General features: G+C 69.5%; 94 protein-coding genes and 1 pseudogene (1 of these 95 running past the window's edge). 35 read left to right on the forward strand and 60 right to left on the reverse strand.

The features are described 5' to 3' along the window. Positions 1–682: acyl carrier protein (locus tag FE633_RS49120; protein ID WP_281291090.1), on the forward strand; the 682-nt coding region annotated here is incomplete at its 5' end. Positions 683–812: 130 nt separating this feature from the next. Beyond that, the gene (locus FE633_RS01440) at positions 813–1,538 is read left to right on the forward strand and encodes an HAD family hydrolase (RefSeq protein ID WP_138043158.1); all 726 of its coding nucleotides are present in this window, start codon (positions 813–815) and stop codon (positions 1,536–1,538) included. Between the two features lie 219 nt (positions 1,539–1,757). On the opposite strand, the gene FE633_RS01445 is transcribed toward FE633_RS01440, so the two are convergent. The 5 genes from FE633_RS01445 to FE633_RS01465 form a co-directional block, all read right to left on the reverse strand. Next, positions 1,758–2,462, reverse strand: a complete 705-nt coding sequence (locus tag FE633_RS01445; RefSeq protein WP_246113352.1) for a helix-turn-helix transcriptional regulator — start codon at positions 2,460–2,462, stop codon at positions 1,758–1,760. Positions 2,463–3,145: 683 nt separating this feature from the next. Then, entirely contained in the window at positions 3,146–6,076 is a 2,931-nt protein-coding gene (locus FE633_RS01450; RefSeq protein WP_138043159.1) for an ATP-binding protein, read from the reverse strand. 672 nt (positions 6,077–6,748) lie between these two features. Then, entirely contained in the window at positions 6,749–9,688 is a 2,940-nt protein-coding gene (locus tag FE633_RS01455) for an ATP-binding protein (RefSeq protein WP_138043160.1), read from the reverse strand. Between the two features lie 297 nt (positions 9,689–9,985). Beyond that, positions 9,986–11,203, reverse strand: a complete 1,218-nt coding sequence (locus FE633_RS01460) for a cytochrome P450 (protein WP_138043161.1) — start codon at positions 11,201–11,203, stop codon at positions 9,986–9,988. Then, positions 11,200–12,402, reverse strand: coding sequence for a cytochrome P450 (locus FE633_RS01465; protein WP_246113353.1), 1,203 nt, complete (start codon positions 12,400–12,402; stop codon positions 11,200–11,202). Before FE633_RS01465 ends, FE633_RS01460 begins: the two co-directional genes overlap by 4 nt. A gap of 346 nt (positions 12,403–12,748) precedes the next feature. Here FE633_RS01465 and FE633_RS49405 point away from each other — a divergent pair, with 346 nt between their 5' ends. The 4 genes from FE633_RS49405 (at position 12,749) to FE633_RS01485 (ending at position 16,212) form a co-directional block, all read left to right on the forward strand. Continuing rightward, the gene (locus FE633_RS49405) at positions 12,749–13,039 is read left to right on the forward strand and encodes a ferredoxin (protein ID WP_342790639.1); all 291 of its coding nucleotides are present in this window, start codon (positions 12,749–12,751) and stop codon (positions 13,037–13,039) included. Positions 13,040–13,048: 9 nt separating this feature from the next. After that, positions 13,049–14,296: an activator-dependent family glycosyltransferase gene (locus FE633_RS01475; RefSeq protein ID WP_138043162.1), complete on the forward strand. Its 1,248-nt coding sequence runs from the start codon at positions 13,049–13,051 to the stop codon at positions 14,294–14,296. A 102-nt stretch (positions 14,297–14,398) separates the two neighbouring features. Next, on the forward strand, positions 14,399–15,430 hold the full coding sequence (gene rfbB / locus FE633_RS01480; RefSeq protein ID WP_138043163.1) for a dTDP-glucose 4,6-dehydratase: 1,032 nt from the start codon (positions 14,399–14,401) through the stop codon (positions 15,428–15,430). A 47-nt stretch (positions 15,431–15,477) separates the two neighbouring features. After that, a complete protein-coding gene (locus FE633_RS01485; RefSeq protein WP_246113354.1) occupies positions 15,478–16,212 on the forward strand; it encodes an AfsR/SARP family transcriptional regulator in 735 nt (244 codons plus the stop codon). A 65-nt stretch (positions 16,213–16,277) separates the two neighbouring features. Here FE633_RS01485 and FE633_RS01490 read toward each other — a convergent pair whose 3' ends face one another. Then, a complete protein-coding gene (locus FE633_RS01490; RefSeq protein ID WP_138043165.1) occupies positions 16,278–17,258 on the reverse strand; it encodes an NAD-dependent epimerase/dehydratase family protein in 981 nt (326 codons plus the stop codon). Positions 17,259–17,401: 143 nt separating this feature from the next. Between FE633_RS01490 and FE633_RS01495 the strand changes: the two genes are divergently transcribed. Continuing rightward, positions 17,402–18,007, forward strand: a complete 606-nt coding sequence (locus FE633_RS01495; RefSeq protein ID WP_138043166.1) for a dTDP-4-dehydrorhamnose 3,5-epimerase family protein — start codon at positions 17,402–17,404, stop codon at positions 18,005–18,007. A gap of 107 nt (positions 18,008–18,114) precedes the next feature. Beyond that, positions 18,115–19,356 (forward strand): macrolide family glycosyltransferase, encoded by a 1,242-nt coding sequence (locus FE633_RS01500; protein ID WP_138043167.1) that lies wholly within the window; start codon positions 18,115–18,117, stop codon positions 19,354–19,356. Positions 19,357–19,428: 72 nt separating this feature from the next. Here the strand turns inward: FE633_RS01500 and rfbH are convergent, their stop codons facing one another. Continuing rightward, positions 19,429–20,730, reverse strand: a complete 1,302-nt coding sequence (rfbH, locus tag FE633_RS01505) for a lipopolysaccharide biosynthesis protein RfbH (RefSeq protein ID WP_138043168.1) — start codon at positions 20,728–20,730, stop codon at positions 19,429–19,431. Between the two features lie 300 nt (positions 20,731–21,030). On the opposite strand from rfbH, the gene FE633_RS01510 reads away from it, so the two are divergent. Beyond that, the gene (locus FE633_RS01510; protein ID WP_171059760.1) at positions 21,031–22,428 is read left to right on the forward strand and encodes an acyltransferase; all 1,398 of its coding nucleotides are present in this window, start codon (positions 21,031–21,033) and stop codon (positions 22,426–22,428) included. Between the two features lie 58 nt (positions 22,429–22,486). Beyond that, entirely contained in the window at positions 22,487–23,704 is a 1,218-nt protein-coding gene (locus tag FE633_RS01515; protein WP_281291091.1) for a 3-deoxy-7-phosphoheptulonate synthase, read from the forward strand. A 69-nt stretch (positions 23,705–23,773) separates the two neighbouring features. Here the strand turns inward: FE633_RS01515 and FE633_RS01520 are convergent, their stop codons facing one another. The 6 genes from FE633_RS01520 to FE633_RS01545 form a co-directional block, all read right to left on the reverse strand. Next, entirely contained in the window at positions 23,774–25,342 is a 1,569-nt protein-coding gene (locus FE633_RS01520; protein WP_138043171.1) for an ArnT family glycosyltransferase, read from the reverse strand. A 185-nt stretch (positions 25,343–25,527) separates the two neighbouring features. Further along, on the reverse strand, positions 25,528–27,054 hold the full coding sequence (locus tag FE633_RS01525; RefSeq protein ID WP_138043172.1) for an NCS1 family nucleobase:cation symporter-1: 1,527 nt from the start codon (positions 27,052–27,054) through the stop codon (positions 25,528–25,530). Between the two features lie 171 nt (positions 27,055–27,225). Beyond that, on the reverse strand, positions 27,226–28,062 hold the full coding sequence (locus tag FE633_RS01530) for a carbohydrate ABC transporter permease (protein WP_138043173.1): 837 nt from the start codon (positions 28,060–28,062) through the stop codon (positions 27,226–27,228). Then, the gene (locus tag FE633_RS01535; protein WP_138043174.1) at positions 28,059–29,042 is read right to left on the reverse strand and encodes a carbohydrate ABC transporter permease; all 984 of its coding nucleotides are present in this window, start codon (positions 29,040–29,042) and stop codon (positions 28,059–28,061) included. Before FE633_RS01535 ends, FE633_RS01530 begins: the two co-directional genes overlap by 4 nt. A 2-nt stretch (positions 29,043–29,044) precedes the next feature. Then, positions 29,045–30,337, reverse strand: coding sequence for an ABC transporter substrate-binding protein (locus FE633_RS01540; protein WP_138043175.1), 1,293 nt, complete (start codon positions 30,335–30,337; stop codon positions 29,045–29,047). Between the two features lie 41 nt (positions 30,338–30,378). Next, positions 30,379–31,620: an aminotransferase class V-fold PLP-dependent enzyme gene (locus FE633_RS01545; protein WP_138043176.1), complete on the reverse strand. Its 1,242-nt coding sequence runs from the start codon at positions 31,618–31,620 to the stop codon at positions 30,379–30,381. Positions 31,621–31,850: 230 nt separating this feature from the next. Here FE633_RS01545 and FE633_RS01550 point away from each other — a divergent pair, with 230 nt between their 5' ends. After that, positions 31,851–32,552, forward strand: coding sequence for a FadR/GntR family transcriptional regulator (locus tag FE633_RS01550; protein WP_138043177.1), 702 nt, complete (start codon positions 31,851–31,853; stop codon positions 32,550–32,552). 15 nt (positions 32,553–32,567) lie between these two features. On the opposite strand, the gene FE633_RS01555 is transcribed toward FE633_RS01550, so the two are convergent. The 12 genes from FE633_RS01555 to FE633_RS01610 all read right to left on the reverse strand — a co-directional run bounded on the left by FE633_RS01555 (position 32,568) and on the right by FE633_RS01610 (position 44,596). Beyond that, the gene (locus FE633_RS01555) at positions 32,568–33,233 is read right to left on the reverse strand and encodes a helix-turn-helix domain-containing protein (RefSeq protein ID WP_138043178.1); all 666 of its coding nucleotides are present in this window, start codon (positions 33,231–33,233) and stop codon (positions 32,568–32,570) included. Continuing rightward, positions 33,230–34,378, reverse strand: coding sequence for an FAD-dependent oxidoreductase (locus FE633_RS01560; RefSeq protein WP_138043425.1), 1,149 nt, complete (start codon positions 34,376–34,378; stop codon positions 33,230–33,232). Before FE633_RS01560 ends, FE633_RS01555 begins: the two co-directional genes overlap by 4 nt. A 5-nt stretch (positions 34,379–34,383) precedes the next feature. Continuing rightward, positions 34,384–35,703, reverse strand: coding sequence for an FMN-binding glutamate synthase family protein (locus FE633_RS01565; RefSeq protein ID WP_138043179.1), 1,320 nt, complete (start codon positions 35,701–35,703; stop codon positions 34,384–34,386). Positions 35,704–35,714: 11 nt separating this feature from the next. Next, a complete protein-coding gene (locus tag FE633_RS01570; RefSeq protein ID WP_138043180.1) occupies positions 35,715–36,404 on the reverse strand; it encodes a glutamate synthase in 690 nt (229 codons plus the stop codon). Then, positions 36,392–37,282, reverse strand: coding sequence for a class II glutamine amidotransferase domain-containing protein (locus FE633_RS01575; RefSeq protein ID WP_138043181.1), 891 nt, complete (start codon positions 37,280–37,282; stop codon positions 36,392–36,394). Before FE633_RS01575 ends, FE633_RS01570 begins: the two co-directional genes overlap by 13 nt. A 37-nt stretch (positions 37,283–37,319) precedes the next feature. After that, positions 37,320–38,681, reverse strand: coding sequence for a type III glutamate--ammonia ligase (gene glnT, locus FE633_RS01580; RefSeq protein ID WP_246113355.1), 1,362 nt, complete (start codon positions 38,679–38,681; stop codon positions 37,320–37,322). A 125-nt stretch (positions 38,682–38,806) separates the two neighbouring features. After that, a complete protein-coding gene (locus tag FE633_RS01585; protein ID WP_246113356.1) occupies positions 38,807–39,565 on the reverse strand; it encodes a GntR family transcriptional regulator in 759 nt (252 codons plus the stop codon). An 11-nt stretch (positions 39,566–39,576) separates the two neighbouring features. Beyond that, on the reverse strand, positions 39,577–41,064 hold the full coding sequence (locus tag FE633_RS01590; RefSeq protein WP_138043182.1) for an aldehyde dehydrogenase: 1,488 nt from the start codon (positions 41,062–41,064) through the stop codon (positions 39,577–39,579). Beyond that, positions 41,061–41,825: an alpha/beta fold hydrolase gene (locus FE633_RS48010; protein ID WP_246113357.1), complete on the reverse strand. Its 765-nt coding sequence runs from the start codon at positions 41,823–41,825 to the stop codon at positions 41,061–41,063. The genes FE633_RS01590 and FE633_RS48010 overlap by 4 nt, the downstream gene beginning before the upstream one ends. 431 nt (positions 41,826–42,256) lie before the next feature. Next, on the reverse strand, positions 42,257–42,808 hold the full coding sequence (locus tag FE633_RS01600; protein WP_138043184.1) for an amino acid synthesis family protein: 552 nt from the start codon (positions 42,806–42,808) through the stop codon (positions 42,257–42,259). Next, positions 42,805–43,413, reverse strand: coding sequence for an amino acid synthesis family protein (locus FE633_RS01605; RefSeq protein WP_171059761.1), 609 nt, complete (start codon positions 43,411–43,413; stop codon positions 42,805–42,807). Before FE633_RS01605 ends, FE633_RS01600 begins: the two co-directional genes overlap by 4 nt. Position 43,414: 1 nt before the next feature. Beyond that, on the reverse strand, positions 43,415–44,596 hold the full coding sequence (locus FE633_RS01610) for an LLM class flavin-dependent oxidoreductase (protein WP_246113358.1): 1,182 nt from the start codon (positions 44,594–44,596) through the stop codon (positions 43,415–43,417). Positions 44,597–44,778: 182 nt separating this feature from the next. On the opposite strand from FE633_RS01610, the gene FE633_RS01615 reads away from it, so the two are divergent. The 8 genes from FE633_RS01615 to FE633_RS48015 all read left to right on the forward strand — a co-directional run bounded on the left by FE633_RS01615 (position 44,779) and on the right by FE633_RS48015 (position 54,875). Beyond that, a complete protein-coding gene (locus FE633_RS01615; protein ID WP_138043186.1) occupies positions 44,779–45,702 on the forward strand; it encodes a flavin reductase in 924 nt (307 codons plus the stop codon). Positions 45,703–46,044: 342 nt separating this feature from the next. After that, the gene (locus FE633_RS01620; protein ID WP_138043187.1) at positions 46,045–47,313 is read left to right on the forward strand and encodes a branched-chain amino acid ABC transporter substrate-binding protein; all 1,269 of its coding nucleotides are present in this window, start codon (positions 46,045–46,047) and stop codon (positions 47,311–47,313) included. A gap of 110 nt (positions 47,314–47,423) precedes the next feature. Next, a complete protein-coding gene (locus tag FE633_RS01625; protein WP_138043188.1) occupies positions 47,424–48,470 on the forward strand; it encodes a branched-chain amino acid ABC transporter permease in 1,047 nt (348 codons plus the stop codon). A 2-nt stretch (positions 48,471–48,472) separates the two neighbouring features. Beyond that, positions 48,473–49,771: a branched-chain amino acid ABC transporter permease gene (locus FE633_RS01630; protein WP_212747146.1), complete on the forward strand. Its 1,299-nt coding sequence runs from the start codon at positions 48,473–48,475 to the stop codon at positions 49,769–49,771. Then, a complete protein-coding gene (locus FE633_RS01635) occupies positions 49,768–50,589 on the forward strand; it encodes an ABC transporter ATP-binding protein (RefSeq protein WP_119099526.1) in 822 nt (273 codons plus the stop codon). Before FE633_RS01630 ends, FE633_RS01635 begins: the two co-directional genes overlap by 4 nt. Further along, the gene (locus FE633_RS01640; protein ID WP_246113359.1) at positions 50,586–51,329 is read left to right on the forward strand and encodes an ABC transporter ATP-binding protein; all 744 of its coding nucleotides are present in this window, start codon (positions 50,586–50,588) and stop codon (positions 51,327–51,329) included. Before FE633_RS01635 ends, FE633_RS01640 begins: the two co-directional genes overlap by 4 nt. A 160-nt stretch (positions 51,330–51,489) precedes the next feature. Next, positions 51,490–52,812, forward strand: a complete 1,323-nt coding sequence (locus tag FE633_RS01645) for an NAD(P)/FAD-dependent oxidoreductase (protein ID WP_246113360.1) — start codon at positions 51,490–51,492, stop codon at positions 52,810–52,812. A 14-nt stretch (positions 52,813–52,826) separates the two neighbouring features. Beyond that, the gene (locus FE633_RS48015) at positions 52,827–54,875 is read left to right on the forward strand and encodes an EamA family transporter (RefSeq protein WP_246113361.1); all 2,049 of its coding nucleotides are present in this window, start codon (positions 52,827–52,829) and stop codon (positions 54,873–54,875) included. 107 nt (positions 54,876–54,982) lie between these two features. On the opposite strand, the gene FE633_RS01655 is transcribed toward FE633_RS48015, so the two are convergent. From FE633_RS01655 to FE633_RS01670, 4 genes are all read right to left on the reverse strand, one after another. Then, on the reverse strand, positions 54,983–55,711 hold the full coding sequence (locus tag FE633_RS01655; RefSeq protein ID WP_138043189.1) for an SDR family NAD(P)-dependent oxidoreductase: 729 nt from the start codon (positions 55,709–55,711) through the stop codon (positions 54,983–54,985). Next, positions 55,689–56,435: an SDR family NAD(P)-dependent oxidoreductase gene (locus FE633_RS01660; protein ID WP_138043190.1), complete on the reverse strand. Its 747-nt coding sequence runs from the start codon at positions 56,433–56,435 to the stop codon at positions 55,689–55,691. Before FE633_RS01660 ends, FE633_RS01655 begins: the two co-directional genes overlap by 23 nt. Further along, positions 56,432–57,706: a flavin-containing monooxygenase gene (locus FE633_RS01665; protein WP_138043191.1), complete on the reverse strand. Its 1,275-nt coding sequence runs from the start codon at positions 57,704–57,706 to the stop codon at positions 56,432–56,434. The genes FE633_RS01660 and FE633_RS01665 overlap by 4 nt, the downstream gene beginning before the upstream one ends. A 266-nt stretch (positions 57,707–57,972) precedes the next feature. Continuing rightward, positions 57,973–59,418, reverse strand: a complete 1,446-nt coding sequence (locus FE633_RS01670) for a sulfatase family protein (RefSeq protein WP_138043192.1) — start codon at positions 59,416–59,418, stop codon at positions 57,973–57,975. A gap of 395 nt (positions 59,419–59,813) precedes the next feature. Between FE633_RS01670 and FE633_RS49655 the strand changes: the two genes are divergently transcribed. The 5 genes from FE633_RS49655 to FE633_RS01695 all read left to right on the forward strand — a co-directional run bounded on the left by FE633_RS49655 (position 59,814) and on the right by FE633_RS01695 (position 64,407). Continuing rightward, positions 59,814–59,891, forward strand: a complete 78-nt coding sequence (locus tag FE633_RS49655; RefSeq protein WP_353962852.1) for a putative leader peptide — start codon at positions 59,814–59,816, stop codon at positions 59,889–59,891. A gap of 205 nt (positions 59,892–60,096) precedes the next feature. Continuing rightward, entirely contained in the window at positions 60,097–61,218 is a 1,122-nt protein-coding gene (gene sfnG / locus FE633_RS01680) for a dimethylsulfone monooxygenase SfnG (protein WP_138043193.1), read from the forward strand. Positions 61,219–61,444: 226 nt separating this feature from the next. After that, complete coding sequence (gene ssuE, locus FE633_RS01685; protein WP_138043194.1) at positions 61,445–61,999, forward strand: NADPH-dependent FMN reductase; 555 nt, start codon at positions 61,445–61,447, stop codon at positions 61,997–61,999. Between the two features lie 4 nt (positions 62,000–62,003). Then, positions 62,004–63,188: an SfnB family sulfur acquisition oxidoreductase gene (locus tag FE633_RS01690; RefSeq protein WP_138043195.1), complete on the forward strand. Its 1,185-nt coding sequence runs from the start codon at positions 62,004–62,006 to the stop codon at positions 63,186–63,188. Between the two features lie 55 nt (positions 63,189–63,243). Beyond that, positions 63,244–64,407 carry an LLM class flavin-dependent oxidoreductase gene (locus tag FE633_RS01695; protein WP_138043196.1) on the forward strand — a complete coding sequence of 388 codons (1,164 nt, stop codon included), beginning with the start codon at positions 63,244–63,246 and terminating at the stop codon, positions 64,405–64,407. Between the two features lie 50 nt (positions 64,408–64,457). Here the strand turns inward: FE633_RS01695 and FE633_RS01700 are convergent, their stop codons facing one another. Further along, a complete protein-coding gene (locus FE633_RS01700) occupies positions 64,458–65,201 on the reverse strand; it encodes a methyltransferase domain-containing protein (protein WP_138043197.1) in 744 nt (247 codons plus the stop codon). Between the two features lie 232 nt (positions 65,202–65,433). On the opposite strand from FE633_RS01700, the gene FE633_RS01705 reads away from it, so the two are divergent. The 4 genes from FE633_RS01705 to FE633_RS01720 all read left to right on the forward strand — a co-directional run bounded on the left by FE633_RS01705 (position 65,434) and on the right by FE633_RS01720 (position 72,309). Then, complete coding sequence (locus FE633_RS01705; protein ID WP_425473131.1) at positions 65,434–68,292, forward strand: SpoIIE family protein phosphatase; 2,859 nt, start codon at positions 65,434–65,436, stop codon at positions 68,290–68,292. A gap of 178 nt (positions 68,293–68,470) precedes the next feature. Beyond that, entirely contained in the window at positions 68,471–70,021 is a 1,551-nt protein-coding gene (locus tag FE633_RS01710) for a sugar ABC transporter ATP-binding protein (RefSeq protein ID WP_138043199.1), read from the forward strand. Then, positions 70,018–71,094: an ABC transporter permease gene (locus tag FE633_RS01715; RefSeq protein WP_138043200.1), complete on the forward strand. Its 1,077-nt coding sequence runs from the start codon at positions 70,018–70,020 to the stop codon at positions 71,092–71,094. The genes FE633_RS01710 and FE633_RS01715 overlap by 4 nt, the downstream gene beginning before the upstream one ends. Positions 71,095–71,166: 72 nt before the next feature. Continuing rightward, a complete protein-coding gene (locus tag FE633_RS01720) occupies positions 71,167–72,309 on the forward strand; it encodes a substrate-binding domain-containing protein (protein WP_138043201.1) in 1,143 nt (380 codons plus the stop codon). A gap of 66 nt (positions 72,310–72,375) precedes the next feature. On the opposite strand, the gene FE633_RS01725 is transcribed toward FE633_RS01720, so the two are convergent. Continuing rightward, positions 72,376–72,648, reverse strand: coding sequence for a hypothetical protein (locus FE633_RS01725; protein ID WP_138043202.1), 273 nt, complete (start codon positions 72,646–72,648; stop codon positions 72,376–72,378). A 44-nt stretch (positions 72,649–72,692) separates the two neighbouring features. Between FE633_RS01725 and FE633_RS01730 the strand changes: the two genes are divergently transcribed. Next, the gene (locus FE633_RS01730) at positions 72,693–73,208 is read left to right on the forward strand and encodes a flavin reductase family protein (protein WP_281291093.1); all 516 of its coding nucleotides are present in this window, start codon (positions 72,693–72,695) and stop codon (positions 73,206–73,208) included. A 218-nt stretch (positions 73,209–73,426) separates the two neighbouring features. Here the strand turns inward: FE633_RS01730 and pqqE are convergent, their stop codons facing one another. From pqqE to pqqA, 5 genes are read right to left on the reverse strand one after another with little or no spacing between them, the layout of a single operon-like run. Then, entirely contained in the window at positions 73,427–74,548 is a 1,122-nt protein-coding gene (gene pqqE, locus FE633_RS01735) for a pyrroloquinoline quinone biosynthesis protein PqqE (protein WP_138043203.1), read from the reverse strand. After that, positions 74,545–74,802: a pyrroloquinoline quinone biosynthesis peptide chaperone PqqD gene (gene pqqD / locus FE633_RS01740; RefSeq protein WP_138043204.1), complete on the reverse strand. Its 258-nt coding sequence runs from the start codon at positions 74,800–74,802 to the stop codon at positions 74,545–74,547. The genes pqqE and pqqD overlap by 4 nt, the downstream gene beginning before the upstream one ends. Then, positions 74,799–75,515, reverse strand: a complete 717-nt coding sequence (pqqC, locus tag FE633_RS01745) for a pyrroloquinoline-quinone synthase PqqC (RefSeq protein ID WP_138043205.1) — start codon at positions 75,513–75,515, stop codon at positions 74,799–74,801. Before pqqC ends, pqqD begins: the two co-directional genes overlap by 4 nt. Beyond that, complete coding sequence (gene pqqB, locus FE633_RS01750; protein WP_138043206.1) at positions 75,512–76,420, reverse strand: pyrroloquinoline quinone biosynthesis protein PqqB; 909 nt, start codon at positions 76,418–76,420, stop codon at positions 75,512–75,514. Before pqqB ends, pqqC begins: the two co-directional genes overlap by 4 nt. A gap of 9 nt (positions 76,421–76,429) precedes the next feature. Next, the gene (gene pqqA / locus FE633_RS01755; RefSeq protein WP_138043207.1) at positions 76,430–76,567 is read right to left on the reverse strand and encodes a pyrroloquinoline quinone precursor peptide PqqA; all 138 of its coding nucleotides are present in this window, start codon (positions 76,565–76,567) and stop codon (positions 76,430–76,432) included. 251 nt (positions 76,568–76,818) lie between these two features. On the opposite strand from pqqA, the gene FE633_RS01760 reads away from it, so the two are divergent. After that, entirely contained in the window at positions 76,819–77,946 is a 1,128-nt protein-coding gene (locus FE633_RS01760; RefSeq protein WP_138043208.1) for a PQQ-dependent sugar dehydrogenase, read from the forward strand. 70 nt (positions 77,947–78,016) lie between these two features. On the opposite strand, the gene FE633_RS01765 is transcribed toward FE633_RS01760, so the two are convergent. From FE633_RS01765 to FE633_RS01785, 5 genes are all read right to left on the reverse strand, one after another. Continuing rightward, positions 78,017–78,649 (reverse strand): hypothetical protein, encoded by a 633-nt coding sequence (locus tag FE633_RS01765; RefSeq protein ID WP_138043209.1) that lies wholly within the window; start codon positions 78,647–78,649, stop codon positions 78,017–78,019. A gap of 153 nt (positions 78,650–78,802) precedes the next feature. Continuing rightward, a complete protein-coding gene (locus FE633_RS01770) occupies positions 78,803–80,299 on the reverse strand; it encodes a family 43 glycosylhydrolase (protein WP_138043210.1) in 1,497 nt (498 codons plus the stop codon). 89 nt (positions 80,300–80,388) lie between these two features. Then, positions 80,389–86,913: a type I polyketide synthase gene (locus tag FE633_RS01775; protein ID WP_281291094.1), complete on the reverse strand. Its 6,525-nt coding sequence runs from the start codon at positions 86,911–86,913 to the stop codon at positions 80,389–80,391. Positions 86,914–86,934: 21 nt separating this feature from the next. After that, positions 86,935–88,248 carry a beta-ketoacyl synthase N-terminal-like domain-containing protein gene (locus FE633_RS01780; RefSeq protein ID WP_246113363.1) on the reverse strand — a complete coding sequence of 438 codons (1,314 nt, stop codon included), beginning with the start codon at positions 88,246–88,248 and terminating at the stop codon, positions 86,935–86,937. 111 nt (positions 88,249–88,359) lie between these two features. Next, positions 88,360–88,566, reverse strand: coding sequence for a DUF5988 family protein (locus FE633_RS01785; protein ID WP_138043211.1), 207 nt, complete (start codon positions 88,564–88,566; stop codon positions 88,360–88,362). A 285-nt stretch (positions 88,567–88,851) separates the two neighbouring features. Here FE633_RS01785 and FE633_RS01790 point away from each other — a divergent pair, with 285 nt between their 5' ends. Then, positions 88,852–90,138 carry an IS701 family transposase gene (locus tag FE633_RS01790; RefSeq protein WP_138043212.1) on the forward strand — a complete coding sequence of 429 codons (1,287 nt, stop codon included), beginning with the start codon at positions 88,852–88,854 and terminating at the stop codon, positions 90,136–90,138. 56 nt (positions 90,139–90,194) lie between these two features. Here the strand turns inward: FE633_RS01790 and FE633_RS01795 are convergent, their stop codons facing one another. Continuing rightward, positions 90,195–90,467 (reverse strand): AAA family ATPase, encoded by a 273-nt coding sequence (locus FE633_RS01795; RefSeq protein WP_425473132.1) that lies wholly within the window; start codon positions 90,465–90,467, stop codon positions 90,195–90,197. Here FE633_RS01795 and FE633_RS01800 point away from each other — a divergent pair. Then, a pseudogene (locus tag FE633_RS01800) lies at positions 90,426–90,822 on the forward strand (LysR family transcriptional regulator); the annotation flags it as partial. The gene FE633_RS01795 and the pseudogene FE633_RS01800 overlap by 42 nt on opposite strands. A gap of 150 nt (positions 90,823–90,972) precedes the next feature. On the opposite strand, the gene FE633_RS01805 reads toward FE633_RS01800, so the two are convergent. Next, positions 90,973–91,632 carry a YceI family protein gene (locus FE633_RS01805; RefSeq protein WP_138043213.1) on the reverse strand — a complete coding sequence of 220 codons (660 nt, stop codon included), beginning with the start codon at positions 91,630–91,632 and terminating at the stop codon, positions 90,973–90,975. A 413-nt stretch (positions 91,633–92,045) separates the two neighbouring features. On the opposite strand from FE633_RS01805, the gene FE633_RS01810 reads away from it, so the two are divergent. Next, the gene (locus FE633_RS01810) at positions 92,046–92,849 is read left to right on the forward strand and encodes a VOC family protein (protein ID WP_138043214.1); all 804 of its coding nucleotides are present in this window, start codon (positions 92,046–92,048) and stop codon (positions 92,847–92,849) included. A 248-nt stretch (positions 92,850–93,097) separates the two neighbouring features. Then, a complete protein-coding gene (locus FE633_RS01815) occupies positions 93,098–93,841 on the forward strand; it encodes an IclR family transcriptional regulator (protein WP_342790662.1) in 744 nt (247 codons plus the stop codon). Between the two features lie 102 nt (positions 93,842–93,943). Here FE633_RS01815 and FE633_RS01820 read toward each other — a convergent pair whose 3' ends face one another. From FE633_RS01820 to iolC, 12 genes are all read right to left on the reverse strand, one after another. After that, entirely contained in the window at positions 93,944–94,747 is an 804-nt protein-coding gene (locus FE633_RS01820) for an ATP-binding cassette domain-containing protein (RefSeq protein ID WP_138043216.1), read from the reverse strand. Between the two features lie 35 nt (positions 94,748–94,782). Next, positions 94,783–95,895 (reverse strand): ABC transporter permease, encoded by a 1,113-nt coding sequence (locus FE633_RS01825; protein WP_138043217.1) that lies wholly within the window; start codon positions 95,893–95,895, stop codon positions 94,783–94,785. 111 nt (positions 95,896–96,006) lie between these two features. Then, positions 96,007–97,056, reverse strand: coding sequence for a sugar ABC transporter substrate-binding protein (locus FE633_RS01830; RefSeq protein ID WP_138043218.1), 1,050 nt, complete (start codon positions 97,054–97,056; stop codon positions 96,007–96,009). Between the two features lie 449 nt (positions 97,057–97,505). Next, a complete protein-coding gene (locus FE633_RS01835; protein WP_138043219.1) occupies positions 97,506–98,375 on the reverse strand; it encodes a sugar phosphate isomerase/epimerase family protein in 870 nt (289 codons plus the stop codon). Continuing rightward, the gene (locus FE633_RS01840; protein WP_138043220.1) at positions 98,372–99,391 is read right to left on the reverse strand and encodes a Gfo/Idh/MocA family oxidoreductase; all 1,020 of its coding nucleotides are present in this window, start codon (positions 99,389–99,391) and stop codon (positions 98,372–98,374) included. Before FE633_RS01840 ends, FE633_RS01835 begins: the two co-directional genes overlap by 4 nt. Before the next feature lie 65 nt (positions 99,392–99,456). Next, entirely contained in the window at positions 99,457–100,890 is a 1,434-nt protein-coding gene (locus FE633_RS01845) for a sugar porter family MFS transporter (RefSeq protein ID WP_138043221.1), read from the reverse strand. A 9-nt stretch (positions 100,891–100,899) separates the two neighbouring features. Further along, positions 100,900–101,850, reverse strand: a complete 951-nt coding sequence (locus FE633_RS01850) for a TIM barrel protein (protein WP_138043222.1) — start codon at positions 101,848–101,850, stop codon at positions 100,900–100,902. 67 nt (positions 101,851–101,917) lie between these two features. Beyond that, positions 101,918–103,414: a CoA-acylating methylmalonate-semialdehyde dehydrogenase gene (locus tag FE633_RS01855; RefSeq protein ID WP_138043223.1), complete on the reverse strand. Its 1,497-nt coding sequence runs from the start codon at positions 103,412–103,414 to the stop codon at positions 101,918–101,920. Positions 103,415–103,443: 29 nt separating this feature from the next. Then, positions 103,444–105,327, reverse strand: coding sequence for a 3D-(3,5/4)-trihydroxycyclohexane-1,2-dione acylhydrolase (decyclizing) (gene iolD / locus FE633_RS01860; protein ID WP_138043224.1), 1,884 nt, complete (start codon positions 105,325–105,327; stop codon positions 103,444–103,446). Beyond that, positions 105,324–106,217, reverse strand: coding sequence for a 5-deoxy-glucuronate isomerase (gene iolB, locus FE633_RS01865; RefSeq protein WP_138043225.1), 894 nt, complete (start codon positions 106,215–106,217; stop codon positions 105,324–105,326). Before iolB ends, iolD begins: the two co-directional genes overlap by 4 nt. After that, positions 106,214–107,086 (reverse strand): Cgl0159 family (beta/alpha)8-fold protein, encoded by an 873-nt coding sequence (locus tag FE633_RS01870; protein WP_138043226.1) that lies wholly within the window; start codon positions 107,084–107,086, stop codon positions 106,214–106,216. Before FE633_RS01870 ends, iolB begins: the two co-directional genes overlap by 4 nt. Before the next feature lie 4 nt (positions 107,087–107,090). After that, the gene (gene iolC, locus FE633_RS01875) at positions 107,091–108,059 is read right to left on the reverse strand and encodes a 5-dehydro-2-deoxygluconokinase (protein ID WP_138043436.1); all 969 of its coding nucleotides are present in this window, start codon (positions 108,057–108,059) and stop codon (positions 107,091–107,093) included. A gap of 216 nt (positions 108,060–108,275) precedes the next feature. Between iolC and FE633_RS01880 the strand changes: the two genes are divergently transcribed. After that, positions 108,276–109,277 carry a LacI family DNA-binding transcriptional regulator gene (locus tag FE633_RS01880; RefSeq protein ID WP_138043437.1) on the forward strand — a complete coding sequence of 334 codons (1,002 nt, stop codon included), beginning with the start codon at positions 108,276–108,278 and terminating at the stop codon, positions 109,275–109,277. Between the two features lie 261 nt (positions 109,278–109,538). On the opposite strand, the gene FE633_RS01885 is transcribed toward FE633_RS01880, so the two are convergent. The 5 genes from FE633_RS01885 to FE633_RS01905 all read right to left on the reverse strand — a co-directional run. Continuing rightward, positions 109,539–111,572, reverse strand: a complete 2,034-nt coding sequence (locus FE633_RS01885) for an oxidoreductase (protein WP_138043227.1) — start codon at positions 111,570–111,572, stop codon at positions 109,539–109,541. A 47-nt stretch (positions 111,573–111,619) separates the two neighbouring features. Further along, positions 111,620–113,131: an aminobutyraldehyde dehydrogenase gene (locus FE633_RS01890; RefSeq protein WP_138043228.1), complete on the reverse strand. Its 1,512-nt coding sequence runs from the start codon at positions 113,129–113,131 to the stop codon at positions 111,620–111,622. A gap of 111 nt (positions 113,132–113,242) precedes the next feature. After that, positions 113,243–114,292, reverse strand: a complete 1,050-nt coding sequence (locus tag FE633_RS01895) for an ornithine cyclodeaminase family protein (RefSeq protein WP_138043229.1) — start codon at positions 114,290–114,292, stop codon at positions 113,243–113,245. Between the two features lie 17 nt (positions 114,293–114,309). After that, positions 114,310–115,209 (reverse strand): 4-hydroxy-tetrahydrodipicolinate synthase, encoded by a 900-nt coding sequence (dapA, locus tag FE633_RS01900; protein WP_138043230.1) that lies wholly within the window; start codon positions 115,207–115,209, stop codon positions 114,310–114,312. A 42-nt stretch (positions 115,210–115,251) separates the two neighbouring features. Further along, on the reverse strand, positions 115,252–115,343 hold the 3' end of the coding sequence (locus FE633_RS01905; protein WP_138043231.1) for an NAD(P)/FAD-dependent oxidoreductase. The gene runs 1,291 nt beyond the window's last position; only the last 92 of its 1,383 coding nucleotides appear in the window; the start codon falls outside the window, past its right edge; it ends in the stop codon at positions 115,252–115,254.

The raw sequence follows: 115,343 nt of genomic DNA on the forward strand, positions 1-115,343 counted from the left end.
CGCCCTGGACCTTGCCGACACCACCGTCACCATCGCCGACATCGACTGGGAACGCTTCGCCCCCACCTTCACCACGAGCCGCCCCAGCCCACTGCTGGCCGCACTGCCCGAAGCCGCCGAAGCGCTCCACGGCTCCGCTCCTGAAGCCTCGGGTGTCGGCGAGGGCTGGGCGGTGCGGTTGTCCGGGTTGCCGGAGGTGGAGCGGCGGCGTGTGGTGGCGGATTTGGTGGGGCAGCGGGTGGCTGCGGTGTTGGGGCATGCCAGGGGGTGGAGTGTGGAGTCGGGCAGGGCGTTTCGTGACATGGGCTTCGACTCGTTGACCGCGGTGGAGTTGCGGAACCAGCTGAGTGCGGAGACCGGGGTGCGGCTACCGAGCACCCTCGTCTTCGACCACCCCACCCCCGCAGCCCTCACCGAGTATCTGGCCAGTGAGTTGATCGGAGGGGGCGAGGGAACCGCGGCTCAGCTTCTGGTCGACGTGGATCGCATGGCGGCAAGTGTCACGGAGGCGCGCCTGGACGGCGGCGTACGGACTCTCCTCAAGGCGCGGCTCAAGGGGCTTCTTGCTGCGGTGGAGGGAGAGGAGGAGACGCTCGGAGCGCCGAGGGAGTCGGTGACCGAGCAGCTCGACGAGGCCACGGACGAGGAGCTGTTCGCCTTCATCAACAGGCAGTTGGACTAGCCCAGTTCAATCGACAGGCAGTTGGATCAGTCCTGTTCACAACTGGCAGTTGGATCAGTCCCGGTGCAACGCCGTGGGATGCTCGTGCACGCCGGACCAGCCCGACACCAGGACCAGAAGGGACCACCTCATGCCGATCCAGGGTGTGCTTTTCGACGTCGACGACACCCTGTTCGACTACTCGGCCTCGGAAGAAGCCGGCGTGCTCGCCCACCTGCAGACGGAAGGGCTGCTCGAGCAGTTCCCCGACCCCGCCACGGCGGTCGCGCTCTGGCGGAACATCATGGAGAGGCAGTACGCCCGCTTCCTGAAGGGCGAGGTCACCTTCACCGAGCAGCAGCGCGAACGCACCCGGGAATTCCTCTCCCACATCGGGCAGATCACGCACGCCGGCGGCCTGTCGGACCAGGAGGCCTCCGCCTGGTTCGCCGGATACCGGGCCCACCGCGACGCCGCCTGGGCAGCGTTCCCCGACTCCGAGCCCGTGCTCCGTAAACTCGTATCCGACTACCGACTGGGGATCGTTTCCAACTCATCCGCCGACCACCAGCGCCACAAGCTCGACGCCATCGGCCTCCTGCCCTACTTCGGCGACGCGCTGGTGTGCTCTGACCAGCATGGCGAGGCCAAGCCCGCGCCGAGCATCTTCCTCGCCGGCTGTGCGTCCATCGGCCTCCAGCCGCACGAAGTGGCCTACGTCGGAGACAAATACACCCTCGATGCCGTGGGAGCCCACGAAGCAGGGCTGCACGCCTACTGGCTCGACCGGGCGAACACCGGTGCCGGCACAGCCATCAGCGACGGCATCCGCGTCATCCACTCCCTCGACGAACTCCCGGCCTCCCTCACCGGCTGAGCGAGTCGCCCTCACTGACGGAGCCAGTCGCCCAACACCACTGCCCGCACCGGCCCGTCCAAGGCAGTGCGGGCAGTGCGGGCAGTGGCATGTCAGCGAACCCGGTCAGCGGAGCTGCGGAGTAATGAATGAAGGGCGCAATCCCCGCAATCCCATCAGTTGATGCGATCGCCACAGGCACACCCTGTGGTCGAACGGTCGATTGCCGCCGTGATGTTGCTACTTGACGAACTCGGGCAGGACCCGAGGCGGCCAGTGGCCGACGGTCAGCATGCCCAGGGAGTGCGCCCGGGCAACGAGGGCCGCACGGTTGGGAGCCCTGAGTTTCCGCAACATCAGTCCGACGTGGTACTCGACCCCCTGCCGACTGAGGTAGAGCCGTGTGGCGAGTTGCACGGTGGAGGCACCGCTCGCGACGCCTTCGAGTACCTGTGCGTCGAGTTTACTGAGAAGAACGTCGCGGGGACTGATCGATTCCGCGGTGGTGTCGCCCGGCGCCTCGTCCGGGTGGACGAGAACGACGATGCCGACAAGGCGGTCCGAGGTGTCGTGAACCGCTATGCCTGTCAGCTCGCAGGAGAACACGCGATGAGGGGCGCACAGGCCCACTGTGCGTTCGACGAACCGGTTGCAGCGGCCTTCGGCGAGTCGCCTGAAGTGCCGGCCCATGACGCTCGGGGCGCTGGGATGCAGGAGGTCGAAGAGGCTGCGCCCGCAGGTGTCGGCCGAGCTGCGTCCGAACTGGCGGTAGAAGTCGGAGTCCGCGGCCGTGACATTGAGTTCGGTGTCGATGTGCGCCGTACAGGTGCGGCGTCGCGCGCGGGGGTTGAGTCGGCTTTCCGAAGGATGAGCGGGGACGGTTGCGCGGGACGACACGGTGACGCTGTCTCTGGCACGTGAGGCACCGGTCATGTTCTTGGTCATCTGAGACGTACCGTCTTTCTTCTGTTGCACATACATGGGGGGTTGCTCGGGGTGTCCGTCAGGCCATAAGAAGCCCTAGCGTCGGGTTGCCGGAAAGTTAGGTTCTGATGACGGGGAGTTATTTGTTGCAGTGGTCCTTCAGGGCGGGGGGAGGGCGTGCCCTTGAAGGTTTGAGCAGGAGCCTAGGAATGATCGTTTACATGGGTCAAGCAAACTCCTGCATAAGCAGAAAACACTGTGGTTCGGTGGTTCGGTGGTTCGGTCCGCCGGAGTGCGGGCGATGCGGGGCGGGCAAGGCATCTACAAGGCATGTGACCAGGCGGTCAGGAACGAGGACTCGCATTGCCTCGCGGAAAGTGAAGCAGCGCGACGCAGCCGTGCGTCGGTGGGCTGCGGAAGCCGTGAGGGCGGCCCGTGCGGCGAATTTGCTCATTCGGCTGAGATCTTCTCACTCGGCTGAGGTCTTGGATTGTGGGCGCTGAACACGTCGACGAGACCGATGTGCCGATCGGTCGCCGTCGGCTCCCCTCGCAAGGAGTCCGGGTGCGCCGCCATTGCGGCCCCGGACTCCCGCCGCTGTCGCGTCTGCCGCCTGTGCCGCCTCTGTCACCAGGGCAAAGTACGGTCCCGATGCTCGGGACGTGGCCGTCTCGGACCGGCGGCCGACCGGTGAGTACGGGACATCACGCGTCGGAGTCGGCCCCGTCCATGCCGAGCGCGGCCGCCAGATCCGACCTGCCTTCGATGGAGAGCTTGCGATACGAACTGGTCAGATGACGTTCAATCATGCGACGTGAAATTGCCAAGTCGTCGGCTATCTCCTGGTTGCTCAATCCGGATGCGGCAAGCCGGGCGACCTTGCGCTCGGACGGGGTGAGCGGAGCACTGTCGGCGCCCGCCATCGAGGGCTTTGCTCCCAGCCGGCTGTGGATTTTCTCGGTCAGCCAGGGGATGTCGTATTCCTTCGAGAGTTTGAGGGCCCGGACAAGGGCAGCTCTGCCTTTCGTGTCCTTGGGGCCGAGGCGTTGCCCGAGGAGATTCAGGACCTTGCACAACTCGTAACGGTTCCCGGACTTTTCGAGGATCTCTAGGGATTCTTCCAGATGTTCGATCCCGGCCCGTCCGGCCGTTACCCGGCCCTGTGCGGCGAGGGTCTGGGCCAGCGTTACGGGGGCGCCCCAGCTGCGTGCGGAGTCAACCTCGTTGCGGATCAGTTCGGCAGCGCTCGCGGTGTCGCCCAGACGATGGTGCATGAGCGCGGCGTACCGGGCCCAGGGCAGGAACGCGGGGTTGCGCCAGCCCATCTGAGCCAGAAGGTGCCCGGCCCTCAGGAAGTGGTCCAGGCTTCTCTCCGCCATGCCCATGCGAGCGGCGATACTGCCCTGGGCCACGGCGCTCTGCGCCGCGAGACATGGGTGTTCCATGTCCAGCCGGCTCTTCCTGAGGATGCGTTCGGCGAGTTTCGGCTCGGAGGTTTTCAGGGCCACGAAGGCGACCAGGGTCACGCACGCGATCGGGAGCCCGTGCAGCCCGCCCCCAGCCAGCGCCTTGGCCTGTCGGACCTTGGTCTTGGCGTCGGCCACGTCGCCCAGGGTGAGAGAGACGAGTGCCTGTTCCGCGCGGATCACAGCCAGTTCGACGTTGTCCCCGCGGTTCACCGCGACTTGGTAGGCCGCGTTCAGCCACCACTCGGCAACCTCCGTCTGTTCCGCTGCGGTCAGGACATGCACCGCGAGCGGAAAGGGGGTGTGCACATGCGCTTGGGACGGTTGTTCGAAGTGCAGCAGCTGTGTCGCCAGTGGTGCCAGTTCCGCGGCGGATGCCGCATGGGCGGCGGCGGAGGCATCGAGCAGGACGGCCAGGAGTTCCCGTCCGCCGCGGGTCCTCATGAGCGGCCGCGACCCGAGGGAATCCAGACGCTGTACCGCCTCCTTGACGCCCACGGGGTCATGGCGGCGGAGGAAGCGTTGCCGGGCCTCCAGGCGCAGTGCCAGCTCATGGTCGGTAGCGCTCGACGAGCCGACCTGGGCCAAGTCGGCCGCAACGCGGTGGAGTAGCTCTTCCACCTGGAACGACGCCGGATTCATCAGTACAGGAGCGATCAGATCGGTCACCGCCGCGGCCCGTTCCTGCACGGAATCCAGCAGCGGAACGGCCTCCAGGAGGTGGCCCATTGAGGCGGCGGTGGCAAAACTGCGTTCCGCGGCGGCCAGGTCGATGAGGAGCCGGCCGCGTTCGGGACCGACCGAAGTGCTGTTCAGCAGCGCGCGGCGCAGGTAGCCGGCGGCGTCCCGAGGGGCCCCGCGCCGCATCGCGATGACCGCCGCGGCCCGAAGGATCCGGGTCGCGCGCCGGTCCTGCGGGGTGGCGACCGCCATCAGCTGTTCCGCAGCCTGCTCGATCGGATGGCCCGACTGATGCAGGAGTTTCGCGGCGATGACGCGCAGGGCCGTTCGCTCCTCCAACTCCATGCATTCCTCGACGGCGTCCCGTACGACGGGGTGCGTGAAGACCGGACGGCGGGGATCGGCGATCAGCCCGAGGTCTTTCAGCGCGCGCAGTGAGTCCGCCTGTCGCACGGGATCGAGCCCGGTCAGACGGATGAGCAGATACGGATCGGTGTTCCCGTCGAGAACCGTCATGGCGAAAGCCGACCTGCGTACGGGATCGGGCAGGGACTTCAGGAACACCAGCAGCCGCCGTTGCAGCAGAGAGGGACGCAGGACGGACGCGTCCGCGGCGTGCGCTGTGACCGGCTCCAGGCCGTGGTGCTGAGCCTCCGTCAGAATCGAGCGGAGGAACAACGGGTTGCCGCCGGACCTTTCATGGCAGGCGCGCACGAACTCCTCGTCGGCCGAAGTGCCGTAGCGTTCCTCCACGACGGACCGTGTGCTGTCCAACCTCAGGTTCGCCGGACCCAGTGTGTGCTCCGCGAGGGACAACAGTTCCCGCACCAGCGGCTGTTCCGCCCGAACGTCGCCGGTGAGCAGGGTGCACACCAGCAGGATGCGCCGGTTGGGCACGGCATGGGCCAGGCGGCAGAGCATCTGCAGCGATTCCACGTCGGCCCAGTGCAGGTCGTCGACCAGGAGCAGTGTCGTACGGTCCCGGCTCATGTCGCCGACCAAGGCCACCAGGCCTGACAGGGCCCTCTTCCGTTTCTCCTCGGGCCAGGTTGACGCCTGGTCGCCGAGCGCTTCCGCGGACAGGACCAGCCCGGCGTCGGCGGCATCGCCCTCGAAGCCGTGAGCGGTCCGCGTTGAGCGAGGGAAACCCAGGGCGGGCTCGATGAGCTGCCGTACCACGCCGAAGGAGAAGTCGTGTTCCGCGGCCGCTGCCTGGGCGCGCAAGGTCAGGATGTCCGACGGCGCGCCGAGTTCGCCGACGGCTCCGAGTAGTGCCGACTTGCCTACGCCCAGCGGGCCTTGGACGACCACCACCGATCCGCGGCCTTCCGCGGCGCTGCGCAGCGCCGCGGCCACCGAGGCGAGCTCTGTCTCCCGTTCCGCCAACCCCGCTCTGTGCCCCTTCGCGTCGGCGCGGCCATCGAGCAAGGGCGCGGCGGCAGTGAGGCGTGCCCGGTGGAGGTATGCGTCGCTGTTCCGGCCTCTCATCGGCCGTTCCCCGCTCGGCTCCGGTGCGGCCCGGTTGCCAGTGGCCGGGGCTCCACGATTCTGGATTCGAAGTCCGGGTGCCTCGCCCGGAGGGAGGTGTCGCCGAGCGGCGGTGCGAGCGGCCCCAGGGGACGTGTGAGGAAGGCGGGGCCGCAGGGCAGGGGACGTTGTGCGTATGTGTGGGGGAACACGCAGCCTACCGGAGGGTCAGTTCGGGTGGGGGGCTTCAGAGCTGTCGGCCGGTTCGGCGAGAGGGTGCGCCGGGTTCCCGTGGTGACACGGAGCGGTGGTGTGTCACCGGAGGCTCAGCGGTCGATCAGCCGGTCCTGCGGCCTCGGCCGAGCGGCGGTTGCCACCCTCGCCGAAGCTGCGTCATCGACGTCGGTCCCTCGGTCAAGGGGGGAGACGCGCGTGAGGGCGGAACAGCGCTCGTGAGCGGGTGGCGCATCGCGTCGAACGCCTGGCCCCTGAGCAGGGTATGGCGTACAGGGTGCAGGCGTTCATGGGTCCGGAATGTATGTGCCATGGGACCGAGGCCGCAAGACGCTCAGTGAACGCCCTTCCGCCGGTCCACGAGCTGTGTTGCACGGCTGTGACCAGCGCGTTACGGGCCCGCCCGCTGGCATGCGCCCCCCTTGAGCGTCGCTGTCGAAGTCTGCCGGACACGAGGGGCTACCGCCTCGGCTCCGATGCGGCCCCTGCTCCGGCTGAACCGGCGGCCCCGCCTCGACCGTGCTTCCGAGTGGTTCTTTCCGCGCGCGCTCCCTCCAAGGCGGTGTACAACTGGCGCCGCCCGGAGACGCCGAGCTTGCGGTACACCGACGTCAGATGCAGCTCCACCGTGCGCTGGGTGACGAAGAGCAGTTCGGCGATCTCCAGGTTGCTGAGGCCTGCCGCGGCCTGCCGTGCCACCTGCAGCTCGCTGGGAGTGAGCGAACCCAGCCCGCTCATCATCGGGCGCCGCGGGCGTGCGCCGGTGGCCAGCAGCGCTTGGTGCGCCTGCTGGTACAGCCCGCGGGCTCCGAGCTCGTACGCCGTTTCAAGAGCCCGCCGCAGCACACTCCGGGCATCCTTCGTATGGCCCGCGGTGTGCAGCGCCGTCCCGTACGCCACGCGCACCCGGGCCCGCTCCAGGGGTGCAGCGCTCGTCTCCAGTGCCGCTACCGCCTCTTCGAGGAGGGGCAGCTCGGCACCGCGGTCATCGTGCGAGGCGGCCAACAGCTCCAGTCCCATACCCAGAGCGCACGGCAGATCGGCGGCCCGGGCGACAGCGACCGCCTCCTCGGCGTGGTCACGGGCCCGTAAGGTGTCGCCGCGTGCCAGGTGTGCCTTGCCCGCCCAGAACCACCAGGACGACGACGCCGGGTTGCTTCCCCATTGCCGCCTGCTCCTGCCGCACGCGAGCAGGTCCCTGAGCGCCGATTCCGGATCGCCCTGCTCCAGATCCAGTCGTCCTTGGGCGCACAGATACTCGTCCCACTGCCAGGTGTGCATGCCTGGCAGCGGGACGGCATGGACGGCCGTCGCGGCCGCACCGGCGACATCTCCCTGGTCCAGGAGCGTGTGGACGCGGACGGCGGCGGGCAACGCCGTGAGCTGCTGGGCATGCTCCCGTGGCGCGGGGTCCAGGATCATGCCGGTGGTGGCGAGCGCCTCCCCGAACGCTCCCAGCCGTCGACTCGCTTCCGCGTACATGCCGGCCGCTTGCGATGGCCCGTCGGGGTGCGAGGAGGCATCCCTGACCTGTGAGAAAACCGGTTCCGCCTCGTCCGGCCGGTCCGCGAACAGCAGGGTCGTCGCGGCGGACAGCACGAAGGTGGGTGAGTCGCACGCCGGTATGCCGCGAGTGATCACGCGCCGTGCCGCCGCCCTTGCCTCGGGGACTCGTCTCGACCATGCCACCGCGATGGCCGCCCGCATGGCGAGTACGGCGCGCTCACCCGGGGTGTCGCCCGGCAGGTCGAGGGAGTGACCGTTGTCGGCCTCGGCGCGCAAGGAATGGGGGTCCGTGGTCGAGTCCAGCAGCCTGAGGGCCTCTCTCAGCATCGCTGGTTCGTCGCTGTCGTCGACCGCGTGATGTCTGGGCGCGGTCTGCGAACGCAGGGTCCGCGGTGCCCGGTAGGCGCGCAGCATCCCGTCGGCCACACTGGTGAGTGCGGTGAGCCGCAGCTGCGGATCCTTCAAGTGGTCCGCGGCCAGCCGCAGATGGCGGATGCTGGCATGGACGTCCACTCCTGCCTCCGCCATGCCCAGTTCGAACAGGACCTGCGCATCGGCGGCGGGGTCGGGATCCTCGGACAGACACAGCTTCAGGAGGTCGATCGCGCGCCGGGGGTCGTTGTGCAGGAGCGCTTCCCGGGCGGCCTCGCGCAGTACGGCGACCAGCCAGCTGTCGGTGACCGGTTCCGGTGCCATGCGCAGGTGCTCGGCGACCCGCTTCGCGGACGCGCCGTTGTCGAGCAGCAGCCGTGCGGAGTGGCGGTGTCTCTCCGCGCGCTGCTCGGGCGGGATGTCCGACAGGACGGCGTCCCGCACCAGACGGTGGGTGAACGACCAGTTCCTCCCGTCCGGTGTGGCGGACACGAGGCCGGAGGAACCCAGGGCGAGGACGGCCTGCACGAACACGGGGGTGTCCAGGCGGGCCAGCCGCGCGTAGGTCTGCGGAGGCGCCCCCTCACCGAGTACGGCCATCGCCTGCACCGCGGCGTACGTCGTCGCCGACTGCCGGCGCAGCAACCGCAGCACCTGCTCGCGCAGCACGGCGACATGCCGGCCGTCCATGTCGGCCGGACCGGCAGTGGCCGACGGCCAGTCCCCGGGCCCAAGGGCAGTGACCAGGGTCGTGACCAGAAGAGGGTTGCCGCCGGCCACGGCCAGAGAGTCGGATGGAATCTCCTTGTCGTCGCCACTGCCGGTCATGTGCCGGACGAGCTGGGCGACTCCGTCGTCGCTGAGCAGGCGGGGACGAAGGCTGTGACACAGCGACTGGGCGGCGATCTCGTCCAGTTGAGGGGTGTGCACGCCGGTGTCCGTGCGGCGGGAGAGTGCCAGGAGCACCGGAACTCCGCTCAGCCGCCGAGCGAGGCACGACAGGAAACGCACTGAGGCGGGATCGGCGTGGTGGGCGTCGTCCACGATGACGGTCAGCGGATGGTCCATCGCCATGCGGCAGAGGGAGTGGTACAGGGCGAGCAGCGTGCCGTGCGGCACGTCGGCGGCCGGGTCCGCGCCGCCGGGCAGGGCGTCGGGATCCAGTCCGAGCCGCTGCCAGTCGGGAGGTATGTCGCCCGGCACGGGCCGTCCCGGTCCCGAAAGAGACCCTCCGAACAGCTGACGCACCATGCCGAAGGGCAGGTCGAGTTCCAGTGGCGTGCACCGGGCCTTGAGGACTTGGGTCCCCGCGTCACGCGCCTCGTCGGCCAGCCTGTCCAGCAGGGCGCTTTTCCCGATGCCGACGGGGCCCTCCACGAGGACGAGGCCCGGCATGCCGGCCGCGACTTCACGGGCGAGCCCCGACAGGACAGCCGCTTCACGGTCGCGTTCGACGAGTACCGGATACCCGTGCCGCCCGGCGGCTTCCCTGTCGCGAGAAGGATGAGGAGCACCTAGCATTTCGAATCCCTCAGCTGTGCGGGACTGTTCACACACAGGGACCGTCGTGCAGACGGCGGGCCCGACCACTGGCCGACGGTGTGCGGACTGAGCGCCTTCCACGTGTGGACGAATTTCACCCTGTCACGTGCTTCCTCGACGAAACATTCACGGCTGCCGCATATTCTTCCACGTGTCCGAGCGACATTCAGGCACGCAGGCTTTTTTGGGCCCGGTCCGGCGGACCATGGCCGGATAAGACCTAGGGGCGGTCCGGCGGATCAGGGCCGAGTCAGCCCCTGATCCGCCGGACTGGTCTCAGTCCCAGTCGACGAGGAGCCGGTCGACTCCGAAGTGCATGGCGCGGTCGCGCAGCGGGACCTCGTCCGCCGGCTGGGTCAGCCGCAGCGTGGGAAACCTCTCGAACAGCCTCCGCAGTCCGATCCGCAGCGTCGCGCGGGCCAAGTGCTGCCCCAGGCACTGGTGTTCCCCGAAGCCGAGCGCCAAGTGCTTGCGGGGCAACCGGGTGACGTCCAGCCGGTCCGGGTCGGCGAAGACGTCCGGGTCCCGGTTGGCGGCGGGCAGCGAAAGCACCACTGTCTGGCCCGCCTTGATGGTGCGTCCCCCGATCTCGACGTCCTCGAGCGCGCAACGACTCGACCCCAGCTGGGAGATCGTCAGATAGCGCAGCAGCTCGTCCACCGCCGTGTCGTACAGCTCGGGGCGGGCACGCAACTGCGCCAGCTCGTCGGGGTGTTCCAGCAGCGCGAACGTACCGAGAGACAGCATGTTCGGGGTGGTGTCCAGGGAACCTCCCACGGTCAGCACCGCGAGATTGACGAGTTCCTCCTCCGTCAGTTCCCCCGTGGCGACGAGCCGGCCGAAGAAGTCGTCCGCGGGCTCGGCCATACGCTGTTTGACCATGGGCCGAAGGATGGCGTCGATCGACTCCATGTGGTGGATGAACTCTTCCAGCGTGTACGTGAGCGTCATCATCGCACCGAAGTGCTCCGACATGTCCGACACCAGATCGGGGGCGACTCCCAGCAGCGAGCACACCGATCGTGCGGCCACCACCTCGGAGAACGAGGACTGCAGATCGGCGGGCGAACCGGAGGCCGCCATCTCGTCGAGCGTCTCGTCGACGATCTGCGACAGTTCCGGCTCGTGCTGCTGAATACGGCGGACCGTGAAGTGGCCCGCCAGCAGCCGGCGGTACTTGGCGTGGTCCGCCCCGTCCATCTTGGCGAAGAACCCCGGCGCGGCGGGCTGGGGAGCGTACTCCGTCATCGGGAAGGGGGGTGCGGCGACCGTGGCCAGCAACTCGTTGCGGTGGCTGAAGCGTTCGTCGGCCAGGATCTGACGCACGTGCTGGTGGTTCGTGACCAGCCAGCCCTGGGTGTCCTTGGGCGCCAGGCGGAAGGTGATCGGACTGATCGGTTCCTCCTCGCGCAGCCGGGCGTACTCCGAGGGCGGATCGAACGGGCACTTGCCACGTTCGCTGGGGATCACGGGGGCTTCGGGCCTGGATGTCATGAGAACTCCGTGGCTCGCTGGACGAGAAGCGGCAGGTGGCGTGCGCCGTAGACGTTGGTGCCGTGGAAGGCCAGATGGGCGTCGGGGTCGACCTGGATCCGGGTGAACCGGTCGAGCAGCGCGTTGAGCACCACGCGCCCTTCCAGCCGGGCGAGGGCCGCGCCGATGCAGTAGTGGATGCCGTGGCCGAAGGCCGCCTGGCGCGCGTTGGACCGTTCCAGGAGGCATGCCGTCGGCTCCTCGAAGACCCGCTCGTCGTGGTTGGCCGACAGCAGCCACACCTGGACCAGCGTGTTGGGGGCGACGCTCTCCCCGGCGATCTCCGTGTGCCGGGTGGTGACGCGCTCGATCCTGGTGAACGGCGGGCGCAGCCGCAGTGTCTCCTCGATGACCGCCGGAACCAGCGACCTGTCCTTACGGACCCGCTGGAACAGTTCCGGCTCGCGGTCCAGGCACATCACCGCATTGCCCACCAGCACCGCGGTGGTGATGTGCCCGGCGAGCAGCAGCAGCGTGCTGAAGCTGGAGATGTCCTCGTCGGTCAGGCGGGCGCCGTCCATCTCGGCCGCCGCCAGGGTGCCGACCAGATCGTCCTTGGGCTCCCTGCGGCGTTCGTCGATGAAATCCTGGAGGTACGAGGAGATGGTCACGGCGGTCTCCTCCGTGCGCCGTACGCTCTCCGGGTCCTCCGGGTCGGTGGACAGCAGCTGATCCGCCCACGCCTGGAACAACTCCCGGTCGGTCACCGGTACGCCGAGCATCCCGGCGATCACCGTGACCGGCAGCGGGTTGGCGAGGGCGTCCACGAGGTCGAATCGGTCGGTGCCGACGGCGTCCAGCAGCTGTCCCGTCAGCTCGGTGATCCACGGCTCCAGCCCGGCGATCAGCCCGGGGGTGAAGACGCGGCTGATCTGGCGGCGCATCTTGCCGTGCAGCGGAGGGTCGAGCAGCAGGAGGGTCCCGCGTGGTGCCTGCCGTTCACCGCCCGACATCCGTCCGACCGTGTCCGACGAGAAGGTCGCGTGATCGGAGAGGACACGCTGGATGTCCTCGTGCCGGAAGACGTGGACCTGATCCTTGTCGTCCCGCCAGACCGGACACTCGTCCCGCATCCTGGCCAGCCAGCCCAGCAGTGTGGCCCCGCCGTCCGGTTCCACCGTCGGAGGCCTGCCGATCTCGGGACCGGGTATCCGGGGCACTGCGTGAAGGAGGTTCGGGCTGCCATGCTGCGCCACTGGTGGTTCCCCTTTCTTCGGGCCGACGGGACCGGCACGCGACGCGTGTCGCAGAGCCGGGACTGTGCCGGTCCGAACGCCCTCACCTCAGCACGGCCCGAAGGCGCATGGCGAGCCGCACCGGCACACTCTAGGGATTCACCGAGTTACAGCCGCCTCGGTGCGGGGACCGGCCCGCGTTACAGCCGGCCCGGTGCGGGGACCGGCCCGCACATACCGGTGGGGAATCTCTGGAGGAAACCCCAGACAGCGGTGGCCGCGCTCCTGAACCCGGCCCGGCGCATCGCAAGATGGGCGCCTCACCGTTCGGATGACGCAGAGGCCCCGTATGGAGATCGTGATCGACCGCGACAAGTGCATGGGAGCCGGTCAGTGCGTGCTGGCCGCTCCCGAGGTCTTCGATCAGCACGAGCAGGACGGGCGAGCCCTCCTGCTGGTCGAGCGGCCGGATCGCAGCCGCCTCGACGCCGTGCTCGAGGCACGCGACACCTGTCCGCTGAGCGCCATCCGCCTTCTGACGGACGCGATCGACGTGACGGACGTGACGGACCGTCGGACACCACCAACCGCGCGGCACGACCGCGGAATACCCGGGGAGTGAGAGGAAGCCATGCGCGTTCTGTTCGCCGGTCTGTCGGAGAAGTCGCATCTGAACTCCATGGTGCCGTTGGCCTGGGCACTGAGCACGGCCGGGCACGACGTACTGGTGGCCAACTCCCCGTCGCTCACCCCGGCCATCACCGGCGTGGGCCTGGTGGCCGCCCCCGTGGGCCAAGACCCCGACATATACCGCGACATGGCGGCCTCCCGTGACTCCCAGGACGCCGAGGAGGCCAACTGGAGCCGGCTCTCCCCGGAGGAGACCGACTGGCCCGCCCTGCGCCGCCGCTACGAGATCAGCGTGCCGTGGGGCTTCGCCCGCTACAACGAACCCGTTTTCGACGGCATGGTGGCCCTGGCGAGGCAGTGGCGGCCCGACCTCGTCATCCGCGACCCCCTTTCCTATGCCGGGGCCGTCGCCGCGCGCGTCAGCGGTGCGGTCGACGTCCGGCTGCTGTGGTGCGCCGATGTGTACGGCCAAGCCCGGCGCACCTTTGTCGAGTTGGCCCGGGAGGTACCCGAGGAGGAGCGCGTCGACCCCCTCGCCGAGTGGATCGACGAACGCGCCCGACCCTACGGCGTCGTCTGCGACGAGGAACTGCTCAACGGCCACTACACCATCGATACGCTGCCGCCCAGTCAGCGCCCGCCCAGCACGCTGCGGCAGCTCTCGATGCGCTTCCAGCCCTACAACGGCGCCGCGGTCCAGTGGGACTGGCTGCGCGAGCCGCCCAAGCGTCCGCGCGTCTGCCTCACGCTCGGCCGGATGAACACCGAGGCGTACGGCGGGGACTACGTGTCCGCGCCCGACATCCTCGAAATCCTCGCCGACCTCGACGTCGAGGTGGTCGCCGCGCTCATGCCCGAGCAGTGCGAACGGCTCGGCCACCTCCCGTCCAACGCGCGGGCCGTGGACAACGTCGCCCTGAGCTCTCTGCTGCCCAGCTGCTCGGCCGTGATCAACCACGGCGGCTTCGGCACCTTCTCCACCGCACTCGTCAACGGCGTCCCGCAACTCATACTCTCGACCTACGTCGCCGACCACGAGCTGCGAGGACGGTACCTGGAGGAAGCCGGCGCCGGCTTCTTCGTATACCACCGCGAGGCTCGCGCCGATCAGATCCTGGCGCACACCCGCAGGCTCCTGGACGAGCCCGCCATCGCCGACGCCGCACGGCGCCTGCGCGACGAGTCGGTGGCCATGCCGACCCCCCACGCCATGGTCGGGCAGCTGGAGCGGCTGGTGGCGTCCCGATGAGCGCCCCCGCTCCTCCTCACCGCCGCACACGCCACGCATGAGAGGAAAGGAGGACGGCGCCTGCCGCCGGCCCCTGACGGGCCACCGGGCGCCGAATCCCCGATGAGTCAGACACGCATCCTGGTGACCGGCGGTGCCGGCTTCATCGGCTCCCACTACGTCCGTACGCTGCTCGGGCCCTTCGGCCCCGACGACGTCTCCGTGACCGTTCTGGACGCCTTCACCTACGCCGCCAGTCCCGCGAGCCTAGACGAGGTCAGCGACTCACCCCGTTTCCGGCTCGTCGTCGGTGACATCCGCGACCCGGACACGGTCGACCGGCTCGTCGCCGAGCACGACCACGTGGTCCACTTCGCGGCCGAGTCACACGTGGACCGCTCGCTGGCGAGTTCCGCCGAGTTCGTGACCACCAACGTCCTCGGCACCCATGTGCTGCTGGACGCCGCACTGCGGCACGGCACACAGACCTTCGTGCATGTCTCCACCGACGAGGTCTACGGCTCCATTCCGGTCGGTTCCTCCTCGGAGGAGCAGCCCCTGAACCCCAACTCCCCCTACTCCGCCTCGAAGGCGTCGAGCGACCTGATCGCCCTCGCCTACCACCGCTCCCACGGCATGGACGTCCGGGTGACCCGATGCTCCAACAACTACGGGCACCACCAGTTCCCCGAGAAGATCATCCCGCTGTTCGTCACCAACCTGCTGGACGGCAGGAAAGTCCCGCTCTACGGTGACGGGCTCCACATCCGCGACTGGCTGCACATCGACGACCATGTCCGCGGCATCGAATTGGTGCGAACCAAGGGCCGCGCCGGCGAGGTCTACAACATCGGCGGCGGCACCGAGCTCAGCAACACCGATCTCACCGCGCTGCTCCTCCAGACGTGCGGCGCGTCGTGGGACGCCGTCGAGTACGTCGCCGACCGCAAGGGTCACGACCGCCGTTACTCGGTGGACTGGCGCAAGGCGCATGTCGAGCTGGGCTACAAGCCTCAGAAGGACTTCACCGAAGGGCTCGCGGAGACCGTCGACTGGTACCGGGACAACCGCGACTGGTGGGAGCCGCTCAAGGAGGCGCCGGCGCTCGCCGTGCCCGCGGCACGGACCGGCACGACCGGGGCCGTGGCATGCTGAAATGCCGCACGTTGGGCCTTCTGGAGGTGACCGCGGGCCACGGACCGGTGACCCCGACGGCGCCGAAGGTACGGCAGGTCCTCGCCCTCCTTCTCGCCCGGCGCAACACGATGGTGCCGGTCCCGGCCATCATCGCCGAGCTGTGGGAGGGAAGTCCGCCGCGCAGCGCCACCGCCACCGTCCAGACGTACGTCTACCAGCTGCGCAAGCTCCTGCAGACGGACAGTGAGACGGCGGCCGACACGGGGCCCGTGGTGACCGGAGCGACCGGCTACCTGCTGCGCGTGGCCCCGGGGGAGTGCGACGCCGAGAGTTTCGAGGACCTGACGGAGCGAGGGCGGGCCGCGCTGGACGAGGGCGACCCCCGCCTGGCCGCGGATCTGCTCACCGCCGCACTGGCCCTGTGGAACGGACCGCCCTTCGCCGACGTGGCGCAGGGCCCGTTCCTTCAGGCCTACGCGATGCGCATGGAGGAACGGCATCTGCACGCGGTGGAACTGCGCATCGGCGCCGGGCTGCGCGTCGGCCGGCACCGGCAACTGGTCGGCGAGCTCAAGGAGCTGGCCTGCGTCCACCCGCTGCACGAGTGGTTCCACGGCAGCCTGATCATCGCTCTCCAGAGCTGCGGACGGCGCAGTGAGGCGCTCCAGGTCTACCAGCGGCTGCGGAAGGTGCTGCGCGAGGAGCTCGGACTCGACCCGTCCCCGGGGCTCCAGCAGATCCGCCAGCACGTCCTGACGGACCGGGTCACCACCGCCGACCTCAGCCTGCTCCCCGGCTGAAGCCTGCTCCGTGGCTGAACCCGCCTCGCCGACCGGCCGGTTCGGGCAGGCTGCTCCCGGCCGGGTCAGCCGGCCGCCACCGCCTGCCACAGATCCCGCATCGATTGTTCCGGCCGTCGCCGCGGTGACCAGCCCAGCAGCTCGCGGGCGGCGGTGATGTCGACGCGCATCACGTCGGCGTCGGTGGTCGTCCCGACGGTGCCGCCGGGGTCGTCCAGCACGCGCGCGGCCCTGCCGCTCGCGGTGATCAGGAGGTTCACCATGGCGCGCACCTGCACCGACTCGCCGCTGCCGATGTTGACGATCCGGCCCGTGACCTCCGGCGCGGCCACGGCGGCGACGATCGCCTCGGACGCGTCCTCGGCGTCCACGAAGTCCCGGCTGCTCCGCAGTGGTGGGATCCGGATCTCCACGGGCTCCCGTGTGCCGCGATCGGCGTGCAGCTGCTGAGCGATACGGCCCAGCAGGCTGCCCGGCGGAATGCCGGCGCCGATCATGTTCGACACGCGCAACACCAGCGCGTCCACGCGGCCCTGCCTCACCGACTCCAGCAGCGCCTGCGTACCGAGGAGTTTCGACCGCCCGTAGGGCGTCACAGGCCGGGTGGGTGAGTCCTCGACCAGGGCGGCGCCGGAGGCCTGCGGCTCGTACTCGTGCACCGTCCCGAGGTGGATCAGCCGCGGACGCCAGGATGCCTCGTCGAGCGCCGTCAGGAGCCGGTCCACCAGCAGTTGGTTGCCCTGGCGCAGCTGTGTCTCCGACGACGTCCAGGCGACACCCGCCGCGTTGACCACCACCGCCGGGCGCTCCTCGTCGATCAGCTCCGCCAGCGCCCGCGGCCCGTCGGCGACCAGGTCCATGGGGTGGAACCGGCAGGAGGCCGAGATCTTGCCCGGCTGCCGCGCGACCGCCAACACCTCGTGCCCGGCGGCCTCCAGGGCGGCGCTCGCATGCCGGCCGACGAACCCGGTCGCTCCGAGGACGACCACCCGGCCGGACTTCCCGTCCGGCCGACCCGGCGTTCCCCGCGTACCGACCCCCGTCATGTCGGCCTCCTCCTGGTCAGATGCGACGACGTACGACCCTGCCACCTGGTGATCGAGGATTTCTCAAGGAGGGATCGACTCGATCCGGCCTCGACCGGCCCTTCAGCGGCTCTCGATCAGCGCGCCATATCGTCGCTGTCACCATGAACGTTCGAGAGATGGCTGTGCCGGACGCGTTCCGCATCACCCCGCACAAGTTCGAGGATCTGCGCGGAAACTTCTACGAGTCGTTCCGCCACGACAAGCTGGCCGCTGAGATCGGGCGTCCCATCCCGGTGGCGCAGGTGAACTACTCGGTCTCCCGAAGAAGCACACTGCGCGGGCTCCATGGCACCCTGCTGCCTCCGGGGCAGGCCAAGCTCGTCTGTGTGGTCCGCGGAGCGGTCCTGGACGTCGTGGTCGACCTGCGCGTCGGCTCGCCCACGTTCGGAGTGCACGAGGCCAACTGGCTGGACGCCGAGTCGGGGGACACCGTCTTCGTCGCCGAGGGCCTGGTCCACGGCTTCCTCGCACTGACCGACGACACCTGTGTGTCCTATGGGTGCACCACGGAGTTCGTCCCCGGAACGCAGCTGGACATCGACCCCTTCGACGCCGAGCTGAGCCTGCCCTGGAAGCTGTCCGAGACCCCGGTGATGTCGGAGAAGGACGCCAAGGCCGTCTCCGTCGCGGCGGCGCGCGAAGCCGGGCTGCTGCCGACCTACGAGGCCTGCCTGGCCCACTACGCGGCGCTGCGGGCCGGCCGCTGACAAGCTCGCGCACCGCCGCACACGTCCCCACTCGCGTGCCACCCTGCCCATCCCAACCCGCGCACCGCCGTACCCGTCCCAAGCCGACGCCGGACCAAAGGAAGCCCATGCCCCGTCGCACCGAGCCGGCCCCGTCCCACTTCGCCGTCTTCGCCTTCGCGGACTTCGGCCACATCAGCCCGACGCTGGGCCCCGCCCGAGAGCTGATCGCGCGAGGGCACCGGGTGACGTACGTCGTCGACGAACGGTTCGCGCCCGTCGTGGAGGCGACCGGAGCCCGCGCTGTCACCTACACCTCGGCACGCGGCGCGTTCTACCGGGCCGCCGACCCCACCCCGGACCAACTGGCCGCCGACGGCGTCGACTTGCTCCGCGACACCATCAACACGGTGTTCCCGCTGGCGATGTCCGCCTTCGCGCAGGATCCGCCGGACCTGGTGCTCTACGACTTCGAGACGATGGCTCCCGCACGGGTGGCCGCCCGGCTGCTGGGGGCGGTGCCGGTGCAGTTCGGTCCGAGCCACGCGGCCAACGAGGCCTTCCCCCTGCGCGCCCAGCTGTGGGACGCCGACAACGCGCTCATGCGGGAAGGGGCGGCCGCCCTCATCGAGTTCATGGGCGCACACGGCATCGGCCTCGACGAGATGGGCCGCTTCTGCGCCGAGTGGGACGAGCGCAACCTCGCCTTCCTGCCTCGCGAGTTCCAGGTCGAAGGCGACACCTTCGACGACCGGTACGCCTTCGTCGGCCCCGTCGTCACCGAGGCCGACCCCGGCGTGTGGACGCCGCCGAACGACGGACGGCGGGTCGCCCTGGTCTCCCTCGGTACGGAGTCGCACGGGTGGAGCGGGTGGAGCGGGTTCTTCCGAGCCTGCGGCGAGGCGTTCGACGCCGATGACTGGCATGTGGTGATGACGCTCGGACGCGGTGCCGACCGCTCGCTCCTGGAACCGCTGCCCGGGCATGTGGAGGTGCACGAGTGGCTGCCCCACACGGCCGTCCTGCCGCACGCCGACGTCGTCGTCTGCCACGCCGGGATGTGCAGTCTGATGGAGGCGCTGTACTACGGGGTGCCCGTGGTGGCGGCACCCCGTGCCCACGAACTCTCCCTCAGCGCCAGGCGGTTGGAGGAGTGTGGCGTCGGGCGGACACTGCCCCGCGACGGTGTCACCGCGAGCCTGCTCGCCGACACCGTCACGGAACTGCTGGCCGACCCGGCGACCCCCGGCTGCCTGGACCGGATGCGTACCGCGGTACGGGGAGCCGGGGGCGCCCCGCGCGCCGCCGACATGATGGAGCGCTGGGCGGGGCAGCGGGAGGGGCAGAGGGCCGCCGCGGTACCCGCCTGATGGCGTAACCCCATTCGTGCTGAAGGGGCCGCCGGCGACGTCAGAAGAGCAGGACGTCGGAAGGGCAGGACGTCAGAACGGCAGGGTGACGAACTCGCTGACCGCCGCGATGCTGTGGTCGATCATCTCGTTCGTGAGCCCCGGGTGGACGCCGATCCAGAACGTGCGCTCGGTGATGATGTCGCTGTTGGCGAGCGGGCCGCTCACCCGGAACTCCCGCCCCTCATAGGCCGGATGCCGGGTGAGGTTCCCCGCGAAGAACCGCCGGGTGGCCACCCGGCGGGACTCCAGGTGGTCGATGAGGGCACGGGGCGCGAACGGCGCGTCGGGCCGCACTGTGATCGTGAAGCCGAACCAGCTCGGATCACTGCCCGGCGTGGCTTCGGGCAGCAGCAGGTGCGGCAGTCCGTCCAACGCCTCCCGCAGCCGTGTCCAGTTCTGCCGGCGGGCCTTCCCGAACTCGTCGATCCGGTTGAGCTGGCTGAGCCCCAGAGCCGCCTGCAGATCGGTCGACTTCAGGTTGTATCCGACGTGCGAGAAGATGTACTTGTGGTCGTACCCCGGCGGCAGGGTGCCCATCTGCTGTTCGAAGCGCTTGAAGCAGCGATTGTCCTCACCAGGCTCGCACCAGCAGTCGCGACCCCAGTCGCGCAGTGACTCCACGATGCGCGCCAGCGCCAGATTGTCCGTCAGTACGCACCCGCCCTCGCCCATCGTGATGTGGTGGGCCGGATAGAAGCTCTCGGTGGCCAGGTCGCCGAAGGTTCCCGTGAGCTGGCCCCGGTAAGTGCTGCCCAGCGCATCGCAGTTGTCCTCGATGAGGAACAGGTCCCTGTCCCGCGCCAGCTGTGCGATCTCCTCGACGGCGAAGGGGTTCCCGAGGGCGTGGGCCATCATGATCGCCCGGGTGCGCGGGCCGATCGCCTGCTCGATCCGCTCCGGTGTGGCGTTGTACGTGCCGAGCTCGACATCCACGAAGACCGGCACCAGTCCGTTCTGGATGATCGGATTGACCGTGGTGGGGAAGCCCGCCGCGACGGTGACCACCTCGTCGCCCGGCACCAGTCGGCTGTCGCCCAGTTGTGGTGAGGTGAGCGAGGCGAGAGCCAACAGGTTCGCCGAGGAACCGGAGTTCGTGAGATGGGCCTTGCGTAGCCGGAAGTATCTGGCCAGCGCGCGTTCGAGCGCGCGGGAGCTGGTACCCGCGGCGATCCGCATGTCCAGAGCCGCCTCGACGAGCGCGACACGGTCGTCCTCGTCGAGAACCGCGCCCGAGGCCAGGACGGGAGTGACATCGGGGATGAACTCCGCTCCCGCGGTGTTCCGGTGGTACTTGCGCACCTGATCGAGGATCTCGGACTTTGCGTTCCTCATCGGCAGCGGGCCTCCTGCTTAGGACAGCGGGCTCCGGGGCCGCGCACTGCACCGGGAGTGCGGACCGGATTCCCCGCGCCCGGATCGGTCGACCGGGAAGTCCAGCCCAGCACGCGGCCCCGCCTGTGTGCCAGCAACGCCCGCGAGCTCTAGGGAACCACCAAGAGCATCCGTCCCATTCGGCGGCCACCCGGGGTTCTAGGGATTTCCTCGTACGCCCGCTGTGAGGCTGAGGCGCCCAGACATCCGTCCCGGCCGCGTGCTCACGCCCAGGCCGGACAACCGTGAGGTGTGATGAGCATGCCCTCTGCCCTGTCGCGGTCCCGTGAACGCCCGGTTGTCGTGCGCGCGGGCCGGGCGACGGGCGAACGGGTGCGGATGGGTGTGTACGACCTGCTGCCCGGTACGTTCGCGGTCGGGTGCACGTTCTACTACCGCGAGGGCCTGGACACCGCCGCCGTGCGGGACTCGCTGGCCCGCACGCTGGCGCGCCACCCACCGCTGACGGGGCGGATGGAACGGAACCCCGACGGCGGCATCGACCTCGTGTGCAACGACGCGGGCGCGCTGTTCGCCGAGGTCCACTCCGACCTCCCCATGCCCGACTACGGCATCGGCAGATCGGCCAAGTCCGACCTGGGCAGGTACCTGCACCGGGTCAATCCCTTCGCGGTCGTCGGACACGACACCCCCTTGCTGACCGTGAAGATCACACATATGCGCGGGGGCGGCTCGGTGCTCGGCGTCACCTTCAACCACGGGGTGACCGACCTCAGCGGCTTCATGGACTTTCTCCAGAACTGGTCCCGCGAACACCACGGACTTCCGTACCAGGCCCCTCCGTACGGACGGAACACTCTCGACGGACTCGGCACCTTCGCCGCGCGGGCGGCCAGGGAGCACAGCCGGCAGTACGTCGCGGTGCGCAGACGGGAGAAGTTCCGCTTTCTCTGGCGGGTCAACGCGGGTTCGCGCCGGGTGCGCCATCTCACCGTGCGCTTTCCCGGCGACGAGGTGCGAGCCATCAAGGCGGCTGCCTCGGCGCCACTCGCCGGCACGGGGCAGTGGGTGTCGGCCGGCGACGCCCTCGCTGCCCATGTGTGGAAGGTCATGGGCGAGCTGCGGGCGCGGCCCGACGACAGTGCCGAGCGCCTCGGCGTGATCGTGGACATCCGCTCGGCACTGCGCGACGTGCTGCCCGATGGCTTCGGCGGTAATGCCGTCACCAATACGACGGCCACGCTCAGCGCGGGTGAACTGGCCGCCGCGTCGCTGGCGGACGTCGCCTCGGCCGTGCGCACCGCGATCGGCGAGGTCACCGAGAGACACCTGTGCAAGGAGATCGCCTTCCTGGCGGCCCAGCGGAGCGCGGGACGCTCACGCCAGGTGCTCAGCCGTATGGCACTGGACGCCTTCGACGGCACGGTCTCGCTGAACAACGTGGGACGGTTTCCGGTGTACCGGATCGACCTCGGCAGTGGGCGGCCCTTCTGGTTCGAGTACCCGCCCATCCCCATTCCGTGGAATGTCTTCATCACCCCGACACCGGAGGACGACGAGGGCCGTGACGTGCATCTGAGCATCCCTCAGGACAAGGCCCAGGTCTTCGGCGCTCCCTCCTGGAACGCGCGTCTGCACGCCCACGCACCCACGCGTCCGGATGCCGGCGTGCCACGGGAGAAGGACCACAGCGTATGAGGTCGGCGGCGAACCAGTGCGCGTGCCGTGGGCGGTGCCGAGGAGAGGGCGCGACGACGTGACGTCCGGGACATCGCCGGCGATCGTGCCGCGACGGCCCGCGCGGGCTCGGGCCCTTCAGCAGCCCCAGTGGGACGACGCCGACCAGCTTGGCCGGGTGAAGGAGATCCTGGCCTCGCGTCCTCCGCTGGTCCGTGCGGACGATGTGCTCACCCTTCACTCCCTGCTGTCCCGGGTGGCCGTCGGCGAGGCGCATGTGGTGCAGTCCGGCGACTGCGCCGAGGATCCCCGGGAGTGCACCGCCGCGCACGTCCGGCGGAAGTCCGCGCTGCTCGACCGGCTCGCCGCGGCCTTGAGCGAGCAGACGCGCACGCCCGTCCTGCGCGTCGGTCGCATCGCGGGCCAGTTCGCCAAACCCCGCTCGAAGCCCGTGGAGGAGATCGGCGGCCTCACTCTGCCGGTCTACCGCGGGCACATGGTCAACAGCCCGGAGCCCGACCCGCGCAGCCGCGTCGCCGACCCCCTGCGCATCCTGGCTTGTCATCTCGCGGCGACCGATGCCATGCGGCATCTCGGCTGGTGCCCGTCGGGCGGGTCGACCTACACGGCCGGGCCGAGGACGTGGACCAGCCACGAGGCCCTGCTCCTGGACTACGAGCTGCCGATGGTCCGTCAGCGCGCGGACGGCACCCGCTGGCTCGGCTCGACCCACTGGCCCTGGATCGGAGAACGGACGCGCCAGGTCGACGGCGCCCACGTGGGACTGCTCGCCGAGGTGGTCAATCCGGTCGCCTGCAAGGTGGGCCCCACGATGGGAACGGACGAGATCGCCGCCCTGTGTGCCCGGCTCGATCCTCTGCGCGAACCGGGCCGGCTCACCCTGATCGCCCGCATGGGCGCCGATCTCGTCGCCGACCGGCTGCCGGCCCTGGTGGCGGCTGTGCGGGCCGAGGGGCACCCGGTGATCTGGCTGTGCGATCCGATGCACGGGAATACGGTCCTCGCTCCGGGCGGTCGGAAGACACGCGTCGTGGCGACCATGGTCCGTGAGATCCACGGCTTCCGGGAGGCGGTTGCCGCGGCCGGCGGTGTCGCCGGCGGACTCCATCTGGAGGCCACACCGGAGGACGTGACCGAGTGCGTCGCGGACGCGCCGACACCGGATTCCCTGGACGACCGGTACTCGTCGCTCTGCGATCCCCGGCTCAACGCCCGACAGGCCGTGCAGTTGCTCTCTGCCTGGTCGCGAACGGCGCTGCACGAAGTACCCCGTTGACCTCCACCGCGGAGGTCAACGGGGTGCTTCGCGCAGCGCCGTTGCCGTCACTCACGTCCCGCCGGGGAACTACTCGGAGAGGGGCCGGCCTCGGTTGGTGACCGCGGCCATGTGCTTGAACTGGGGCCAGAGCTCCGTCCACGGCCGCCGGGGGTTGTCGCACCACCAGATAGACATGCCTTGGTTGATGTTGGGCACTCCGAGACCGTTGTCCACCTCCCCGACCTTCCGCACCGTCCCGAAGAACCGGTCGAGGTAGTCGGCATCCGCCCCGATGTAGATGACATGGCGGGTCGTGTCCGCGGGACGGTCGAAGTACCAGTAGGCGCGGTGCCCGCTGTAGACGGGGGGCAGCTTCCGGGAGGGCCCGTAGCGATCGAGAGCGGCCGCCTGTTCGTAACGGTCCGTCAAGATCACCGTGTGGCGGCGTTCCGTGGCGGGCCGAGCCCGGTAGATCCCGTCCACCGTATCCGCCATCTCCGGCCATCCGACGGTCTCCATCGACACCCCGTCCGAGGTGTCGGCCAGCTTGTCCCGCGGATAGAGCGGCAGCATCACTGGAACCAGGGCGAGGGACAGCACGGTCAGCGGTGCCGCGACCCACCACCGCCATCGTGCCCGGCGGAGCACCTGCCTGTCCTGCAGGTCGACCGCGGCCGCGGCCCAGGGCACTACGAGATAGGAAGCGGCGTAGTAACCGCGCCCGCCGGAGAGCGCGTACACCACGACAAGACCGACCCAGGCCCAGCCGAGGAAACGGTAGGGCCGCAGACGGGGGGAGCCGATCAGCCGGACCAGCCCGTGGACGAGGAGGACCAGCCCCAGGATCCCCGCGGACGCGAGCACCGCGGGCACCATCCGAATGCCGCCCTCACCCGCCTCGGCGACCTCGTCGGCGATCACTTCCGACATGGTGAGCTGCGGCCAGTCGTGCCCGGCCTGCCATATGAGGGCGGGGGCGGTGACGGCCGCGATCAGCAGCACACCGATCCAGAGTTTCGGCCGGCGCAGCAGCTCTCTGGGACCGAAGAGCAGGGCACTGGCGAAGACCATCGCCCAGAAGGCGACCGCGAGGTACTTGACCTGGAGTTCGACGGCCACCACCGCGGCCGTCGCCAGCAGCAGACGGTCGTCGCGCAGCCTGATCCACCTCACCAGCAGCCAGCACGAAAGGATTGCCAGAAAGACGTCGACGGAGTTGGTGATGAACAGGTGCCCGGACTGCAGGGTGATCGGTGCGAGGGCACAGGCGGCCGCGGCCAGCACCTGGGCCCCGCGGCGCCCTCCGAGTTCCCGAGCGACCAGTGCCGCGATCACCACGCCTGCCGCGGCCATCAGGGCCGACGGGGCTCGAAGGGCGACCAGCGACCCGCCGGAGACCACGTCCAACGCGTGCGACAGCAGCGGCAGCAGCGGCGGCTGATCGGCATAACTCCAGTCCGGGTGTCTGCCCGCGACGATGAAGTACAGTTCGTCGCCGGCGTATCCGAAACGGTTGCTGACCAGCAGCAGAAGCGCCGCGACCGCCGCGGCGAGGGCGAAGACGGGTCTGCGCGCCAGCGGAGGAACGTCCCCGATTCCCTTCGGCTCCCTCGCCGGCGACTGCTCGTCGTCGCGCCGTCCGGATAGCAAGGTCATGGAGCGGCCTCCAAGTCGGGGGGAAGCCTCACCGTAAACGCGTGCCCTATAGGGAGATTGCTAATGCTAAGGAGTAACCCCACCTGCACCGAGCCGAAGCGGCCCCCGTCCCGGCAGGCGACGGAACCGCGCAGAGCCCGGTCGTCCGAGTGCGCGCACTCGGACGACCGAGGGCAAACTGTTGCCTACGATCCCTTGGCGACGTCCGCGTCCCCGTGCAGGGCCGCAGCCGGGGCGGCGAGCGGGCTCTTGCCTCCGCTGAAGGCGAAGTAGAGCACCCCGGCCACGATGACGCCGATGAACCAGGTGTACGGGCCGAGCGTCGCCCCGTATCCGGACGGTCCGTAGGTGGGAAGGATGCTGGAGAAGACGGCGCCCACCGCGGCGGCGGCGAACGCCCGTACGTTCCAGCCGCCCTGGAAGCGGAACTCCCCGCTCTCCTCGTACAGAGCGGGTACGTGCAGCTGTGTCTTCCGGATGAGGTAGTAGTCGACGACGATCACGCCGAAGATGGGGCCCATCGTCGAGCCGATGGCGTTGACGAAGCTGGGGGCGTTGTCCCAGGGGTGGAGCGGGTAGAGCAGGAGCGCGATGACGGCGGCGATGAGGCCGCCCCTTCGGAAGGTCACGTACTTCGGGGCCATGTTGGCGAAGTCGAAGGCGGGGCTGACGAAGTTGGCGACGACGTTGATGCCGAGCGTCGCCACCGCGAAGGTCAGGGCGGCGAGCAGGACGAGGAACGCGCTGTCGAACTTCGCGGAGATCTTGGCCGGTTCGAGGATGACCTCGCCGTACACGTTGCTGGCCGCGGCCGTGGTGACCGCGGCGACGAGGGAGAAGAGGATCAGGTTGACGGGCAGGCCCCAGACGTTGCCCTTCTTCAGGGTCTTCTCGTCGGGGGTGAAGCGTGCGAAGTCACCGAAGTTGAGGAACAGGGCGGCGAAGTAGGTGACCCAGGTCGCGGCTATCGCCGCGATCGCGGCGAGCGAGCCCGGGCTGACGTCGAGCCCGGTGGCGCTCTTGGCGAGCGCGGCCAGGTCGCCGCTCGGCATGTCGACGGAGAAGTCCAGCGCCCCGGCCTTCACGGACAGCGCGACCGCCAGGATCAGCATCATCAGCCAGACCGCCGGTCCCGCGAAGTCCTGGAAACGGCGCACCGTCTCCATCCCCTTGCTGATGATGAGCAGTTGGGCGGCCCACACACCGAGGTAGCACAGCACTTCAAGGCCGCTGTGGTCGAAGAGTCTGCTGGTCTCGTGCAGATGCTTGGGGCCGTCGTAGCGGACGAGGAAGGCGACGATGGCGCCGGCGGCGGCGCTGGTCTGGGCGCCGTACCAGAAGGTGGCGACCACGGCACGGACGAGTGCCGGCACGTTGGCGCCGAAGGTGCCGAACGAGGCGCGGGCGAGGACGGGGTAGGGGACACCGGTCTTGACGCCGGCGTTGCCGATGAGGGTCATCAGCCAGTAGATGATCAGCGAGCCGACGCCGATGCCGATGAGGAACTTGAAGGTGTTTCCGGCGACGAGGAACAGGCTGGCGGCCAGGAAGTAGCCGTACAGACTGTGTACGTCGGAGGTCCAGACGTTGAAGATGCTGAACGCGCCCCATTTGCGCTCGGTGGCCGGGGCGAGATCCTCGTTGTAGAGACGGGGGGAGTACCCCTGCGGGACGGCGGATCTGTCCCCGCCCGCGCTGTCTGTGGCCGTCATGTCCTGTCCTCCTTGCTGTGCAAGACATCTCCGTCCCGGCCTGACGCCGCACTGCTGATGTCGCAGGTCAGGGAACGGTGCATGTGTTGCTCAGGAATAGCGCGCAGGTAACAGCCACGTCAACGGAAACTCTCTTCCATTTTCAGGACCGGATGCCCGGGGGTTACCCCCTTATCCCTTGACCGCGCCGGAGGTGAGCCCCTGGACGATATGGCGGCTGGCGAAGGCGAACAGGAGCATCGTGGGCAGGATGGTGAGCACGGCCGCCGCGGACATCGAGCCCCAGTCGATGTTGAAGCTGGAGATGAAGCCGTTCAGGGCCGTGGGGATGGTCTTGTTGGTGTCGCTGTTCATCAGCGTCACCGAGAGGAACAGCTCGTTCCAGCAGTTGACGAAGTTGAAGATGAACGCGGCCACGATCCCGGGACGCATCACCGGCAGCAGGACCCGGAACAGGGCCCCGAACCGCGAGAGTCCGTCGATCATGGCGGCCTCCTCCAGCGCGTCCGGGATGTTCTCGAAGAAGCCGCGGAGCATCACCGTGCAGAACGGGATGCACACGGCGATGTAGACGAGGATCAGCCCGAGGCGGTTGTCGACCAGTCTGAGGTCGGTCATGAGCAGGTACAGCGGACCCAGCGCGATGAAGGCGGGGATCATCTGGGTGACCAGCGCGGCCATCAGCAGGGCGGACTTGGTGCGGAACTCGAAGCGCGCCAGCACGTACGCCGACAGCATCGAGATCGCCGTGGCCACCGCGCCCGCGACGGTCGCGACGACGAGGCTGTTGGTGAGGTAGGTCCCGAAGTCGGCCGTGCCGAACAGCTCGCTGTAGTTCTCCAGTGAGAAGTGCTCGGGCCAGTAGGCGAGCGGGAAGGCGAAGATGTCGCCGGGCGCCTTGAGCGACGTGACCGTGATCCAGTAGAGCGGGAAGACGGTGAAGAGCAGCCACAGGCCCAGGAAGGCGAACTTGACGGTCCGTCCGGCCGTGGTTTCCTTGCCGATCACGGCCTCACCTCTCGCTTCTCGCGGGTGGCCAGCAGGAAGAACGTCGCGAAGAGCAACAGCCCGGCCACCACGAGGAGGCCCAGAGCCGAGGCCCTGCCGTAGTCGCCCTGCTGGGTGATCTTGATCATCCAGGTGGTCACGATGTGCGTCTCGTTGTTGGGTCCGCCGCCCGTCATCCCGAAGATCAGGTCGGGGAAGTTGAAGATCCAGATGATCCGCAGCAGCACGGTGAGCGCCAGCGTGGTCCGGATGTAAGGGATGGTGATCTGGAAGAGCGTGCGTGCCTTGCCCGCACCGTCCAGTGCCGCCGCCTCGTACAACTCGTCGGGGATCGACTGCAACGCGGCCAGGATCATGATCGCGAAGAAGGTGACGCCGTACCAGGTGTTGGCGATCAGCACGGCGATCATCGCCTTGTGCGGATCGGCCAGCCAGGCGATCGGCTCGTCGATCAGCCCGGCCTTCTGCAGCAGGTCGTTGACGACGCCGAACTCGCTGTTGAACAGCCAGCGGAAGAGGATGCCGATGAGGAACCCGGAGATCGCCCAGGGGAAGAAGACCAGCGCCTGGTAGACACCGCGGAAGCGGAACCGGCGGCGCAGCCACAGGGCGAGGGCGAAGCCGATCACCAGCTGGGGCACGATCGAACCGACCACCCACACACCGGTGTTGGCCAGCACGGTGCCCCACGTGGGGTCGGTGAAGACGTCGCGGAAGTTCTTCAGGCCCACCCAGGAGGTGTCGGTGAGATCCGTCAGCTTCCAGTTGCGGAAGGCCATCTGACTGCCCGCGATCACCGGGTAGTACGTGAAGACGGCGACGAAGACCGCGGCCGGTGCCATGAAGGCGGCGATGAGCAGGCCGCGGCGGGTGGTGAACTCCCGCTTGCGGCGCGCGCCGTGGGCGGGCGGGGCGCCCCCCTTGCGGGAAGGGCGCCCGGGCCTCGCTTTCGTCTTCGCCGTGGTGGAAGCGGCGGTCATGTCTACTTCCACTTCTCGGTCCAGTACGTGTCCCAGCCGGCCAGGAGGTCCTTGGGCGTCAGCTTGCCGAGGATCATCTTCTGGACGTCGGCGTCGGCCTTCTGCTGCCACTCGGTCCACCAGGCGACGCCGCGCGGCTGGGTGACGACGAGGTACTTCTCCGGCTGCTCCGTCATGGTGACGTAACTGGACCAGGGACCGGTCTTGTAGAACGGGTCCTCGGTCGCCGACTTGAGGATCGGCACCAGGCTGTTCTTCTTGGTGAAGGTCGTCGATGCCTTGCCCTCGGAGAGGAACTCGACCAGCTTGACGGCCTCGGCCTTGTGCTTGCTGCCCTTCGCGACGCCCCAGCCCGCGGTGGCCAGCGGCTGGACGGTCTTGCCGCTGGGGCCGGCCACCAGCGGGGCGGTGCTCCACTGGGTCTTCGCGATCGATTTGGACTCCGAGACCGTGGCGATCACTTCGGGGTCCTGGAGCAGGAAGGCCGTGGATCCGTTGGAGAAGGCCTCGACCATCTCCGGATAGCCCCAGGCGACGGACGACTTGGGTGATGCCTGCTTGAAGAGCTTGAGGTAGGTCTCCATGGCGTCGAGCGCACCGGGCGCGGAGAAGATCGTGCCGCCGTCCTTGAGCTTGTAGCCGTTGGCCGGGTCGACCTGGTCGGCGACGTAGGCTTCGATGATCGCGGCGGCGTTGCCATTGGCGTTGGCCCCGCCCCGGAAGGCATAGCCGTACCGGCGCTTGCCCGGGTCGTGGACGGCGGAGGCCTGCTTCAGCAGTTCGGCCCAGGTGGCCGGAGGCTTGTCGAAGCCGGCGTCCTTGATCAGGTCGGAGCGATAGAACAGGCTCAGACCGTAGAAGCCGTAGGGGACGAAGTACGTCTTGCCCGCGGCGTCCTCGGAGGCCTTGACGGCGTTCTCCGTCATGGCCTGCCAGCCCTTCCAGCCGGCGAGGTCCTTCTTCATGTCGTAGAGCCAGCCGTTGTTCGACCACGGCCCCACTGTGGTGTCCCGCACCTCTAGGGTGTCCACACCGCTGCCGGACTGCAGCATCTGCTGGATCTTCTGGTCGGCCTGCTCGGTGGGCGGCGAGACCAGGTTGACCTTGATCTTGGGATTCTTCTTCTCGAAGTCCGCTATCAGGCCTTTGAGGAGATCGGTGCGGGCGGGGTTCGTCAGGCTCTCGACCATGTTGAGGGTGACCGTTCCGCCCGCGCTGGGACTCATGGTGGAACAGCCGGTCAGAACCATCGTGGCGGCTGTACCGAGGGCGAGGACTGCCGTCCTTCTTCTCATCGTGCTGACCTCTTCCTTGCCTCTTCCTGGCTCTTTCTTGGCTACGGCGCGCTGTGCTGCTCACGGGCCGCGCGGGCCCACTCGCCGAGGACGGGGACGCAGGTCTCGGCGAAGTACTCGTAGTCGGTGGCGGTGTTGTAGACGTGTGCGGACAGCCGCAGATAGCCGACGCCGCCGAAGCTGGTGAAGGCCGCCTCCACCCCCAGCTCCTCGGCGACCCGGTCGCGCAGTGCGTCGGCCTCGACGCGGCTGGTGCCCAGGCCCGAGGGCAGCCGCACCAGCCGCATGCCGGGAACGGGCATGCCGACGCCGACGGGGCCGTTCGCTCCGGTCAGTTCGGCGAACGCGGCGCCGATGACCTGCTCGGCGTAGCCGGCCAGGTCGTCCATGTAGCGGCGGGCGGTCTCCCAGCCCCAGGTGTGCTCGATGAAGTCGAGTGCCGTCGGCGCCGCCAGATAGGCGGTGGCGTCCACCGTGCCCTGCTGGTCGAAGCGGTCGGGGTACGGATCGGCGGCACCCCAGGAGTCGATCAGCGGGTAGAGCTGCTCACGCAGGGGGCCGCGGGCGACGAGCGTCGCGGTGCCGCGTGGTGCGCAGCCCCACTTGTGGAGGTTGCCGACCCAGAAGTCGCCCGTCACGCCGGCGAGCGGGGCGGCGATCAGACCGGGGGCGTGCGCGCCGTCCACGAGCAACGGGATGCCGCGCCGTCGGGCCTCCGCGCCGATCCGCTCCACCGGCATCCGGCGTGCCGTCGCCGAGGTGATCTGGTCGACGACGATCAGGTCGGTGGCCCCACTCAACTCGTCGGCCACAGCCTCGTACGCCTGCTGCTCGTCCGCGTCCAGCGGCACCCGGGCGGTGCGGACCCGGCCGCCCCAGCGCCGGGCCAGCCGCTCGGCGCCCATGGTCACGGCCCCGTAGCCGTGGTCGGTGACGACGATCTCCCCGCCGCGGCTGCGGGTGAGGCCGGCGTACACGACGCTGGCGCCGGCGCTCGCGTTGGGCACCAGGGCGACGTCGTCGGGGGCGACCCGCAGGAAGGACGCGAGGTCGACCCGGGTGGCGGCGAGCCGTGGCGGCAGCGCCGGGAACCACACCACGGGGGAGCGTTCCATCTCCGCGCGCAGCTGGTTCTGCGACTCCTGCGCCACCAGGGGGACAGCTCCGAACGAACCGTGGTTCAGGTGCCGCAGGGCGGGGTCCAGCGACCAGCCCCGGGCGGCGGGTCGGCCGTCGGCCAGCAGGAGGGGGCTGGGTGCGGTGGTGACCTCGGTCTCGCTCACATGACTCCACTTCCGCCGGACCTGAGCACGCCTGTGAGACATCAGATCTCACTCAAAGAGACGTATGATGACTCGGCATCCTGGCACGGTGATATGGGGCTCGCAAGAGTGCTGCGAGGGAAAGTCATCAGATGAATTATGGTCCGCAGCTGAAAGACATTTGATGACTTGCCTCGATACAGTTCCCGAGGGTCCTGGCTGTGCTGCCGGCCCGGCAGGGGAGGAGAACAATGTCCGCAGTCGACAAGGCGTTCCACGGCCTACGGCACATGATCGCCACGGGGCGCCTCGGCGCGGGCGAGCGTATTCCGCCCGAGGCGGAGCTCTGCGAGGAACTGGGCGTCTCGCGGGGGTCGTTGCGCGAAGCCGTGCGCATGCTCGCCGCTCTGGGCGTGATCGAGCCGCGGCACGGCTCCGGCACGTACGTCTCCCAGCTCAGGCCGGAGGACGTCATCGGCAGCCTCTCGCTGACCCTCGAACTCCTGCCACTCACCGGCCTGTTGGAGGTCTACGAGATCCGGCGCGTGCTGGAGGCCCATGTCGCCGCCCAGGCAGCGGCACGTTGCACCCCGGAGACGGTCAGGACGCTCTTCTCGCTCATCGAGGCCATGGAGGCCACCGACGACCCCGCCAAGGCATCCGAGCTCGACCACCGGTTCCACTCGGAGATCGCCCGGATCGGCGGCAATCCCACTCTGGCCTCTCTGCTGTCGGTCTTCCGCGCCCGCTCCCGCAAGTACCAGGTCTTCACCCTGCCCGAGGGCCCCGAGCTGCGCCGCAAGAGCGATGAGGACCACCGGGTGCTGGCCACGGCCATCGCCGACCGGGACCCCGTCGCCGCCGCCGGCGCCGCACAGGCCCATGTCGCCCAGACCGAGCGATGGCTGCGCGCCTTCATGCCTCCCGTGGGCGAGGACGACAGCCCGAGCTGACGCCGAACGAGGCGCTCAGCCAGGGATGTGGTCGCCGTACGCGGTGACGGACAGGAAGCGGATCGGGAGCTCCACCAGTTCCTGTGGCCCGTGTGCGCCCTCACCGTCGAGTTGGAGGGCGTCCCCGGGGCGCATGGTGTAACTGGCCTCGCCGTGCCCGTAGATCATCTCGCCCTCCAGCATGTAGAGCAGCTCGGTGCCGGGGTGCTGGAAGAGGGGAAAGACCTCGCTCTGCTCGGTGAGGGTGACCAGGACGGCCTCCATGCGCTTGTGCGGGCCGCGCAGGGCGCCGAGGAGTTCGTAGAGGTGGCCGACCCGGCTGCCGCGGCGGACGATACGGGCGCCCTGCCCGGCCGGGACGAAGACCGCCTCGCGGTCGGCGTCCACCCCGCGGAACAGCGCGGTGACCGGCACCCCGAGACCGGTGGCGAGCCGGCCGAGCGTGGTGAGGCTGCACGAGGTCTGAGCGTTCTCGATCTTGGAGAGCATCGCTTTGGAGATCCCGACCCGAGCCGCCATCTCGGCCACCGAAAGCCCCGCGGCCGTACGGTACTCGCGCACCTGACGGCCGATGACGACTTCGAGCTCCAGCTTCCGCGCAGCCTCACCTGGGTCGACCTCGCGATCCGGCAGGTCGACGGAGCGGTCGGGGAACACGGGGGTGTCCGGGTCAGGCGTCATACGGGCCATTGTGCCGCGCCGGTGTTTCCCGCCTGGGCGGTGTGGGCGGCCAATGTGAAGCGCGGCTCCGGCGGCGCCCCGCCCAGGGCCAAGTCCGTGGCCATCTCCCCGATGAGCGGTGCGAACTTGGCGCCGTGCCCGGAGCACGGCGAACAGACGACCAGCGGGCCGGCGCGGTCGAGGACGAAGTCGTCGTTCGCCGTGGAGGTGTAGAGACATGTGGCCTCGTTGAAGGGCTCCGGCACCAGGCCGGGCAGCCAGTCCCGTACGTAGGCGGTGATGCGGTCGCGCGCGGCCGGGTCGACCTTCCCGTCGCGGGTGCCGGCGGTGGTGGGTCCGCCCGCGTTGTGCTCGGCGATCTTGCGGGCGTCGTGCGGTCCGCCGTCCCGCCCGCCCGGGAGGCTGTACGTGTTGAGGGCGTCCTTGTGGACGACGACCGGCCAGGGCTCTGCCGCCGGGTCGCGGCGCGGGAAGTGGAAGATCTGCTGCTGGCTGACGGTCAGTTCGGGCAGGGGTACGAGGCCGCCCAGCAGGTCGGCCGCCCAGGCACCGGCGGCGACGACGGCCCGGCGCGTGGTGAGCGTCGCACCCTCCGCCGTCTCCAGCCGTATGCCTGCCTCCTGGTTCGGGATGATGCGGCGTACGGCGGTGTGGTGCCGGATGTCCGCCCCGCGTGCACCGGCCCGTTCCAGGAAGGCGGCCACGGCCCTGGCCGCGTCGACCGTGCCCGCCTCGTGGTGGAACAGGACCGGACCGTCGAAGCGCAGCCCCGGCCAGCGCCGTGCCGCCTCCTCGGGCGGCAGCAGTTCATGCGGTACGGCGGCCGTCGCGAGGGCGGCCGCGAGGCGCTCCGGGTCGCGCAGTCGGCCGTGGTCGATGCCGCCGACGATGCGTAGCAGCCGGGTGCCCGCGTCGGTCTCCAGCTCGCGCCACAGCTCCATCGCGCGGCCGGTCATCCGGAGGTACACCGGGTCCGGATAGGCGCGGCGGACGATACGGGCGCTGCCGTGCGAACTGCCCCGGTCGTGTCCGGCGTCGAACTGCTCCAGGACCGCCACGGACAGCCCGCGCCGGGTGGCGGCCCAGGCGGTGGCCGCCCCCATCAGTCCCGCACCGACGACCGCCAGGTCGAACTCCGGAGTCATAGGGCTCACAACCCGGCCCCTGGCACCCAGTTCGTACCTGCGAGCGGGACCCGGGCCATGGCGGCCGCCTCGATGGTGAGGGCGACCAGGTCCTCGGGCTCCAGGTGCTGGAGGTGGGCCTTGCCGCAGGCGCGGGCGATGGTCTGCGCCTCCATGGTCATCACCCGGATGAAGTTGGCGAGGCGCCGGCCGCCCTCGACGGGATCGAGACGGGCGGCCAGGGACGGGTCCTGGGTGGAGATGCCCGCCGGGTCGCGGCCGTCCTGGTAGTCGTCGTAGTACCCGGCGGCGGAGCCGAGTTCGCGATACTCGGCGTCGTACTTGGGGTGGTTGTCGCCCAGCGCGATGAGCGCCGCCGTGCCGATGGCCACCGCGTCCGCGCCCAGGGCCATGGCCTTCGCCAGGTCGGCGCCGCCTCGGATGCCGCCGGAGACGATGAGCTGGACCCGCCGGTGCACCCCCAACTCCTGGAGCGCCCGCACGGCTTGGGGGAGCGCGGCCAGCGTCGGGATGCCGACGTGCTCGATGAACACGTCCTGGGTGGCGGCCGTGCCGCCCTGCATTCCGTCCAGCACCACGACGTCCGCCCCTGCCTGGACGGCGAGCTTCACGTCGTAGTACGTGCGCGTCGCGCCGATCTTGACGTAGACCGGCTTCTCCCAGTCGGTGATCTCGCGCAGTTCGCGGATCTTGATCTCGAGGTCGTCCGGGCCGGTCCAGTCCGGGTGGCGGCAGGCGCTGCGCTGGTCGATGCCGAGCGGCAGGGTGCGCATGGCGGCGACCCGCTCGGTGATCTTCTGACCGAGGAGCATGCCGCCGCCGCCGGGCTTGGCGCCCTGTCCGAGGACGACCTCGATGGCGTCGGCCTTGCGCAGGTCGTCGGGGTTCATGCCGTAGCGGGACGGCAGGTACTGGTAGACGAGGTGCTTGGACTGGCCGCGCTCCTCGGGGGTCATTCCGCCGTCGCCGGTGGTGGTGGAGGTCCCGGCCTCGGACGCGCCCCGGCCGAGGGCTTCCTTCGCCTGCGCGGACAGGGCACCGAAGCTCATGCCCGCGATCGTGACCGGGGTCTTGAGGCGCAGGGGGTACTTGGCGTTGCGGTCACCGAGCACGACGTCGGTGTCACAGCGCTCGCGGTAACCCTCCAGCGGGTAGCGGGACATGGACGCGCCGAGGAACAGCAGATCATCGAAGTGCGGGACCCTGCGCTTGGCGCCCCAGCCGCGGATGTCATAGATGCCGGTCTCGGCGGCGCGCTGGATGGCGTGGATGGTGGCGCGGTCGAAGGTCGCGGACTCACGCAGACCGTGGGATGCGGGTTCCATGGCGAACTCCCTTAGTACGAAGCTGAGTTGTCGACCTTGAAGTGGTACAGCTCGCGGGCGGAGCCGTAGCGCCGGAAGCTTGCCGGGTCGTCGTCGCGGTCGGCCGACTTCAGCAACTCGGCCAGTTCGGCGAGATGTTCGTCCCGCATCTCCTTCTCCACGCAGTCCGCGCCGAGGGACTTGACCTTGCCCTGGACGTAGAGGCGGGCCTCGTAGAGGGAGTCGCCGAGGGCGTCGCCCGCGTCGCCGCACACCACCAGGCGCCCGGACTGGCCCATGAAGGCGCTCATATGACCGACATGGCCGCCCACGACGATGTCCACGCCCTTCATGGAGATCCCGCAGCGGGCGGCGGCGTTGCCCTCGATGACCAGCAGGCCGCCGTGAGCGGTGGCACCGGCGGACTGGGACGCGCTGCCGCGCACCCGCACCGTGCCGGACATCATGTTCTCGGCGACGCCCGGGCCGACGTTGCCGTGGACGGTGACGGTGGCGCGCTGGTTCATGCCGGCGCAGTAGTAGCCCGTCGGGCCGTCGATGACGACGTCCAGCCCGGCAGTGAGGCCGACGGCGAGGTTGTGGGCGCCGTCGGGGTGGGTGACACGCCACGACGTACCCGGACTCGCCTGATGGAGAGCCGAGTTGAGGTCTCGTACGGACTGCTGGGACAGGTCGACCACAGTCGTCGTCAGCGCTGCCACGTGTAGACCTCCTCGGGCTCGGGCTCAAAGATGCGGGCGGACTCGATGCCCGGCAGATGGGCGAAGTAGCGGTACTCGGAGGCCATCGCCACCCACGTGTCGGTCTCGGCGACGACAGCGGGCTTGCAGGCGATGGCATCCCGGACCACGGCGAACGTGTCCCCCGTGGTCACCAGCAGCGTGTAGAAGCCGTCGAAGCGCTCGCACAGCAGCTTCAGCGCCTTCTCCAGGTCGTGCCCGGCGGCGAGCTGGGCGGCCACGAAGCGGGCACCGACCTCGGAGTCGTTCTCGCTGTCGAAATCGATGCCCTCGGCGCGCAGTTCGCGCCGGATGGTGGCGTGGTTGGCGAACGAGCCGTTGTGCACGAGGCAGACGTTCTCGTCGACGGAGAACGGGTGGGCGCCCTCCGGGGTGACCGCGGACTCCGTGGCCATGCGGGTGTGGGCGATGCCCTGCCGCCCGGTCGCCGCGCGCAGGCCGAACTCCTCGGCGAGCACGGCCGGGTGACCGACGCCCTTCAGGACGGCCAGGCCGGTGCCGCGTCCGGTGATGACGGCCTTCGGGAAGGCAGCGCGTACGGCCTTCTCCAGATCGGTCACGGCGAGGGTGGGGGAGTGGACGACGGTGGACTGGCTGACGGTGACGGCGGCCGTGTCCCCGCCGACCCGGGCGGCGATCTCGGAGGCGGACGCGTCGCCCGGCGCGAGCAGGCTCACCGCCGAGTGGCCGGGCGGAGTGAGGCGCGCATCGCCGTACAGTGCGACACCGGCCGAGTCGGGACCGCGCTCGGCGGCCTGGTGAAGCATTCCGGTGAGCAGTTCGCCGAGCCTGGGCTCCAGCGAGGGGTCGCGCACCTGGAGTCCTGCGATGCCGCACATGGGCATGACCTCCAAACAGCCAATGGACAGGGCGGTGTCAGACGGCGGTGAGATAGCGGTCGATCTCCCAGGGGGACACGGTGTTGTGCCAGCTGTAGAACTCCTCGCGCTTCAACTCCGCGTAGTAGTCGCTGACCCCGGCCTTCGCGTCGACGGCGTCGAGCACTCCGCGGACGATGTCGTCCCCCTCCAGCGCGTGCACCGCGTCGAGCAGGGTGCGCGGCAGCCGGGGACCGTCCTCGCCGAGCCCGGGCCGACCGGGGTCGAGCCCCCGGCGCACCCCGTCCAGGCCCGCGCCGAGCGCACCGGCCGCCGCGAGGTAGGAGTTCGCCGAACCGTCCCCGCCGCGCATCTCGACCCGGTGCGCGTCCGGCACGCGCAGGAAGTGCGTACGGTCGTTGCCGCCCCAGCTCGCCGTGCGCGGCGCCCAGGTGGCGCCGGAGGCGGTCGTGGTGGCGCCGGTGCGCTTGTACGAGTTGACGGTGGGGGCGATGAGCGCGTGCAGCGCGGGGGCGTGGGCCAGCAGTCCGGCGCTGAAGTGGTACGCCTCGGGGCTGAACCCCATGCCGTACTGATCCGCGGTGTTGCCGTCGCCCGCCGGGAACAGCGCACGCTCGCGGTCCCACAGGGACAGGTGCATGTGCAGCCCGCTGCCGGTGCGGTCGGTGAACGGTTTCGGCATGAACGTGGCGGTCATCCCGCGCTGTTCGGCGAGGACCTGCACGATGTACCGCAGGGTGACCACCCGGTCGGCGGTGGTGAGCGCGTCCGCGTGGTGGAAGTTCTGCTCGAACTGCCCGTTGCCGTCCTCGTGGTCGCTCGCGTACGGACCCCAGTCCAGCCGCACCATCGCGTCGGAGACCGCGGTGAGGTGGTCGTACATCCGGGTCAGCCCGCGGGCGTCGTAGCAGGGTTGGGCGGCGTCATCGAGCCGGTCGGCCGTGGTGAGCGCACCATCGGCCCCCCGTTGCACCAGGAAGTACTCCACCTCGGCCCCGCTGACCAGCCGCGTGCCCTCGGCCGCAGCCTTCTCGGCGAGCGTCCGAAGGATCACGCGCGGCGCGAAGGCGTACGGGCGGCCCTCGACGTGCGGGTCGCAGTGCACCATCCCCAGTCCGGGGCGGACGAAGGTGAGCGGGACGTACGAGGCCACGTCCGGGAGCGCCATCACGTCGGGGTCGCACGGCAGTTGGCCCATGGCCCCGGCGGCGTATCCCGCGAAGCCCACTCCCTCCCCCTCCAGTGCGTCCGCCGCCTCGACGGGCACGAGCTTGGCGCAGGGCTTGCCGGTCAGCGTGGTGAAGGTGGCGAGCAGGAACCGGACACCGTCCGCCTTGGCGAGCGCGGCGAGTGACTGGGTGCCCGACGCGGGCGGAGTGGACATCAGCGGAACGGACACGGGCTCTCCCCGGGGTGGATGCGTTCACTGTCGTGACAATGAGTCTCACGTCAGGAAACGCCTACAGCATGTCCCGTCTGTTGCCGTTCTGTAAACCGGGTCGGCGTCGCGGCCTCGCCTCTCGCTCAGCGCTGCATCTCGTCGAACCCCGCCATCAGTGCCTGGTGGCTGAGCCGTACGTGCTCGCGCATCACGCGCTCGGCGCCGTCGCCGTCCTTGGTGAGGATGAGGTCGACCACGCGGCGGTGCTCGTTGTCCGATGCCTTGAGGCGCCCGGGGCGCGACAAGGAGGCACGCACCAGTCGGGTGTACGCGAGCTGGTTCATCAGCGTGCGGTAGTGGGCCTCCAGCTTGCGGTTGTCGGCGCCGGTGACGACCAGGCTGTGGAACTCGTGGACCAGCTCCGCGAACCGGTCGGCGTCACCGTCCTGGGCGGCCTCGTCCGCGGCACGCATGTTGGCCTGCAGCAGGTCCAGTTCGGGCACGGTGCCCCGGAGGGCGAGCAGCCGGGCGGCGGCGCCCTCCAGCAGTTCCTTCATCTGGAACATCTCGGTCAGATCCCGCCGGGACGGCACCGCGACGAAGGTCCCGACCCGCGGCCGGACCTCCACGAGCCCCTCGATCTGCAGCTGTTTGAGAGCCTCGCGGATGGGCGTGCGACTTACTCCGAAGGTCTCGGACAGGGTCATCTCGGACAGGCTGGAGCGGGGTTCCAGCTCGCCGCTGATGATCATCTGGCGGAGTTCCTCGGCGACCTGGGCCTGCATGCTGGTCTGGCCCAGCCGCTTCGGCCGCGTCGACGTGGGCTCTTGCGGGGTATGTGACACCAGGTGTGGGCCTCGTGTTTCGTCACCACATCCCGGCTCCCGGTGGACAGCTGCCATGCGAGGCTCCCTCAGGACTTGAGGATGAACGGGTCTCCGGCCGGCTCCTCGCTGGTGTTGACCCACACGCTCTTCAACCGTGTGTACTCGCGGATGACCTCCGTGCCCTGCTCGGTGCCCGCCCCGCTGTTCTTGAACCCTGCCCGGGGCGACATCGGTGACATCGAACGATAGGTGTTGACCCACACCGTGCCCGCCTCCAGCCGTGACGCCATGCGGTGGGCCCGGTTCAGGTCCCGGGTCCAGACACCCGCCGCGAGGCCGTACGAGGTGTCGTTGGCGAGCGCGACCGCCTCGTCCTCGGAGGAGAAGGGCATCACTGTCGCGACCGGACCGAAGATCTCCTCCTGGCAGATCCGCATCGAGTTGTCGGTGCCGGTGAAGACGGTCGGGGAGAAGAAGTACCCGCCCAGCTCCGTCTTCGGCCGTACGCCGCCGCAGGCGATCGTGCCGCCCTCGGCCACCCCGAGTTCCACGTACGACTCGACCTTCTCCAGCTGCGACGCGATGGCCAGCGGCCCCAACTCGGTGGTGTCCTCCAGCGGATCGCCGATCCGGATCGTCGCCGCACGGGCGGTGACACGGTCCAGGATCTCGTCGTACACCTCGCGATGGACCAGAACCCGGCTGCCGGCCACGCAGGTCTGGCCGGCCGCCGCGAAGATCCCGGCGATGACGCCCATGGCCGCCGAGCCGAGGTCGGCGTCCGGGAAGACCATGTTCGGTGATTTGCCGCCGAGTTCGAGGGTGCAGCGTACGAAACGGTCGGCGCAGACACGGGCGATCCGGCGGCCGGTCTCGGTGGAGCCGGTGAAGGTCACCTTGGCCACGCCGGGGTGCCCGGCCAGCGGTGCGCCGGCTGTGGCGCCGAAGCCCGTGACCACATTGACGACGCCGGGCGGGAAACCGGCCTCTTCGAAGAGCGGGGCGAGCGCCAGCAGCGAGGCCGAGGTGTGTTCCGAGGGCTTGACGACAACGGTGTTCCCGGCGGCGAGTGCCGGGGCGAGCTTGGTGGCGGTGAGGAGGAGCGGGGAGTTCCACGGAGTGATGGCCCCGACGACGCCGACCGGTTCGCGCAGCGTGTAGTTGAGCAGTTCCCGGCTCGCGCCCGGGATCACCTCGCCGTGGATCTTGTCGGCCAGTCCGGCGTAGTAGTAGAAGTACTCGGGCAGCCCGGCCAGTTGGGCGCGCATCTCGCGCAGCAGCTTGCCGTTGTCGAGTGTCTCGGTACGGGCCAGTTCCTCGGCGTGCTCGCCGATCAGGTCGCCCAGGTTGCGCAGCAGACGGCCGCGCCGGGTCTGGCTCAGGTCACGCCAGCGCGGGTCCTCGAACGCGGTACGGGCGGCGGTGACCGCACGCTCGACATCCTCGGCGGTGCCGTGCGCTGCCGCGTACAAGGGCTGGGCGGTGGTCGGGTTGAGGCTCTCGAAGTACTCGCCCTCGACGGGCTCGGTCCACTCGCCGGCGATGAAGTGCTGGTGGCGGGGGAGCTGGGTCATTCGGGACTCTCCTGTGGTCCGGTGTGTTGCAGGATCACACTCGCCAGTTCCCCTGGGCGTTCCAGCGGCAGCAGGTGGCGCGCCCCCGGCAGGACCGTCGCGCGGGCACCGGGGATCTGCCCGGCGAGCCGCCGGGTCATCTCCGGTGTCGAGCCCGGGTCGTCGGCGCCGGTGATGGCCAGGGTCGGGGCGGAGATGCGGGGCAGTTGCGGCCAGAGCGCGGCGTCGGCTGTCGCGAAGACGTCGTAGCAGGCGAGGTACGAGGTGCGGTCGGTGGCCAGCAGCGTGCCGAGCACTGCCTCGGCCAGGGAGGGTTCCCGGTCCCGCCACTCCGGTGGGAACCACCGTTCGACGGCCGCCCGCGCCGAGGCCCCGAAGTCCTCGGCGGCCCGTCGTCTGCGGCCCGCGACCGCCGACCGTTCCTCGGCGGAACGCTCGGCCACTGCGCTGACAAGGGTCAGCGAGGCGACCAACTCCGACCGTGTCACGGCGAGTTGCTGGGCCACCAGCGCACCGAGGGAGAAGCCGACCACATGCGTGGGGCCCGCCAGCAACGCGGCCACATCCCCGGCCAGTTCACCAAGGGTGACGCCGGCTGCCGCTGCCGGGGAAGCACCGTGCCCGCGCAGATCGACCAGCACCACGCGGTGCCGCGCCGCCAACGCCGGAAGGCACCGCTCCCACATCCCTCGGTCGAGCCCGACACCGTGCAGCAACACGAGATCGGGCCCCTCGCCGCGGACTTCGTGGGCGAGGGACACCTGTCTAGGACGCCACGTCGTGGCCCCCTCGGCCAGGGGGCCACGGGCTGTTGCCTGGCGAACCGGCGAGAGCGGCGGCTCATGCGACACGGCGCCGGGAGGGCCGCCGGCCCGGAGCCCGGGAGCGAGCACCGGGTCGGGCCGCAAGTCGTACGACGCGTCGGGCGCCGCTGCCGCGCCCGGCTCCGGTGCTGCCGTGCCTGGTTCCGGTGCTCCCGCCGTCGCTGTTGTGGCTGTGCTGCTGATTGCCGGCTCGGCGGTGGGGTCGGCCGGGCTCGGCGGCGCGTGGGGCGATGCTGCCGCGTTCGGTTCCGGTGCTGCGACCGGTTCCGGTGCTGCTGCGACCGGGGCGGGCGCTGCGCCCGGTTCCGGTCCTGCCGTGCCTGGTTCTGGCGCTCCCGCCGTCTCCGTCCCCGTCGTCGCCGCGCTGCTCATCGCTCGCTCGACAGTGGGGCCAGCCGGGCCAGCGGGCGGCCCTGGGCGGCTGCGGCGAGGCCGATCACGATCTCGTCCGCGCGTGGTCCGTCCGGTACCCGGACCTCGATGCTCTGGTGGTGCGAGCGGATCGTGGCGTCGGTGACGTGCTTGAGCGGGATGTCGAAGACGGTGCCCGCCGCCGCCCGCTTCTCCACCGCCGGAAGCAGGGTGGTGGCGTTCGCCGCCTTGCGGAAGAAGTCGCCGAACTTGAGCGTATGGATCAGCCCGGAGCCGTGCTCGATCTCCCCGTCCAGGCCCACGATCGCGGCCTTCCCGTACGCCTCGACGGGGGCCCCGAGCGCCTCGACCACCCTCGGAGCCAGCAACTCGCCCAGTTTCGGGGCGACTTCGTCGATGCCCGGCAGCAGGTCCTGCACATAGCCCTGCCCGGCCCACGGGTTCTCGATGATCGCGAGCACGACCGCCGTACGGGCCGGCGGATCGACCGGGCGGCCACCCTCGGAATGGACGTCCTCGGTGTAAGTGATGATCTTGCGTACCTTCATGGCGCGGTCTCCAGATCGGCGAGGCGGACGACGGGGTCGGTGGCACGGTCCCCGATCCGGGCGTTCGGGCGAGGGCCGGACGCGCCCGCCGCGACGAGGACGATCTCGTCCGCCCGTGGCGCGTCGGGGACGCGGATGTGCGCGGTCTGGTAGTGCGAGCGGGTGGCCGCCGCCGTCTTGTGCCACAGCGGTACGGTCAGCGGTTCCCCGGCCGGCAGCCGGTCGTCGCTGAAGACGATGATCGAGGTGCCCTCGACCAACTCCCGGAACACATTGCCGAAGAACGGGGTGTGGATCAGCGCGCCGCCGTGCTCGATCTCCCCGTCCAGCCCGACGATCGCCGCCTTGCCGAAGGCTTCGACCCGATCGATCCCGCCCAGCGCCTCGATGACCCGATCCGCGAGCAGCCGGGCCAGCCCGGGCGCGATCAGTTCGACCTCGTGCCGCAGGTCCGCCACGACACCGAGCCCGGCCCACGGATTGCGGATCACCGCCGCCGCGGCGATCCGGCGTACCGGCACGGCGACCGGGCGGCCGAGCTCCAGCAGCACCTCATCGGTGACGGTGACCACCTTGCGCACCTCAGGCGCCGGTACCTTGCGCACGTCAGGCACCGGTGCCCCCGCCGGTGACGAATCGCGGCATGATCTTCTCGGCGAACAGCTCCAGGCTGCGCATCGCCTTGCGGTGCGGAAGGCCCGGGTGCGTGGTCCACAGCAGCAGGTGCTCGAGACCGACCTCGTCCCGCAGCTCGGCGACCTTCTCGGCGACGTACTCCGGCGTGCCCACCAGCAGATTGCGCGACCGCAGGAAGTCGAAGGACAGCTTGTGCGCGTCGGTCAGCTCCTCGCCCGCCTCCATCAGGTTGCCGAGCCCGCGCCAGTGCATGATCCACCGGTACGTCGTCATCAGCGCCTCCTCGAAGTCGGCCCGCGCCTGCTCCATGGTGTCGGCGACGTAGACGTCCCGTACGAGGCCGATGCCCTCGCCGAGCGCGTACTCACGCCCCGAGGCCTCGCTCGCCGTGCTCCGGTACAGCTCGAAGCGGTCCTTGAGCGCGGAGACCGGGGGTAGCCAGAACATGCCCTGGACACCGTCCGCGGCAGCCGCCCGGATCGAGCGGGGGCTGTCGATGACCTGCCACAGCGGTGGGTGCGGGCGCTGCAGAGGGAAGGGCGTGACCTGCATCTTCGTGATGACGCCGGCGTCGGTGTAGTCGGCGGTGGCGGGCGAGAGGGGATGGTTCCACCGCACGCCGGGGGCGGGGAACTCGTAGAAGGGGCCCTTGTGCGAGAAGAACTCGCCGCTCCAGGCCTTGCGCAGGATCTCCACCGTCTCGTCGTACAGCGCGCGGTTCTGCTCCTGGTCGCGCGGGTCGGCCAGCGCGTTGAGGTTGAGTGCCTCGCGTCCGTACAGCCCCCGGCCGAGGCCGACTTCGACGCGACCACCGGAGAGCTGGTCGAGCATGGCGATGTCCTCGGCGAGCCGCAGCGGATGCCAGAAGGTGGCGATGCTCGCGGCCTGGCCGATGCGGATGCGTTCCGTGCGGGCGGCGATATCGGCTCCCATGAGAACCGGGTTCGGAGTGATTTCGAACGCTTCGTGCCCGAAGTGGTGCTCGGTGTACCAGGTGGACCAGAATCCGGCCTGTTCCGCGGCGATCGCGAACTCCCGGGCCTCTTCCATGACTTGGGCGTACTCGCCGAGCCGTCCGGGCGCTCCGAGGTTGTGGAATATCGAGAACCGCATACGGCGTCCTTCCCGTATTTCCAGCTCGCGCTGTGCCATGGCAGCCGAGGCTAGGATGCCGGTTCCGGGGCGTCAAGCATTAATGACAGTGAAACAAAAGCTGACCTGCACAGTTAATGGCTCTCCAGATCTTTTCAGCTGTCTGCGTTCCAAGGATTGACACCGATGGGTGCTTTCCTTACTGTCCCCTGCCATACAAGGCATGAGCGAGGGAGCAGCCGATGGCGGAAACCCGGGGCCGGGCGACGCACATCCGCTCCGCCTGGCAGGCCGCATGGGACGAAGGCCGGGTCGAGGCGCTCGACGAACTGCTCAGCCCGTCCTACGTACGACGCCGCGGACCTGCCGCCACGCCGCAGGACCGAGAGCAGTTCAAGGACTCGGTCCGTGCCGTCCGCCTGGCCTTTCCCGATCTGCGGACCGAGATCGAGGAGATCGTCGAGGGCGGGGACGGCGACCGAATGGCCATCCGGTGGCGTTCCACCGGCCACCACACCGGCGCCTTCCTCGGTGTGCCGCCCACCGGGAGGCCGGTGCGGGTGGCAGGTGCCACCTTCGCCCGCTTCGACGGGCCCAAGGTGGCCGAGGAGTGGGTGACCTTTGACTCACGCCAGTTGCTGGAGGCGCTCGGGGTCATCACGACCACTGTGCAGGCGGCCGTGGACCCCGACCTCGTCCGTGGAGTGCACCGCAAGTTCATCACCGGTGTGACGGTGGTGACCACGGACGACGACGGCACCCCGAAGGGTCTGGCCGTCAACGCCTTCTCCAGCATCTCGCTGGACCCGCCGATGGTGCTGGTCTGTGTCCAGCGCAGCTCGGCGACCCACCCGGCCCTGCACCGGGCGAGCCATCTGGGCATCAACATCCTCGCCGCGGACCAGCTGGATGTCGCCAGGATCTTCGCCTCCAAGGCGGACGACAAGTTCGCCGGACTGGCCTGGACCCCGGGGGGCTTCGGCGCGCCGCTGATCGACGGGTCGTGCGCCCAACTGGAGGTGGAGATCGGGGAGCGGCTGGAGGCCGGCAGCCATACCGTTTTCACCGGCCGGGTGGTCTCCGCCCGCCACGAGGACCGGGCCCCGCTGGTCTACGGCGGCGGCGGGTTCTTCGACATCTCCCACACCGCACCCCTGCCGTGGTGAGATCCGCCGGTCGGCCGACCGCTCAACTCGCCCTCGCCGCCGCCGAGTTGGCCGTCGCGCCGAGGCGGCGGCATCATCGGTCGGCAGCAGGGATCCGCCGATTACTCGGCTGAAAGTACCTTTCCGGTATTGACTGCTGTATACAGCGAATTCACGGCTACCGGCGTCAATTCCTCCCTCCCGGCGGCTCGATCCACCGCGCCGCCATCTCGGCATGCCATTTCCTCGACACCGAGGGTAAACGTCACAATCCAGTTTCGAGATGTAGTCGAAACATTTCAGTGTGCTTGAGCGTAATAAAAGCGCTTCAGATTTCCCTTACCTGCGGAATTGAGGAGTCGGATGTCCAGAACAGCCAAGATTTTCGCCACGGTCGCGGTGGCCGGGCTCGCGTTGAGTGCCTGCGGCGGCAATGCCTCCGGAGGCGCGGACGACAGCTCGTCCAGCGGCGACACGCTCGTCATAGGCGTGGATCTGCCGCTTCAGGGCGCGTCCAAGGACGCTTCCGAGTCGACGGTCAACGCGATGAAGCTCTACCTGGACCAGACAGGGAGCAAGGCCGGCAAGTACAAGGTCAAGCTCAAGGTGTACGACGACTCGACCGCCGCCAAGGGTGCCTGGGACGACGCGACCTGTGCCAAGAACGCGCAGGACCACGTGGGCAACACCGAAGAGGTCGCGGTCATGGGCACCTACAACTCCGGCTGCGCGCAGATCATCGCCCCGGTTCTGAACCAGGACCCGACGGGCCCCATGCTGATGGTGTCGCACGCGAACACCAACCCCGGGCTGACAAAGGCATGGGACTCGGGAGAGCCGGAGAAGTATTTCCCGTCCGGTAAGCGCAGTTACGCCCGTGTCATCGCGACCGACGACTACCAGGGCGCGGCGGGAGCCCAGTTCGCGGCCAAGGATCTCAGCGTCAAGAAGTGCTACATCCTCAATGACAACCAGACCTACGGACAGGGCGTCGGCAAGGCCTTCGAGCAGGAGGCGAAGAAGCAGGGCATCAAGGTGCTCGGCAACCAGGCGTGGGACGTCAAACAGCCCAACTACACCGCGCTGTTCACCAGTATCAAGGCCACGAACCCGGACTGCGTCTACCTCGCCGGAATCTTCGACAACAACGGCGGCCAGCTCGTCAAGGACAAGGTCAAGGTCCTCGGCGACAATTCCAAGGTGAAGCTCATCGCGCCCGACGGATTCAGCGGTTACCCCGAATTCGACGGACTGGCACAGGCCCAGGGCGCCTACATCACGTTCGCCGGCCTGACCGCCACCACCCTGCGCGAGGACGGCGGCCCGGGCGCCAAGCTGCTCGACGCCTACAAGAAGAAGTACGGCGCCGACCCGGCGACGAGCTACGCCCTCTACGGGGTCGAGGCGCTGCAGGTGATCATGCAGGCCATCGAGAAGTCCGACGGCACCCGGAAGAGCATCACGGAGCAGGTCTTCTCGGGCAGCGGGATCAGCATCCCGGCCGACAAGTCGATCGTGGGCAAGAAGCTGGACATCTCCCCCAAGACCGGCGACGTCAGTGTCCGTGACATCTCGGTCCTCCAGCTCAAGGACAAGGAAGAGAAGTTCCTGAAGCCGTGGCCCGTCAGCTGAGCTGAGGCCCCGGGGCGGGCGCCACCCCCTCCAGGTGACGCCCGCCCCGGACCGGCTTCCGGCCCTCTTCCCCAGCCCGCTGCGTTATTCGAACCCTCGCGAGGACCTTCATGGCAGCAACTGCCACCAGCACCGCGGTGCCGGCCGTGATCGACCGCAAGGCGGTCATCCAGCGCTACGCCACTCACGTCATCCTTCTGGGCGTCGCCGTCTGGCTCGGCGCCAACCTGATCAACTCCCCGTCACAGTTCTTCTCGGCGGGAATGGTCGGGCTCAACCTCGGCATGCTCTACGCGCTCATAGCCCTCGGCTACACCCTTGTCTACGGCATCATCGAGTTGATCAACTTCGCTCATGGCGACCTGTTCATGCTCGGCGCCCTCTTCAGCGGATTCCTGCTGACGACCGTCATGGGGCAGGAACACGCAGGTGTGCTCGGCATCGCCCTCCTGCTCGTCACGATCGTCGGCACCATGCTCTTCTGCGGCGGCATCAATGTGGCGCTCGAATTCGTGGCCTACCGCCGCCTGCGACGGGCTCCCAAGCTCGCGCCGCTGATCACCGCGGTCGGGATGAGCTTCGTCCTGCAGTTCGTCGGTCTGAAATGGAACGGCTCGACTCCCAAGCAGTGGCCGAGCGTTCTTCCCGACGGTTCCTTCGGCGTCGGCAAGTTCCAGGTCGACTACAGCCTGCTGGCGGTCATCGCGGTGACCGTGCCGGTCCTGCTGCTGCTGCGCTGGGTGATCACCAGCACCAGGCAGGGCAAGGCCATGCGGGCCGTCGCCCAGGACCAGGACGCCGCGCGGCTGATGGGCGTCAGCGTGAACCGGACCATCTCCTTCACCTTCCTGATCGGCGGAGCGCTGGCCGGTACCGCGGGAGTCATGTACCAGCAGGTCGTGGGCACCACGGCGTACAACCTGGGATACCAGTTGGGTCTCATCGCCTTTGTCTCCGCGGTCCTCGGCGGCATCGGCAACATCGGCGGCGCTGTGCTGGGCGGCCTCCTGATCGGCCTCATCCAGGGCTTCAACGACGGTCTGCCGTTCGGGTTCGGGCAGAAATGGTCCCAGAGCGTCGTCTTCGCCATCCTCATCCTGCTGATGGTCTTCAAGCCCGAAGGCCTGCTCGGCCGACCGTCCACGGAGAAGGTGTAGCCATGGTTTCCGACGTTCCGAGCCGGGTGAGGCGGATGCCGGGCCTGGCCATACCGCACCGCATGCGCTGGCCGCTCGGGTACACCGCGGCAGCGGTCCTGGTGTTCCTGGCGTACTACTACGTGATCCCGAACCTCGGCGCCGACGGCCAGACGTTCTTCCGGAACTGGCTTCCGCTCACCTCGATCAACGAGGCGCTGGTCTGGGTGATCTGCGCCCTCGGTCTGAACATCGTCGTCGGCTACGCCGGCCTGCTGGACCTGGGCTTCGTCGCCTTCTGGGCACTGGGCGGCTACACCGCGGGCTGGTTGATGTCCGGCTTCTTCCACCAGGTGAACGTCCACATCTTCGGTGGGGCGCTGGGAACCGCTTCGGGCATCCACATCAGCTTCTGGCTGGTGCTGCTCATCGGAGCGGCGTTCTGCGCGGTGTGGGGCGTGATCATCGGCGCGCCCACGCTGCGCCTGAAGAGTGACTACCTCGCCCTGGTGACGCTCGGCTTCGGCGAGATCATCCCGCAGGTCTTCACCAACGGTGACAACATCGGCGGCTTCAACCTGACGAACGGCTCCAAGGGCATCACCCCGGTCGACCCGATCGGCATCGGCTCCACCCGCCTCGGGCCCTTCGACCTGGTGTGGAAGTACCTGATCTTCGTGCTGATCGCGGCCGTCGTCGTCTTCATCACGCTGCGACTGCGCGACGGCAGGCTGGGCCGCGCCTGGCTGGCCATCCGCGAGGACGAGCTCGCCGCGAGCATGATGGGCGTCCCGCTCATGCGCACCAAGCTCTCGGCCTACGCCGTCGGCGCGGTGGCGGGCGGCCTGGCCGGCGTCGCCTTCGCCACGCATGTCGGAGGCGTCCTGCCGGACCGGTTCAACTTCTCGATCTCCATCACCCTGCTGGCGATGGTCGTACTCGGCGGGATGGGCAACGTCTGGGGGGTCATGCTGGGAGCTCTCGTCCTCGCCTGGGTCAACTCGACCGGCCTGCCGCAGTTCGGGACGTCCTTCAACGAGGAGTTCGGGACGAACATCAACTTCCCCTCGTACAACTATCTGCTGTTCGGCGGCATCCTCGTCCTGATGATGCTGTTCCGGCGCGAGGGCATCCTGCCCGAGTCGCGGACCAGGCTGGTACTGCACGAACCCAGCCGCACCGACATGGAGTCGCTGGGCGCCGACATGGAAGCGCCCGCTCCCGAGTTGGACGAAGACGAATCGCTCAAGACCGCCGTCGCCGAAGGACCGGTCATCGCCGACGAAACGGGAACGGGAACGGGAATGGGGGAGAAGGTATGACGACGAGTCCGCAGACAGACGCATCGCTGGACGCGGGGACGGTGAAACTGCACGCCGACCGCATCACCGTGAAGTTCGGCGGCCTGGTCGCCGTCAACGACGTGAGCTTCACCATTCCCGGGCAGTCGGTGGTCAGCCTGATCGGGCCCAACGGGGCGGGCAAGACGACGTTCTTCAACGTGCTCACCGGCCTGTACCGGGCGACCAGCGGTCGGGTGGTCCTGGGCGAGACGGACATCACCAACCTCGTCCCGCACCGGATCGCCGCCCTCGGCATGGCCCGTACGTTCCAGAACATCCGGCTCTTCGGTCTGATGACGGCCGAGGAGAACGTCAAGGTCGCCATGCACTCCAAGCTGCACTCGGGGCCCTTCCACACCATCGTGCGCACCCCCCGCCAGCGCCGCGAGGAGCGCAAAGCCCAGGAGATGGCACGGGAGTTGCTGGAGTTCGTCGGCATCGGCAAGGTCGCCAACGAGTACGCGCGCAACCTCTCCTACGGCGACCAGCGGCGGTTGGAGGTCGCACGGGCACTCGCGCTCGAGCCGAGCATCCTGCTCCTCGACGAACCGACCGCCGGCATGAACCCCCAGGAGTCCGGCCGGTTCACCCAGTTCGTCCACCGGGTGCGTGACGAGAAGGACCTCTCGGTCCTGCTCATCGAGCACGACATGAGCGTCGTCATGCAGGTCTCCGACCGGATCACCGTGCTCGACAGAGGAGAGAAGATCGCCGAAGGCAGCCCGGACGACATCAGGTCCGACACCCGGGTCATCGAGGCGTATCTCGGCAAGTCCGGAAGGGACAAGACCACATGAGCGGCGCAGGCGGCGTGATCGAGACGCGCGAACCGATGCTCGAACTCGACGAGATCCACGTCTACTACGGCAACATCGCCGCGGTGAAGGGCCTGTCGCTGACCGTCTACCCCGGCGAGATCGTCACCCTGATCGGCTCGAACGGCGCGGGCAAGTCCACCACCCTGCGGGCGATCTCCGGCCTGCTGCCGGTGCGTCGCGGCACCATGACCTTCCTGGGCCGGCAGCTCAACGGCGTGCCCGATCACGAAGTCGTGAGACGCGGCATCGCCCACTCGCCGGAGGGCCGGCGGATCTTCCCCCGGATGACCGTCGACGAGAATCTCGACATGGGCGCGTTCCTGCGCAAGGACAAGGAAGCGATCTCCGAGGACCGGGAGATGATCCTCGAACTCTTCCCCCGGCTCCGGGAACGCCTCGACCAGAAGGCGGGCACCATGTCCGGTGGTGAGCAGCAGATGCTCGCCGTGGGGCGGGCGATGATGGCCAGGCCGCAACTGCTCCTGCTCGACGAGCCCTCCATGGGTCTCGCCCCGGTGCTCGTCGACGTCATCTTCGAAACGATCGCCCGGATCCGCGAGCAGGGCACCACGGTGCTGCTCGTGGAACAGAACGCGCTGGCCGCACTCGATGTCGCGGACCGCGCCTACGTCCTGGAATCAGGCTCTCTGAAACTCCACGGTCCCGCGGACGAACTGGCCGAGGACCAGGAGATCGTCAAGGCTTACCTCGGCGGCTGATTCCGACCGTACGAAGGCGTGCGATCGGGTCACTGAATCACCCCGGGTGCACGGGTGCGTCCGTATGACGTGACGCGCTTTGCGCGCCCGGGGTGCCGCTGCCTCGGGGACGCCAGGCGCAACCGCGGGCACAAGGCATGAAGTCGGAGGGGACGCGGCAGTGACGAGTGTGGTGGTTGCCGGGGCCGGGATGATCGGACTCGCCGCGGCGTACCGCCTGGCCGGGGACGGGCATGCGGTCACGGTCGTCGAGGCGGCGAGCCGTGCGGGATCGGGGGCCTCCTCGCACAATGCGGGGTGGATCACACCGGCCTTGTCGACGCCGGTGCCGGGGCCCGGCATGGTGCCGCAGGCCCTGCGCTGGATGCTGCGCAACGACAGCCCGCTCTACATCCGGCCGAGTCCCGACCCCGCGCATCTGCGTTTCCTCCTGCGCATGCTCCGGTACTGCAACCACCGCGACTTCCAGCACGGGGCCGAGGCGCTGGCCACGCTCAACTCCCGGACCACGGAACTGCTGGACGCCTACGAAAGCGACGGCGTCGCATTCGAGCATCACCGTGCGGGGCTGCTGCAGGCCTTCCGGACACGAGAGGCGATGCGGCACCACGCCGCGGACGCCACGTTCCCCGGGCTCTCCGGCGACGAGGTCAGAGACCTCGAACCCGCCCTGGGCGAGCAGGTCCAGGGCGGGATCCTGTACCCGGAGGAACGGCACGTCGACCCCGCGTCGCTGGCCGCCGGCCTGGAAACCGCCTGCCGCGGACGCGGCGTCCGCTTCCGGTACGACAGCCCGGTGACCGCGGTCAGGGGCCGCGGCTCCGCCGTGTCGGCGTTGGTGGCCGGGGAAGAGGACATCGAGGGCGAGGTGTTCCTGCTCGCGGCCGGGGTGCGGACGGCCGGGCTGTCCCGGCTGGCGGGCTGCCCACTGCCGATCCGGGCGGGCAAGGGGTACGGGTTCGACGACACGAGCGGGTCCGTGCCGCTGCGGCACGCCGTCTATCTCAGCGAGGCCAGGGTGGCGCTCACCCCGCTCGCCGGCCGGGTGCGGTTCGCCGGAACGATGGAACTCGGTAGTGCGGAAGGCACCGTTGACGCACATCGCCTGCGCGGCATCGTGCGCTCCGCCGGCACGTATCTGAAGGGCGGGTATCCGAAGGGTGGTTATCCGCAGGGCGCGTGTCCGGAGGGTGGTTATCCGCAAGGCGGGGCGCCCGCCTCTCCGCCGCGAGCCTGGACCGGGTCGCGGCCGATGACCCCCGACGGCCTGCCGGTCGTCGGTCCGCTCCCCGGACGGGACAACGTCCTCGTGGCGAGCGGTCACGCGATGCTCGGCGTCACCCTGGCACCCGCCACCGCGGAGCTCATCACCGCGATGGTGAACGCGGGCACGGGCGCCGACGCGCTGCCGGACGCCGCCCGGCCGTTCCTGCCGGACCGACTGGTGACCCGGTACCGGCGGCCCGGCGCGCGGACCACGTGAACGCGATACCGCGTATGACGCGATCGCAGCGACTCGGCGTGCTGATGGGAACCGCCTCCGCCGTCCTGGTCGGCGTGTCCTTCGTGGCGAGCAGCCTGATGGCGCACTACCCGTTCCTGGGCGGGCAGTCGGTGCGGTACGCCCTCGGATTCCTGGTGCTGGCCGTGCTCTGTGCCCGGCGGGGATGGGCACCGGTCCGCCGGCTCACCCTCCGGCTGTGGGCGCGGCTCGCTCTGGTGACGGCGGGGGGCCTGGTGGGGTTCAACGTGGCGGTGCTCAACGCCGAGCGCACCGCCGAGCCCGCCGTTCCCAGCGTCGTGGTGGGGTGCACACCGGTCGTGGTGGCGATACTGGCGCCGCTGATGGAATCACGGCGCCCCTCGGGCCGGGTTGCCTGCGGAGCGCTGGTGGTGGCTGCCGGGGCAGCCGTCGTCCAGGGACTGGGGCGGACCGACGCGGCCGGCCTGGTCTGGTCACTGGCGGCGATGAGCGGCGAAGTGGTCATGGCCCTGTTCGTGGTGCCCGTGCTGAGGGCCCTGGGGCCGCTGCTGCTGACGACCTGCGCCTGCGCGATCGCCTCGGTGGAGGCGGCCGTACTGGGGCTCGCCCTGGACGGCCGGGCGTGGGTACGGATGCCCGACGGCGTGGAGGCGGCGGCATTGGCGTGGCAGGTCCTCGCGGTGACGGTCCTGGGAATCGTGCTGTGGTTCGGGGCGATCCACCGCATCGGGGCGGTGGGCATGGCACTGTTGTCCGGGCTGATCCCGGTCTCGGCCGCGCTGACGGCACCGATAGTGGGCACGGGAATCTTCGGTCCCGGACAGTTGCTGGGAAGCCTGCTCGTCGCCGGCGGCGTGGCGCTCGGTGCCTCGTCCGCGGCGGCGGACGCGCCCGGGCAGGTCCCCGTGACGAGGAAGCGAGAGCAGATGCCGGAAGAAGCGCCCGAGGATATGCCCGAAGAAGTGCACGCCGACATGCATGGCGAAGCGCAGAGCGAAGTGCAGGGCGAAGTGCTCGACGAAATGCCGGAAGAAATCCTGTTCCTGTCCCGCAGTCAGGTGGGGGCCCTCTTCGATCCCGACACGGCGATCGACTCCCAGCGCGTGGCCTTCGCCGCCCTGGGCAACGGGACCGCCGAACTGCCGAACAAGATCCACTACTCCAGCCGTTTCGACGGCTCGATCGTATTCTGCTACGCCTCCCGCCTGTCGGCGGACACCGGCGCGGTCAGCAAGTTCGGCAGCGTCAACGAGGGCAACACCGCACGCGGACTGCCCAACATCCACGCCCTGATCACTGTGCTCGACCCTAAGACCGGCCGGCCCGTCGCCGTGATGGACGGGACCACGGTGACGACCCTGCGCACGGCCGCGGGCAGCGCCCTCGCCGTCGACGCTCTCGCTCGCCCGGACGCCACCCGCCTAGCGGTCATCGGCTCCGGCGTACAGGCCCGTGCTCACGTACGCGCCATCGCCCGCGTACGCGCGCTGCGGTCGGTGCGGATCTGGAGCCCCACACCGGAGCACCGCCTGGCCGCCGCAGCCGAACTCGCCGCCGAGCTGGGCATCGAAGGCATCGAAGTGGAGGCCGCCGCCACCGCCGAGGACGCGGTGGCGGACGCACACATCGTCGCCGCGTGCACCCTCAGCGAAGAGCCTGTCGTCCTCGGTGCCTGGCTGCCGAAGGGCTGCACCGTCGTGAGCGTCGGGTCCGTCGAACCCACGCGCTGCGAGACCGATGCGGAGGTACTGCGTCGGGCGAGTGCCGTCGTCGTCGACGACCCCGCCACCGTCGCGCTGCAGTGCGGGCCGGTGGTGACGGCTCTGCGGTCCGGGGACATCGGACGGCAGGATCTCGTTGCCCTGGGCGATGTCGTGGTGGGCCGCGCGGCCGGGCGCATCGATCCCGACGACATCGTGTTCTACGGCAGCGTCGGCCTGGGAGTGCAGGATGCCGCGGCGGCCTGGGCGGTGATCCGCCGGGCACGCCGCGGAGGCCACGCCCCGGCCGACGGCAGCCGTTCCGGGACGGCTCTCCCGCCGCTGGAAAGTACACCCGGGTGAGAGTGAGTATCCGCGCGACGCCTTCCGGGCGGATGCGGAGGCCGAACACCGCCCGACGGCCGACCCGGCAGGCGGCCGACGTGTTCACGTCGTCACGTCGCACGTCGTCAGCGGACGGTGAGACCGCCGCTGACGACAAGGGTTTCGCCAGTCATGTAGGAGCCGTGGCAGAGCGTCCATACCCAGTCGGCGATCTCCTCCGGGCGTGCCGCCCGGCCGAGGGGAATGGTGGCGACGGCCTGCTCGATGCGCCCGCCGGCACGGGTGCCGGGGGTGTCGACCCAGCCCGGCGCGACGGCGTTGACGGTGATGTTGTCGGGGGCGAGCTCCACGCCGAGCGACCGGGTCAGGGTGACGACAGCGGCTTTGGACGCGCTGTAGAGCAGCTGACCTCGGGAGACGGCCAGGGCGTCGATGGAGGCGAAGTTGACGACGGCACCGCCACCGGCGGCGCGCAGCGCCGGCACGGTCTCGGCGATGGTGTTGAGGGTGCCGAGGACGTTCACATCGAAGATGCGGCGGTAGGTGGCCTCGTCGAAGTCGGCCAGACTGGTGGGCGGATAGATCCCGGCCGCGTTGACGACCGCGCGCAAGCCCGTGGCCCCGCCGAGGGCAGTGGACAGGGCACCGCGGTCGGTGATGTCCACGGGGACGGGCCGGAAGGCAGAGCCGAGGTCTCCCGTTGCCTTGCCGAGGGCGTCGGCGTCACGGTCGACGCCGAGGACGGCCCAGCCCTCGGCGAGGAAGCGTTCCGCGACGGCCAGGCCCATTCCGCTGGCCGCGCCCGTGACCAGGGCAGTACGGGGTACACGCTCAGTGGGCGAGGAAGCCGCCATCGATGACCATCTCCGTTCCGGTCGTGAAGGTGGAGTCGTCGGAGGCGAGATGGGCGACCGCACCGGAGATCTCCCGGACGTGGGCCCGACGGCCCATCGGGGTCTGCGGCACCACGCCGCCCTCCTTCTCGTTCTCGTTCATGGGAGTGCTGACCCCGCCGGGACAGATCGCGTTGACCCGGATGCCGTCGGCGGCGAGTTCGAGCGCGGCGGTCCTGGTGAGCGCGACCAGCGCCGCCTTGCTGGCGCAGTACGCGACGTAACCGACGGCCCCGACGATCCCGAAGACCGACGAGACGTTGACGATGGACCCGCCTCCGCTCTCGCGCATCAGCGGTACGACGGCCTGGATGCCCAGCAGCGGGCCGGTGGTGTTGACCGCGAGGGTGGCGTTCCAGTCCTCGATACGCTCTTCGAGCAGCGGGTTCACATGGATGATCCCCGCGTTGTTCACCAGCACGTCCAGGCGGCCGAAGGCGTCCCGGACGACGGTGACGGCCCGCGCCCAGTCCGGCGGCGAACTCACATCGAGGTGGAGGTACTCCACGTCGAGGCCGCGCTGACACAGCCAGGCCGCTTCGGCCTTGCCCACGTCGTCCAGGACGTCGCATGCGAGGACGCGCGCTCCCTCGGCGGCGAGACGTTGGGCATGCGAGGCCCCCTGGCCACGGGCCGCGCCCGTGACGATGGCGGTTCTGCCGCAAAGGCGTGCACTTGTTCTCAACGGGCACGTCCTGTGGCGCTGCGCGTGAGCGGGGCGAGCGCCTTGTGGGTGTCGTCCATCTGCTTCAGCCACACCTTTCGTACGATGTCGATCCGCGCGTCCGGGGTCTGCCGGCCGCTGAAGAAACCGGACAGCGCGACATCATCGCTCTGCTGCAGCTCCAGGAAACGGGCGACGAGCTTCGCCTGGGCCGAGTAGACCGGCAGTTGGGGACCGCGGGGCGCGACGAGGCCGATGAAGAAGAGCCGCTCAAGGCCGACGGGGACGGTGAGCCCGGCGACCCGCAGCGGGTTGCGGTCCTGCCAGGTCAGCAGGCCGGGGTCGAGGAACGGGAACGAGGTCTTGAACCCGGTGGCCCAGACGACGGTGTCGATCTCCGTGGCCGAGGCGTCGGTGAAGTGCACGGTACGGCCGTCGAACCGCTCGATGCCCGGCCGGACGGTGATCCGGCCGTGCTGGATCCAGTACAGCAGCAGGTTGTTGACGACCGGGCGCTGCTTGTTGAGGTTGCGGGTGGCGGGCTCGGGCAGGCCCCGGTAGGCGGTGGGCGGTCCGACAGCGATGTTGATGAGAGCCCGGGTGAGGCGTTCCTGCGCGAAGGAGGGAAGCCTGGCCAGCCAGTGCAGCTCCGCGCGTGGCTTGCCGAACAGCGCCTTGGGCTGGAACACCTGGCCGTGCCGTACGGAGATGTTCGCGTCCAGCCGGGCATGGGCGGCGTCCACCACGAGGTCGCACCCGGAGTTGCCGGCGCCCACCACCAGGACGCGGCGGCCCTCGAGGTCGCCGGTGTTGCGGTAGTTCGCGGAATGGATCTGCTTGCCGGTGAACTCCCCGTCGTAGTCCGGTATGTAGGGGTCGGTCAGGTGACCGTTGGCGACGAGGACCGCGTCGTACTCCCGGATGTCGCCGTCGGACGTCTCGACCGTCCAGCCGTCCCGGCCGGCGGGGCCGACGGGCTTCACCTGCGTCACCTCGGTGCCGAAGCTGATCCGCTCGTGCAGCCCGTGGTGCTCGGCGAAGCTCTCCAGGTAGGCCCGCATCTGGTCTCGGCTGGGATAGACGGGGTAGTCGGCCGGCATGGGGAACCCGTCGAAGCCGGACACGTCGCGCGAGGTGATCAGGTGCAGCGAGTCGTAGTCGGTGTGCCAGTGCCCGCCGACCCGGTCGGTGCGTTCGAAGCAGTCGACGGCGAAGCCGCGGTCGGTGAGGACCTGGAGCGCCGCCAGGCCGGCGGCGCCGGCTCCGATGACGCAGTAGCGCGGTGAAGTCATGGTGAGGCTCCCTCGCTGTCGCCACCTCGATCCATGACGCGAGTATGGGGAACCTTCACCTATCGGTACACCCTCGATTTCCCTTGGCTTCCCAAGGCTGAACCTATGGCTGTCCCCGATCCGTCGCGCTGCTGCCCACCGGCCGGAGCGTCGGCCGCGGCTCCTCGGCGTCGTGCGGGAGCGCTGAATCCGGGCGGAGCGGTCGCCGTTCCTGTGGCTCTTCGAGCGCGAGGTCCTGGCCCCCTGGCCAACCTGCGTGGATGCAGTCAGGCCGCGGAATACGGCAGCAGCCCCGCTGCCGTTCTCTCCCAGGCGGCCTTGAGCTCGGCGAGCAGTTCCGGCCGGTCGGGCGCGAGGTCGGCCTGTTCCCGGGAATCCTGGGAGAGGTTGAACAGGTGGTCCGTGCCGCCCGCGTCCCGGTAGTACTTCCAGTCGCCGCGCCGTAGCGCGCGGTTGGCGCGGACCCGCCAGAACAAGTCGCGCTCACCGAGTTCCTCCCCGCGCAACAGGTATCCGGCCAGGCTGGTTCCGTCCAGCGGGTAGGCCGGGTCCGGCCGGGCGCCGCCGACTTCGAGTAGCGAGGCCGTCCAGTCCGGGGAGAAGTTCGGCTCGTGGCTGACCTGATGCGGGTCGATCCGGGCGGGCCAGCGCAGAATGGTCGGCACCCGGATACCGCCCTCCAGGAGGCCGAACTTCTGCCCACTGAGCGGCCAGTTGTACGAGAACCGCTCACCGCCGTTGTCGCTGGCGAAGAGCACCAGGGTGTTCTCCTCCTGGCCCGAACGCCGCAGCGCCGCCAGCACCTTCCCGACGGCGGCGTCCAGGCTCTGCACCATCTCGGTGTACTTCGCGACCGAGCCGCCGTCGTAGTGGTTCAGCGCCTTGCTGATCTCCGCCTGGCTGTCGGCGGCCCTGATCTTGGCCGCGATCTCGGCTCCGGTCTCCGCGTCGCCTTCGGCGAGCCACGGCCAGTGCGGGGTCGTGAAGTTGAGGTTGAGCAGCCAGGGCTTGGCGTGGTCGCGGCCGACGTACTCCACGGCCCGCTCGGTGAGGACCGTGGTGTAGTAACGCAGGTCCTTGTACGTGGCGTCGCCCTCGTACACGTCGTAGTCGCCGAGCTGCCCCAGTTTGGAGAAGTACTCCAGCACTCCGCCGTGGTTGCCGAAGAACTCGTCCCAGCCGGATTTCGTCGGGCTGTAGTCGGGCAGCCAGCCGCAGTGCCACTTGCCGATCAGCGCGGTGGCGTAACCGGCCGCCCTGAGCAGCGAGGCGAGGGTCGGGTGGTTCGGATCGAGGCCCTGCGTACGGTTGGCAACGGGTTCGGCCAGTCCGCCCTTCGTACGTCCGGGGAAGCGGCCGGTGTAGAGGCTGAACCGGGTGGGGGAGCAGGTCGCCGAGCCGGAGTAGGCGTTGGTGAAGCGCACACCCTGACGGGCGAGGCGGTCGAGGTTCGGGGTCTCGATGTGCGGTGCGCCGTACGACGACAGATCGGCCCACCCCAGGTCGTCGCCGAGGATGACCAGCAGGTTGGGGCGTGGCCCGCCCGAACCGCCGGGACGGGAACGGTACGGCCGCTCCTCGGTGGATCTGTCATTCCGACCGGCCTCGTCGCTCGCGGCGGCCGGCGCGGCGGCGGCCATGCCGGCCGCGCTCAACGTGCCGCCACCGACCAGACCGTGGAACAAGCGGCGGGATATCCCGGAATCGTTCATGGTGATCAACGCTGTACGTCGCCGCCGCCTCGGGCAACGTGTTCCGGCCTGTCCGGACGGGATTTCATGCTCTTTACATGTCGCCGAAACAGAAGCGGCCTGGGCCGGCGGATGCCGGTGCTGTTCGCCCGCGGCGTCGCGCAGCCGGTCGACCGCCTCCAGCACATTGACGATGTGCGGCAGCAGTTCGCGTCCCTCGGCGCTCATCGTGGCGCCGGAGCGCTTGCGTTCCAGGGACCTTTCTATTCGCACCACCGCAGATTGGTGCGGCCACCAAACCCCGTTCAAGGGTTTCCCTGTCACGCCTTCGTGAAAAACACTGGCCCGCGATATGAGACCGGTCGGGTTTTCCTTGACCGCCTGGACCGGTGACTGCCACGATCGGTGCCATGAAGATGCGACTGGACCTCACGCGGCGACGCCATGTCGACCTCGCGCGCGTGTCCAGCGCCTCCTGTTGCCCCGCGGCCTGAACGGCCCCGAGTCCCAGGCACCCGCACGCACGACCGTCTCCCGTCGTGCTGTCGTGCCCGCACCGCACCGCACCGCACCGCCGTTCGGCGGCAGCCGTGCGCCGCGGCTTCCCGTCTGAACGCCTGAATTCGGCGAGCGACGCATTCCCTACCCCTCGCGTCCCGTGAATTCGGCGTATCCGAAAGACCTCAACAGGAGTTCGCCATGCCCGCAGGTCATCTGAAATTCGCCTACTGGGTCCCCAACGTGAGTGGAGGCCTCGTCACCAGCAGGATCGAGCAGCGCACCGACTGGGGCTACGACTACAACCGGGAACTTGCCGTCCTCGCCGAGAACAACGGCTTCGACTACGCGCTCAGCCAGGTCCGCTACATGGCGAGTTACGGCGCCGAGTACCAGCACGAGTCCACTGGCTTCAGCCTCGCCCTGCTCCTCGCCACCCAGCGGCTGAAGGTCATCGCAGCCGTCCACCCCGGCCTCTGGCACCCGGGCGTCCTCGCCAAATTCGGCGCGACCGCCGACCACCTCTCGAACGGCCGCTTCGCGGTGAACGTCGTCAGCGGCTGGTTCAAGGGCGAGTTCACCGCCCTCGGAGAGCCCTGGCTGGAGCACGATGAGCGCTATCGGCGCTCCGAGGAGTTCATCAGCGCCCTGCGGAAGATCTGGACCGAGGACCACGCCGAACTCGCCGGTGACTTCTACCGGGTACGTGACTTCTCCCTCAAGCCCAAGCCCCTCAACACCACGGAGCGCCCGCACCCGGAAATCTTCCAGGGCGGCAACTCCACCGCCGCACGTGCCATGGCCGGCCGGGTGTCCGACTGGTACTTCTCCAACGGCAAGGCCTTCGACGGCGTCACCGAGCAGATCGCCGACGTCCACAAGGCCGCCACGGAAGCGGGCCGTACACCCCCGAAGTTCGGCCTCAACGCCTTCCTCATCGCCCGGGACACCGAGGCCGAGGCCCGTGACACCCTTCGCGAGATCGTCGCGCAGGCCGACACCGAGGCCGTCGAGGGCTTTGGCGCCGCCGTCAAACAGGCGGGCCAGTCCGCCGCCGACGGCAAGGGCATGTGGCAGGACTCCAGCTTCGAGGACCTCGTCCAGTACAACGACGGGTTCCGTACGGGCCTGATCGGCACCCCGGAGCAGATCGCCGAGCGGATCGTCGCCTACAAGCGCCTCGGCGTCGATCTTTTCCTCCTCGGCTTCCTGCACTACCACGAGGAGGTCGAGTACTTCGGCCGCCGGGTGCTGCCTCTCGTCCGCGAGCTGGAGGCCGAACTCCCGCAAGCCGAGATCGGGTCCGTCGCCGCGCACGCCTGACCGCCTCCACTGCTTCCGCACCGCACTGCGAAAGAGGTCATCAAGCATGAGTACCTCCACGCCCACCGACTGGCAGACCCGCCCCGCCCCGCACACCGCTGGGCGGCGCGAGGTCGGCCGCTGGTTCCTGGAGGGTGAACTGCCCGAACCCACCTGGTACTCCTGACAGCTCGCCCCGGGGCGCCCGCACGCGCGGGCGCTCCGGGCTCTTCAGAAATGAGGCCCCATGGCCACCGTCCTGTCCGTCTCCGGCAGCCCCTCCGCCTCCTCCCGCACCGCCCGGCTCCTACGCCACCTGGACGCCCGCCTGGCCGCCGAAGGGCACCAGGTGATCCCCTTCGACATCCGCTCCGTCCCCGCGGAGGCCCTGCTCGGCACCGACTTCCGGCACCCCGCCATCGCCCGGGCCACCGAACTGTTCGAGCGCTCCGACGGCATCGTCATCGGCACGCCCGTCTACAAGGCCGCCTACTCCGGCGTCCTCAAGGCGCTCCTCGACCTGCTCCCGCAGTACGCCCTCACCGGCAAGACCGTGCTGCCGCTCGCCACCGGCGGCACCACCGCGCACGTCCTCGCCATCGACTACGCGCTGCGCCCCGTGCTCAGCTCGATGGGTGCAGCGCACATCGTCCAGGGCTGGTTCACCCTCGACAAGGACATCACCGCGGGCGAGGACGGTACCCTCACGGTCGCGCCGGCCGCCGCCGAGGCACTGACCCAGGTGGTCGACCAATTCTCCGACGCCCTGGGCCGTACCCCGCTCCTGGCCGCGGCGAGCTGACCCCGTGACCGCCAAGATCATCGCTGACGACGTCGAGGCCCTGTCCGTGGCGGCCGCGCTGGCCGACGAGTTCCGCGTCGGAGCCGCGGAACGCGACGCCGAACGCCGACTGCCCCGTGAGGAGCTGGACCGGCTGTCGGCCGCCGGTCTGCTCGCCGTCACTGTGCCCGCCGAGCACGGGGGAGCGGACGTACATCAGGAGAGCCTCGCGGAGATCTTCCGGCTTCTGGCCTCGGCCGACGCCAGCCTCGCCCAGATCCCGCAGAGCCACTTCGTGTACGTCAATGTGATACGCCGTCAGGGAACGCCCGCGCAACGGGAGTTCCTCTTCGGCGAGGTGCTCGCCGGGCGCCGCTTCGGCAACGCCCAGTCGGAGGCGGGCACCCGGCATATCCAGGACATCCGCACCCGGCTGGAACCCGGACCCGATGGCTCGTACGTCCTGACCGGTGTCAAGCACTACTCCACCGGCGCCCTCTTCGCCGACTGGATTCCCGTACTGGCCCGTACCGAGGACGAAACCCTGCACGTCGCGTACGTTCCCCGGGACGCGCCCGGCGTGACGGTCCTCGACGACTGGGACGGGATGGGGCAGCGCACGACGGCCAGCGGGACGGTGCGGCTGGACGGCGTCCGCGTGTCCGCCAACCGGGTCCTCCCGCACCACCTCACGTTTCAGGGCCCGCAACTCCACGGAGCCGTCGCCCAGTTGCTGCACACCGCGATCGACGTGGGCATCGCCGACGGCGCGCTCGCGGAGGCGGCGGAGTTCGTCCGGACGAAGAGTCGTCCCTGGTTCGAGAGCGGGGTCGAGACCGCGGCCGAAGACCCGCTGCTGATCCAGCGATTCGGTGAACTCGCCGTGCAAGTACGGGCGTCGGGGGCGCTACTGCGCGAGGCCGCCCGCACGGTGGACGCGGCGCGCGCCGATCTCACCGACGACTCGGCGGCCGAGGCTTCCATCGCGGTGGCCTCCGCGAAGGCCCACGCGGCGGCCACGGCCGTGGAGGTCGCGGGCGCGCTCTTCGAGGTCTCCGGCACCCGCTCGGCCCTGAACTCCCTGAACCTGCACCGCCATTGGCGCGACGCCCGCACCCACACCCTGCACGACCCCGCCCGCTGGAAGGTCCAGCACATCGGCCGCTACGTGCTGAGCGGCACCAAGCCACCCCGCCATGGGCTGCTCTAGCAGCCCATCGACCCGTCGAAACCGCCCCGGCGGCCAGTCAGAACGGAAACCCCACGTGTCCCTCACCTTCCACTGGTTCCTCCCCACCAACGGCGACAGCCGCCACGTCGTCGGCGGCGGCCACGGCACCCCCGCCACCGAGTCCGGCCGGGACCGGCCGCCGACCGTCGGATACCTCACCCAGATCGCCCGCGCTGCTGAGGACCTCGGCTTTGTCGGCGCGCTCACCCCCACCGGGGCCTGGTGCGAGGACGCCTGGCTGACCACGGCGATGGTCAGCCAGAACACGGAGCGGCTGAAGTTCCTGGTCGCGTTCCGGCCCGGCTTCGTTTCGCCCACGCTCGCCGCGCAGATGGCGTCCACCTTCCAGCGGCAGACCGGCGGACGGTTGCTGCTCAACGTCGTCACCGGCGGGGAGAGCCATGAGCAGCGCGCGTACGGGGACTTCCTCGACAAGGAGGCGCGTTACCACCGTACCGGCGAATTCCTGGAGATCGTCCGGGAGTTGTGGGAGGGCAAGACCGTCGAACTGGCGGGAGAGCACCTCCAGGTCGAGGACGCCAGGCTGGCGCGGGTGCCCGATCCGGTGCCCGAGGTGTACTTCGGGGGATCCTCGGCCATTGCCGGCGAGGTCGCCGCACGGCACGTCGACGTCTACCTCACCTGGGGTGAACCGCCCGCCCAGGTCGCCGAGAAGATCGCCTGGATCCGCTCGCTCGCCGCGCGGCAGGGGCGAACCTTGCGGTTCGGCATCCGCCTGCACGTCATCACCAGGGACACCTCGGAGCAGGCGTGGGCCGAGGCGAACCGGCTGCTCGACGGCTTCGGCCCGGAGACCGTCAGGTCCGTCCAGGCCGGGCTCGCCCGCAGTGAGTCCGAGGGCCAGCAGCGCATGCTCGCCCTGCACGGCGGCGGCCGGGACGGCCTGGAGATCCACCCCAACCTGTGGGCGGGCATCGGTCTGGTGCGCGGCGGCGCGGGCACCGCCCTGGTCGGCAGCCACGAGGAGGTCGCCGAGCGCATCAAGGAGTACCACGCACTCGGCATCGACGAGTTCATCCTCTCCGGTTACCCGCACCTGGAGGAGGCGTACTGGTTCGGCGAGGGCGTGCTGCCACGTCTGGCCGCCCAGGGCCTGTGGGTACACCCGTTCTCCCAGCTCCCCGCGCCCACCGCGCAGGTGCCGTTCGCGAGCCAGGCCGTTTCTTGGAACCGCTGACACAATGGGGTGGCCCGTTGCTGGTTACGCTTCTGGCCTGCTGGCGCAGGTCAGGAGTCTGTCACCAGTAGCCGATAGCCGACGTCGATGGTGTCGAGTGCGAGCAGGTCGGCGTGACGGTGGTGCCAACGGCCAGTCGCCAGGTCGTCGGTGAGCCTTGTCAGGCCGGGGGCGAGGACGTCTTCCCCGGTCTGGGCGAGCATCGAGATTCCGGAGCGCACCTGTGGGTCGATGTAGGCGTGGGGGCGGCGCCAGTATGCTGCACCGAACCCGTCCGTGCAGTCGTGCGGGACGTGGACGGGCTCCTGATGCGCCCCGCCGAGCAGAGTTGCCAGCCGGTCGGTCGGGATGGCGCGGGTGTCGTCGAAGGCGGCGGCCTGTGGGAGGTACTCGCGCACGAGCCAGAACCGCTCGCGGAAGATCTGCTGGTCCCAGGTCAGGACGACGATGCGACGGCGGGCGACCCGGCGGAGTTCGGCGATGCCGGCCGCAAGGTCACTCCAGTGATGGACGGTCAGCAGTGCCATGACGGCGTCGGCAGCGTTGTCGCGCACCGGAAGATGCTCGGCGACCGCGCGCACGGCGGGCGCGGACCGGGGTGGGCGCTGGGCGAGCATGACGTGGCTGGGCTCGACGGCGAGAACCGTCTGCGGTGGCTCGTAGGATCCGGTGCCCGCTCCTACGTTGATCACGTCCGCGGCGTTCCCGAGCGCGGCGTGAATCTGCGCGGCGATCCGCGGATCTGGCTGCCGGGTCCGGCCGTACGTCGCGCCGAGCGTGTCATAGATGGCCATGCCTCTCAGTATGCGAAGAGGCCGCCCTACCGGGGCCCGCTCCGCGTGAGACCACCGGTGACCTGGTGGAGATGGGGATGTGCGCGGTGTCCGCATGGGCCCGCCTGCCCGACGGCAACCACCACGAGTGACGGGTCGGAACGCACCGTAATCACTTATTCTATCGCCCTTTATATCTCCATATGGCGTTATGGTCGAAGGGCGGATTAATCCCTTGTTAGTGAGGTGGAGAGTGGTTCGCTCCGATGGGGGACCGCCTCAGGTGGGGCTGGTGAGAGGCGGCACCGGGCCCACACATGCCCGTGAGCGGTTCCTGCAGGGCGAGTCGGTCGAAGGAGGAGTGCGAAGCCCGATCCAGGACTCCTGGCGGCGGTCCCGGTCACTGGGGCTGTCTCCCGACCAGGCGGAGCTTCCCTACCGGGAGGACTTCGACTCGGACGGCAGGCTCGCCCGCGCGGCAGGTCCCGTGCTCGACCGGCTGCAGTCGAAGTTCGCGGGCATGGAGATGAACATCTCCCTCGCCGACGGGAACGGAACGGTGCTCCAACGCCGTTTCGGCAGGGCGTCCTGGGCCAGAAGTCTTCCGGATATCCAGCGCGCTCCCGGATTCGTGTTCGCGGAACAGGTCGCCGGCACGAACGGCATAGGTCTCGCCCTGGCGGAAAGGCGCCTCATCGAGGTCTACGGTGCCGAGCACTTCGCCGAGCGCTCGCAGTCGAGCGCCTGCTGCGCGCTTCCCGTCCGCGACCCGCTCAGCGGGGGCATCGAAGGCATCCTGTGCTTCGGCTATCCGCGCGCCTTCGCGGACCCCGGTCTGCTTCCCGTCATACGCGGGGCGGCCGCGGCCATCGAAAGGCGGCTGCTGGGGCAGAGTTCCGAGCGAGAGCTGGGCCTGCTGCGGGCGTACACCGAGGCACGCCGCGCGCGGTTCGGTGAGCCGCCCGGAACCGGGGACGGCAGCGGCGCGGAGGAGCTGTCCCAGCTGCTGCACCCCCGTGACCTGGCGATACTCAGGGAGAAGGCCGCCGAGCTGATCTCCGGGGCGCGGCGCGTCGCTGTCGATGTGCATCTGTCCGACGGCCGGCGGGTCACTCTCCTCAGCCGCCCGATGACGAGTGCCTCCGGGACCCAGGGGGTCGTCGTCGAGGCCGTCCTCCCCGGTCACTCACCGCTCCCCGTCGATACGCCGCGCCAGCGGTTCGCCATCCCGCGGCAGGTCGAGGAGCTGCTCAGCCCCGCCGGGCGTGCGACCGAACCCGTCGCCCCGCCGTCAAGGTCGCCTGCCTACGGCGACGACGCCACGACCCCCGGACCGGCCACGACCCCCGGACCGGCCACGACCCCCGGACCGGCCACGACCCCGGGCCCGGCCCCGGCTCTGGTGCTGCTGGGTGAGCCAGGAGTGGGCGAGTACGCCCTCGCCGCGCGGCGCCGCCTGGAACTGCTGTCCGAGGCCAGCGCCAGGATCGGCACCACCTTGGACGTGCGACGTACCGCCGAGGAACTCGCCGAGACGGCCGTCCCGCGACTGGCCGACTTCGTCACGATCGATCTGGCAGAGGCCGTGCTGCGCGGTGAGGAGTCCGCCGACCCCGGCAGGGAACTGCGCCGTACCGTGGTGCACGGCATCCGCGCCGACTGCCCCTTCCATCCGGTCGGCAAGCGGGTCGAGCTCTGGCCGACCACGCCCCAGTCGCGTTCCCTGACCGGCGGGCGGGCAGTCCTGGAACCCGATCTGCAGGTCGCCGTCGGCTGGCTCGCCCAGGACCCCGAGCACACGAACCAGCTGCTCGCCCACGTGCACTCCCTCATCGCGGTCCCTCTGGTCGCCCGCGGCGTGGTCCTCGGCGTCGCCAGCTTCTACCGTTCACGCGATCCCGCTCCCTTCGGGGACGACGACTCTTCGCTGGCCCAGGAACTCGCCACCCGCGCCGCCCTGTGCATGGACAACGCACGGCGCTACACCCGCGAGCACACGATGGTTCTGGCCCTGCAGCGCAGCCTGCTCCCCCACGGTGTGCCCGAGCAGAACGCCGTCGAGGTGGCCCATTGCTACCTGCCGGCCGAGTCGGCCGTGGGCGGGGACTGGTACGACGTCATTCCGCTCTCCGGCACCCGGATCGGCCTCATCGTCGGCGATGTCGTCGGCCACGGACTGCACGCGGCCGCCACCATGGGCCGCCTGCGCACCGCCGCACGCAGCTTCGCCGAACTCGACTTCAGCCCGGATGAAGTCCTCAGCCACCTCGACGATCTGGTGGTGCGCCTCGACCGCGAGGAAGGCCGGGAGGACCCCACGGCCGACAGCATCGGCATCATCGGCGCGACCTGCCTGTACGCCGTCTACGACCCCACCTCGCAACAGTGCACCATGGCCCGCGCCGGCCACCCCCCGCCCGCACTGGTCCATCCCGACGGCACCGTGTCATTCCCCGACCTGCCAGCCGGCCCTCCACTCGGCCTGGGCGGCCTGCCCTTCGAAGCCGCCGAGTTCCACGTTCCCGAACACAGCCAGCTGGTCCTGTACACGGACGGGCTCATCGAGGACCGGCAACGCGACGTCGATGTTGCCCTCGATCACCTGCGTCTGGCCCTGGCGCACCCGGACCGTCCGCCCGAGGACACCTGCAAGGCCGTTCTGGACGGCGTGGCCCCCGCTCACCCCGGTGACGACATCGCCCTGCTGGTCGCCCGCACCCACACCCTGGACCCCAAGCGGATCGCCGGCTGGGACCTGGCCGCCGACCCGGCCCTCGTCGGCCAGGTCCGTGCCTCCGTCACCCGGCAGCTGACCGACTGGGGCCTGGACGAGGTCGCGTTCACCGTGGAACTGCTGGTCAGCGAGCTGGTCACCAACGCCGTCCGCCACGCGACCGGGCCCATCCGGGTGCGGCTGCTCCACGACCGCACCCTGATCTGCGAGGTCTCCGACACCAGCAGCACCGCCCCGCACCTGCGCCGGGCGGCCAGCATGGACGAGGGCGGCCGCGGCCTCTTCCTCGTCGCACAGCTGGCGCAGGCCTGGGGGGCTCGCTACACCCCGGAGGGCAAGGTCATCTGGGCCGAATGCCCCCTCGACGCGGCGGCCTGAGCACGGGTCCGTTCGCGGCCACCACACGTATGGAGGAATGCCCTGCCGATCAACTGACCCGTTGGAGTAGCAGGGGCCGCGAGATGCCGTAAATGCGGTAGCTGGTCCCAGTAGCATCCCGATGCGGTCGGGAACACTCGCCAGGCCACCACCCGCCAGGCCACCACCGGAGAAGTCCGTGCATGACGCTCCCGACAGCCCTGCGAACGTGCGCCCGCCGCTCGGCGCGGAACCCCTTGTCCGAATCCGCGGTCTCAGCAAGCGGTTCGGCGGGACCCGCGCGCTCGCCGGCGTGGACCTCGACATCCACGGCGGCAGTGTCCTCGCCCTTCTCGGGCCCAACGGTGCCGGAAAGTCCACGCTCATCAAGGTGCTCGCCGACGTCCACCACGCCGACGAAGGAGAGGTGACGGTGGCCGGGCACCGGCTCGGGACCGACGCCGCCTCCCGGCGCATGTCCTTCATCCACCAGGACCTCGGTCTCGTGGAGTGGATGACGGTCGCCGAGAACATCGCCCTCAGCACCGGGTATGCGCGCGGCGGACGGCAGCGCACGCTGATCTCCTGGCGGCGGACCCGGGAGCGCTGCGCCGAAGTGCTGCGGACCGTCGCCGGCCATCTGGACCCCGACGCACGGATCGCCGACCTCGCCCCCGCCGAGCGTTCGCTCGTGGCCATCGCGCGTGCCCTCGCGACCCGGGCCGAACTCATCGTCCTCGACGAGCCGACCGCCAGCCTCCCCGCCGCGGACTGCGCCCGCCTCTTCGACGTACTGCACACCCTGCGCGACCGGGGGCACGGCATTCTCTACGTCAGCCACCGCCTGGACGAGGTGTACCAGGTCGCCGACGCCTTCGCGGTCCTGCGCGACGGCCGCCTCGTCAGCCATGGCTCGCTGGCGGGCCACAGCCTCACCCGCCTGGTGCACGACATCGTGGGTTTCGAACTGACCGCGCACCGGCCCGCGGCCCTCCCCGTCGACGGCCCGCCCGCGCTGACCCTCGACGGCGTACGGACCGCCCGGGCCGGACCGGTCAGCCTGGAGCTGCGGCAGGGCGAGATTCTCGGCCTCGTGGGCCTCACGGGCGCCGGGCACATGGACCTGGGCCGCGCGCTCGCCGGGTCCCGGCGGCTCCTCGGCGGCCGCGCACTTCTGGACGGTCGCCCGTACCGCCCTGGGACGGTCGCCGCCGCCGTCGGCCTCGGTGTCGGTCTCGTGACCGGCAACAGGCAGGAGGAGGGCTGCGCGGCCGAACTGACCGTACGGGAGAACCTCCTGGCCAACCCCCGTGCGGGCGGTCTGTCGGCGTTGCGCTGGATCAGCCCCCGCCGCGAGCGTACCGAGGCCGTCGCCCTGATGGACCGGTTCTCGGTGCGTCCCCGTGACAGCGAGGCCCCGATCGCCACCCTGTCCGGCGGCAACCAGCAGAAGGTCATGATCGGACGTTGGCTCCCGGTCGGCATGCGCCTGCTGATCCTGGAGGAACCGACCGCGAGCGTGGATGTCGGCGCCAAGGCGTCGATCCACGGCCTGCTCGACGAAGCGCTCGCCGCCGGCCTCGCGGTCCTGCTCATCTCCACCGACTTCGAGGAGGTCGCGGGCGTGTGCCGGCGCGCCCTGGTATTCGTCCGCGGGACCGTGACCGCCGAGCTGAGCGGCCCGGACCTCACGGTGGCCGCACTCACCCGGGCCGCCTCGGCCCTTCCCGGAACCACGGCCGGCCGATGACCACCTCGCCCTCACCACCGTCCCGGCTCGACCGGCTGCGCGAGCAGAGCGGGCACCTCATCGGCACCTACGGTCTCCTGGCCCTCACCGCGCTGCTCTTCCTGGTCTTCTCCCTGGCGCTGCCGCGCACCTTTCCGACCCAGGACAACATCTCCTCGATCCTCTCCACCCAGTCGATCCCGGCCATCCTCGCGCTGGGCGCGACACTCCCCATCGTGACCGGCAAGTTCGACCTCTCCATCGGCTACGGCCTCGGCCTGGCCCATGTCATGGTGATGCAGCTCGTTGTCAACGACGGCTGGCCCTGGCCGCTCGCCTGTCTCGCGGTGATCCTCGGGGGGACGGTGGTCGGCGTCCTCAACGGTGTCATCGTCGAGTTCGGCAGGATCGACTCCTTCATCGCCACCCTCGGGACCGGCAGCATGCTGTACGCCGTGACCGGCTGGATCACCGGCGGCGCCCGAATCGTCCCCGGCCCGCAGGGCCTGCCGGCCGCCTTCACCGACATCTACGACTCCACCTTCCTCGGCCTTCCGGTGCCCGCCTTCTACGTGCTCGCCCTCGCGGTCGTCCTCTGGCTGCTCCTGGAGCGCCTGCCACTCGGCCGGTACCTGTACGTCATCGGCTCCAACCCCCGTGCCGCCGACCTCGTCGGCATCCCCACCCGCCGATATTCCATCTTTGCCTTCGCAGGGTCGGGGCTGGTCGTGGGCTTCGCCGGTGTGCTGCTCGCCGCCCAGCAGCAGATCGGCAACCCGAGCGTCGGCCTCGACTACCTGCTGCCCGCCTTCGTGGGCGCGCTGCTCGGCTCCACCGCGATCAAACCCGGCCGCCCCAACGCCATGGGCACCCTCGTCGCCGTCACTGTCCTGGCCGTGGGCCTTGCCGGTATCGGTCAGCTCGGCGCCCAGTTCTGGGTGACTCCGTTGTTCAACGGCGCCACTCTGCTCCTCGCCGTCGGCCTGGCCGGCTACTCCGCCCGGCGCCGACTGCGCACCGGTGCGACCCCGGCCCCCGAGTCGCTGTCGCCGACGGCGCCGACGGGGGACAGCAGTCCCGGGAACCCGCCGTGACCCCTCCCTCCCGGCACCACGTTCCCGAAGTCCGGCCCGCCATCCCGTCCCTGCCCTCCGCGAGGAGATCCCGTGCACTCCCACCGCAAGACCTCCCTCACAGCCGCCACACTGCTCGCAGCGGCAGCCGTCCTCGTCGGCTGTGAGCGCGGCTCGTCGACCGGCACCGGGGATTCTTCCGGGGGGCCGGGTGGTTGCCCCGAGACCCTCGCCAGAGCCGAGGCGGCCGTCCGCCAGGCGGAAAGGACCAATGTCCCCTGGAACGGTCCGACCAGCGGTCCCGAGGCGGTGTCCGGCAAGACCATCGTCTACGTCGCCCAGACCATGACCAACCCCGGGGTCGCGGGAGCCGCCAGAGGTGTGACGGAAGCCGCGAAGGTCATCGGCTGGAACCTCCGGGTGATCGACGGAGGGGGCACCCCGGCAGGGATCCAGGCGGCCATGAGCCAGGCCGTGGCTCTCAGACCCTCGGGCATCGTCATCGGCGGCTTCGACCCCAACTCGACCTCGGGCCAGATCGCGCAGGCCGACGCGGCGGGGATCCCCCTCGTCGGATGGCACGCGGTCGCCGCCCCCGGCCCCAGCGAGAGGCCCAAACTCTTCGCCAACGTCACCACCAAGGTGGAGGACGTGGCCAGGATCAGCGCGGACTGGGTCATCGCGCGGTCCAACGGCGACGCAGGCGTCGTGGTCTTCACCGACGCCTCGATCCCCTTCGCCAAGAACAAGTCCGAGCTGATCAGGAAGGAACTCGCGACCTGCTCGGACGTGGACCTGCTGGCGTACGAGAACATCCCGATCCCGGACGCGAGCACCCGCACCCCCCAGGTGGTCTCCTCACTCGTCTCGCGCTTCCAGAACGAGTGGGACTACTCCGTCGCCATCAACGACCTGTACTTCGCCGACGCCGCGCCCGCGTTCCGTACGGCCGGCAAGCAGGGCTCCGGCCCACCCTTCAACATCGGCGCGGGCGACGGCGATCCTTCCGCCTTCCAGCGCATCAACAACGAGCAGTACCAGGCCGCCACCGTCCCCGAGCCACTGTCCGAGCAGGGCTGGCAGATCATCGACGAGTTCAACCGGGCCTTCGCCGGCCGGCCCGCCAGCGGCTATGCCGCCCCCGTCCACATCTCCACCGCCGCCAACAGTCGAGGGGCCACGACCTGGGATCCGGCGGGCTACCGCGAGGCGTACCAGAACATCTGGGGCAGGTAGCCCTGGTAGCCCAGGCGTCGGGGCGCGGCAGGCCCGGGGGCTCGCATGGGGGAGGACGAGCCGCCATCACCTCCGGGCGAGGAGGGCTGTGATCAAAGGGGCCGGGTCGGCGCCCTGGTGGAGGAGGGTGTCCGTGGGGATGGCCCGCAAGCCCTGCTTCTCGACGGCGGGCAGGTGCGGCAGGTCTGCCCGGTCAAGGAGGAAAGTGGAGGCCACGTCCGTGTAGAAGGCCGCGACGCCCGCCGGGTCCAGCGCACGCTGTGCCCCAGGGCGGAGACGGAGACTCGTCGGATCCCGGACGTCGGCGGCGCGCGGATGTGCGCACTGTCCGGCGGTCAAGGAGCCCGACCCGCACGACCGCCACGACCGGAAGGGGCGGCGACGTGACCGAGTCCACGCACTGCGACCTTTCCGCCCGGTTCCGCGACGCCATGGCGGCCTTTCCCTCCGGCGTCACGATCATGACCACCGCGGACCGGTCGGGCCGGCCGTGGGGTTTCACCGCCAGCTCGTTCTGTTCGCTGTCGCTCGACCCGCCACTCGTCCTGGTCTGCCTCGCCAAGACCGCCCGGTGCCACCCGGCTTTCCGGCAGAGCGACGACTGGACGATCCAGATCGTCGCCCCACGCCACCTCGCGCTGGTGACACGGTTTGCCACCAGCGGCGCCGACAAGTTCACCGGAAACGAGTTCGTCCCCGACGAACGGGGAGTTCCTGTCCTGCCGGACGCGCCGGTCACCCTGGCCTGCTCGGCCCACGCACGCTACGACGGGGGCGACCACAGCATCCTGGTCGCCCGCGTCCACGACGTCACCCTCCTGGACGACCAGCCCCTGCTCTATTTCCGACGCTCCTTCCAGCCGCTGGCAGAACTGTCGGCAGGCCCTCACGCGCCCTGAGTGCCGAAAGCCCGAAGCCGGCCTCCTGGTTCTCGCCGTTCGCGCCCCGGCATCGGCTGCGCCACCGCGCACGCCGCGAGCTTCCTGTCCTCCGTCTCGGCCGAGCGCGGCGGCGGGGTCTTCGGAGGAGGCCGAGATCCCGATCACGGGGGCTTCCACATCCACTGAGGACTGCCGGCACGCAGGCAACGGCCGGCACCCGCGGCGGTCGGCCCGGTTCACCCCCTGGATCGTTCGCGCCGCGCCGGACGAGGGCCGCGGTAGACGTAGCGCCGGGCGTCGTCGGGCGGGGGGTCGTCAGACGGTGCCTCCGCCAGTGCGCGTACGAGGGCGTGGTCGGGGGAGAGCGCGCACGCGGGGTCGGTGCGGGCGGCATCGCCGGTGAGCGCGTGCGCCTGACAGCGGCAGCCTCCGAAGTCCGTCTCCCGGCGCGGGCAGCCACCGCACGGTCCGCTCATCCACTCGGTGCCGCGGTAGAGGTTGAAGGCCGGGGAACTGTTCCAGATCCACTCCAGGGATCTGTCGCGCACGTTCGGTACGTCCAAGTCCGGCAGGGCCCCCGCCGCGGGGCACGGCAGGACGCCGCCGTCCGGGGCGACTGTCAGGGAGACCGCTCCCCAGCCTCCCATGCAGGGCTTCGCCACGCCGTCGAAGTAGTCCGGTACCACCCACACCAGTTCGGCGGTGCCCGCCAGTTGCTTCCGTCGGCTCTCCACCGTCTCCCGGGCGCGGGAAAGCTGGTCGCGAGTGGGCAGCAGCGCGGTGCGGTTGCGCAGGGCCCACCCGTAGAACTGGACGTTGGCCAGTTCGATCCGCTCGGCGCCCCAGGCCACGCCGAGGTCCACGATGTCGCCGACGGCGTCGAGGTTGTCGCGGTGCAGGACGACGTTGAGGCCCAGCGGCAGCTCCGCGTCACGTACGACAGCGGCAGCCCGCTCCTTGGCCGCGAAGGACCGGTGCCCTGCGATCCGGTCGGAGGCGGCAGGATCCGCGTGCTGCACCGACAACTGGACGCTGCGCAGCCCCGCGGACGCCAGCGCGGACATTCTCGGTGCGCTCAGCCCGACCCCGCTCGTGACCAGCTGGGTGTAGATGCCTGCCGACTCGGCCGCGGCGACGATGGCCGCCAGATCGGGGCGGAGCAGTGGCTCGCCACCGGAGAGATGAGTGTGGACGACGCCGAGTTCCGCGGCCTGCCGCAGCACGTCTGCCCACTCCTCGGCGGAGAGTTCGCGGGAACGGCGCACGAGTTCGAGCGGGTTGGAGCAGTAGGGACAGTGCAGCGGGCAGCTGTGGGTGAGTTCGGCCAGCAGGGCCCAGGGCGGCGGTGGGCTCGTCATCGCAGCCAGCCCTCCTCGCGTACGCGGTCGAGGAACCGGGGCACGTCGGCCGCGACGGGGGCGCCGGGAAACCGGGCCGCCAGCTCGTCGACGATGTCGCCGACCTGCCGCCGGCCGTCGCACAACCTGAGGACATCAGCCGCCCGGCCGCCGAGGACCACCACCCGTTCCGGCAGGACCAGCAGGTCTGCCCGGCGTACCCGGTCGTGCCGGAGCACGACCGAGCGCGCCAGGGCCGGCCGCCATCCGGTCATGGCCGTTCCTTTCCGTCGGCGTGGTCGATCGCGTCGAGCAGTGACCACAGCACGTCGCACTTGAAGGCGAGTGCTGCCACAGCGCGCTCCTGGTCGGCCTCGGTGCGCGCCCAGTCCAGTACGAGGCCGAGGGCCTCCCCGCTGTCCTGGCGGCCCTGGGTCTCGCGGGAGCGGAAGTACGCGAGCCCGTCGGCGTCGATCCACCGGTAGTGGCGTTCGAACGCGGCGATGCGCGTGCGCATGATGCCCGGGGCGGACAACTCGGTGAGGGACGCCGCGACGGCCTCCAGCGGGGAGCGGAGCCGGCAGAAGTTGACGTATCCGTCCACCGCCAGCCGTACGCCGGGCAGCACTTCCTCACCGGACAGCAGCCGGGCACGGTCGACTCCCGCGGCCTCGCCCAGTCTCAGCCACCGCTCGATACCGCCCTCTCCCTCGGCCCGGCCGTCGTGCTCCTCGATCCGCCGCAGCCACATGCGGCGGAGCTGCGGGCTGTCCAGTTTGGCGAGCACAAGGGCGTCCTTGACGGGGATGTGCCGCTGGTAGTGAAAGCGGTTGAGGATCCAGCGGCGCAGCTCGTCGGGGGTCAGCTCGCCTTGGTGCATACGCACGTTGAAGGAGTGGCGGTCGTGGTAACGCTCCCGGGCCACGGTCCTCAGCCGGTCCTCGAACGCCGTTGTCCTACTCGTGCTGGTGCTGATGCCGGTGCTCACAGATTGATCACCATTCCGTCGCCGGCCACCTCGATGCCCCGGTCGGCCAGCCGCTTGTGCTGCGGCGCGCCGGGGTCGACGAGGGGATTGGTGTTGTTCAGATGGGTGTAGAGACAGCGGGCGCGCAACGGCGCCAGGCGCTCCGCGGTGCCGCCCGGCCCGTCGATCGGGAGATGCCCCATACCGGTCGCGGTGCGAGGGGAGATGCCCGTACGCCGAGGTTCCTCGTCGTCCCAGAACGTACCGTCGACGATCACGCAGTCGGCCTCGGTCACGGCGGACTGCAGGGCGTCCGGCCAGGCTGCCAGCGCCGGGGCGTAGACCGTGGTCGCCCCGGTGGCGCGGTCCGTCAGACGCAGGGCCACGACCCAGGGATCCGCGCCGGGGCCGGGTAAGTCCGCCGCGTACCGCGGGCGTTTGCCGGAGACCGGAATCGCGCTGATCGCGACGGCGGAGTCCGACTCGAGCGGCTCGGGCCGCTCGCGGGGCAGTTCCCGCCAGGTGAGCGGGGTGTACGGGCCGATGACGGCCTCCAGCCGCAGTCGGGTGAGCAGTGCCTCGCGTACGGCGCCGGTGGCAAGCAACTCCAGGCCGCCGGCACCGGCTTCGCGCAGCCGGGCGATGCCGAGGGTGTGGTCGAGTTCCGCGTCGGTCAGGATCACCCCGGCGAGCGGGGTCCGCCGCGATCCGGTGCGGGGGTGCAGTGCCGGGCAGTTCTCGATCTGGTCCCCGATGTCCGGGGTGGCGTTGACGAGATACCAGCGGTCCTCGGACGCCTGTACGGCGAGTGAGGCGTGGCGGCGGCGCCGGCGCGGGTGGGCGCGTGCCCCGGAGCACCCGGGGCACGCGCAGTTCCACTGGGGAATGCCACCGCCCGCCGCGGTGCCCAGCACCTGCAGCAGCACAGCGGCGGGCTAACGGTTGTTCAGGGAGTAGGCGGTGACTTCGAGCGCGGTCTCGACGACCACGTAGTCGGGTGTCTGCCAGCCCGATGTCTCCTCGCTGCCGGGCTGTGCCTGGGATTCCACCGCCTGCTGCACGGATTCGGTCATGAACAGACCTGCCTTTCTGAGTGGGGGACAGGTGTCTCCTGTTCGACTTGTGCTCTGTTGCAGAATCGCGAGCCGAGCCTTCCGGGTCAATGGGGCAGCAAGAAAGTGCTCCGATCTCTCGCGGTGGTGGTACGGACCTTTGGCTCTATCTGTCCTTGACCCTCCGTCGCACACCTCCTACCTTCTCGGTGAGTTGACGTCTCGTCACATACCGTCCAGGACTCCTGATCCCCCACTCGAGGAGCAGTTCCATGGCAAGCCACCCCCGCATCACCGCAAGACGCGTGCCCCCTGCCCTGACGGCGGCGGCAACCGCGGTCGCGCTGGCCGCCGGTCTGCTCGGCGCGGCTGCCGGGACCGGAAACGCCACGGCCCGGAGCGTCGGAGGAACCGACAGCGGCATCGACTCCGTCCCCACGGGCATCCGGACGGTCTCGTCCGGCTGGACCGTTCCCTGGGGCCTCAGCTGGCTGCCCGACGGGTCGGCACTCCTCACCGAACGGGACTCGTTCAAGCTCTTCAAGCTCACCCAGTCCGGCACCAGAACCCAGGTCGGTACGGTACCCAATGTCGTGACCACCAATGGCGAGGGCGGCCTCCTCGGCGTCGCGGTCTCGCCGAACTGGAACAGCGACCACTACGTCTATCTCATGCACTCGGCGGCAAGCGACAACCGCATCGTCCGCATGACGTACGACGGCTCCTCGCTCAGCGGCTACAAGGTTCTCGTCACCGGTATAGCCAAGAACAAGTACCACAACGGCGGACGCATCAAGTTCGGCCCCGACGGCTACCTCTACGCCACCACGGGCGATGGCCAGAACGGCGATCGCGCACAGGACAAGAACTCCCTCAACGGCAAGATCCTGCGGATGACGGCGGACGGCAAGCCCGCACCCGGCAACCCGTTCGGCACGCTCGTCTTCTCCCTCGGCCACCGCAACCCCCAGGGTCTCACCTGGGATGCGCAAGGCAGGCTGTGGGAAGCCGAGTTCGGCAACAGCAAGTACGACGAGCTCAATCTGATCGAGTCCGGAAAGAACTACGGCTGGCCGGTCTGCGAGGGCACCTGTTCCACCTCCGGCATGACCAACCCCAAACGGCAGTGGACCGTCAGTGAGGCCTCCCCGAGCGCGGTCGCGTACGCGGACGGCGCCCTCTACCTGGCGGCACTGCGCGGCGAGCGGCTGTGGCGGATCCCGGTCAGCGGCACCAGCGCGGGTACCCCTGTGGCGTACTACACCAGTCAGTACGGCCGACTGCGGACGGTGGAGAAGGTCCCCGGCAAGAACGCCCTGTGGCTGTCCACCACCAACGCCGACAACAACGGAGGCGAGCCGGACGGCGCGGACAAGGTGTTCCAGGTGGATCTGGGGTAGCAGCCGCGTCCTCTTCGCGGAGCAGGCGCCGGCGCTGCGGCATGCGGCCTTGCCGCAGCGCCGGCACTGTTCAGTTGAGCTTGTTGACGGCCGTGACGGTGGTGTTCTTGAAGTCGTCGACCTGGGCGTTCTGGAAGTTGCCCATCTGTGCCCACTCGACGAGGGTCACGGTCGTGCCGTCCCGGCCGACCGAGTACAGGCCGATGTCGGTGGCTCCCCACGTGGTGGTGGTGTGGATGCCGTAGACGTACGCGCCCTCCTCCACGTTCAGCTTGCCGTAGTACCTCTGGGTCGCGGTGACGTCGGGGTTGCGTTCCATCAGCTTCTGCGCGCAGCCGGCGAGATCCTTGCGCAGCAGGGCCGCGAACTCCTTGGCCCGCTGCTCGTCGCGCTCCACAACCGTCACCTGCAGGGCGCTGGTTTCGTACTCGGTCCGGTATGCGCGGTGGCTGGCGATCGACGGCAGCGGGGCGCCCCCGCAGCCCGGCAGCGGGTCCGGCTGCCCGGCGGTGACGGGGCCGGCGTACCAGGGGGACATGGGGTGCGGCGGCAGCTCGGCCGGTTCCAGGAACCGGGGGGTGTCGGGCGCCGACGCGGCGGCCGCCGGAACAGCGGCCACCGCGACGGCGACTCCGGCCGCCACAGCAGCCACAGCCGCCGCGGCGCGTCGGGTACGTCGGGTACGTCGAGTGCGGACGTTCATGATTCCCCCATGGTGGTCATAGGTCGTTTGGCGTTGGTCGGTCAACGCTTCATACGACCCGCCATCGCCCGCACCCGTTGTGCCCGTCCCTGTCACAGCTGCGTCCCCTGTGTCACCGAACCGCAACAGCGCTCTTGCGGTCGTGGCGTCCGGCTATTCCCCTGACGGTGCGGCCTGCGGGACACCGAGGGCCACCGGGGTGCCGAAGTTCGGTGTGCCGTCGGCGTTCCAGGTGAACTTCTGCGCTCTGGTGCTCCGGTTCATGTCACAGCCACCGCCGGCGGAGTCGTTGGCGTGGTAGACCATCCAGTCCTCGGTCCCGTCGGGCGACTTGAAGAAGCCGTTGTGGCCGGGGCCGTACACACCGTTGGCGTTGGACCTCTGGAAGACCGGGTTCGGTGACTTGACCCAGGAGGAGGAGCTGAGCGGGTCGCCGCCGTTGTAGGTGAGCATCCCCAGCTTGTAGTCGGGTGTGGAGCAGTGGCTGGCGGAGTAGATGATGAACGTCTTGCCGCCCCGCTGGAGGACCTCGGCGCCCTCGTTGACCGCGCCGCCCACCGTCTCCCAGCTGTAGGTGGGGGTGGACAGCACACGGCGGGTGCCGCCGGCGGTCCACGGATTCGACAGCGGCCGGATGAACATGGGCTGCGAGCCGTTGTAGTAGGTGCCGAGAAGGTAGAGCTTGCCGTTCAGCTGGAGGATGCTCGGGTCCAGCTCCCAGGTGTTGTCCTGGGTGGGGTCGAGCAGGTCGGCCTTGAAGCTGTAGGGCCCCATCGGGTCCAGGCCGGCGCTCTCGAGTACGTGGATCCGCTGGGTGCCCAGGTCGTACGGCTCCCGTCCGGCCGTGTAGTAGAAGTACCACCGCTTCCCGTTGGGGCCGTCGAGCAGGTGGAACTCCGGGGCCCACATCGTGCCGGCCCCGTTGGGGCGGGTGAGGTTGAAGATCACCTGGTCGTTGGCCGTGGCGAGCCCCGCCAATGTGCTGGCCTTGCGCATGGTGATCGTCGAGTTCCAGGTCGTGGTGGCGAGGTAGTAGTAACCGTCGTAGTACGTGAGCCAGGGGTCGGGCCCGTGCTGGGAGAGCGGATTGGTGAACGTGCGCGGGCTGGTGCCGCCGCCGGAGAAGCCGGGCAGGCGCCACACCCTGCCGTTCGCGGTACCGCACGGCAGCTGCACCAGGCCGGTGTTCGAGGCCGACGAGCCGCCGCTCGGCGTGACGCACTTGCCGGAGCTGACGGAGACCAGGTTGAAGGTCTTGTCGGTTCCGGCGACCGACACGGGGACGAGCCGCCACTGCTGGTTCGTTCCGTTGTGGCAGGTCCACTGGATGATCGTGGCGTTGTCCGCCGTGGACGCGCCGTAGACGTCGACGCACTGGCCGGACTGTGTAGTGATCGTGTACGTGTCGCTCGTACCCGAGACCGAGGTGAAGCCGAAGCTCTGGTTCGCACCGGTGCTGCTGCACGTGAAGGCGCGCAGCTGCGTCCCGTTGGTCGACGAACTGCCCGGGAGGTCCAGGCAGTTGCCGCCGTTCTGGTTCACCCCTGCCGAGGTGAAGGCGACGGCGGCGGTCGCGGGCGGAGCCACCAGGAAGGCGACCACCATCGTGAGCACTGCGGTGAGCGCGGCCAGGAATCTGAATCGAGTCACTGATGCACATCCTCATCGGTTGCCGGGTGGAGCCACGTCTGTACTGATGTGGTCGACACGGCTGTGATGAGTTGCCGCATGAGGGCTCTTTACAGGTCCAGTCCCATCTTGTCGGCCAGGCCGGTGGCGAGTGCCGCGATGGTGGGGTGCTGCCAGACGAAGTTGTTCGCGAGTTTGATGCCGAGTGCCGCCTGCAGCCGGGTGCGCAGTTCCATGGACAGCAGTGAGTCGAAGCCGAGGCTGCGGAGCGGCGTCTGCGGGTCCAGTCGTGTGCTGCCGGACTGGAGGACGGTGGCCATCTGTTCGGCGAGATAGGCCTCCAGGGCCGTACGGCGGGCGAGAGGGGAGCCAAGGCTTGCCAGGCGGGCTCGGACGTCGGCTCCGGTGGCGGGCTCGCTGCTTGACGACGCGTCGCCCGGCGGTGCGCTGCTCCGAGACTCGTGGCCGTCCACGAGGCGCGCGAAGAAGGGGGCGCTGCGGACGTTGGGCAGGATCCATGTTTCCGGTGGGCCGGGCAGGACACCGGTCGTCACCCGCCGGTGGGTGAGCAGTGCGTCGAGGGCGCGCAGGCCGTCCTCGGTGGGAATGGTTTCGTAACCGCGCCCCCCGAAGTCCGTTGCGACGCCGGTCTGTCCCCATGGCCCCCAGTTGACGGCCGAGGTGGGCAGCCCCTGGTCGGTCCGCCACGCTGCGAAGGCATCCAGCCAGGCGTTGGCGGCGGCGTACACGCCCTGGCCCGGGTTGCCCAGCAGTGAAGCCATGGAGGAGTAGAGCACGAACCAGTCGGCCGAGTGTTCGGTCAGGGCCTCGTGGATCCGCCATGCGGCGGTGACTTTGGGCCGCCAGACGCGTTCGAGCTGTTCGTCGGTGATGTTGGTGAGGACGGCGTCGTCCAGGACCATGGCCGAGTGCACCACTCCCCGCAACGGCAGCCCGCCCGCCGTGGCGGCGGACACGAGCCGTTCGGCTGTCCCGGGCCGGGAGACGTCGCCAAGTTCGACGGTGATCCGGGCACCTGCGGCGCGGAGCCGGGTCAGATGGGCTTCGGTGGCCTCGCCGGGCGGCGTACGCCCGTTGAGGACGATGTGCCCGGCGCCCAGTTCGGCCAGGCGGGCCGCCGTGGCCAGCCCCACGCCGCGCAGTCCGCCGGTGATGATGTAGGCGCCGTCGGCGCGGACCGGCGAAGGCGGCTCGGCGCGCACGGCGGTCGTCTCACCGTGTTCGGGCACGGTCAGGACGAGCTTGCCGATGTGGCCGGCGCCCGCCATGAGACGGAACGCCTCCGTAGCCTGGGCCAGAGGGAACTCCTGGTGCGGCAGCGGCTTCAGCCGCCCCGCGGCGAACAGGTCCATGACCTCGCCCAAGAGGTCCTGGAACACCTTCGGGCGGCTTTGCTGGAGTTCGATGAGATCGACCGTGCTGAAGGTGACGTTGTGCCGGAACGGCGCCAGCCCCAGGGAGGTGTCGGCGAGGATGTCACGGACACCCAGCTCGACGAACCGGCCGAAGGGGCGCAGTGCCTCCAGGCCGGCGCGGATCGACGGCCCCGAGAGCGAGTTGAGCACCACGTCGACGCCCTCGCCTCCGGTCGCCTCCCGGGCCTGTTCGGTGAAGTCCAGTGAGCGGGAGTCCATGACATGTCGGACGCCCATACCGCGCAGGTACCCGCGTTTCTCGTCGTTCCCGGCTGTGGCCAGTACCTCGGCCCCCAGATGCCGGGCAACGGCGATGGCGGCGAGGCCCGTACCCCCGGTGGCGGAGTGGATGAGTACGCGTTCGCCTGCGGCCAGGCGCGCCATGTGGCGCAGGGAGTACCAGGCGGTGAGATATGCCGTCGGGATGCCCGCCAGGGCAACGGCGTCGGCGCCGGGTGGCACTGGGACCACGGCGTCGGCGCGTACCGTCGCGAACGAGCCGAAGGCGCCCCCGGCGAGATCCACGGCCAGGACGGTGTCCCCGGCGCGGACATGCTCGACGCCCGGGCCGACAGCGGTCACCGTCCCCGCGCACTCGAAACCGATACGGTCACCGCTGTCCGGCCGCCGATCCGTACGCCGGTCCGTAGGCCGGTCCGGGGCCGGGAGGAGGCCCATGACGGTCAGGACGTCACGGAAGTTCACTCCCGCTGCGCGTACCCGCAACTCCACCTCTCCGCGTCCCGGTGGGCGCTCTTCGCCCACCACAAGACCCAGGGAACCGAGGTCTCCGGTCCGGCCCGCGCGGAGCCGGAAGCGGTCCGTTCCGTAGCGCACCGTGCGGGCGGTCGCCGTCAGGCGTTCGGCGTCCGTCAGTGGGGCGGGGACGAGTTGGGCCACGTGGTGGTCCGCACCGCGCACGGCCATCTCGTCTCCGGGCACCCCGGCCAGCAGGAGAGCGGCCGTCTGCCGCAGGTCGTCGTCGGAGCGTCCCAGGTCGATGAGCGTGGGGCGCAGCTCCGGATGCTCGTGGGCCATGACGCGGGCCAGGCCGCGGACCGGACTCTGGGCGGGGTCGTCCGTCTCGCCCGGCCGTACGGCGCGGGCTTGCTGGGTGAGGACGTAGAGCCTCGGAGGGCGCTCGCAGTCCGCGACGGCTTGGGCGACGCCAAGGAGCCGTCGGGTGCGCTCCAGGGCGTCCACCGCGGGATCGGCAGCGGGCGTCTCGGCGCCGGCCACCTTCGGCACGTCGGCCGGCGAGCACAGGAACACCACGGCGCCCGGCGGATCGGCCGGCACCCGCTCGGCAAGGTGGGCCCGGAAGGCAGGGACGCGGTGTTCGTCCTCCGGGAGAGCGAGGACCTGGGCGTCGGCCCCTGACGCGCGGAGCGCCTCCGCAAGTACTTCGGCTCGGGCGCCCTGTTCGCCGACTACCAGCCACGTACCGGTCGGCGCGGGGTCCGACGGCCGTGCGGGCGATGCTTCGCCGGTGGGCGCGCTCTGCCAGTCGATGGTGTAGAACCACCGGTCGACGGCCGCGTCCTCATGCGCTTCGCGGTGCAGCAGGCGCAGGCCGTTCAGGGCGATCACGGTGTGTCCGTCACCGGTCAGGAGCCGGATGTCGGCGGTGACGCCATCGGGATGCTTCTGTGTGATCTCCGCGTGGCCGTGGACAACTTCGGCGGGATCACCGTGGATCCGCAGGGACCGCGCTCGGACGGGAAGGACCAGGCCGCTCGCCGCGTCGTCGCAGGTCGGCAGAGCCACCGCCAACTGCGCGCAAAGGTCCAGCAGCACCGGATGGACGCGCAGGGAGTCCGGCGTCGGACCGGCCGCGGCCGGGAGACCGACGCGCGCCCAGACACTGTCGCCGGTGGGTGACAGGCGTACTTCGCTGAGTCCCGCGAACGCGTCTCCGTGGTAGAGGCCGCGTGAGCGCAGGCGCTGGTACAGGGTGGCGGCGGGCAGTGCGAGGGGATGTTCCGCATCCAGGGCGTGCAGGGAGACGGGGGCGGGTTTCTTCCTCGGTGGTCCGCCCGAACTCAGGGTGGCACTGGCATGCAGCACCCACTGCCCCTCACCGTCGGCGTCCTGACCGTCCTCACTGTCCTGATCGCTGTCTGCGCGAGCGAAGACCTGACAGGTGGCGCGGGCCGGGGAGTTCAGGTCCGCCGCCATGGTGATCTCTGATCGGTCGGCGAGGGCAAGCAGTTCATGGAAGGTGATGTCACTGACCTCGACATCGCGCGGTGGCGCGTGGAAGGTCTGGCAGGCGGCGGTCAGGGCGAGGGCGCAGTAGGCGGCTCCGGGAAGAACCACCGCGTTGTTCACCTGGTGGTCGGCCAGCCATGGGTGGGCGCGCGTTCCGGCTTCTCCCCGCCAGGTATGCCGGACGGGACGGCCCGGTACCTTCGTGTGGGCTCCGGGCAGTCCGGGCAGTCCGGGCAGGGAACTCCTCACGCCGTCCGCCCCGGAGTCCACCGACAGGCCGGGAGACGCCGACGGCCTGCCGTCGTCGGGCCGGTCGCTCGGTTCCACCCAGTGCTGTTTGCGGTCGAAGGCGATGGTGGGCACCTCCGCGAGGGTGCCTCCGTCATACAGGGCGGCCCAGTCGACGGGTACGCCGGCACAGTGCAGGGCGGCGAGTTGGGTGCGGAAGGCTGCCTGTTCGTTTTCCTCGCGCCGCAGTGTCGGCAGGACTACGGGAACGTCGGCCACTCCCCTCAGACTGCCGGTGAGGGCCCGGGTGACGATCGGGTGGGGGGACACTTCCACGTACACCGTGTGCCGGTCGGCGGCGGCCGCGCGGACCGCTTCCGTGAACCGCACGGGGCGACGCAGGTTGTGGCACCAGTACTCGGCGTCGAAGTCCGGGACCGTGCGCGGATCGTCCAGCACAGTGGAGTAGAACGGCACGACGGGCGGGCCGGGCGTGAGGTCGGCCAGAGCGGCCGCCAGTTCGTCCAGCAGCGGCTCCACCTGCGGGGAGTGCGACGCGACGTCGACCGCGATCAGACGGGCGGGGATGTCCTGGGCGTCCCAGCGTTCGACCAGGTGCTCGATGGTTGCCGTGTCGCCGGCGACGACGGTGGAACCGGGCGCGGCCAGGACCGCGACGGAGACCGATGCCGAGGCGCCGGCGGATGCCAGCTCCGCCTCGACCTCGGCACGGCCCAGAGCGACGGTGGCCATGGCTCCGGTTCCCGAGATACGGGCCAGCAGGGCGGAGCGCCGGCAGATCACCCGGACGCCGTCCCGCAGGGACAGGGCCCCCGCGACGACCGCGGCGGCGACCTCGCCCATCGAGTGGCCCACGACCCCGGCGGGCTCCACCCCGTAGGCCCGCCAGGTCGCGGCCAAGGCGGTCTGTATGGCGAACAGCACCGGCTGCACTCGTCCGCACCCGGTCACCTCCTCGCCCTCCCGCACGATGTCCCGTACGGAAAAGCCGGCCTCGGCGGCGATCAGCGGCTCGACCTCGGACAGGGCGGCGGCGAAGGCCGGTTCGTGCGCGAGGAAGCTGCGGGCCATCCCCGGCCACTGGGAGCCCTGTCCGGAGAACACCCACACCGGCCGCCTGCACACACCGGCCGCCACAGCCCCCGACACCACATTCGGGACGGCCTGCCCGGCAGCGAACGACCGCAGGGCGCGGACGAGCGACGGGCGCGAGGACGCCACCACGCCGAGGCGCCCGCATCCCGCAGGGCGGCGCAGCGCGAGAGTATGGGCGATGTCGCCGAGCGGCACGCCCGCACCCTCGCCCTCCAGCCAGTCGGCCAGCCGTCGCGCCGCCGTGGGCAGCGCGTCGGCCGAGCCCGCCGGCACCAGCAGGGCATGTGCCTGCGCGCCCCCCGACCCTGACCCCGCCCGGCCCGTGCGCCGGCTGGGCAGAGGGCGCACGGCCGCGGCAGGCGCCTGCTCCAGCACCACGTGCGCGTTCGTGCCGGAGAACCCGAACGAGGAGACGGTGGCCAGCCGGGCCGTCATCCGCGTGGGCCAGTCCGCCGGCCGGTCGGGCACGAAGAAGCGTGTGCCTTCAGCCGCGATGGCCGGGTTCCAGCGGGTGAAGTGCAGGCTCGGTGGGACGACACCTTGCTGGACGGACATGACCGCCTTCAGCAGAGCGGTGACTCCCGCGGCAGGTTCCAGGTGCCCCAGATTGGTCTTCACCGACCCCAGCGCACAGCGGCCCGGGCCCTTCCCGTACACGCGGGCCAGACTCGTGAACTCCACCGGGTCGCCGACCGGCGTGCCCGTGCCGTGTGCCTCGATCATGCCCACATCGCCCGGCTCCACCCCGGCACGGGCAAGGGCCTGACGGAACAGTGCCTCCTGGGCCGCCGCCGATGGCGCGGCCAGGCCGTCCGACCGGCCGTCCTGGTTCACGGCCGAGCCCCGGAGCACGGCCAGCACCCGGTCACCGTCCCGTACGGCGTCACGCAGACGCTTCAGGACGACGACGGCGCAGCCCTCACTGCGGACGAACCCGTCGGCCGCCGCGTCGAATGCGCGGCAGCGCCCCGTGGGGGAGAGCATGCCCATCCGGACGAACGACCGTGTCGTTCTGGAGGCGAGCATCAACGTGACGCCCCCGGCGAGCGCGACATCGCACTCGCCGTTCCGCAGGGCCTGGCCCGCCAGGTGCACGGCGACGAGCGAGGACGAGCACGCGGTGTCCAAGGCGACCGACGGGCCCTGCAGCCCCAGCAGATAGGAGATGCGTCCTGGCGCGACGCAGTGACCGTTCGTCAGGACCGCCCCCTCCAGCTCCTTGGGGTGTCCTGCCAGGCGGTCCATGTAGTCGGTGTAGCTCAGCCCGGTGAACACCGCGGTCGGCGTTCCCACGAGGCGGTCCGGTGGCAACCCCGCATGCTCCAGGGCCTCCCAGGACACCTCCAGCAAGAGCCGGTGCTGGGGGTCGAGCAGGCCCGCCTCCCGTCCGGAGACACCGAAGAACGCCGCATCGAAACCGCTGACATCCCTCAGCCAGCCGCCCTGCCGGGGCAGCGCGGCATCCCGCGTCCGCCCGATGTCCGTACGAGTGGGCGGCGGATCTCCGACCGCGTCGCGGCCGGCGGCCAGCAGCCGCCACAGGCCGGATGGGGAGTCGACGTCCCCGGGCAGTCGGCAACCCATACCGATGACGGCGATGCGTCCCTCACCACCGGCTGCTGAATCCTGCTCGTTCTGTGCCACGGGCTTCTCCCTCTTCTGGCGTCAGACGGCGTTCGGGCTGCCGACGAGAATCACGTTCTTCACCCCGCCGATCTGGTAGTTGCAGGTCAGCGCGTAGTCGAAGTCGAGGGCCCTGACGTTCGTGCCGGGAACGGGATCGAACGGCAGCCCGTCGGCGGGCTCTTCGCAGTTCGCCGTGGGACACACCTGACCGCGCTCCATCATCAGCAGGCTCAACGCCACTCCGACGCAGCCGGCCGGCGCGCCGTTGTGGCCGAAGCAGGCCTCCTGCGAGGTCATCAGCAAGTCGCTGTCGGGGCCGTAGAGCTGCTTGGCCGCGTTCGCCTCGAAAGCGGTGACCACCACGTCACCGTCGCTGCCGCCGTGGATGTAGGGCACCTGCGACAGGTCCCACCGGTCTCCCAGACACTGCCGGACGGCGTCCACCAAGGCGGCTCCGCTGTCGTCACTGGCCAGCGGATTCAACAGGCCGTCGCGGGTCATGGCGTGCGCGAGCACCTGACCGTAGGCGCGCGCGCCTCGCCGGTCGGCGTGCTCGCGGGACTCCAGGATGAGGGTCGCGGCGCCTTCGCCGTGGTTCACACAGTCCGCCCGGCGGTCGTACGGGCGCATCAGCCGATCGAAGGAGGGCAGGAGCTCCGGCATGCCCTCCACCCGGACCGCCTCGTACGCGCCCTGGGCGGAGCGCAGCAGCCGCTGGACGTTCAAGATGACGTCCACTCCGAAGAGATCCACGCCCGACACGACGACCAGGTCGACCACACCCTCGGCGATCATCTGCCGAGCGGTGCCGACCTGCACCGCGGACGAGGCACATCCGCAGGACACGGTGAAGCACGGGCCGGTCGACCGTAAGACAGCGGATTGCACCAGGGAGACATCGGACGGTGTGAGTCCCTGCTGGCCCCGGACGAACAACTCCATCGCTTCCTGCGAACTGGTCGTCAGCGGATCGGCCTCGAGCACCGCCAGGTAGGGCCCCACATTGGTGTCCACGCCGCCCCGCCCGGCCAGAACGGCTGCCCCGGTCAGGTCACCTGCCCGGAAGTCCAGCCCGGCGTCCGAGCAGGCCTCCACCAGCGAGACCAGCCCGTACCTGTGGGCGTTGGTGTAGTGCCGGGAGAACGCCGGCGGGATGTCCGGCAGTCGCGCGTCGAACATGGCCGGTGACAAGTCGACCGCACCGTAATAGACGTCCCCATGCACAAGGCACGACGCTCCACGCGACGCGACGTCCCAGACGTCGTCCGCGGAGAACACTGGTCGGCTGGTCCCTGGCAGACAGAACCCCATGCCGGTGACCATGACGTCCCGCGCGCTCACGGCATTACTCATCCTGACCTCCAAAGGCGTGTGATGGTGCGTTCGTGGCACACGGGAAAGCGGGTCGTGTCATCGGTTCCTGTGCAGCCCGCTGGTCTCCGTCGGCGGCGCAGCCGCCCCCGGCTATTCCGCTCCAGGCTGATGGCGCGTCCAGCGGTACACCGGCATCGGGCCTTCACCGATGTCGGCGAACTCGCCGGTGAATTCGTAATGCTCGTAGCCGCCGTAGTACGCGATCTTCACCGGAGCGCCCGTTTCACCGGACGGCGCCTGCACTACCTGTGGAGCAACGCTGGGACCACCTTTGAGCAACACGAGACGGGAAGGCATGGGAGTACCGATCCTGACGGGAAAGGTCGGGGAACTTCGGTCGGATGATGCAGCCAAGAGCACTTCCAGCAGTCTTACCGACGTGGGTCCCCCGAAGCGCCGGCAGGAGCGGGGCATGGGAGCACGAGAAGAGCGTGTGATCGCATGTCGTTTCGATGTGTTAATCGGTATGCGAATGCGCTACCCGCAGGTCAGGGGGCACTCCGGCGTGCACCAATGAGTAGTGGACTTGGTCAGATGCAGTTGCCGGCGTGTCCGGTTGAAAGGCCGGGTCGTTGACCGGGGGTGACACCTGGGGAATTAGATGAGGTCCGGTGCCAACTGGACAATTTTGCCGCGGATGTGCTGGAGCCGTTCCCGCGGGCGGATCAGCGCCATTGGGGCGGGGTATATCTGCGCGGATTGCTGCTGGAGGGGCAACGGAAATCGGTGGAGCCGATGGCGGCCCGGCTCGGTGAGGACGGCAACCGCCAGGCCCTGGCTCACTTCATCACCTCCAGCCCTTGGGATTCTGCCCACGTCCGGGCCCGGCTGGCCCGGAAGATGCAGCCGGTCGTCGAGCCGACTGCCGTGATCGTCGGTGACATGGGGTTCCTCAAGCACGGCGACGCGTCGGCATGCGTGTCCCGGCAGTACACCGGCACCACGGGCAAGGTCACCAACTGCCAGGTGGGCGTATCGCTCCACCTGGCCTCCATCGGCTCGTCATCGGTGGTCAACTGGCGGCTGTTCCTGCCCAGATCCTGGGATCCCGCATCGCCCCAGGCCGATCCCGCCAAGGTCGCCCGCCGTGAACGGTGCGGCATCCCCGCCGGCGTCGGCCATGTGGAGAAATGGCAGCTGGCCCTGGACATGGTGGACGAGATCCGTTCCTGGGGCATCGACGTTCCCCTGGTCGTCGCGGACGCCGGCTACGGGCACGCCGCCGCTTTCCGGTTCGGCCTGGAAGAACGCGGGCTCCACTACCTGGTGGGCCTGCCCAAGACGGCCACTGCGCAGTTGGCCGCGGCGCACTCGGCCGCTGCGCACCCGGCCGCCGCGCGAACGCAGACGCCCTTGTGCGGTGGCTGCGGCCGCAATCCCGCGGCAGCCTGTTCCGACCGGCCGCAGACAGTGAAACGGCTGGTCATCGACTCGGGTCGCAAGACGGCCCGCCCGGTGCAGTGGCGCGAGGGATCCCGTCTCGGAACCGGCCGCATCGGGTTCAGGCACATGTACTCGCGCTTCGTCCCTCTGCGAATCCGTCCCGCCGGACCCGAGATCGGCAAAGTCGTGGAGATGCCCGCACAGTGGCTGCTTGCCGAATGGCCCTCCGACGCACCCGGACCGTTCGAGTTCTGGCTCTCCAACCTTCCCGAGAGCACACCACTGACCACGCTCGTGCGACTCGCCAAGCTCCACCGGCGCATCGAACACGACTACCGCGAGATGAAACAGGCCTTGGGCCTGACCGACTTCGAGGGCCGAACGTGGAACGGATGGCACCACCATGTCACGCTCGTCGCCGCCGCCCACGCCTTCCACACCCTCCTGCGCATCAGCTGCTGCCCAGAAGAAAAAACGCCGGCCTGACCCTCGGGCTTTGGCCACGTCAGCCTGAGGTTGAAAAGGCTCAGCGGATACGGCCGTCATGCGCGGGGACGGATCCGGCCGCGGTCGAGCGTCACGATCCGGTCGGCGGCGGCGAGGCCCGACCGCTCGTGGGTGACCAGGAGCGTGGTGCGGCCGCGGGTGGCGTCGAGGATGTCGGCGAGCACGGCGGCGGTGTCCGGGTCGAGTCCCTCGGTGGGTTCGTCCAGGACGAGGACGGGCGGGTCGTCGACTAGCGCGCGGGCCAGGAGCAGGCGCCGGCCGCCCGGCTGCAGTTGCGCTACTTCCAGGCCGTCGCCCGGTACGAGCACATCAGCCGCGCCGCGGAGGAGCTGCGCGTCGCCCAGCCCTCGCTCAGCCGCACCATCGCGCGCCTGGAGGCCGAGCTCGGCTCCCCGCTCTTCGACCGGCAGGGCCGCCGCATCCGGCTCAACCAGTACGGCGCGATGTTCCTGCGCCACGTCGACCGCCCAGGAGATGGCCCGCCGACTGCGCGCCGGCGAGGTCGACTTCTGTGTGGCCTCGCAGCCGCTGACCGGCACTAACCTCGAGTCGGGCCACTGGCAGCGGGCCCTCCTGGACCGGCTGTTCGCGTCCGAGGGGCTCACGCCGCAGCTGTCCTGCGAGGGCGACGAACCGGGTGCCAGTCGGTTCACCACCGGCAGCCCCTTCATGACACATCGCCTGCCCGACCCGCACCGCGAGCGCGCCCACGATCCGTCCTAGGCCGCCGGGAACTCCTCGCCCTCCACCTGGCCACGTCGGCCCGAGGCCTGGAATGCGAGCCTTCGCATGAGCGGCAAAGAGAACCGTCCGTCAGTTCACGGGGGCGGTGCGGATGGCAGCGATGTCGAATTGGAGGCGCACCTTGTCACTCACCATGGCACCGCCTTCGGCCAGCCTGGCGTTGTAGGTCAGGCCCCATTCGGAACGATTGATGGTGGTGGTGCCGTCGAATCCGACCCGCTCATCCCCGAATGGGTCGGTGACGTGTCCTATGTAGGTGAGTTCCAGGGCTACGGGACGGGTGGTGTCTTTGATGGTGAGATCGCCGGTCATACGGTAAACGTCGGGGCCCGCGAGTTGCACGTCGGTGCTGGTGAAACGCATACGGGGATAGGTGCGGGCGTCCAGGAAGTCACGGCCGACCAGGTGGGCGTCGCGTTGTTCCACGCCGGTGTCGACGCTGGCCGTGGACAGCACGATCTCGGCCTGCGAGCGAACGGGGTCGCGGCCGTCGAAGTAGAGCCGACTTTGGTACTCGGCGAAAGCCCCGCGCACTGTTGTCACCATGGCATGCCGGACCGAGAAGCCTATCCGGCTGTGCGCCGGGTCGATCGCCCACTCTCCGGTCAGCGCCGCGAGGGCGGGATCCGGCAGGCCGGCAGCGGGGCGAGCCGGCGGGTCGAGGGGGAGCGGTGGAGCAGCGGGGGGTGCCGTGCGGCGGAAGGACGTGCCGCGGTTGAACAAGTTCATGATTCACGTAGTTACTGCAAGACAGTTATTGCCGCAAGCCTCCTTCAAGAGCCGCAGCGGACAGAATCGGCACCTTCGGGCTTATACGTCGCCATCGCGGGACTGACGACTACAGGACCCACACATGCTCGTCACGCAATCGTCAGTGGGAGTCAATCGGTTCGGGCGGGATGCCTCCTGGATCGGAGGTTTAAATACCCCGCATTTCATGTCGGACATGTCCGTAGCGGTAACAGCAGTCACGATTTCAGTAGCCGGACCGCCTGTGGCGAGTGGGAAGACTCCTTTCCCCGCCGATGTTTTGTCGTACCACTCTTGCGCGAGCTCACGGCTGCTCGAACAGGTGTGGTCGACGGGCGTGCGTCAGCGGCCGGTGTCACGCTGAGGAGACACGATCCGTGAAGGGAATTGCCATGATCACCAGTGACTTCGCACCGGGGTGTCCCTGCTGGCTCGACCTCGGCGCTCCCGATGTCCGGGCCGCCGCTTCCTTTTACAGCGCCGTACTGGGATGGGAGTACGAGTCCATGGGTGAGGGCGGCGGTGAGGAGATGGAAGGGGGGATGTTCCGAAAGGACGGCAAGATCGTCGCCGGGCTGGGCAAGCTCACCGAGAAGGGTGCGCGCTCGGCCTGGATGATCTACTACGGCGTCACGGACGCGGACGCCACGACCCGGACCGTCGAGCGATTGGGCGGCACGGTGCGGGTGGCACCCATGGACCTCGACGAGTGGGGCCGGATGGCGCAGTACAGCGATCCGTCGGGGGGTCAGTTCGCCGTCTGGCAGCCGGGCACGAACAAGGGTGTGGAGCTGGTGGACGAGCCTGGCTCGCTGTCCTGGACCGAGCTGTTCACAAGCGACGCCGCGGCCGCGAAGGAGTTCTACGGCGGCGTCTTCGGTTGGCGGTTCAGCGACATGGAACTGCCGGGCGGCGGGGGTACGTACCACCTCGTCACCCCCGCCGATCTTCCCGAGGAGCGTATGCAGGGTGGCGTCATGGAGATGCGCAAGGAGGACCTCGCCCTGGCGGGTGGGCGGCCGTACTGGCATCCGGTTTTCGCCGTTGTCGACTGCGACGCCGCGGTCGCCAAGGTCACCGAGAACGGTGGCAGTGTGCAGATGGGGCCGGAGGATGTCGAGGGTGTCGGTCGGCTGGCCGTCTGTCTCGACCCGTCGAACGCGGACTTCGTGGTGCTGACCCCGGCCCGGGGCTGAGTTCCGGCAGGCCGGGCAGGGCGACGGACCGCTCACTCGTCGACTGCTGAGGGCCCCTCAGGTCATCTGTTCACCCACTCCTCTGTCTGGAGGGCGAACGTCCGGCAGTACGTGCCGGCAGTACCTCGATCCTCACCGAGGTACTTCACCGCCGAGAACGGCTATGTTCATTCAATGGACGCCCTCTTTCGGCAGCCGCCCCCGGGAGCGGAGCACTGATGCCCCGTTCCGGTCAGCCCGGTCGCAGCGTGAGTTCACGGCTGTTCGAGGTTCTCTTCGCGTTCCGCCCCGGCAGGTCCCGGCTCACTCTCGCCGACCTGACCCGGGAGACCGGCCTGCCCCATGCCACAGTGCGGCGACTGGCGCTGGAACTCGTCGAGGCCGGTGCGCTGGACCGGGCACCGGACGGCGGGTTCACGGTCGGTATCCGGCTGTGGCAACTGGGCACGCTGGCACCGCTGAGCGTTCCGCTGCGCACGGCCGCGCTCCCGTTCATGGACGACCTGCACACCGCCCTGCGTCAGCACGTACAGCTGGCGGTGCTGGAGGGCACCGAGGCCGTGCTCGTCGAGCGGCTGTCGGCGGGCAACGCGGTGGATGTCGTGTCGGGGCTCGGCGGGAGGCTGCCACTGCACTGCTCCGGCGTGGGCAAGGTGCTGCTCGCCCACGCTCGTCCCGAGTTGGTGGAGCAGGTCATCGCACAGGGCCTGTCGGCGTACACCGAGCGCACCGTCACCGAGCCGGCGCGGCTGCGGACACAGCTGGCCGAGTGCCGCGAGAGCGGCCTGGCCGTCGTTCGTGAGGAGACGACATCTGGAGTCGACTCGGTGGCCACCCGGATCCTCAACGCCGACGGCGAGGTCGTCGCGGCCCTGTCCGTCGTCGTGGGCGCCGGATCGGTCGATCTACGGACGGTACGGCCGGCGGTCATCGCCTCCGGCCTGGCCGTGTCCCGCAGGCTGGGCTGGCATCCATCGGCCGGAGTCAGGTGAGCCCGCCCCCCGACAGGAGAAACGAGGCCGGGCCTGCCCATCATGTCGGGCAGGTCCGGCCTCGCCATTGTTGTGAACGGTCCTGTCGGGGACGGCAGTTGCTCAGGCGAGGGGCTTGCCCTCCCGGTGGCGGCGCAGGCCCTCGGGCCCTTCCACGACGGCGGCGGTGAGTTCCTCGACGCTGGTGTCCTCACGACGTACGTCGAGGATCTTGCGCCCGTGGTTCATCACGATGTGCCGGTCGCAGATCTGGTAGGCGTGGTGCAGGTTGTGCGTGACCAGCACCGAGCTGACGCCCTCCTGCTTCAACTGAAGCAGGTAGTTGAGCAGGGCCTCGGTCGCGCGGACGGCCAGCGCGCTCGTCGGCTCGTCCAGGATCAGCAGACTGCGCTTGAAGTGCACCGCGCGGGCGATCGCCACAGCCTGCTGCTGTCCGCCGGAGAGCGAACCCACCAGCTGGCGGGGGCTCTTGATGCCCTCGATGGTGACCACGCTGTCGAGGATCTGCGCGGCGATCTCGTCCATCTTCCTCAGCCTCAGCAGCCCGAGGACATTGGTGAGTTCACGGCCCATGAAGATGTTGCGGGTGATGGTCATGGACGGCACCAGGGCGGAGTCCTGGAAGATCGTCTCCACGCCGCGCTTCTCGGTCTCCTGGCGGTTGAGCGTGGTCAGCCTCTCGCCGCGCCACAGATAGTCGCCCTCTTCGACGGTGACGACTCCGGACATCGTCTTGACCAGGGTCGACTTGCCGGCGCCGTTGTCGCCGAGCAGGCCGACGACCTCGCCCTGGTGGATGGTGAAACTGACGTCGTCGAGGACGGTGTTGGCTCCGTACCGCTTGGTGATGCCGGACAGTTCCAGCAGCACCTCGCCGGTGCGCTCCGCGGTGGCGGTGGGGGACATGGTTGCTCCGTTTCCGGCGGTGGGCTCGGCGGCGCTCACTTCGCCTTCCCCTCGATCATGCGGTTGAAGAAGGCCGCGGCGACGATGATCAGACCCACGAAGAGGTCCAGGTAGAAGCCGGGCGCACCACCGAGAAGCAGGATGTCCTGCACGGTGAGGATGAGGGCCGCGCCGAGGACCATGCCGAGGACGCTGCCGCGGCCGCCGGACAGCGCGACCCCGCCGACGACGGCGGCCGCGATCGCCTTCAGCTCCATACCGCGGCCGGTGCCAGGCTGGATCGAACCGGTGCGGACAGCGGTCAGGACTGCGGCGAGCGCCACGCACAGACCGAGGATGCCGAACGCGATGATCTTGACACGGTCGGGGTTGATGGAGATCGCGCGCGCGGCCGCGGGGTTGCCGCCGACCGAGAAGATGTGGTTGCCGAGCCGGTGCCGGTGCACAAGGAGCCAGAACAGCGCACCAAGGCCGAGCAGCCACAGCACCTGACCGCGGAAGAAGCCGAGGTCGGCGGTGAAGACCTGCTTCATGGTGTCGCTGGGGACCATCAGGGCGGCCGTGGTTCCGTTGTAGAAGAGAGCCGCTCCCTCCCAGAAGAGCATCATGCCGAGCGTCACGATGAAGGAGGGGATCCTGGCCTTGGTGACGAGGATGCCGTTCAGCAGGGCGATCGCCACGCCGGTGACCACAGCCATGCCGGTGGCGGTCCAGGCGCTCGCCCCGTCGGCGTACCACCTCGTGAAAACCAGTGCGCAGAAGGTGAAGTTGGCGCCGAGCGACAGGTCGAACTCACCGGCGATGATCAGGACGCCGGCGCCGATGGCGAGGATCGCCAGCACGGGGATGCTCTGGCTGAGGACGTTGAAGTTCGACTTCTCCAGGTAGGGGAAGCCCACGGGGTCGACGAGGTAGTAGATGGTGCAGCCGAGCTGCACCAGGACGAAGACCAGGCCGATCTCCAGTGCGCCGCGCCCACGGATCTGGCGCAGGCGCTCGGCCAGCCGGTCGCCGGTGGTGGTGGGGGCGGAGTCCGCGAGAGTCCGCTTCCGGGCGGGCGCGCCCCCTGTTGTGGCGTTCTCCTCCACGGCGGCGCCCCCTGCCGCCGGGATGCTCCCCGCGGTCGCCTGACCGCTCCGCTCGCTCATGGTCGTACTGCCTTCCTGGTTGAGATGGCGGGGCGGCCGGCCGAAATGCCTGGCCGCCCCGAGCCGAATCGTCGGCGGATGAGGTGGTGCCGGAGGTGCTGACGGCGTGGGTCAGCGGACCTTGCCGGCGAGCTCCTTGGCGATGCCGACGTTGGACTTGTCAACCAGGCCGCTGCCACCGGAGTTGATGCTGGCCGGGCTGAGACCGAAGTCGAGCTTCAGACCGAGTTCCATGACCGTCTGGAAGCCCTGGATGTAGCCCTGCTGGTCGGCCGCCGCGTCGATGGCACCGGACTCGATGCCGGAGACGATCTGCGGCGCCAGGTCGAAGCCGACGACGGGCACCTTCACACCGGAGTCGTCCATGGCCTTGACGACGTTGCGGTGCGGGGTACCGCCCAGCGGGACGATGGCGGCGGTCTTCTTGTGACCGAGCAGGTACTGCGTGATCTTGTCCAGGGCGGCGGAGTCCTCGATGCCGGTGCCGAGGATGTCCGTCTTGGCGCCCACCTCGTCGAGCGCACGCTTGACGCCGGCGTGGCGCTGGACGGCGTAGACCTGGTCGGGGAACTCGACGGGAGTGAGGACGGTGTCACCCTTGCCGATGTCGGGGTGTTCGGCGAGGAGGCGCTTGCCGAGCAGATAGCCGACCTCTTCGAAGTCCTGTCCGACGAAGCCGAGCGTGCAGGAGCCGACCTTGCCCTCCTGGGTGATGTTGTAGCTCATCACGGGGATGCCGGCCTTCTGGGCCGCACAGACGTTCTCGGTGTACTTGTTGGGGTCGTCGAGTACCACGGCCAATGCCGCGGGCTTGTCGGCGACCGCGCTGCCGATCAGGTCGTTGTACTTGGACTGATCGCCCGAGCTGGTCTGCATGTTCAGCTTGAGGTTGAGCAACTGCGCGGCGTCCTTGGCGCCTTGCGCGATGGTGGTCCAGAACGGGTCTCCGGGGTCCTGGGGGAGCAGGAAGGTGACCTTGCGGTCCTTGGCCTTGCTGCCGAGGCCCGACTTCAGCGACGTTCCCTTGCCCGAAGCCGATGCGGTGTCGTCCGAGCCCTGGGAGCAGCCCACCGCGAGCAGAGCCAGTGCGGGGACGACGGCGAGCGCGCGCCAGCCGGAGACCCGGCGGGCTCTTCGGGGCGAATCAGCGGAGTGCGGCATGTTCCTACCTCTCCTTTGAGGAATGTGTGAGGGCGCCGCGGGCCCGCAGAGAGTGCGGGACTGACTGAGGGGTCTTCGAACGGCGCGGAACGGGATTGAGGTCCTGGTCTCGTAGCGGACCGGTCGGGGACCTCTTTGGCGAAAATTAGCGCCTGTTTGGCTGAAGGTGTCAATACGGTTTCGCGAAGCGAATTCCAACGAATAGGTAACGGGGATTTTGATGTTCCGAGGTGGCCTCACTCGGGCATATCTCAGCGTGGCTTGCAGTAGCCTGATAGGCGTGTTTATGCAGGCCAAAGGGCCCTGCCGGGTGGTGATCGGCACTCGGCAGGGCTTTTTGCGCTATGGATGGCGAAGTTTATGGAGCGCTCTAGTGCGATGGTCCAGAACTGGTGAGTCGGAGGTTGATGGAATTGTTCACGCAGGTTCGCTGCGTGCGTCGGGGCGTCTCAGGCTGCGAGTTCCTTGGTGATGCGGTCGAGCATGAATGCGGAGGATTCGCGGGCGCGTTCCTCCCAGGCGAAGACGCAGGCGGTGGCGACTCCGTCGAAGTTGATTTCCCGCAGGGTGCCGAAGAAGACGTCCCAGTCGACCTCGCCCTGGCCGATGTCCAGGTGCTGATGGATACGGGCGGGGGTGCCGGGCGGGTTGAGGATGTAGCGCAGGCCGGAGGATCCCTTGTGGTTGAAGGAGTCGGCGATGTGCACGTGCTTCAGCTTGTCGCCGGCGTAGCGCATCATCGCCGCGATGTCCGCTCCGACCTCCGAGGCACCCGAGAGGTGGAAGGTGTGCGGGGCGCAATAGAGGTAGTTGACCCAGGGCTTGTTGATGGAGCGGACGAGGTCGACCGCGGGGGTGTTCTCCTCGCAGAAGTCGTCCGGGTGGGCCTCCAGGTTCAGGGCGATGCCCTCCCGCTCGAAGAGAGGCAGCAGCTCCTCCATGGAGCGCCAGAAGGCGGCCTCGCTCTCCGGGGCGCGTTCGGGGCGGCCGTTGAACTCCGAGTTCATCAGAGGGCATTCGAGGTCTGCGGTGATCTCGATCATCCGCTTCCAGTAGCGGACGGCGGCCTGCCGCTCCGTCTCGTCCGGTGAGGACCACTTGTACAGCGGCAGCACCGAGGACAGCCGCACACCGTGCGAGCGCAGGGAGTTCTTGAGCTGCGCGATGCGCTCGTCGTCCGCCCGCGGGTGCAGGAAGAACGGCATGAAGTCGGCGCGCGGGGACAACTCGATGTGCTCGTAGCCGAGTTCGGCGACCGTGCGCACCATGTCGTCGATGGGCAGGCCACGGAACATGTAGGGGTCAAGGGCGATTTTCATGCGGTGCCTCCGTAGAACGTGGGGCGAGGCTTCATGTCGGCGGTGACGACGGTGCCGTCGGACTCCAGGGAGCGGACGGCGGCGTCGCTGATGACGGTGGCGGCGTAGCCGTCCCAGGCGGACGGGCCGGTGGGCTCGGCGCCGGCCGCGACCGAGGCGATCCACTCGCGGAACTCGGTGTCGAAGGCGTCCGCGAACCGGGCCTTCCAGTCCTGGAGGACGGCCGAGCTGTGCTGCCCGGCGGTGCGGACGTAGGCGGCCGCCGGGTCGGGCAGCCGGACCAGGCCGTCCTCGCCGACCGTCTCGCACTGGATGTCGTATCCGTACTGGCAGTTGACGAAGACTTCCAGGTCGATGCGGACCCCGTTCGCGGTCTCGAAGTACATGATCTGCGGGTCCTTCAGGTGCGCGAACCGCTTGCTCGTGGCACGCGGGGTGATCACCTGGGCGGAGACGATCTCGTCGTCGAGGAGCCAGCGCAGTACGTCGATCTCGTGCACGGCGGTGTCCTGGGCGGCCATCGCGGAGTGGTACGCGTCGCCCACCGTGGGGTTGCGGTGGGCGCAGTGCACGATGAGCGGGGTGCCGATGGAACCGGAGGCGAGGACCTGCTTCATCTGGCGGTAGCCGGCGTCGAAGCGGCGCATGAAGCCGACCTGGACCAGACGGCGGCCGTGGGCGCGTTCGGCCTCGACGATGCGCAGGCAGTCCTCGGCGGTGGTGGCGAGGGGCTTCTCGCAGAAGACCGGCTTGCCCGCGGCGATGGCGCCGAGGACGTGCTCGGCGTGGGTGGGGCCCCAGGAGGTGACGAGGACGGCGTCCACGTCGGGGGAGGCGATCAGGTCGGCGCCCGTGGGGTACGCGGTGGCGCCGACACCGGCGGCGACCTCGGCGGTTCGGGCGGCGTCGAGGTCCGTCACCGCGGTGACCCGCGCTCCCGTAACGACGTCGGTCAGCCGACGGATGTGGTCCTGGCCGATCATTCCGGCGCCGATGACACCTACACGTACAGTCATGGTCGATTCCTTCAAAGGCGGGGGAGGGCGGGAGTGTTCAGGCTGCTCCCGCCCGTCCGGAGAGGTCAGGAGAAGCGGGCCTTCAGCTCCGCTTCGAGGCTTTCGAGGGTGCGGCCCTTGGTCTCGGGGACGTAGAGCTTGACGAAGGTGAGCGAGAACAGGCCCGCCACCACGAAGAGGAAGAACGTGTTGGAGATCCCGATCCCGGAGACGAGGGACGGGAAGACGAGCCCGATCACGAAGTTGGTCAGCCACAGCACCACGGCCGCCATCCCCATCCCGAAGCCACGCATCCGCATCGGGAAGATCTCCGACAGCATCAGCCAGGTCACGGGCGAGATCGCACCCTGCTGGAAGGCGAGGAACGTGACGGTCATCGCCAGCACGGCGTACGCCCGGCCGTCCCCGGCGGGCAGCACCAGGGAGAAGACGCCGATCAGCAAGAGAGCCGCGGTGGTACCGATCTGACCCGTCATCAGCATCGGGCGACGGGGTACGCGGCCCAGCAGCCAGATACCGACGAAGGTGGCCAGCACCGAGATCACGCCGTTGGCGATGTTCGCCGTGAGCGCGCTGTCGGCCGCGAAGCCGGCGTCGGTGAGGATCTGGGTGCCGTAGTACATGATCGTGTTGACGCCGGTGATCTGCTGCACGATCGCGATGCCGAAGCCGACGAACATCAGCTTGCGCACCCACGGCACGGCCTTGATGTCCTGCCAGCCGCCGAGCTTCTCCTGCTCGTCCTTGACGGCGAGCGCGGTCACCTCGGCGAGCTCGGCCTCGGCCCGCTGCTGGGACCGCACCTGCCTGAGCACGTCGAGAGCCTCGGTGAAACGGCTCCTGGAGGCCAGCCAGCGCGGACTCTCCGGCATGACCAGCATGCCGAACCAGAGCACGACGGCCGGGACGGTGGCGATCACCAGCATCCAGCGCCAGACCCCGCCGGACTCGCCGCCCACCCGCGCGATGATCGCGTTGGAGGTGAAGGCCAGCAGCTGACCGCTGACGATCATGAGCTCGTTGCGGGTGACCAGCGCGCCACGCCGCTCGGCGGGCGAGACCTCCGCGAGGTACACCGGCACGGTCACCGACGCGCCGCCGACCGCGAGGCCGAGCACGAACCGGGCCACGACCATGACCGCGGTGGTCGGGGCGAGGGTGCAGCCGAGGGCTCCGATGAAGAACAGCACGGCCAGCGTGAGGATCGTGCGCCGCCGTCCGCGCGCGTCCGACAGCCGGCCGCCGGTGATCGCGCCCAGCGCGGCGCCCAGCAGCAGCGAGCTGGTGACCATGCCCTCGGTGACCGGAGTCAGGCCCAGGTCGTCGGTCATGTAAGGCAGCGCGCCGTTGATGACGCCGGTGTCGTAGCCGAAGAGGAGACCGCCGAAGGTGGCGATGACGGTGATGATCCGCAGCCGCCGGGTGACCGTGGGCGGGGCGTCGTCCGGGACGGCGGGGGCGGGGGCGGGGGCCTGGGTCGTGTCCTTGCTGACGTCCATGGCCACCTCCTACTTGTCGGCGTTGGGGCGTCGGGTTCCGGTGAGGCCGCAACCGGCCAGGTGCTCACGGGTGCTGACCGCGATGGGCAGCGGTACCTCGGGAGCGCACGGGTACAGGTCCTGCTCGACGATCACGAACAACTCGGCGTCCAGCTCGGCCAGTTCGGCCACCAAGTCGGTCGGCTTGGGCACACCCGCCGGAGGCGACACGCACACTCCGCGCTTGACGGCCTCGCCGAAAGAGAGGTCCTCCGCGGCGACCTGCGCGAGGATCTCGGGGTCCATCTGCTTGATGTGGACGTAGCCGACGCGCTCGCCGAAGCGGCGGATCAGGTCGAGGTTGTCGCCGCCGCCGTAGGCCACGTGTCCCGTGTCCAGGCAGAGGTTGGTGTAACGGCTGTCGGACTCGTTCAGCAGCCGCTCGATCTCCGGCTGGGTCTGGATGTGACTGTCGGCGTGCGGGTGGACGACGAGACGTACGTCGTACTCGTCGAGGAGCAGCTTGCCGAGCCGGTCGGCGGCGCGGCCGAAGCCCGCCCACTGCTCCGCGGTCAGCTCGGGCGACTCGGTGAACGCGCCGGTCTTCTCGTCCCGGTACATGGGCGGGATGAAGACCAGGTGGTGGGCGCCCGCGGCGGCGGTCAGCGCGGCCACCTGACGGACGTGGTCGAGCATCTCGTCCCACGCGTCCGGACGGTGCAGCGCACCGAACGCGGTGCCGCCGGAGACCTGGAGCCCACGAGACTCCAGCTCTTCCTTGAGGCGCTGTGGGTCGGTGGGGAGGTAGCCGTACGGGCCGAGTTCGAGCCACTTGTAGCCGGCCGCCGCCAGTTCGTCGAGGAAGCGGGTGTACGGGACCTGGTGCTCGTCCTCGGGGAACCAGACGCCCCATGAGTCGGGGGCGGAGCCCAGACACAGGTTGCCCACGACGGTGCGGAGGGGGGATGGCGTCGTTGCCATGGTGTACGTCCTTCGAGAAGGGGATCGGGGAAGTTGCGCCGGATGAGGGTTCTGCGGCGACGCAGGGTCAGTTGGAGGTGGGGAAGTTGAAGCCGGCGTTGACTTGTTGCTTGGGCTGGGGCCAGCGGGTGGTGACGACTTTGGGGCGGGTGTAGAAGCGGATGCCTTCGGGGCCGTGGATGGGGGAGTCGCCGATGAGGGAGTCCTTCCAGCCGCCGAAGGAGTAGTACGACATCGGCACGGGCACGGGGACGTTGATGCCGATCATGCCGACTTTGATCTTGCGCTGGAAGCGCCGGGCGGCTTCGCCGGAGGCGGTGAACAGGGCGGTGCCGTTGCCGTAGGGGTTGGCGTTGATGAGGTCGATGGCCTGGTCGAGGGTGTCGGTGCGGATGATGGCGAGGACGGGTCCGAAGAGTTCTTCCTTGTAGGCGTCCATGTCGGTGGTGACGTGGTCGAGGAGGGAGGGGCCGGTGAAGAAGCCCTCTTCGTGGCCGTCGACTTTCAGTCCGCGGCCGTCGACGACGATGGTGGCGCCTTGGGTGCCGGCGGTGGTGACGGCGTTTTCGATGCGTTCCTGGGCGGTTTTGGTGACCAGGGGGCCCATGTCGGTGCCGGGGGTGTTGCCGGGGCCGACGGTGATTTCGTGGGCTTTGCGTTCCAGGACTTCGACGAGCGCGTCGGCGGCGTCGCCGACGGCGACGGCGACGGAGACGGCCATGCAGCGTTCGCCGGCGGAGCCGTAGGCGCCGGCGGTGATGTGGTTGGCGGCGAATTCGAGGTCGGCGTCGGGCAGGACGACGGCGTGGTTCTTGGCGCCGCCGAGGGCTTGGACGCGCTTACCGTGCGCGGTGGCCGTCTCGTGCACGTACTTGGCGATCGGAGTGGAGCCGACGAAGGAGACGGCTTCGATGCCGGGGTGGGTGAGGATGGCGTCGACGGCCGGCTTGCCGCCGTGGATGACGTTGAAGACGCCGTCGGGCAGCCCGGCCTTCTTGTACAGCTCAGCGACGAAATTCGCAGCCGACGGGTCGCGTTCGCTGGGTTTGAGGATGAAGGTGTTGCCGGTGGCGATGGCGATGGGGTGCATCCACAGCGGCACCATGGCGGGGAAGTTGAACGGGGTGATGCCGGCGACGACGCCGAGGGGCTGGCGGAAGTTGTGGACGTCGATGCCGCGGGAGACCTGGTCGGAGAAATTGCCCTTGAGGACGTCGCCGAGTCCGCAGGCGAATTCGACGACTTCGCGGCCGCGGGTGATTTCGCCGCGGGCGTCGTCGACGGTCTTGCCGTGTTCGGCGGAGATGATCCGGCCGAGTTCTTCCTCGTGTTCGACGAGGAGCTGGCGGAAGGCGAACATGACCTGGGTGCGCTGGGTGAGGGAGGACTCGGACCAGGTTTCGAAGGCGCGGGCGGCGGCGGTGACGGCCGCGTCCACGTCGGCGGCCGAGCCCAGGGCGACCTGCGCCTGCTCCTGGCCGGTGGCGGGGTTGAACACGGGTGCGGTCTGCGGGCCCGTGCCGGCGGCGGGGGAGCCGTTGATCCAGTGCTGGATGGTCTTCACGGTGCGGGTTTCCTTTGCGGGGACGGGACTTACAGGTAGTGCCGCTGGGCCTGCTTGTGGGCGGCGTAGGTCTCGTAGGCGGTGCGGGTGGTGTCGAGTGCGGAGGTTTCGCTGACGGGGACGTCCCACCAGCCGTGGCCGGGCGGGTTCGGCCCGTACAGGTCGGTCTCCACATGCACGACCGTGGTGCGGGAGGCCGCCTTCGCCTTCTCCATCGCCGTACGGAAGGTGTCGACGGTGGTGGCGTGCAGGACATCGGCGCCGAGGGAGGAGGCGTTCGCGGCGAGGTCGACCGGCAGGACGTCGCCGTCGAGGAGGCCGGAACTGTCGTCGCGGAAGCGGTATTTGGTGCCGAACCGCTGTGAGCCGAGTGCCTCCGACAGTGACCCGATGGAGGCGAAGCCGTGGTTCTGGACGAGGACGATGATGACCTTCAGGCCTTCGGAGACCATGGTGACGATCTCCTGGGCCATCATCAGATAGGAACCGTCGCCGACGAGGACGACGACCTCGCGGGAGGGGTCGGCCATCTTCGTGCCGAGGCCGGCGGCGACCTCGTAGCCCATGCAGGAGTAGGCGTATTCGACGTGGTAGGCCTTCGGGTCCCGCGCCCGCCACAGCTGCTGCAGGTCGCCGGGCATGGAACCGGCCGCATTGATGACCACATCGCGGTCGCCGAGGACGTCGTTGAGGGAGCCGAGAATCTGCGTCTGGGCGGGCAGACGGCCGGTGTTGCGCTCGGGCGCGAAGCACTCCTCCTCGATCTCCCGGGTGCGGGCGATGAGTTGACGGGTCCTCGCGCGGTACTCCGCTGAGACTTCCCAGTCCACCAGCGCCCCGGCCAGCGTCTCGATGCCGAGCCGTGCGTCGGTCACCAGCGGCTCCGCCGAGTGCTTGACCGCGTCGAGGCGGGCGACGTTGAGGTTGACGAACGTGACGTCGGGGTTGGAGAAGACGGTGTGGCTGGCGGTGGTGAAGTCGGAGTACCGCGTGCCGATACCGAGAACGACATCGGCATCCTTGGCCAGCTCGTTCGCCGCGTGGGAGCCGGTGGAGCCGATGCCGCCGACGGCGCAGGGGTGATCCCAGGGGACTGCGCCTTTGCCGGCGTGGGTGTCGGCGACGGGGATGCCGGTGGCCTCGGCGAAGGCCCGCAGCTGGGTCTCGGCACCGGAGTAGACGGCACCTCCGCCCGCCACGATCAGTGGTTTGCGTGCCCCGCGCAGCAGGCGTGCGGCCCGCTCGACGGCGGCCGGTTCCGGCACCGGCCGTCCCACATGCCACACCCGGCGCCGGAAGAAGGAGAGGGGCCAGTCGTAGGCTTCGGCCTGCACGTCCTGCGGCAGGGCGAGGGTGACGGCGCCGGTCTCCACCGGATCGGTCAGCACCCGCATCGCGGCCAGCGCGGCCGGGATCAGCTGCTCGGGCCGGGAGATGCGGTCGAAGTACTTCGATACCGCGCGGAAGGCGTCGTTGACGGTGACGTCCCCGCCGCGGGTGTCCTCCAGCTGCTGCAGGACGGGGTCGGCGGCGCGGGTGGCGAACATGTCGCTGGGCAGCAGCAGGACGGGGATGCGGTTCGTCGTGGCCAGCGCCGCACCCGTGATCATGTTGGTGGAGCCGGGGCCGGTGGAGGCCGTGCAGGCGAAGGCCGCCAGCCGGTCGCGCATCTTCGCGAACGCCACCGACGCGTGCACCATGCCCTGCTCGTTACGGGCCAGGTAGTAGGGCAGATCGGCCTCTTGGGTGACCGCGGCCTGCAGCAGCGCCTGCCCGATCCCGGCCACGTTGCCGTGCCCGAAAATCCCCCACACCCCGGGAATCAGCCGCTGCTCCTGGCCGTCCCGCTCGCTGTACTGGCTGGCCAGGAAACGCACGAGCGCCTGGGCGGTAGTGAGTCGGACGGTCTTCATTGTTCGTTGAGCCCTTCGAAGGGAAGCCGGTCGTCGACGTCCTGGGACTCCCAGGTCCCGCGCACCCACCCGTGGGCGGGGTCGTCGCAGATCAGCCAGGCACGGTCCTGGCCGGGGCCTGCCATGACGTTGAGGTAGTAGAGGTCGTAGCCGGGTGCGGCGATCGACGGTCCGTGCCAGCCGTGCGGGATCAGCACCGTGTCGCCGGAACGGACCTCGGCGAGCACATCGATCGGCCGCTCCTGCGTGCCGTACACCCGCTGATAGCCGAAGCCGCCCTCACCCGCGACCTGGAAGTAGTAGATCTCTTCCAGCTCGCTCTCGACCGGGTTGCCCGCGTCGTCCGTACGTGCCTCGTCGTGCTTGTGGGGCGGGTAGGAGGACCAGTTGCCACCCGGGGTGAGCACCTCACACACCAGCAGCTGCTCGGCGTCGAACGTGCCGGGCAGGCAGTAGTTGTTGACCTGACGGGAACAGGCGCCTGCGCCGCGCAGCTCGACGGGCACGTCCTCCTTGTGCCCGTACCGAGCGGAGAGTGAGCTCCGCTCGGTACGGGCGGAGGGCAGCGCGAATCGTCCCCCGTGCGCGCTGCAGATGACGGCCTCCGATTCGCGCGGCAGGTACGCGAAGTCGGTGGCCGAGGCGAACACGCCTGTCCGGCCGTCGAGTTCGAAGCTCTGCCCGTCGACGGTGACGGTGCAGCCACCGGTCAGTGGCAGCACCAAGTACTCGGATTCCCTGGTGGACAGGGTGTGTGCCTCACCCGGAGCCAGGGTCAGGATCCTGAGGCCGGAGTAGCCCCAGCCTGCCGACTCCGGGGTGACGACGAGGTCGTACGGGCCGTCGGCCGAAGTCCCTTTGGGCAGGTGGTACTTGTTCGTGTCGCTCACAGCAGGCTCACCGCCCGGTCGACTGCGCCGGCGACGTCGCCGTTGGAGGGGTAGAGCAGGGAGCGGCCTACGACCAGGCCCTGTGCGGTGGGTTGTTTGAGGGCTTTGCCCCAGGAGGCGAAGGCCGCGTCGGGGTCGGTGACCTCGCCGCCCAGCAGCAGCGCCGGGAGCGTGGAGGAGGCGAGGACGCGTTCCATGTCGTCGACGACCGGCAGCTTCAACCACATATAGGCGGTGCGGCGGCCCAGCCCCGAGGCGATGGTGATCGACTTGATGACGGCGTCGGGGGAGAGGTCGTTGCGGATCTTCCCGTCCTGCCAGGAGGAGAGGAACGGCTCGACCATCGCGATGAGCCGGCGGTCGTTGAGCGCGTCGACCGCGCGGACGGTGTTCTCCAGGGCGGAGGGGGTGGCAGGGTCGTCGAGGGCGATGCGGGTGAGCATCTTGCCGCCGTCGAAGCCCATCGCGGCGAGTGTCTCGGCGTCGTAGCCGGTGAAGCGGTCGTCGATCTCGAAGATCGAGCCGGCGAGTCCGGCGCGGTTCATGGAGCCGAAGACGCTCTTGCCTTCGAGGACACCGAGCAGCAGCAGGTCCTCCAGGATGTCGGCGGTACCGAGCACACCCGTCACCCCCGGCCGCTCCAGGGCGAGGCAGAGGCGGTCGAGGAGTTCGAAGCGGTCGGCCATGGCGGTGGGGTCGCCGCCGACGCCGTTGGCACCACGCGCGGGATGGTCGGCGGCGATGATCATCGCCTTGCCGTGCTCGCCGAACAGCGAGGTGGCCTTCACACGTCGCGCGGCCGCCGCCGCGATGGCGCCGGGGTCACTGACCCGGGCACCCACGATCCGGCTCACGTTGTCAGACAGCACGTCGTCATGCCTTTCGATCGGTGAAGGCGAGGGATGCCTCGCGGAGCTTCGTGTCGACCTCGGCCTCCGTCGGCATGGCGTCGGAGCAGGCCAGGCGGCCCGCGACGATGGCGCCGGCGGCGTTGGCGAAAGCGACCGTGCGGCGCGTGTCCCAGCCGGACAGCAGACCGTGGCAGAGCGCCCCGCCGAAGGCGTCACCGGCGCCGAGACCGTTGACCACGTCCACCGGAACCGGCGGGATCTCGGCGGACGAGCCGTCGCGAGCGACGGCCAGCACGCCCTTGGGCCCCTGCTTCACCACCGCCAGCTCGACACCGGCGGCGAGCAGCGCCTTCGCGGCGGCGTACGGCTCGCGCTCACCGGTGGCGACCTCGCACTCGTCGAGGTTGCCCACGGCCACGGTGGTGTGGCGCAGGGCCTCGGCGTAGTACGCACGCGCCTCGGACGGGTCGGTCCAGAACATCGGCCGCCAGTCCAGGTCGAAGACCGTCGTCCCCGCCTTGGCCCGGTGGGCGAGGGCGGCGAGGGTGGCCGAGCGGCTCGGCTCCTCGCTCAGCCCCGTCCCGGTGATCCAGAAGATCCCGGCGTCGCGCACCGCGCCCAGATCCAGCTCGTCGGGACGGATGTCCAGGTCAGGGGCCTTCGGCAGCCGGTAGAAGTACAGCGGGAAGTCGTCCGGCGGGAAGATCTCGCAGAAGGTCACCGGGGTCGGCGCGATGTCCGACGTACCGACGAAACGGCTGTCGACGCCGTAGCCGTCGAGGGCCGTGCGGACGAAGTCACCGAACGGGTCCCGGCCCGTCTTCGTGATCACCGCCGCCGAGCGCCCGTACCGGGCGGCGGCCACGGCGACGTTGGTCGGGCTGCCGCCCAGGTACTTGCCGAACGAGGTGACCTCCGCCAGCCCCACGCCAGTCTGGAGCGGATACACATCCACTCCCACACGGCCCATGGTCAGCACTTCGAACGGCATCACGCATGTATCCCTTCGCTCCGGAGACTCCGGGGAGTTGTCACGGGAGGATTGACTGCCGCGCGCTACTAGCGCGCTCTAGTGCGAGTACGATGACCCCTGTCCAAATGTCATGTCAATAGCTTGTTGCTGGGGGATTTCGGGACTGCCCGTCTAAGGTTGGGCGCGTCGAAGGGTGGTTCACAGGTGAATACATCGGGCAGGCAGCGGCCCACGATGGTGGACGTCGCCGCCAAGGCAGGCGTGTCCAGGGCACTCGTCTCGATCATTTTCCGTGACCAGCCGGGGGCGAGCCAGGAGACCCGCGAGCGGGTCCTGCGCGTCGCCGACGAGATCGGCTACCGCCCCGACAACGCGGCCCGGCTGCTCGCCCGCGGCCGCAGCCGCACCCTCGGCGTGATGTTCACCGTCCACCAGACCTTCCACGCCGACCTCGTCGAGGGTATCTACCCCGAGGCCGAACGCCTCGGCTACGAGGTCCTGCTCTCCGCCACCGCCCAGGGGCGCGGTGAGGCCAAGACCGTCGAGGCGCTGCTCAGCCACCGCTGCGAAGCGGTGATCCTGCTCGGAGGGGACGCGGCGGCCGCGGACCTCGACGCCCTCGGACAGCGCACGGTCGCCGTCTCCGTCGGCCGCCGGGTGCCCCACGCCCGCGTCGACAGCGTGCACACTGCGGAGGGCAAGGGCATACGGCAGGCCATGGACCATCTCGTCGAACTGGGGCACCGCCGGATCGTGCACATCGACGGCGGCAAGGGCCCCGGCTCGGCCGAGCGGAGGCGCGCCTACCGGGCCGCGATGCGCCGCCACGGTCTGGAGTCCGAGCTGCGGGTGATTCCTGGCGAGCACACCGAGCAGTCGGGCATCGAGACCGGCCGCCTGCTCCTGGCGGAGAGAGACAGCGGGCTACCCCTGCCGACGGCGGTCCTCGCGGGCAACGACCGGTGCGCGATGGGCCTGCTGATGTCCCTGACCCGGGCCGGCGTCGAGGTTCCGCGCGACCTGTCGGTCGTCGGCTACGACGACAGTCACCTCTCCCACCTGATGCCGATCGGCCTGACCACCGTCCGCCAGGACGCGGTCCTCATGGCGGAGTACGCGGTGCGGTTCGCCGTGGAAAGACTGGAGGACGCGGAGTTGCAGCCGCGTGAGGCGGTGCTGGACCCGAAACTGGTGGTGCGGGGCACGAGCGGGCCGGTCCCAGAAGGGCCTGCCTGACGGCTCGTCGACGTTGTCCTTGCCCTCTACGTGGGGATGTTCCACTTCTGCCGTTGCCGTTGCCGTCGATGTCCAGGCACTTGCCGAACGCGCGCAAAGTGCCGCCTGGCCTGAGACCCACGGGGTGGTGACTTGTCCGACCGGGCCGCCGAGCTCTGATCTTCCAGGTCTTCATGCGGGCGAAGGTGTGCTCGACGCGAGGCCGCAGGGCGAGTGACGGGAGGGCAGTTCCTTGGCCAACCCGTCGCCCACCTGCGAGTTTCAGATCGTTCGGCAGAGGCGGGCTGCATCCAGCATCGCGGCGTGGACGTTCCTGCTTGCCACGGCGTCTCCTATGCGGAACAGCTGGAACGAACCGTCTTCATTACGCACCACCGACTGGGGCTTGCGAGCGAGTAGTTCCGCCAAGTCAACGGCTCCCACATTGGTCGAGGAATCAAGCAGCTCGTCGTAGAGCTCCTGGACCGGATCGGTGCCCATCTCAGCCACGACAGCATCGAAGGTGCGTTGCTCACGGAACTCGAAGCCGTCCACGCCGAGTTCCGCCTCCAAGCCCTGCGGGGTCTTGGTGACCCGATGTAGTCGTCGAAGGACAGTGACCGCGACACCGCTCTCCGCCAGCGAGTTGAAGTAACCGGATGCCGTGAGCGAGCCGACGTCGGGGGAGAGCGTTCGCTCAGGCGTGACGATCTCGACGGTGGCGCCTCCTCGGACGAGGGCCTCCACCGCATCGAGTGCCTGGTGGCCGCCGTGGTCGTCGTAGACCATCACATGCCCCCGCAGCCGTCGCGCCCCAGCGAGTACGTCCCAGGTGTCATGGACCAGGCCGGCCCCGGGAACGCGGGGTGCCGCGGGAGTGCCGCCGGTCGCGACGATCACGACGTCCCATGACTGCGAGAGGAGCGTCGGGCCGTCGATGTAGGTGTGCAACGAGATCGGAACGCCCAGGCGGGCGAGCTCGTTGGTTCTCCAGTCGATGATGCCGCGAAGATCGCGACGGCGAGGAGCCATCGAGGCCAGCAGCAGCTGTCCGCCCACCTTGTCGCCGGCCTCGAAGAGATGCACGTCGTGACCGCGCTCCGCGAGCACCCGGGACGCTTCCAGACCGGCAGGTCCCGCCCCGACCACCGCCACGCGCCGCGTCGTGCTTGCCGGTTCGATGCGCTGGGGCACCTCGAGTTCGCGGCCGGTGGACGGGTTGTGCATGCAGAACGCCGCGCCGGAGCTGTAGATGCCGTCGATGCACATGTTGGCGCCGACGCACGGACGGATCTGGTCCGTGCGACCGTCACGGACCTTGTTGGGCAGTTCGGGGTCGGCCATCAACGCCCTGGTCATGCCGACCAGATCGAGCAGGCCCTCCGCGATGGCATAGCGAGCGGTGGCGACATCGCTGATCCGGGCGGCGTGCATGACCGGGACGGAGAGCTTCTGCTTGATCCGCCCGGCGAACTCCAGGTGAGGAGAGGCCGGGGTGGACATCGGTGGAATGGTGCGGGCCAGGTCGGCGTCGGTGCCGATCGACCCTTTGATCAGACTGATGAAGTCGATGCCGGCTTCGGTGATGTCTTCGGCGACGCGCAGTGCCTCGTGCGTTTCGAGACCGCCCTCGCGCTCTTCGTCGAAGGTCATGCGCGCGCCGATGACGAACTCCGGACCGACCGCTTCGCGGACGGCGCGGATGACCTGCAGCGGGTATCGCATCCGGTTTTCGTAGGAGCCGCCGTACTCGTCGTCACGGTGGTTCCAGAAGGGCGTCCAGAACGAGTCCAGGAAGTGCCCCCAGGCCATGAGTTCGATGCCGTCGAGACCCGCGGACCGGCAGCGCTGCGCGACGTCGACGAAGTCCTGCAGCACCCGGTCGAGGTCCCATTGCTCGGCCGCCTTGGCGAACGCGCGGTGTGCGGGCTCGCGGACATGGCTGGCCGAGATCGCCGGGATCCAGTTGTCGGTGTAATTGCTGGTGCGGTGACCGAGGTGCGTGAGCTGAGTCATCACGGCTGCGCCCTGCTCATGGACCTCGTCGGCGAGCCGACGCAGCCAAGGCTCCGCTTCGTCCTTCCAGAGCTGCAGATTTCCGAACGCGGGTGCGCTGTCACGGCTGACCAGAGCGCTGCCGCCGATCATGGTCAACCCGACGCCTCCACGTGCCTTCTCGACGTGGTAGGCGCGATAGCGATCCTTGGGCAGGCCGTCCTCGCTGTAGGCCGGCTCGTGGGATGTGCTGACGATCCTGTTGCGCAGAGTCAGGTTCTTGAGGACGAACGGACTCATCAGGGGGTCGTTGACGGTCACCCCACACCTCCAAAACCTCGGACCGGCGCTCGGCAGGAAGGACGGGATCAGCGCTCGTGGTTGTGCATGACGTGCTTGGTGCGCGAGTAGTCCTCCAACGCGTAGATCGACAGGTCCCGGCCGTAGCCGGATCCCTTGAATCCACCCCAGGGGACTTCGCCGGCCAGCACGAGATGTGAGTTGACCCAGACGGTTCCGAAGTCCAGACGCGCGGCGATGTCGTGGCTGCGGCGAGCGTTCTCGGTCCACACCGATGCCGACAGACCGAGAGGGACGTCGTTGGCTCGCCGTACCGCTTCCTCCTCGTCGGCGAAGGTCTCGACCGTGACCACGGGGCCGAAGATCTCCTCGCGGGCGACTTCGGCCCCTTCGGGGACGTCGACCAGCACGGTCGGGGCCACGAAGTAGCCGGGCCCGTCGAGGGCCCCGCCTCCTGTCGCCACGCGGACGCCTTCGTTCTTCGCACGCTCCAAGTATCCCGTGACACGGTCGAAGTGTGGCTTCGAGACCATGGGGCCGACCTCGACGTCCTCCCCGGAGGTCGGCTCACCGACGACCAGGGACCGGACCTCGCCGACGAGTTGCTCGACGAACCGCCCGGCGATCGATTCGTGGACGAGTACGCGGCAGGCGGCCCCGCACTCCTGGCCCGAGTTCCAGAAGCCGGCGGTGCGCAGTGACGATGAGGCAGCCGCGAGATCGGCGTCCGGGAAGATCACGACCGGGGCCTTGCCGCCCAGTTCGAGGTGCACACGCTTGAGGGTGTCGGCGGCGGCCCGGGCGACGGCGCGACCGCTGGAGACCGAACCGGTCAAGGCGATCATGTCCACGTCCGGGTGCTCGGCAAGCCGGGCACCGGCGACCGCGCCGTATCCGGTGACGACGTTCACCACTCCGGGCGGCAGGAGACCGGCGACGAGTTCGGCGAACTTCAGGGTGGTCAGCGGAGTCTGCTCGGACGGCTTGATGACCAGAGTGTTGCCGGCGGCGAGAATGGGCGCGATCTTCCAGGCCGCCATGAGCAGGGGATAGTTCCACGGGGTGATCACGCCGATCACCCCGAGCGGTTCGCGCAGAATGACCGAGAGGTGGTTCTCGGCGTAGTCACCGGCGGCCATGGAGGTGGTCGCGCGCAGTGCACCGGCCATGAAGCGGAAGGTGTCGATGGTCATGTCGACGTCGTCCCGTGACACCGCGAGCGGCTTACCGGTGTTCGCCGACTCCAGCCTGCACAGGAGGTCGGTGTTCTCGGCCAGTCGGTCGGCGATGGCGTGCAGCACTTCCGAGCGGTCCTTGGGGACCCGCCGCGCCCACTGGTCCTTGGCCGCGACCGCGGCGGCGACCGCTCGGTCGATGTCCTCGGGGGTGCCCTCGGGAATCCGGGCGATGACGCTCTCTGTACTCGGGTCGACCACGTCGATGACGCGCTCGGTCGGTCCGTCGAGGAATGTCCCGTCGATGAAATGCCGGGCCGGGGGAAGGTCGGCCTCGGTGATCAGAGGCGGTGCGTCTGCTGCGCGTCGAACCGTGGCCGTCGTCAGATCTGCGGCAGTGGTCATGATCGGTGACTCCTTGGGTGTGGTCGTCTGGAACAGCCGGGCGGGGGTGGGCCGATGTCGGGTGGGGTGGGCTGAGGTGGCCTGAGGCCGGCCACGACGGGCGTCGACGTCTCAGTGCGAGGGCGGATGGTTTCCTGGGGCGCCGGTCGGTCGGCCTTCCACGTCCGGCGACCTTGCCGACGGGGCCGGCCAGTCGACACTCCGGCCGACGCCGTGTGCTTCGGCCTGCTGGTAGGTGCTCCAGGCCGCTGCCGCGTCCTGGACGCCGAGGCCGGCGCTGATGTACGTCACGATGTCGTCGTCGCTGCCGCGACCGGTCACGTCGCCGGTCAGAACATGACCGAGTTCGAGGACTTCCAGCTCCGCTGTATCGGCCTGCGCCCGGGCGGCGACGATCGGACCGCAGTTCCGTCGCGCCGTCGGTTCGTGGTCGACGACGACATGGTGGCCGGCGTGGAGGACGTCGGGTCCGATCTCGCAGCGGTGCCGTTCGAAGGATCCGATCGCGACGACCGTGGCACCGGGTCGGAGCTGACGCGCGGTGAACAGTGGTTCGGTGGCCAAGGTCGTACAGACGACGACGTCCGCGTCGGCGATCGCGTCGCTCAGGGACTCCACCGGTTCGACGTCGAATCCCTGCTCGCGCAGGCGGCCGACGGAGGCGTCGCGCGAGGAGGGGCGCGGTGACCACATTCCGGTCCAGGCGTAGGCCCTGTTCCGCTGCAGTGCCGCGACGTGCGCCTGCCCCTGTACGCCGGACCCCAGTACGAGGAGGCGGGCTGCGTCCTTCCTGGCCAGTGCCCCGACCGCGACCGCGCTCGCGGCAGCTGTACGTAGCGTGGTGAGCGCCGTGCCGTCCATGAAGGCCAGGGGGACGCCGGTGTGGGGGTCGAGCACGGCGACCACGGCATGGATGGTCGGCCGGTCAGTTCCCGCATTGCCGGGATTGATGCTCCCGAACTTGCAGACAGGGCCGCTCGTGCGGTCGAGGCGAGAGGCGTAGCAGAAGACGGTGTCGGGATCGTCGGCATGGCCGCCCAGGATCTTCTCGGGCTGCCACGCCTCTCCCCGCGCAAGAGCGATGAACGCTTTCCGCTGTGACGCGATCGCGGTGTCGATGCCGAACACGGACCGTACGTCATGCTCGTCGAGGAATCTCACGACTGCCGGACCCTTCGTCAGCGTGACGCCGACAGCTGTGGAAGCTGCTGGATCAGGGAGGAGATCCTGGCGGTTGTGGCGGCGTCGAGGCCGAGCAGCGGCTCACGGGGCTCTCCGACGGGGAATCCGGCCGCGTCCAGGGCGGCCTTGACCGCCGGGATGAACGGAGCGGACATGATGGCGTCCATCAGCGGATAGATCCGTGCCCATTCGGCTCGCGCGCGTTCGAGGTCGCCGTCGCGCAACGCACGGTGGATCGAGACGAGTTCGGCCGGCATCACGTTGGCGGTCCCGGCCATGACACCGGCGGCGCCCTCGGAGATGGCGGTCAGGAGAAGGCTGTCCCAGCCGATGAAGGTGGAGATGACGTCGCCGTAGTTGTGGATCAGCTGCCCGGCCTGAGCCATGTCGGCGCTGGTGTCCTTGATGTACTGGATGTTCTCGACCTCGCCCGCGAGCTGTCCCACGGTCTCCGGCGAGAGATTGACACCGGTGGCCGCAGGCAGGTTGTAGAGCATGATCGGGATGTCCACGGCGTCGGCGACGGTGCGCAGATAGCGCAGCGTCTCGTCGAGAGTGAGCGGCTCGTAGTACGGGGTGACCACCATCAGAACCGAAGCACCGGCGGTCTGGGCGTGGCGGGACAGTTCGACCGCTTCCCTGGTGCTCACCGCACCGGTCTGGGCGACGACCGGCACACGTCCGGCCGCCTGGTCGATGACGGTCTCGACCACTTGGCGCCGTTCGGCGCCGGTCATCGCCGCGAACTCGCCGGTGGATCCACAGGCGACGACGCCGTCGACTCCGCCGTCGATGCTGCGGTCGACCAGGCGGCGCAGCGTCTTCTCATCGATCCGCCCGTCCGACGCGAACGGTGAGGCGAGTGCGGTGAGGACACCGCTCAGCTGTGACGACATTCTTGAGTCTCCTCAGGTGAAGCTGTGGGTGGGGAGGCGGACTTACGGGGCCACCGGGGTCAACTCGTGCCGCGTGGTCTGCCGGTCCGTGGCCAGCAGGCTCTGGGCCTCCTGCGCCGCCGACAGGCCGGTCT

Source organism: Streptomyces montanus, assembly GCF_005786655.1.
Classification (GTDB): domain Bacteria; phylum Actinomycetota; class Actinomycetes; order Streptomycetales; family Streptomycetaceae; genus Streptomyces; species Streptomyces sporangiiformans.

Excerpts from the sequence above, each read along its gene's own strand:
- FE633_RS01635 (WP_119099526.1), top strand. The coding sequence starts at position 49,768 with ATGACGACGAGTCCGCAGACAGACGCATCGCTGGACGCGGGGACGGTG.
- FE633_RS01620 (WP_138043187.1), top strand. The coding sequence starts at position 46,045 with ATGTCCAGAACAGCCAAGATTTTCGCCACGGTCGCGGTGGCCGGGCTC.
- FE633_RS01450 (WP_138043159.1), bottom strand. The coding sequence starts at position 6,076 with ATGAGAGGCCGGAACAGCGACGCATACCTCCACCGGGCACGCCTCACT.
- FE633_RS01615 (WP_138043186.1), top strand. The coding sequence starts at position 44,779 with ATGGCGGAAACCCGGGGCCGGGCGACGCACATCCGCTCCGCCTGGCAG.
- FE633_RS01890 (WP_138043228.1), bottom strand. The coding sequence starts at position 113,131 with ATGACCACTGCCGCAGATCTGACGACGGCCACGGTTCGACGCGCAGCA.
- FE633_RS01835 (WP_138043219.1), bottom strand. The coding sequence starts at position 98,375 with ATGAAAATCGCCCTTGACCCCTACATGTTCCGTGGCCTGCCCATCGAC.
- FE633_RS49405 (WP_342790639.1), top strand. The coding sequence starts at position 12,749 with ATGACGCAGAGGCCCCGTATGGAGATCGTGATCGACCGCGACAAGTGC.
- FE633_RS01780 (WP_246113363.1), bottom strand. The coding sequence starts at position 88,248 with ATGAGTAATGCCGTGAGCGCGCGGGACGTCATGGTCACCGGCATGGGG.
- FE633_RS48015 (WP_246113361.1), top strand. The coding sequence starts at position 52,827 with ATGACGCGATCGCAGCGACTCGGCGTGCTGATGGGAACCGCCTCCGCC.
- iolC (WP_138043436.1), bottom strand. The coding sequence starts at position 108,059 with ATGCCGTTCGAAGTGCTGACCATGGGCCGTGTGGGAGTGGATGTGTAT.
- FE633_RS01520 (WP_138043171.1), bottom strand. The coding sequence starts at position 25,342 with ATGACCTTGCTATCCGGACGGCGCGACGACGAGCAGTCGCCGGCGAGG.
- FE633_RS01670 (WP_138043192.1), bottom strand. The coding sequence starts at position 59,418 with ATGAACGATTCCGGGATATCCCGCCGCTTGTTCCACGGTCTGGTCGGT.
- FE633_RS01590 (WP_138043182.1), bottom strand. The coding sequence starts at position 41,064 with ATGACCCAGCTCCCCCGCCACCAGCACTTCATCGCCGGCGAGTGGACC.
- FE633_RS01825 (WP_138043217.1), bottom strand. The coding sequence starts at position 95,895 with ATGAGCGAGCGGAGCGGTCAGGCGACCGCGGGGAGCATCCCGGCGGCA.
- FE633_RS01600 (WP_138043184.1), bottom strand. The coding sequence starts at position 42,808 with ATGAAGGTACGCAAGATCATCACTTACACCGAGGACGTCCATTCCGAG.
- FE633_RS01810 (WP_138043214.1), top strand. The coding sequence starts at position 92,046 with ATGATCACCAGTGACTTCGCACCGGGGTGTCCCTGCTGGCTCGACCTC.
- FE633_RS01610 (WP_246113358.1), bottom strand. The coding sequence starts at position 44,596 with ATGGCACAGCGCGAGCTGGAAATACGGGAAGGACGCCGTATGCGGTTC.
- sfnG (WP_138043193.1), top strand. The coding sequence starts at position 60,097 with ATGCCCGCAGGTCATCTGAAATTCGCCTACTGGGTCCCCAACGTGAGT.
- FE633_RS01500 (WP_138043167.1), top strand. The coding sequence starts at position 18,115 with ATGCCCCGTCGCACCGAGCCGGCCCCGTCCCACTTCGCCGTCTTCGCC.
- FE633_RS01805 (WP_138043213.1), bottom strand. The coding sequence starts at position 91,632 with ATGAACTTGTTCAACCGCGGCACGTCCTTCCGCCGCACGGCACCCCCC.
- FE633_RS01440 (WP_138043158.1), top strand. The coding sequence starts at position 813 with ATGCCGATCCAGGGTGTGCTTTTCGACGTCGACGACACCCTGTTCGAC.
- FE633_RS01460 (WP_138043161.1), bottom strand. The coding sequence starts at position 11,203 with ATGACATCCAGGCCCGAAGCCCCCGTGATCCCCAGCGAACGTGGCAAG.
- FE633_RS01510 (WP_171059760.1), top strand. The coding sequence starts at position 21,031 with ATGCCCTCTGCCCTGTCGCGGTCCCGTGAACGCCCGGTTGTCGTGCGC.
- FE633_RS01535 (WP_138043174.1), bottom strand. The coding sequence starts at position 29,042 with ATGACCGCCGCTTCCACCACGGCGAAGACGAAAGCGAGGCCCGGGCGC.
- dapA (WP_138043230.1), bottom strand. The coding sequence starts at position 115,209 with ATGTCGTCACAGCTGAGCGGTGTCCTCACCGCACTCGCCTCACCGTTC.
- pqqA (WP_138043207.1), bottom strand. The coding sequence starts at position 76,567 with ATGACCGAATCCGTGCAGCAGGCGGTGGAATCCCAGGCACAGCCCGGC.
- FE633_RS01715 (WP_138043200.1), top strand. The coding sequence starts at position 70,018 with ATGACCACCTCGCCCTCACCACCGTCCCGGCTCGACCGGCTGCGCGAG.
- FE633_RS01625 (WP_138043188.1), top strand. The coding sequence starts at position 47,424 with ATGGCAGCAACTGCCACCAGCACCGCGGTGCCGGCCGTGATCGACCGC.
- FE633_RS01665 (WP_138043191.1), bottom strand. The coding sequence starts at position 57,706 with ATGACTTCACCGCGCTACTGCGTCATCGGAGCCGGCGCCGCCGGCCTG.
- FE633_RS01630 (WP_212747146.1), top strand. The coding sequence starts at position 48,473 with ATGGTTTCCGACGTTCCGAGCCGGGTGAGGCGGATGCCGGGCCTGGCC.
- FE633_RS01700 (WP_138043197.1), bottom strand. The coding sequence starts at position 65,201 with ATGGCCATCTATGACACGCTCGGCGCGACGTACGGCCGGACCCGGCAG.
- FE633_RS01565 (WP_138043179.1), bottom strand. The coding sequence starts at position 35,703 with ATGGAACCCGCATCCCACGGTCTGCGTGAGTCCGCGACCTTCGACCGC.
- FE633_RS01880 (WP_138043437.1), top strand. The coding sequence starts at position 108,276 with ATGGTGGACGTCGCCGCCAAGGCAGGCGTGTCCAGGGCACTCGTCTCG.
- rfbB (WP_138043163.1), top strand. The coding sequence starts at position 14,399 with ATGAGTCAGACACGCATCCTGGTGACCGGCGGTGCCGGCTTCATCGGC.
- FE633_RS01820 (WP_138043216.1), bottom strand. The coding sequence starts at position 94,747 with ATGTCCCCCACCGCCACCGCGGAGCGCACCGGCGAGGTGCTGCTGGAA.
- ssuE (WP_138043194.1), top strand. The coding sequence starts at position 61,445 with ATGGCCACCGTCCTGTCCGTCTCCGGCAGCCCCTCCGCCTCCTCCCGC.
- FE633_RS01585 (WP_246113356.1), bottom strand. The coding sequence starts at position 39,565 with ATGGCAGCTGTCCACCGGGAGCCGGGATGTGGTGACGAAACACGAGGC.
- FE633_RS01540 (WP_138043175.1), bottom strand. The coding sequence starts at position 30,337 with ATGAGAAGAAGGACGGCAGTCCTCGCCCTCGGTACAGCCGCCACGATG.
- FE633_RS01765 (WP_138043209.1), bottom strand. The coding sequence starts at position 78,649 with ATGAACGTCCGCACTCGACGTACCCGACGTACCCGACGCGCCGCGGCG.
- FE633_RS49655 (WP_353962852.1), top strand. The coding sequence starts at position 59,814 with ATGCGACTGGACCTCACGCGGCGACGCCATGTCGACCTCGCGCGCGTG.
- rfbH (WP_138043168.1), bottom strand. The coding sequence starts at position 20,730 with ATGAGGAACGCAAAGTCCGAGATCCTCGATCAGGTGCGCAAGTACCAC.
- FE633_RS01455 (WP_138043160.1), bottom strand. The coding sequence starts at position 9,688 with ATGCTAGGTGCTCCTCATCCTTCTCGCGACAGGGAAGCCGCCGGGCGG.
- FE633_RS01785 (WP_138043211.1), bottom strand. The coding sequence starts at position 88,566 with ATGCCTTCCCGTCTCGTGTTGCTCAAAGGTGGTCCCAGCGTTGCTCCA.
- FE633_RS01490 (WP_138043165.1), bottom strand. The coding sequence starts at position 17,258 with ATGACGGGGGTCGGTACGCGGGGAACGCCGGGTCGGCCGGACGGGAAG.
- FE633_RS01850 (WP_138043222.1), bottom strand. The coding sequence starts at position 101,850 with ATGGCAACGACGCCATCCCCCCTCCGCACCGTCGTGGGCAACCTGTGT.
- FE633_RS01525 (WP_138043172.1), bottom strand. The coding sequence starts at position 27,054 with ATGACGGCCACAGACAGCGCGGGCGGGGACAGATCCGCCGTCCCGCAG.
- FE633_RS01475 (WP_138043162.1), top strand. The coding sequence starts at position 13,049 with ATGCGCGTTCTGTTCGCCGGTCTGTCGGAGAAGTCGCATCTGAACTCC.
- FE633_RS01495 (WP_138043166.1), top strand. The coding sequence starts at position 17,402 with ATGAACGTTCGAGAGATGGCTGTGCCGGACGCGTTCCGCATCACCCCG.
- FE633_RS01640 (WP_246113359.1), top strand. The coding sequence starts at position 50,586 with ATGAGCGGCGCAGGCGGCGTGATCGAGACGCGCGAACCGATGCTCGAA.
- FE633_RS01555 (WP_138043178.1), bottom strand. The coding sequence starts at position 33,233 with ATGACGCCTGACCCGGACACCCCCGTGTTCCCCGACCGCTCCGTCGAC.
- FE633_RS01830 (WP_138043218.1), bottom strand. The coding sequence starts at position 97,056 with ATGCCGCACTCCGCTGATTCGCCCCGAAGAGCCCGCCGGGTCTCCGGC.
- FE633_RS01760 (WP_138043208.1), top strand. The coding sequence starts at position 76,819 with ATGGCAAGCCACCCCCGCATCACCGCAAGACGCGTGCCCCCTGCCCTG.
- FE633_RS01575 (WP_138043181.1), bottom strand. The coding sequence starts at position 37,282 with ATGTGCGGCATCGCAGGACTCCAGGTGCGCGACCCCTCGCTGGAGCCC.
- FE633_RS01840 (WP_138043220.1), bottom strand. The coding sequence starts at position 99,391 with ATGACTGTACGTGTAGGTGTCATCGGCGCCGGAATGATCGGCCAGGAC.
- FE633_RS01560 (WP_138043425.1), bottom strand. The coding sequence starts at position 34,378 with ATGACTCCGGAGTTCGACCTGGCGGTCGTCGGTGCGGGACTGATGGGG.
- pqqE (WP_138043203.1), bottom strand. The coding sequence starts at position 74,548 with ATGACGAGCCCACCGCCGCCCTGGGCCCTGCTGGCCGAACTCACCCAC.
- FE633_RS01445 (WP_246113352.1), bottom strand. The coding sequence starts at position 2,462 with ATGACCAAGAACATGACCGGTGCCTCACGTGCCAGAGACAGCGTCACC.
- FE633_RS01845 (WP_138043221.1), bottom strand. The coding sequence starts at position 100,890 with ATGGACGTCAGCAAGGACACGACCCAGGCCCCCGCCCCCGCCCCCGCC.
- iolD (WP_138043224.1), bottom strand. The coding sequence starts at position 105,327 with ATGAAGACCGTCCGACTCACTACCGCCCAGGCGCTCGTGCGTTTCCTG.
- FE633_RS01550 (WP_138043177.1), top strand. The coding sequence starts at position 31,851 with ATGTCCGCAGTCGACAAGGCGTTCCACGGCCTACGGCACATGATCGCC.
- FE633_RS01655 (WP_138043189.1), bottom strand. The coding sequence starts at position 55,711 with ATGGCGGCTTCCTCGCCCACTGAGCGTGTACCCCGTACTGCCCTGGTC.
- pqqD (WP_138043204.1), bottom strand. The coding sequence starts at position 74,802 with ATGACCGGATGGCGGCCGGCCCTGGCGCGCTCGGTCGTGCTCCGGCAC.